Source organism: Streptomyces klenkii (assembly GCF_003626645.1).
GTDB classification, from domain to species: Bacteria; Actinomycetota; Actinomycetes; order Streptomycetales; family Streptomycetaceae; genus Streptomyces; species Streptomyces klenkii.
The window spans coordinates 228,624-343,575 of sequence record NZ_RBAM01000003.1; the positions used below are offsets into that span (position 1 = coordinate 228,624).

Sequence of the window (114,952 nt, forward strand, 5' to 3'; positions counted from 1 at the left end):
CGAGCTGGGGGGCGCCGTACGGGGACTTGCCGCGCAGCTCGTCCCGGATGGGGAGATCGTCGATACGGGTCACTTGCCGTCCGGAACCTTCCAGTCGCTGTGCTCGTCCAGTTCGCCTTCGGCAAAACGTGCCTTGACCGCCGCGCCGTGCGCGGGCAGGTCCTCGGCCTCGGCGAGCGTCACCACGTGGCCCGCGACCTCGGCCAGGGCCTCCCGCGTGTAGTCCACGACGTGGATGCCGCGCAGGAAGGACTGGACGGACAGGCCGGAGGAGTGGCAGGCGCAGCCGCCGGTGGGCAGCACGTGGTTGGAGCCGGCGGCGTAGTCGCCGAGGGAGACGGGGGCGTACGGGCCGACGAAGATCGCGCCGGCGTTCTGCACGCGGGCGGCGACGGCCGCGGCGTCCGCGGTCTGGATCTCCAGGTGCTCGGCGCCGTAGGCGTCCACGACGGCGAGGCCGTGGTCGACGGAGTCGACCAGGACGATGCCGGACTGGCGGCCGCCGAGCGCGGGCACGATGCGGTCCTCGACGTGCCGGGTCATGGCGACCTGGGTTTCGAGCTCCTTCTCGACGGCGTTCGCGAGCTCTTCCGAGTCGGTGACGAGGACGGAGGCGGCCAGCGGGTCGTGCTCGGCCTGGCTGATCAGGTCGGCGGCGACGTGCACGGGGTCGGCGGTGGCGTCGGCCAGGACGGCGATCTCGGTGGGGCCGGCCTCGGCGTCGATGCCGATGCGGCCCTTCAGCAGCCGCTTGGCGGCGGCGACCCAGATGTTGCCCGGGCCGGTGACCATGTTGACCGGGCGGCACTCCTCGGTGCCGTAGGCGAACATGGCGACGGCCTGGGCGCCGCCCGCCGCGTACACCTCGTCGACGCCCAGCAGCGCGCAGGCGGCCAGGATCGTCGGGTGCGGCAGGCCTCCGAAGTCGGCCTGGGGCGGGGAGGAGACGGCCATGGAGCCGACGCCGGCCTCCTGGGCCGGCACCACGTTCATGATCACGGACGAGGGGTAGACGGAGCGTCCGCCCGGCACGTACAGCCCGACGCGCTGGACGGGGACCCAGCGCTCGGTGACCGTGCCGCCGGGCACGACCTGGACGGTCTTGTCGGTGCGCCGCTGCTCGCGGTGGACGATGCGGGCGCGGCGGATGGACTCCTCGAGCGCGGCCCGGACGGCCGGGTCGAGCTCTTCGAGGGCGCGGGTGATCGCCTCGGCGGGGACCCGGATGCGGTCGATGGTGACGCCGTCGAACCGGTGCGCGTAGTCGATCAGGGCCGCGGTGCCGCGATGATGCACGTCCTCGCAGATGGGCCGCACCTTCTCCAGGGCGGCCTCGACGTCGAGTTCGGCTCGGGGCAGCAGGTCGCGGTCGACGCCGGCCTCGGAGGAGGCGGCACCGCGCAGATCGATTCGGGAGATCACACGGTAATTGTCTCAGACCCGTCCCGTCGCACCGCGCCCCGTACCACTCACTGGTACAGGTGTTTCACCGAGAGTGTTCAATCGGTCACCTGGAGGGAATGGGAACGGTACAGCGAGGTGCACGGGACGGGAGGGGGTGCGGAGCGTGACCGATCCGGGAGCCGGCGGCCCGCCGCCGGAGCTGGGGCTGACCGCGACGGAGCAGGCGATGTGGAAGGCGTTCCGCGCGGGCCGCACGCACGACCTGCGCACGCCCCGGCCCGAGTGGAACGACCCGCGCGGCCCGCACGCGTGGGGCCCCGAGCGCAGCGTGCGGGCCCGCGTGGTGGCCCTGCTCCTGCTGGCCGGGCCGCCCCCGCTGCCCGGCAGAGTGGCCGCCCTCAAGCTGAACGGCGTGCAGATCACCGGCACCCTCGACCTCTCCGGCGGCACCGTCGTGCCCTACGTCGAGATGCACAACTGCCGCTTCGAGCAGGAGGTGCTCCTGCCCGAAAGCCAGTTCACCACCCTGCGCCTGGTCGCCTGCTCGCTGCCCCGGCTGGAGGCCGCCCGGCTGCGCACCGAGGGCGACCTGCACCTGCCGCGGTGCGTCGTCCAGCGCGGCATACGGCTGACCGACGCCCAGATAGGCACCGACCTCCTGCTCAACCAGCTGGTCGTGCGCCCCGACCGGCGCGGGGTCTCCATAGCGGCCGACGGCATGAGCGTCGGGCAGGACATGCAGGCGGAGATGATGCGCTCGTACGGCGAGCTCAGCATGCGCGCCGCGACGATAGGGGTCTCGCTGAGCCTGCGCGGCTCGACGCTGAGCAATCCGCACGGACGGCGCGCCTTCAACGCCCCGCAGCTGACCGTGGAGCGCACCCTCTATCTGACGGGCGCCGGGGTCGGCGGCTATCCGTTCACCACCGGCACCACTCCCCCGTACGGCATCACCACCACCCCGCAGCACGGCATCCGCACGCAGGCCTTCGAGTGCCGGGGCGGGGTGCGGCTGGACGACGGCCGGTTCGGCGACGCCGTCGACTTCAGCCAGGCCCGGCTCGCGCTGGAGGCCGACCAGGAGGTGTCGCTGCGCCGCATCCAGACGCCCGAGCTGCGCTTCCTCGGCGAGTGGGCGCAGCGCGGCCGCGTGGTGCTCTCCGGGGCCCGCGTGTCCAACCTGGTCGACCGCTACGAGAGCTGGCCCGGGCCCGGCAGCCTGGTCATGGCCGGCTTCTCCTACGAGACGCTGATACCGCTCGGCCACTTCCCCTTGAGCCGGCGTCTGGAGTGGGTGGCCGCCGCCACGCCCGAGTACGCCCCCGAGCCGTACGAGCAGCTGGCGGGCTCCTTACGCGCCGGCGGGGAGGACGCCGACGCCCGGGCGGTCCTCCTCGCCAAGCAGCGCCGCCGCCGCGAGACGCTGCCCCCGGCCGGCAAGGCCTGGGGCTATCTCCAGGACTGGATGGTGGCCTACGGTTACCGGCCCGGCCGGGCGGCCGTGTGGATGGCCGTGCTGTGGGCCGCCGCCGCCGTCTACTTCACCCTGCGGCCCGTGCCGCCGCTGAAGGAGGGCGAGGGCCCCGCCTGGAATCCCTGGCTGTACGCCCTCGACCTGCTCGTGCCGGTCATCGACCTCGGGCAGGGCAACGCCTGGCGGCCCACGGGCGCGTCGCAGTGGGTGGTCGCCGCGCTGATCCTGCTCGGGTGGGTGCTCGCGACGACCGTGGCGGCGGGCGCCTCCCGGCTGCTGCGCCGGCAGTGAACGCCGGGGCGGTACCGGTGCACAGGCCATTAGGCTTACCGGCTGTGACCACCGCGCGCCTGCCCCTCTTCCCGCTGAACTCGGTGCTGTTCCCCGGACTCGTCCTGCCCCTGAACGTCTTCGAGCAGCGGTACCGCGCGCTGATGCGCGACCTGTCGGCGCTCCCCGAGGAGGAACCGCGGCGCTTCGGCGTCGTCGCCATCCGCGACGGCAGCGAGGTCGCGCCCACGGCGCCCGGGCTGCCCGAGGGCGCCCGCCCCGAGCCCGGGCCGGCGTCCGGCTTCGGCCCCGACCCGCTCAAGGCGTTCCACGCCGTGGGCTGCGTGGCGGAGGCGGCCACCATCCGGGAGCGCACCGGCGGCACGTACGAGGTCCTCGCCACCGGCACCACCCGCTTCCGGCTGCTGTCCGTCGACGCCTCCGGGCCGTACCTGGTGGGCGAGGTCGAGGACATCGAGGAGCAGCAGGGCGAGGGCGCGGGCGCGCTCGCCTCCGGCGTCGTCCGGGCCTTCCGCGCCTACCAGAAGCGGCTCGCCGGGGCGACCGAGCGCACGCTCGCCGGGCAGGCCGACCTGCCGGGCGAGCCGTCCGTGCTCTCCTACCTCGTCGCCGCCGCGGCCATGCTCGACACCCCGGCGAAGCAGCGGCTCCTGGAGGCGCCGGACACCGCGACGCGGCTCGCGCGCGAGCTGAAAATGCTGCGCACCGAGACCGCGGTGATCAGTAAGCTCCCGTCGCTGCCGGCCGTCGACTTCACCCGGCAGCCGACGAACCCCAACTGACCGGACGGAGCGGGACTCTTGGCCCGTAAGCAGCGGCCGGGCTCGACCCCGGCCATCGTCGCCCTGGAGAAGGCGGGCACCGCCTTCTCCGTGCACTCCTACGACCACGACCCGGCGGTCGCCTCCTACGGGACGGAGGCCGCGGAGGCCCTCGGGCGGGATCCGGCCCAGGTCTTCAAGACCCTCGTCGCCGAGGTCGACGGCGCGCTGACCGTCGCCGTCGTGCCCGTCTCCGGCTCCCTCGACCTGAAGGCCCTCGCGGCGGCCGTCGGCGGCAAGCGGGCGGCGATGGCCGACCCGGCGGCCGCGGAGCGCACGACCGGGTACGTACGGGGCGGGATCTCGCCGCTCGGGCAGCGCCGGCGGCTGCCGACCGCGCTGGACGCCTCCGCGCACTCCCACGCGACCATCTGCGTCTCGGCGGGGCGGCGGGGCCTGGAGGTCGAGCTCGCGCCCGGCGACCTGGCCGCGCTCACGGGCGCGGTGGTCGCGCCGATCGCCCGGGGCTGACCGAAGCGGTGACCCTGCGGGTGGCTCTTCGGAGCTCTGCGGGTGCCCGGGGTCTGGACGGTTGCCCGTCCCTCGGCTAGGACCGTCAGGAGCGGGCCGCCGCGCGTGCGGCCCGCCATCCGGGAGGGACGCCCATGTCCAAGCGCACCCGCAAGCGCCGCTGGCGCGTAAAGAAAAACCGCGCCAACCACGGCCGCAGGCCGGCGTAGCCGCCCCGCTCGTCGGGGCACGTGACGGTCCCGGTTCCGGGACATTCCGCCGAACCCTCGCCGCGGGGGCGCTTCGCCGTCGCGGCGGGGTTTTCCTGCCCGGCGGCAGGGGCGTTCGGACCGCCCCAGCCGTCAGCTCCCCGCAGGGGGAAACGGTGAAAGGGTGGGGCCGGGGCATTTTCCCCCGCCGCGGCGGCGCGCAACCCCCACCGGAGGTGACCGGCGGTGCCGGACTCCGCTCAGCCGCGGTCGTCCCGTTCCCCGGACGGAGTCCAGTCCGGCTCCGGCTCCGGGTCCCGCGGGCCGAACAGCGCCGTCAGTACGAGATGGACCGCCATCGCCGCGAGCGGCCACGCCAGCAGCGTCCCCTTCGCCGCGAGCTTGAGCGGCGCGTCGAAGACGACACCCCGCCCCGCCGCCCGCGCCGCGGCGACCACGTCCGACGTGGGCCCCAGCCACATGCCCACGCGCCAGGCGATCAGCGAGGCGACGAGGGACCCCACGGCCAGCCCCGCCACCAGCGGAACGCCCCCGCGGCGCCGCAGCCAGAAGACGACGGCCCCGCTGAGCACGCCGAACCCGAGCGCCAGCAGCGCGAACGTGCCGTCGGCACCGATGGCCTGCTCGCCCTCGCTGTTCTTCAGGTAGACGGCCTTGCCGTCGGAGATGAGCGGGACCCGCGGCGCGAGCCACACCCACAGCAGCCCCAGCAGCACGCCGGCCACGGCGACCGCCGCGGCGACGACCGCGGCCTGCCGCAGTTCGGCGCGCAGCTCGGCACGGCGCTCGGCCTCGTCCAGGGGAAGGGGCGCGGGCTCCGCAGGCGCGGCCCCCGCCCCGGTGCCGGGCTCGTTCGAGGGCGGGTCATGCGGCGTCAGCGGTGCGGTCACCCTGTCATCGTGCCAGGTCGGCGCCGCGGACCCGGCGGCAGGACGGTCCTGGCGCGTCACCGCACGGCCGCCCGGCGGTACGCCCACGTCGCCACGGCGAGCGAGATCACGCCGACGGCCGCGCACACGCCGAGGTCGGCGGCGACCACGGCCCAGTCGGGGCGCGCGTCGAAGGTGCGGGCGAGCGCCTCCACTCCGTACGTGGAGGGGAGCAGGTCGCGCGCGAAGGCGATGGGCGCGGGCATGTGCGCGGCGGGCAGCACGCCCAGGAGCAGGGCGGCCGACATGCCGAGCTGCCCGCAGAGCGTGGCCAGTTCCTGGCGGGGTGCGAGCAGCCCGAGGGCGGCGCCGAGCCCGGCGAGGGCCGCGCCGGAGAGCGGGACGACGGCGGCGAGCACCCACAGGTGCCCCATCGGGAGGCCGAAGAGCGCGCTGCCCACGACCGCGGTGACGGCGGTGCCGGGCACGGTGAAGGAGGCGTACGCGGCGGCCGCGCCGAGCACGACGGCGGCGGGCGGCACGGGCAGCGTCGCGTAGTGGTCGAGGCCGCCGCTCGCGCGCAGCTGGCCGAAGTACTGGGCGAGGAGGTTGAGAGCGACGAAGGCCACGACGAGCACGCTGGAGCCGGCCACGACGGCCCGCGCCTCGGCGCCGCCGTCCACCACGCCCCGCATCATGATCATGATGCCGACGGACTGGAACGTCGCCACGAACAGCAGCGGGATCCGCGCGACCCGGGCCCGCGAGAGCTGCGCGCGGTAGACGGCGGCCAGGGCGGGCAGCAGCTTCGCGCGGGGCGCGAGCGGGGCGGCGGCGTCGCCGCCGGACCGCGGCCGGGCCTCGCTCCCGGGCCTGACCGCCCCGGCGGTCACCGCTTCTGCGGACACAGCACTCACCCGGCACAGCTCCTGTTCAGTCCGGTCGGCAGGGCTCTCGTCACGGCTCCCGTCACGCCTTCACCAGCCCTTCCGCGCCCTCCGCACGGCCCCCGAGCGCGAGGTAGACGTCCTCCAGGCTGGGCGTGGTGAGGGTGAAGTCGTCGAGCGCGGCGAAGGCGGGCCCGCCGGTGACGGCGGCGACGGCGGCGCGCGCCTCGGCGGGGGCGAGCCGCAGCGTCCAGCGCCGGCCGGCGGCCTGCGCGGCGTCGCGCAGCGCGGCGACCTCGGGGACGTGCAGGGGGGCCTCGGCGCGCCAGACGAGCTCGACGCGGACCTCGTCGCCGACGAGCTCCTTCAGCCCGGCGGGCGTGTCGCAGGCGATGATCCGGCCGCGCTCCAGCACGGCGACGCGGTCGAGGACGGTCTCGGCCTCGATGACGTTGTGGGTGACGAGCAGGACGGTCGCGCCGCGCTCGGCGCGCCGCCGGTCGACGGCGGCCCAGACGGCGCGGCGCGCGACCGGGTCCATGCCGGCGGTGGGCTCGTCGAGGACGAGGACGGGCCGGTCGCCGACGAGCGTGGCGGCGAAGCAGGCGAGGCGGCGCTGGCCGCCGGAGAGCTTCTTCAGGGGGCGCCCGGCGATCGGCGTGAGGCCCAGCTCGTCGAGGACGGCGTCGCGCTCCTCGCGGGCCGCCCGCAGGCTGAGGCCGCGGAGCCGGCCGGTGGTCTCGGCGGCGAGGGCGACGGTCAGCTCGTCGAGGGCGGTGGACTCCTGGCCGAGGTAGCCGACGAGGCGCGCGGCGCGCTCGGGGTGGCGCACGAGGTCGTGGCCGAGGAGCTCGACGCCGCCCTCGTCGGGGCGGAGCAGGCCGGTCAGCTGGCGGACGAGGGTGGACTTGCCGGCGCCGTTGGGGCCGAGCAGTCCGAAGATCTCGCCGCGCCGGATCTCCAGGTCGATGCCGTCGCTGGCGCGTACGGCGGCGGTGCCGGGCGCACCGCGGCGGCCGCGCGCGGCGGGATAGGTCTTGACCAGGCCGCGCACGGTGCACACCGTGGCGGCTGCAACCGCCTCATTCACGCCCGTCCTCACGAGCTATGAGGGTACGCGCCCCCGCGCCCGCGGCGGGCTCCGGGGGGCGCGGGTCGGGTGCGGCGCCCCTCAGTCCGCCGCCGGAGTGCGCTCCGCCGCCGTACGGGTGTCGATTTCGCGCCAGAAGCCGGCCCGGATCGCGTAGCGGTCGTGTTCGTCGATCTGGTCGTCCTTGTGGGCGAGCAGGCCGAAGCGGGCGGCGTAGCGCAGCAGCTCTCCGTCGATGCGGTGCGGGATGCGGGGGTATTCGGTGGAGAGGTGCTGGAGGTGGACGGCGTCGGTGAGGCGCTCGGCCCAGCGCCGGGCGAAGACCTGGCCGACTTCGAAGGGGTCGCCGCCGACGGTGGTGATGTCCTCTTCGCGGTCGGCCCAGCGCTGTTCGGCGCTGGTGAGCTGGGCGAGCATCGGCAGGGAGGCGGTTTCGGAGGGCTCGCCGGGCCCGCCGGTGCCGGGGCGCTCGATCCAGCCCTTGTCGGAGGACCAGCGCAGGGTGGCGTTGGCGGCGAGGGCGGAGCCGTTGCTCTGGCCGGAGGCGGGCCCGCCGGAGCGGTCGGCGGGCTGGGCGGCGAGGCCGCGGCCGAGGGTGGCGAGGTCCTTGGGGGTGGGCACGCCGCGGGCGGCGGGGGCCTCGGGGGCGTCCTGGTCGCCCGGCGCGGCGTCGGTGGTGGCGGGGGCGGCGGGCCGGGAGCCGTTGCGCTCGGCGGGCACGGGCTCGGCGGAGCGGGGGGCGGGGGCGGCGGCCGCGGCGGCGCTCTCGGGCAGGGGGGCGGAGAGGATCGCGGCGATCTCGGGGCCGGGGGCGGGCTGCGGGGCGCAGGCGCCGGTGAGCTCCTTGGCGCGGACGGCGCGGGTGATCCACGTGCGGTCGAGGACGCGGCGCTCGTCGGCCTCGGCGACGAGGTCCTCGGACTGGTTGTAGTCGCCGTCGGCGGCCTGGACGGCCCACAGGTGGACGGCGACGCCGTGCTCCTTGGCGGACATCAGGCCGGGCAGGAGGTCGCCGTCGCCGGTGACGAGGACGATGTCGGAGCACGCGCGGTTGCGGGCGAGCTCGGTGAGCTCGGCGTGCATGGCGGCGTCCACGCCCTTCTGGGCCCAGCGGCCGTCGCTGCGGGTCAGGGCGCCCAGCCGGACGGTGACCCGGGGCATGACGCGGAGCCTGCGGTGCTCGGGCTGGGGCACCCGGTCGGGCGCGCCGTCGAACCAGTAGATCCTCAGGAGGGGCTGCTCGGTCTCGGCCTCGGCGCGCTCGCGCAGCCCCTGGATGAGGATCGCGTGGTCGACGGAGATGCGGGACCGGGCGGGCTCGCCGGCCAGCAGGCTCGCGGCGGCGCCCAGCAGATACCCGGCGTCCACCAGGACGACGCAGCGGTCCACGTTCCACCCTCTTTCTGTGCGTGCAGAAATTGCGGTCGCCCCCCGGCACGGCAGTGCCCCGGTTTTCCTCGGCTTTCCTTGGAGTCTGCCCGACCGTGCGGGGGTTATCAGTCCGAACTGGATCTTCGGCGTGGCGGATACGCCCTCACGGCGGTAAGTGCACGCATCACGCACGGTAATTACCCGAAATGCGCGGTTCGGCAGTGCGTGCGAGGGTGACCGCAGGGGGTCGTCCCGATGTGGAGGCACTTCAGCATGGCGAAGAACAAGGACCGGAAGCAGCCGAAGTCGGCGAGTGCCGCGGAGCGCGGCCAGCAGCAGGCCAGGAGCTCCTCGATCGAGTCCCAGAGCGAGCAGCGGGCCACGCAGGTCACCCCGGGCGACATGGCTCGCAAGAGCAAGCAGAAGCGCTTCGGCCACAACTGAGCGGAGCCCGAGGGGCGCCCGGCCGACAGGAGAGGGCGCTCACCGGCGCTTTGATGCGCATGAGGGGCGCACCCGGCTGATCCGGGTGCGCCCCTCATGCGCGGGTGCGGGCACGGCGGGCACCGGCAGGGTGCCCGACGGGCCAGCGGGTTACTCAAGCCGGCGCCCGCCGGGTGCTCAGCCCGCCAGGCAGGACGGGCCGAGCAGCTGCTTCAGGTCGCCGAAGAGGGCCGGGTCGGGGGTGACCCGGTGCCGGTCCAGGCGCAGGACGGTGGTCTTCCGCGGCCCCTGGAGCTTGATCCGCACCTCGGTGGAGCCGCGGTGGTGGGTGAGGACCTGGCCGAGCCGCTCCACCATGGGCGGGGTGACCTTCACCGTGGGGATGGTGATGATCACGGGGGCGTTGGTGCCCGCGTTCGACAGGTCGGGAACCATCAGCTCCATGGCCACCAGGCGCGGGACGTCCTCACGCTTGTCGAGGCGGCCCTTGACGAAGACGACGGCGTCCTCGACGAGCTGGGTGGAGACCAGCTGGTAGGTGGCGGGGAAGAACATGCAGTCGATGGAGCCGGCCAGGTCCTCGACGGTGGCGATGGCCCAGGCGTTGCCCTGCTTGGTCATCTTGCGCTGGAGGCCCGAGATGATGCCGCCGATGGTGACGATCGCGCCGTCGGCGTGCTCACCGCCGGTGAGCTGGGCGATCGCGGCGTCGGCCTTGTCGTTGAGGACGTGCTCGATGCCGAAGAGCGGGTGGTCGGAGACGTAGAGGCCGAGCATCTCGCGCTCCTGCGCGAGGAGGTAGGACTTCTCCCACTCGACGTCGGAGAACTCCACGTCCAGCCCGAAGCCGGGCCCGTCGTCGGCGGTGTCGTCGCCCATGCCGCCGAAGAGGTCGAACTGGCCCTCGGCCTCCTTGCGCTTGACCTGGACGACGTTGTCGATCATCGGTTCGTAGTGCGCGGTGAGGCCCTTGCGGGTGTGGCCCATCTCGTCGAAGGCGCCGGCCTTGATCAGAGATTCGACGGTGCGCTTGTTGCAGACGACGGCCTCGACCTTGTCGAGGAAGTCGGGGAAGGAGCTGTACTTCCCCTTGGACTTGCGGCAGCGGATGATCGAGTCGACCACGTTCTGCCCGACGTTGCGGACGGCGGTGAGGCCGAAGAGGATCACGTCGTCGCCCTGGGCGGCGAAGTTGGCCTCGGATTCGTTGACGTTCGGCGGGAGCACCTTGATGCCCATGCGCCGGCACTCGTTCAGGTAGATCGCCGACTTGTCCTTGTCGTCGCGCACCGAAGTGAGCAGCCCGGACATGTACTCGGCGGGGTAGTTCGCCTTGAGGTAGGCCGTCCAGTACGAGACGAGGCCGTACGCGGCGGAGTGGGCCTTGTTGAAGGCGTAACCGGCGAAGGGGACCAGCACGTCCCACAGGGCCTGGATGGCCTCGTCGGAGAAGCCCTTCTTCTGCGCGCCCTCCTTGAAGAAGACGAAGTTCTTCGCGAGCTCGTCGGGCTTCTTCTTGCCCATGACGCGGCGGAGGATGTCGGCCTCGCCGAGCGAGTACCCGGCGACGATCTGGGCGGCCTTCTGCACCTGCTCCTGGTAGACGATCAGACCGTAGGTGACGCCGAGGACCTCTTCCAGGGGCTCCTTCAGCTCCGGGTGGATCGGCGTGATCTCCTGCTGGCCGTTCTTGCGCAGGGCGTAGTTCGTGTGCGAGTTCATGCCCATCGGGCCCGGGCGGTACAGCGCGGACACGGCGGAGATGTCTTCGAAGTTGTCGGGCTTCATCAGCCGCAGGAGGGACCGCATGGGCCCGCCGTCGAACTGGAAGACGCCGAGGGTGTCGCCGCGCTGGAGCAGCTCGAAGGTCTTGGGGTCGTCGAGCGGCAGGCTCAGGAGATCGATGTCGATCCCCTTGTTGGCCTTCACCATCTTGACGGCGTCGTCCATGATCGTGAGGTTGCGCAGGCCGAGGAAGTCCATCTTCAGCAGGCCGAGCGACTCACAGCTCGGGTAGTCCCACTGCGTGATGGTGACGCCGTCGGTGTGCCGGACCCAGACCGGGACGTGGTCGGTGATCGCCTCGCTGGACATGATCACGCCGGCCGCGTGCACGCCCATCTGCCGGACCAGGCCCTCGACGCCGCGCGCGGTGTCGATGACCTTCTTGACGTCCGGCTCGTTCTCGTACATCCCGCGGATCTCGCCGGCCTCGCTGTAGCGCGGGTGCTGCGGGTCGAGGATGCCGGAGAGCGGGATGCCCTTGCCGAGGACGTCGGCGGGCATGGCCTTGGTGAGGCGGTCGCCCATCGCGTACGGATAGCCGAGGACGCGGGCGGAGTCCTTGATCGCGTTCTTGGCCTTGATGGTGCCGTAGGTGCCGATCATGGCGACCTTGTCGGCGCCGTACTTCTCGGTCACGTAGCGGATGACCTCGGCGCGCCGGCGCTCGTCGAAGTCGATGTCGACATCGGGCATCGAGATGCGCTCGGGGTTGAGGAAGCGCTCGAAGATCAGGCCGTGCGGGATGGGGTCGAGGTCGGTGATGCCCATGGCGTAGGCCACGATCGAGCCGGCCGCGGAGCCGCGGCCGGGGCCGACGGCGATGCCCTGCTTCTTGGCCCACATGATGAAGTCGGCGACCACGAGGAAGTAGCCCGGGAAGCCCATCGAGATGATGGTGTCCATCTCGTACTCGACCTGCTTCATGCGGTCGTCGGGGATGCCGCCGGGGAAGCGGCGGTGCATCCCGCGCATGGTCTCCTCGCGGAACCAGGTGACCTCGGTGTAGCCGTCGGGGATGTCGAACTTCGGCATGAGGTTCTTGGCCGTGAACATGCCGTCGGTGTTGATCTGCTCGGCGACCAGGCGGGTGTTCGCGCAGCCCTGCTGCCAGGCGTCCGAGGAGTCGATGGCGTACATCTCGTCCGTGGACTTCAGGTAGTAGCCGGAGCCGTCGAAGCGGAAGCGGTCGGGGTCCGAGAGGTTCTTGCCGGTCTGGATGCAGAGCAGGGCGTCGTGGGCCTCGGCCTCATGGGCGTAGGTGTAGTGCGAGTCGTTGGTGACCAGGGGCGGGATGCCGAGCTTCTTGCCGATCTCCAGCAGGCCGTCGCGGACGCGGCGCTCGATCTCGATGCCGTGGTCCATCAGCTCCAGGAAGTACCGGCCCTCGCCGAAGATGTCCTTGTAGTCGCTGGCGGCCTGGACGGCCTCGTCGAACTGGCCGAGCCGGAGCCGGGTCTGCACCTCGCCGGACGGGCAGCCGGTCGAGGCGATCAGGCCCTCGGACCACTGGGCGATGGTCTCCTTGTCCATGCGGGGCCACTTCGTGAGCCAGCCCTCGGCGTAGGCGTCGGAGGAGAGGCGGAAGAGGTTGTGCAGGCCGTTCACGTCGGCCGCCCAGATCGTCTTGTGGGTGTAACCACCCGAACCCGAGACGTCGTCGCGCTTCTGGTGGGGCTGGCCCCACTGGATGCGGCGCTTGTTGCGCCGGGACTCCGGGGCGACGTAGGCCTCGATGCCGATGATCGGGGTGATCTCCGCCTTCTTCGCCTGGTGGAAGAAGTCGTACGCCCCGTGCAGGTTGCCGTGGTCGGACATGGCGATGTGTGTCATGCCCATCTCATTGCAGGCATTGAACATGTCCTTGAGCCGCGCGGCACCGTCCAGCAGGGAGTACTGGGTGTGGACGTGCAGGTGCGTGAAGGGCGGCTTGTTGGCCACGGTGGGAGACCTCCGGCGGGGGCGGGCAGCGGGACGCAGCGGACGCAACGGGACTGTTTTGAAGGTTACCGGCCCCCACCGACAGCCGCGGGCACGCGCCGGTACCCTCACGCGTTGAGCACGTCAGCACACATGTTCGTTCCATGCCCCACCCCAGGAGGACCCCGCGATGGCGACCGAGCACGACCGGGCCGCGCAGCGCGGCGAGGAGATCCTTGCCGTTTTCGACACCGCCTTCGGTGAGCTCCTCGCGGCCGACCCCGCCGCCTTCCGGGTCAAGTTCCGGAAGATGGCGGCCTCCGCCTTCGCCTTCTACCGGGGCACGGCGTGCCTCTTCTACCGGGACATGGCCGAGCGGGCCCCGGAAGGCGCCACCGGCCCGTACCTGGACGAGCGCACCAGCCGGGTGTGGATCCACGGCGACCTCCACGCCGAGAACTTCGGCACGTACATGGACGCCAACGGCCGCCTGATCTTCAACGTCAACGACTTCGACGAGGCCTACGTCGGCCCCTTCACCTGGGACCTCCAGCGCTTCGCCGCCTCCGTCGCCCTGATCGGCTACACCAAGGCGCTCAGCGACGAGAAGATCACCGAGCTGGTGCGGATCTACGCCGCCGCCTACCGCGAGCGCATCCACGCCCTGGCCGCCGGGGCCGCCGACGACGAGCTGCCGCCGTTCACGCTCGACACCGCCGGCGGCCCGCTGCTCGGCGCCCTGCGCGAGGCGCGCTCCATGACGCGCTTCGGGCTGCTCGCCTCGATGACGGAGATCCGCGAGCACGACCGCCGCTTCACCGCCGACGCCGGCGCGATCGAGCTGGACGCCGCCACCCGCTACAAGGTCCTCGCGGCCTTCGACGGCTATCTGGAGACGCTGCCCGACACCAGCCTCGCCCGCCCCGACTCCTACCGCGTCAAGGACGTCGTCGGCCGCCGCGGCATCGGGATCGGCAGCGCCGGCCTGCCCTCGTACAACATCCTCCTGGAGGGCAACAGCGACGCCCTGGAGAACGACGTCGTCATCTACATGAAGCAGGCGCAGACCCCGGCGGTCTCCCGGCACATCACCGACCGGGCCGTGCGCGACTACTTCCACCACGAGGGCCACCGCACGGTGATCTCGCAGCGCGCGCTCCAGGCGCACGCCGACCCGTGGCTCGGCTGGACGGAGATCCAGGAAGGAGGCCGGAGCTACGGGCAGCTGGTCGCCGAGGTCTCGCCGTACGCCGTCGACCTCGACTGGTCCGACCTGGACGACCCGGCCGAGATCGCGGCCGTCGTCGCCGACCTGGGCCGGGCGACGGCCACCATGCACGCGGCGGCGGACGACCAGAGCGGCCACTCGCTGGTGCCCTTCTCCACCGAGCGGGCCATCGACGCCGTGATAGCCGCCGACGAGGAGGGCTTCCCGGAGCTCCTGGTGGACTTCGCCCACTCCTACGGGGCCCGGGCCCGCGCTGACCACCAGATCTTCGTGGACCTCTTCCGCAACGGCCGCATCCCGGGCCTCTAGGCCCCGGCCCCGGCCGTGGGGCGCACCCTTTAGCCAAGGCTTACGGCGGGCCGTGCCAGACTCGTTCTTCATGGACATATCGGCGGCATGGGTGCGAGCACTGCGCGCGGCGCTGTTCACAGCGCTGTGCGTCACGCTGTCCGCGGGCTCCCACGTGCTGCTGTCCGGACGGCCGCTGCCCCTGCTGACCGTGGGGGCGGCGGCCGCGGCCGTCTTCGCGCTCGCCTACTCCCTGGCCGGGCGGGAGCGCGGCTACGGGCGCATCGCCGCCCTCCTGGTCCCCCTGGAGCTCGGCGCGACCGCGCTCTTCACCACCGGGCAGGACACCTGCTACGGCCGCCCCGGCCACCCCGCCTCCGCCCCGGGGGCGCTGGCCTGGCTGTGCAGCGGCAGCACAGGCGGGCCGCTCGCCCGGCTCGCCTCCCCGGGCAGCGCCCCGTGGCTGCTGTTCGCGGGACACGTCGCGGTCGGCCTGCTGGCCGCCGCCTGGCTGCGCCGCGGCGAGCGGGCGCTGGCCGGGCTCCTGTGCGCGGCGGCGGCCGCCGTGTGCCGCCCGCTGCGACTCCGCTCCGCGACCGGCGCCCCGCCGGCCGGCGGGGTGACCGTACGGTTCGTGCGGGCAGCTCGTCCCGGCCGCGCCCTTCCGCTCCTCGTCCACTCCGTCGTACGGCGCGGGCCGCCGCCGGGACCGGCCTTCGGCCGGACCCCCGCCTGACCCACCCCACGTACCACGGAAAGATCGCACCACCATGAGCAAGCGCAACACCTGGGAGAACAAGCAGACCGCCCGCGAGCGGCTGCGCGCCGAGCGCGAGCGCCAGGCCAAGAAGGACAGGACGCGCCGCCAGCTGATCGTCGGCGGTGCCGTCGTCGCGGTCCTGGCCGTCGGCGCGGGCATCGTCGTGGCCGTCTCCCAGCTGGGCAAGGACGGCAAGAGCGGCCTGAACGAGAGCTGGGAGGCCGCCTCCAAGCAGGAGCTCGTCAAGCCCGCCAACACCGGCGGCGACAAGGGCACCGAGATCCTCATCGGCAAGAAGGACGCCAAGCACACCCTGGACCTCTACCAGGACATGCGCTGCCCGATCTGCTCCGTCTTCGAGCAGAGCGTCGGGGACACCATCGACAAGGACGTCAAGGACGGCAAGTACAAGGTCTCGTACCACGTCGCCACGTTCCTCGACCGCAACTTCGGCGGCAGCGGCTCCAAGAACGCCCTCAGCGCGCTCGGCGCCGCCCTGAACGTCAGCCCCGAGGCCTTCAGCGCCTACAACAAGGCCCTCTACTCCAAGGCCAACCACCCGAACGAGACGAAGGACGACTACGCCAAGGACGACGTCCTGCTGAAGGTCGCCAATGAGGTCCCGGCGCTCAAGGGCAACAAGGACTTCGAGAAGAACGTCAAGGACGGCACGTTCGACAAGTGGGCGCTGACGGTGTCCGACGAGTTCGACAAGGTCAAGGACGTCACCGGCACCCCCACCCTCAAGATGAACGGCAAGAAGCTGACGGCGGAGGACGGGAAGAACGTCCCGATCACTCCCGATCAGTACACCAAGGCGGTCGACGGAGCGCTCAAGTCCTGAGGCCCGTAACCCCGGTGTCCCGTCCCCTCCGGTGACGTTCAGTGATGCCGAATCTTGACACGACACTTAACGGATGCCGTGGCAGACTTCGGCCTCATGGAGGGGACGGGAGTTCGACTGAGGGCGCTGCGCGCGGCGTTCTTCACGGCGCTCTGTGTCACGCTGTCCGCCGCTTCGCACGTCCTGCTCTCCCGCACGCCCCTGCCCGCGGCCACGGTCGCCGGGCTGGCGGCGCTGTTCTTCGCCGTCGCCTACGCCCTCGCCGGCCGTGAGCGCGGCTACGGCTCCATCGCCGCCCTGCTGATCCCGCTGGAGCTGACGGCGGACACCGTCTTCACGACGGGCCAGCACGCGTGTTACGGCCGGGCCGGCGGTCCCGTCGCGGGCCCGCTGCACTCCCTGGGCCTCGACTTCGCCTGCCGCGGCGAGATCGGCACCCCGCTGGCCCGCATGGCCGCCGCGCCCGGCGGCCCGGCGCCGACCACCGGCTCCGCACTGCCCTGGCTGCTGCTCGCCTGCCACGTCGCGGTGGGCCTGCTGGCCGCCGCCTGGCTGCGCCGCGGCGAAGCCGCCCTGGCCGGGCTGCTGCGCGCGGCGGCGACCCTCGCCTTCGGCCCGCTGCTGCTGGCCTTCGCCGCCCTGAGGGTGCCCGCCGGCCGGGCCGCGCGCCCGCGCCCCGCCCGCCGCACCCTCCGCGCGCGCGGGCTCCCGCTCCTCGTCCACTCCGTCGTACGGCGCGGACCGCCCCTCGCTCCCGCACCTGCCTGAGCCACGCGGTCCACCCCCACTCGTACGAACCGGAGAAGACGTCATGAGCAACCGCAACAACCAGCAGAACAAGCAGGCCGCGCGCGAGCGGCTGCGCGCCGAGCGCGAGCGCCAGGCCAAGAAGGACAAGACGCGCCGTCAGCTCTTCGTCGCCGGCGCCATCGTCGCCGTCCTCGCGATAGCCGGCGGCGTCGGCTACGCGGTGAGCAACATGGGCGACAGCAAGGGCGGCAGCAGCTGGGCGGGCGACAAGCCGCTGGTCAAGCCCGCCAACACCACGGGCGAGAACGGCGACGAGATCGTCATCGGCGACGCGAAGGCCAAGGAGACCCTCACGGTCTACGAGGACCCGCGCTGCCCCTCCTGCGCCGCCTTCGAGAACGAGTCCGGCGCCCAGCTGCGCCAGGACGTCAAGGACGCCCGCTACAAGGTCCGGTTCGTCATGGTGAACTTCATCGACGACCTGTCCAAGGGCACCGGTTCGAAGAACGCCGTGAGCGCCCTCGGCGCCGCCCTCAACGTCAGCCCGGACGCCTTCGTCGCGTACAAGGAAGCGCTCTACTCGCCGAAGAACCACCCCGACGAGCGGGACGACGCCTTCGCCGACGACAAGCGGCTGATCGAGATCGCGCAGCAGGTCCCGGCCCTGAAGGGCAACAAGGACTTCGAGAAGGCCGTCAACGAGGGCACGTACGACAAGTGGGCCGTCGAGATGGGCACGCTGTTCGAGAAGAACAAGATCGGCGGCACCCCGTCGCTGCTGCACGGCGACAAGAAGCTGACCGGCCCCGACGGCAAGAACCCGCCGATGGCCAAGCCGAACTTCATCGCCGCGATCGACAAGGAGTTCGGCCCGAAGAAGTAACTGAAGAAACAGTGAAGGCCGGGTGAGGGGCGGACGAACTGTCAGTTCTCGTCCGCCCCCGCCGCTTACTGGGAAGTAAGGTGATGGCCCGTGACCGCTGATTCCTCCATAACGCACATATCGCGCCGCACCGCCGTCACGGCCGTGGCCGGCGCCGCAACCGTCGCGCTCCTCCCCCTCGCCGGGGCCGCCCCGGCGTACGCGGCGGACCCGCCCGCGTTCCTGCACGGCGTGGCCTCGGGCGACCCGCTGCCCGACGGCATCCTGCTGTGGACGCGCGTGACCCCCTCCCCCGACGCGGTCCCCGGCTCCGGCCGCGGAGCCGCCGTCGACGTCGACTGGGAGGTCGCCGAGGACGAGGCGTTCGGGAAGGTCGTCGCCAAGGGCACGGTCACGGCGACGGCCGCCGCCGACCACACCGTCAAGGCCGACGTCCGCGGCCTGCGCCCCGCGACCGCCTACTGGTACCGCTTCACGGCCGGCGGGGTGCACTCGCCGGCCGCCCGCACCCGTACGGCGCCGACGGCCGGCGCGGCCGTCCCCGGCATCCGCTTCGGCGTCGTCTCGTGCGCCAACTGGGAGTCCGGTCACTTCGCGGCCTACCGCCACCTCGCGGACCGCCGCGACCTCGACGCCGTCCTGCACCTCGGCGACTACATCTACGAGTACGGGACCGGCGTCTACCCGCCCGCGGCCCAGGTCGTCCGGCAGCACGCCCCCGCGCACGAGATCGTCACCCTCGCCGACTACCGCACCCGCCACGGCCGTTACAAGACCGACGCCCACCTCCAGGCCCTCCACCAGGCCCACCCCTTCGTGGCCATCTGGGACGACCACGAGTTCGCCAACGACGCCTGGACGGGCGGCGCCGAGAACCACACGCCGGGCGCCGAGGGCGAGTGGAGCGCGCGGGTGGCCGCGGCCAAGCAGGCCTACTTCGAGTGGATGCCCGTGCGGCCCTCCATCGCGGGCACCACCTACCGCCGGCTGCGCTTCGGCAACCTCGCCGACCTCCACCTGCTCGACCTCAGATCGTTCAGATCGCAGCAGGTCAAGGCCGGCAACGGCAAGGTCGACGACCCCGAGCGCACCATCACCGGGCGCGCCCAGCTCGACTGGCTCAAGACCGGGCTCGCCTCCTCCGACACCACGTGGCGCCTCGTCGGCAACCCCGTGATGATCTCCCCCTTCGCCTTCGGCGCCCTCCCCGCCCACCTGCTGGAGCCGCTCGCCAAGCTGCTGGGCCTGCCCGCCGGCGGCATCGCCGCCAACACCGACCAGTGGGACGGCTACACCGACGACCGGCGCGAGCTGCTCGGCCACCTCGACGAGCGCGGGATCGGCAACACCGTCTTCCTGACCGGCGACATCCACATGTCCTGGGCCAACGACGTGCCGAAGAAGGCCGCCACGTACCCGCTGTCGCCGTCCCTCGCCACCGAGTTCGTCGTCACGTCGGTCAGCTCCGACAACCTGGACGACCTCCTGGGCGTGGCCCCGCACACCGTCTCGCTCGCCGCGGCCGCGGCCGTCCAGGCCGCCAACCGGCACGCGAAGTGGGTGGACATGGACTCCCACGGCTACGGCGTCCTCGACGTCACCCCCGAGCAGGCGCAGATGGACTACTACGCCCTCTCCGACAAGCGGGACCCGAAGTCGGCGGCGGAGTGGACCCGCTCGTACCGGACGCGTTCGGGCACGCAGCGGGTGGAGCGCGTCAGGACGCCGGTCCGGTGATCCGGGCCTAGCCCGCGATCTCCGCCAGGAAGTCCAGCGCGACGCGCCACGTCGTCTCCGCCGCCTCCGCGTCGTGGTCGGCGAGGTCCGGGTCCGTGAACAGGTGCCCCGCACCGGGGTACCTGTGGACCTCCACGTCCGCCCCGGCCCGGCCCATGCGCAGGTACCACGCGTTGAGCCAGTCGTGCGGCTCGAACGGGTCCGGGTCGGCGACGTGCAGCTGCACGGGCAGCTCGTCCACGGAGGCGCCCTCGGCGAGGTCGGACGTACCGTGCAGGAGCAGCAGGCCGCGGGCCTTCTCGTCGCCCAGCGCCAGGTTCTGCGCGATCGCGGCGCCGAGCGAGAAGCCGGCGTAGACCAGGCCGCGGTCCGACAGCGGGGCGACCGCGGTGACCGCGCGGCGCAGCAGCTCCTCGTGGCCGATCTCGTCCTTGACGGCCATGCCGTCCTCGACCGTCTCCGCCGTCCGGCCCTCGTAGAGGTCCGGTACGTGCACCTCGTGCCCGGCGGCGCGAAGGCGCTCGGCGGCGGCGTGCACGGCAGGCCTCAGGCCGTAGGCCGAATGAAAAAGGACAATCGTGGTAGAGGACGCCACTGGAGTCACTTCCTAACAGGTGGATCGCGTGCTCCCCATCGTGCCAGTTACGGTCGGAGGGAGCGCCACCCGGTGAGCACGGCCGGCCGGAAGGAGCTGAGGTGTCCATGGAGGGCGTACTGCGTCCGCTGTCCGTCGTCGGCGGGGCGCTGATCGTCACCCTTGTCGTGGGGTGGCTCGCCGACCACGTGCTGCGCAGAGTCGACGCGCGGCACCCCGAGACACCGCTGTGGGACCTGCTCCACCGCTGCCGCCTGCCGCTCCAGGTCGTGCTGTGCACGGCCCTGCTGCGCGGCAGCTTCCGCTCGGCCGGCGTCCTGGAGGACCACGAGGACGCCGTCGGGCAGGTGCTGACGCTCGTGCTGATCGGCGCCTGCGCGTGGCTGCTGGTCCGGGTCGCCGTCGCCATAGTGGAGGCCTCCTACGCGCGCTACGCCGCGCGGGCCGCGGACGCGGCCCGGGTGCGGCGGGTGCGGACCCAGGTGACGCTGATCCAGCGGGTCGTCACGGCGGCCGTGTGCGTGGTGGCCGTGGCGGCGATGCTGCTGACGTTCCCCGCCATGCGGACCGCCGGGGTGTCCGTGCTGGCCTCGGCCGGGCTCATCGGCATCGTCGCCGGTGTGGCGGCCCAGTCCACCCTCGCGAACCTCTTCGCCGGGCTCCAGATCGCCTTCGGCGACATCGTGCGGATCGGGGACACCGTCGTCGTCGACGGCGAGTGGGGGCGCGTGGAGGAGATCACGCTCACCTATCTGGTCGTCACCACGTGGGACGAGCGGCGCATCACGATGCCGGTCTCGTACTTCACCAGCCGGCCGTTCGAGAACTGGTCCCGCAGCAACCCGCGGATGACCGGGACGGTCTTCCTCCACCTGGACCACTCGACGCCGATAGACCTCATGCGGGAGCGGCTCCACGAGATCCTCCGGGGGCTGCCCGAGTGGGACGGGCGGTCCTGGAGCCTGGTGATCACCGATACGACGCCGTCGACGATCCAGGTGCGGGCGCTGGTGACGGCGAAGGACGCGGACGACATCTGGGCGCTGCGGTGCGTGGTGCGGGAGCGGCTGATCGAGTGGCTGCGGCGGGAGCATCCGTACGCGCTCCCGCGCATCAACACGGCGCCGGCGCCGGGCCTGGAACAGGCCCCCGACCGGCGCCAGGCGCCACCGCGCTCGGAAGACATCGGCCCGGGCCCCGGCACGACGTAGGCTCCGCCCGGGTTCCTCCACGGTACGGGTTGCGCCCGGTGCGGCACCGCCGGAATCCACCGTGGTGGCTGAGCACCGCTGCGGCGGAAACTTTCTTGCCGGCGGCAAGACACTGCTGGTGCCGGCACTCGCCGAACGGCCTGCGCCCCCGAACGCACCACCAACCCCCGGCCGAGGGGCCGCGCCCCTCCCGGCCCTGCCCGGCGCGGGAGCGAGAGGCCTCGCCTCTCTGAATCCGCCGCAGCGGCGATCAGCCACCGCGGCGCAGACCGGCGGTGCCGGAACCGGGCGTACCCCGTACGTCATACGGACCCGGCGTCAGCCGCGGAGGCTGCGGACGTCCAAGTGGCGGAGGACACGGTCCACGACCTCCGGGTCCGCGCCCGGTTCCGAGCGTGCGGCCAGCACCTCGCGGCGGGCCGCCGAAAGCAGTTCCCCCTGCACCCGCTGGATCGTCTGGAGCCGCTCGACACGCTGCGCGTGCGCCTCGCGCCGTTCCTCGTCGACCATCTCGGGGCTGATCCTGGCGCCCATGTCGAACGCGCGCCGGCCCAGCATCTCCATCATGTCCTCGGAGAGGTCCTCTTCCGCCACGATCTCCCACAGCCGGTGCCGCGCCGCCTTCGCCGCGCGCACGGCCAGCTGCCGCTCCAGCTCCCGGCTCGCGTCGGAGTCGGCGCGCACGCCGAGCCGCTTGACCAGCCAGGGCAACGTCAGGCCCTGGACGACGAGGGTGGAGACGATGACGGCGAAGGCGACGAAGAGGATCTCGTCCCGGGCGGGGAAGGGCTCCTTGGCGTCCGTGGTCAGGGGGATGGCCAGGGCGAGCGCCACGGACGCCACGCCGCGCATCCCGGACCACCACATCACCACCGTCTCGCGCCAGCTCACCAGGATGTCCTCGTCGACGTCCCGCCGCTTGTGCAGCCTCTTGGCCAGCCAGGCGGCCGGCAGCAGCCACAGCAGCCGGACGCCCACGACGACCGCGACGACGACGGCGCCGATGCCCAGCATCTCGCCCCAGCGGCCGGACGCGGTGGCGATGGCGTTGTGGAGCTCCAGGCCGACGAGGCCGAAGGCGACGCCGGTGACGAGGGTGTCGATGATCTCCCAGAAGGTGTGCCCGGCCAGCCGCCCGAGGACGTCGTCGGCGTCGGTCGCGTACTCGGCGAGGAAGAGGGCGGTGGTGAGCACCGCGAGCACTCCGGAGCCCTTGAGCTCCTCGGCGAGGACGTAGGCGACGAACGGCACCAGCAGGGTGAGCCCGATCTGGAGCGTGGCGTCGCCGAGCATGTCCATGAGCCGCTTGGTGGCCCAGCCGAGGGCCAGGCCGATCGCGACGGCGACCACGGCCGACAGCACCAGCTCGCCGATCGCCCGCGGCAGCGAGAAGCTGCCGCTGACGGCGGCCGCGATGGCCACGTGGTAGAGCACGATGGCGGTGACGTCGTTGAAGAGCCCCTCGCCCTCCAGGATGGAGACCAGGCGGCGCGGCAGCCCCAGGGAGCCCGCGACGGCGGTGGCGGCGACCGGGTCGGGCGGGGCGACGAGCGCGCCGAGGGCGACGGCCGCGGCGAGCGAGATGCCGGGCACGATCGCGTCGGCGACGGCGGCGACGGCCGCGGTGGTGACGAAGACCAGCGCCACGGCCAGCAGGAAGATCGGCCGCCGGTTGGCGGCGAACTGCCGCCACGAGGTGCGCTGGGCGGAGGCGTAGAGCAGCGGCGGGAGCACCAGCGGGAGGATGAACTCCGGCGGGACGGCCACGTTGGGCACGAACGGCAGCAGGGCGAGGACGATCCCGCCGAGCGTCATCAGCACCGGGGACGGCAGCCCCAGCCGGTCCCCCAGCGGCACGGTGACCAGCGCCCCGAACAGCAGCACGAAGAGCAGGGCGAGCTGGTCCACGGATGCCCTCCGGGCGGGTCGGTGCGGTCGAACAGGCCTCCAGCCTGCCTCAACCGCCCCCGGCCCGCCCCACGGGGCCCGGCCCGGCTACGCGCGCCCGGCCCGGTTACGCGCTCTCGGCGCGCACCGTGTCCAGCGCGCGCTGGAGGTCCTCGGGGTATTCGCTCGCGAACTCGACCCAGCGGCCGTCCTCGGGGTGCTCGAAGCCGAGCCGCACCGCGTGCAGCCACTGGCGGGTGAGCTTGAGGCGCTTGGCGAGGGTGGGGTCGGCGCCGTAGGTGAGGTCGCCGACGCAGGGGTGGCGGTGGGCGGCCATGTGCACGCGGATCTGGTGCGTGCGGCCGGTCTCCAGCTTCACGTCCAGCAGGCTGGCGGCGCGGAACGCCTCGATCAGGTCGTAGTGGGTGACCGAGGGCTTGCCCTCGGCGGTGACCGCCCACTTGTAGTCGTGGTTGGGGTGGCGGCCGATGGGGGCGTCGATGGTGCCGCTCATCGGATCCGGGTGGCCCTGGACCAGCGTGTGGTAGCGCTTGTCGACCGTGCGCTCACGGAACTGCTGCTTGAGCAGGGTGTACGCGCGCTCGGACTTGGCGACGACCATCAGGCCCGAGGTGCCGACGTCCAGGCGGTGGACGATGCCCTGGCGCTCGGCGGCGCCGGAGGTGGAGATGCGGTAGCCCGCGGCGGCCAGGCCGCCGATGACGGTCGGGCCCGTCCAGCCGGGGCTGGGGTGCGCGGCCACGCCGACCGGCTTGACGATCACGACGATGTCGTCGTCGTCATGGACGATCTCCATGCCCTCGACGGGCTCGGCGACGATCTGCACCGGCGCGGGCGCGGCGGGCATCTCGACCTCCAGCCAGGCCCCGCCGGTCACCCGGTCGGACTTCCCGGCCTCCGCGCCGTCGAGCTGGACCTTGCCCGCGGCCGCCAGCTCGGCCGCCTTCGTGCGGGAAAAGCCGAACATGCGGGCGATTGCGGCGTCGACGCGCTCGCCCTCCAGGCCGTCGGGTACGGGCAGGGCGCGGATCTCGGGAATGGTGCTCACCCGTCGAGTATGACGGACGGGTGCGACACCCCCGCCCCGGGCTCAGTCCTGGTGGACCCCGGGGCTCAGTCCTGGTGGACGGTGCCGTCCGGGTCCAGGCCGCGGAAGGACAGGATCACGATGAGGAAACCGCCGCACACGATCGCGGAGTCGGCGAGGTTGAAGACCGCGAATCCGGACGGCGCGATGAAGTCGACCACGCCGCCCTGGAAGCCGCCCGGCGAGCGGAAGAGGCGGTCGGTGAGGTTGCCCAGCGCGCCGCCGAGCAGCAGGCCCAGCGCGATCGCCCACGGCAGGCTGTAGAGCTTCCGGGCGATCCGGGCGATCACCACGATCACGGCGGAGGCGATCACCGTGAAGACGATCGTCATCGCCTCGCCGATGCCGAAGGCGGCGCCGCGGTTGCGGATGACCTCCAGCTGGAGCCAGGTGCCGATCACCTCGATCGGGTCGTGGTGCTCCAGCTTGGCGACCACGAGCAGCTTGCTGCCGAGGTCCAGGAGGTAGGCGAAGGCGGCCACGGCCAGGAGCACACCGATGCGCCGCCTGCCTTTGGCCGTGGCGTCCGCCGCGGCCGCCGGTGTGCCGGTGGTGGTCTGTTCCGCCTCTGTCACGTGAGTCCTTCGACGTCGTCCCGGGGGCCAGGGCCTGCCTGACTGAGGACGAGGGTACGGCACACGCGCGCGGGCGGGTCAGCGGCGTTCCTGCCGCTGTTTGCACTCCACGCACAGGGTGGCCCGCGGGAAAGCCTGCATGCGGGCCTTCCCGATGGGCTTCCCGCAGTTCTCGCAGAGCCCGTAGGTGCCCGCGTCGAGGCGCTCCAGCGCGCGCTCGGTCTGGTCCAGCATCTCGCGGGCGTTCGCCGCCAGGGCCAGTTCGTGCTCCCGGGTGATGTTCTTGGTGCCGGTGTCGGCCTGGTCGTCGCCCGCGCCGTCGCCCGAATCGCGCATCAGGCCGCTGATCGCCTCCTGGGAGTGGGCGATCTCCGCGCGCAGCCGCAGCACCTCGCTCTGCAACTCCGTACGGGCCTCGGTCACCTCCGCGGGCGACCAGGGCTCCTCCCCCGGCCTCACGGCCAGCTCACCGGGCCCCGCGGGCCCCGACCGGGCCCCCGGCACCTTCCCGGCGGCCTGTGTCCCGTCCATGGTCTTCTTCGCAGCCACCGTCCTGGCTCCCGTCTTCTCAGGGGGCACCGCCTTCTGGGCAGGTGCGGCGTTTTCGGCCTCGACGGCCGGTTCCGCTGCCGCGGGGGTCCCGACGAGGGGTCCCCGCGCGCGGGCGTCTTTCCGAGCGGACGCGGCCTTGCGGCCGGCAGTCTTGGTGGCCGCCCCCGCGGCGGCGGCCGCTGCGGCGGCCTTGCCTGCGGCCTTCTTCGCGGTGGTCTTCCTGACAGCGGGCGCCTCGGCGGCAGCCTTCGCGGCGGCGGCCGTCTTCTTGGCGACGGCCTTGCCGGTGGCCTTCTTGGCGGCAGGCGCCGCGGACGCCTTGCCGGCGGACTTCGCGTCAGCCGAGGCCGAGGCCGCACGCTTCGCGACCGTCTTCCCGGCGGCAGCCTTGCCCGCCGACTCCCCGGCAGGCGCCGCTCCGGCCTTGCCGGTGGCCTTCTTGGCCGGAGCCGCCTTCTTGCCGGCAGACACGGCCTTGCGGCCGGCAACCCTGGGAGCCGCCCCCTCGGCAGCGCCCCTCCCCGCCGATTCCCCCGCAGGCACAGTCCCGGCCTTACCCGCGGCCTTCCTGCCGGCGGACGCCTTGGCAGGCGCGGCCTTGCCGCCGGCGGATTCGGGGGCTGCTCCCTTGGCGGCAGTCTTCGCGGCGGCGGTCTTCCCGGCCACGGGGGCCGTCCTGGCGGGTGCGGTCTTCTCGGCGGCCTTCTGGACAGCAGCCTTTTTGCCTGCCGGCTTCTTGGCCGCGGCCGGCGCAGCCGCCTTCGCCCCTGCCTTCCCCGCAGGCGCCGCCTTCTTGCCGGCCGGCTTCTTGGTCGCGGGAGCGGTCCCGGCGGACGCCGCCGCCTTACGGGCCGGGGCGGTCCTTCCGGCCGACGCGGTCTTCTCGGCGGACGGACCGGCCTTAGGCGCGGCCGCGCCCTTCGCGGAGGCCTTCTCGGCCGGGGCCGCCTTCCCCACGGTGCTCGCGCCGGAACCGGCACCCGCGGCCCGGGACGCGACCCCCGCGGCGGCGGACCCCGCGGACCCCGCTCTCTTCGCCACCATGACCGCGGCCCCTTCACATTTTATGATCTTGCGCGCGAATCGTGCCGGAACGATAAAACTCCACCGGGCACGCGGCAACGGGGCACGCCGGTCTCCTCGGTTGTGCCCCGCCCCCGGCCCTGTAATCGGACCGCACCCGTCCCCCGCCCGGCCCCGGCCGAAACCGGTGGGCCGCGTCCGGTCCCGCCCCGTACACTGGGCGCAGCGAAAGGCGTGGATGGGACGAGTAGCGCCGCACGCAGCCATGAGCGATCCGGGGACGGTGCGAGCCCGGAGGTGTGCGCGGGGTGAAGATCAGCCCGGAGCCGCCGGAAGAACGCCCCGTGGGTCGCCCCAGGGGTCAGTAGAGCCGGCGTCGCGACCCTAATGAGGGGGCCGGGGGCCAGCGGGCCCGCGGCCAAGGAGGGTGGTACCGCGGGAGCGCGCAGGCGCGTCTCGTCCCTCCGACAGGACAGCGCACCAACCGTCCCGCCGGAGGAAGCCGATGACGCAGTACCACCAGGTGCCCGCTCAGGTCGACCTGCCCGCCCTGGAGCACGCCGTGCTCGAGTTCTGGCGCGAGCAGAAGATCTTCGCCCGTACGCTCGATCAGTCCGAGGGCCGCCCCGAGTGGGTGTTCTACGAGGGCCCGCCCACCGCCAACGGCATGCCGGGCGCGCACCACATCGAGGCCCGCGTCTTCAAGGACGTCTTCCCCCGCTTCCGCACGATGCAGGGCTACCACGTCGGCCGCAAGGCCGGCTGGGACTGCCACGGCCTGCCGGTCGAGCTCGCGGTGGAGAAGGAGCTGGGCTTCTCCGGCAAGCAGGACATTGAGGCGTACGGCATCGCGGCCTTCAACGACAAGTGCCGCGAGTCCGTCACCCGCCACACCGACGCGTTCGCCGAGCTCACCACCCGCATGGGCTACTGGGTCGACCTGGACGACGCGTACCGCACGATGGACCCGGAGTACGTCCAGTCCGTGTGGTGGTCCCTCAAGGAGATCTTCAACAAGGGCCTCCTCGTCCAGGACCACCGCGTGGCCCCCTGGTGCCCCCGCTGCGGCACCGGCCTCTCGGACCACGAGCTGGCCCAGGGCTACGAGACGGTCGTCGACCCGTCCGTCTTCGTCCGCTTCCCGCTGACCTCCGGCCCGCTCGCGGGCGAGGCCTCGCTGCTGGTGTGGACGACCACCCCGTGGACGCTGGTGTCCAACACCGCGGCCGCCGCCCACCCCGACGTCACCTACGTCGTGGCCACCGACGGCACCGAGAAGCTCGTCGTCGCCGAGCCGCTGCTGGAGAAGGCCCTGGGCGAGGGCTGGACGGCCACCGGTCAGTCCTTCACCGGCCGCGAGATGGAGCGCTGGGCGTACCGCCGCCCGTTCGACCTGGTCGAGCTGGAGGGCGCGAACTTCGTCGTCAACGCCGAGTACGTGACGACCGAGGACGGCACGGGTCTGGTCCACCAGGCGCCCGCCTTCGGTGAGGACGACCTCAGGACCTGCCGCGCCTACGGCCTGCCGGTCGTCAACCCGGTCCGCCCGGACGGCACCTTCGAGGAGGGCCTCGACCTCGTCGGCGGCCAGTTCTTCAAGAAGGCCGACGAGAAGCTCGTCGAGGACCTCTCCGCGCGCGGCCTGCTCTTCAAGCACATCGCCTACGAGCACAGCTACCCGCACTGCTGGCGCTGCCACACCGCGCTCCTCTACTACGCGCAGCCGTCCTGGTACATCCGCACCACGGCGATCAAGGACCGGCTGCTGGAGGAGAACGAGAAGACCAACTGGTTCCCCGAGTCGGTCAAGCACGGCCGCTTCGGCGACTGGCTGAACAACAACATCGACTGGGCGCTCTCCCGCAACCGCTACTGGGGCACCCCGCTGCCCATCTGGCGCTGCGAGGACAACCACCTCACCTGCGTCGGCTCGCTGACCGAGCTCTCCGAGCTCACCGGCACCGACCAGAGCGGCCTCGACCCGCACCGCCCGTACATCGACGACGTGACCTTCACCTGCACCGCCGAGGGCTGCTCCCACACGGCCGTGCGCGTGCCGGAGGTCATCGACGCCTGGTACGACTCGGGCTCGATGCCGTTCGCGCAGTGGGGCTACCCGTACAAGAACAAGGAGCTCTTCGAGCAGCGCTACCCGGCGCAGTTCATCTCCGAGGCCATCGACCAGACCCGCGGCTGGTTCTACACGCTGATGGCCGTCGGCACCCTCGTCTTCGACAAGTCGTCGTACGAGAACGTCGTCTGCCTGGGCCACATCCTCGCCGAGGACGGCCGGAAGATGTCCAAGCACCTGGGCAACATCCTCCAGCCGATCCCGCTGATGGACCAGCACGGCGCCGACGCCGTCCGCTGGTTCATGGCCGCCGGCGGCTCCCCGTGGGCCGCGCGCCGCGTGGGCCACGGCACCATCCAGGAGGTCGTCCGCAAGACGCTCCTCACCTACTGGAACACCGTCGCCTTCCAGGCCCTCTACGCCCGCACCACCGGCTGGGCGCCCAGCGCCGCGGACCCGGCCCCGGCCGACCGCCCGCTGCTGGACCGCTGGCTGCTCGGCGAGCTCAACGCCCTCGTCGGCCAGGTCACCGAGGCCATGGAGGCCTACGACACCCAGCGGGCCGGCAAGCTGCTGTCCTCCTTCGTCGACGACCTGTCCAACTGGTACGTGCGCCGCTCGCGCCGCCGGTTCTGGCAGGGCGACGCGGCCGCGCTGCGCACCCTCCACGAGGTCGTCGAGACCGTGACCCGGCTGATGGCCCCGCTGGTGCCGTTCATCACCGAGCGCGTCTGGCAGGACCTGGTCGTCCCCGTCGACCCGCAGGCCCCGGAGTCGGTCCACCTGGCCACGTGGCCGGTGGCGGACGCCGCCCTCGTCGACCCGAAGCTGTCGCAGCAGATGCTGCTCGTGCGGCGCCTGGTCGAGCTGGGCCGCGCCACGCGCGCCGAGTCCGGCGTCAAGACCCGCCAGCCGCTCTCCCGCGCGCTGGTGGCCTCGGCCGGCTTCGAGGAGCTGGGCGCCGAACTGCGCGCCCAGATCACCGAGGAGCTCAACGTCTCCTCCCTCGCCTCCCTCGCTGATTCCTCCGCTGGTGCAGCGGGCGGCGGCTCCCTGGTCGACACCACCGTCAAGGCCAACTTCCGTGCCCTGGGCAAGCGGTTCGGCAAGGGCGTCCAGGCGGTCGCCAAGGCCGTCGCCGCGGCCGACGCCGCGGCGCTGTCCCTGGCCCTGCGCGAGGGCACGGCCTCGGTCGAGGTGGACGGCGAGACGGTCGCCCTCTCCCCCGACGAGGTCATCATCACCGAAACGCCCCGCGAGGGCTGGTCGGTGGCCTCGGACTCGGGCGCCACGGTCGCGCTCGACCTGGAGATCACCCCGGAGCTGCGCATCGCGGGTCTCGCCCGTGACGCGGTCCGGCTCATCCAGGAGGCCCGGAAGAACAGCGGCCTCGATGTCGCCGACCGGATCGCCCTGCGCTGGCAGTCGGCGGACGAGGAAGTCCGTACCGCCCTCTCGGAGCACGCCGCCCTGATTGCGGACGAGGTCCTGGCCACCGACTTCGCCGAGGGCGAGGCCGACGGCTCCTACGGTGAGCCTTTCACCGACGAGGCCCTTTCGCTGACGTTCCGTCTCCGCAAGGCCTAGGCCGGGAGCGGGACCAAGGCCTGATAAAACCGACAATTGCCGGGCGAGGGAATCCCTCGCCCGGCAATTGTCATATGTCGTATTGCCCGACGGGCGAAACGCGCTGCTATGCGGTGCGCAAAAAGGGCCGGGCCCCTGGGAAATCCCAGGGGCCCGGCCCTTTAAGACTGCCGACCGACCGACTGCCGACTAGCGGCCGGGCAGGCGCCTCAGTTGTCGTCCTCGTCGATGAGGAAGCCGCGCATCGGGGACGGCGCCTGCTGCATCGGCTGCTGGCCCTGCGGCCGCACCGGTGCCATCGGCTGGGTCATCGCCGGGGACATCTGCTGCTGACCGCCGTAGGACGGGGCACCCATGGAGGAGTTGCCGCCCATCGAGCTGTTGCCACCCATGGACGGGTTGCCGCCCATGCTGTGGCCGCCCATGCCCGCACCTGCCGGAGCCATCGACCCGCTCATCGAGGGGGCCGCGGGCAGCGACGGGGTGTTGGGGTTGCGGGGCGGGGCCAGCGAGTCGTCCGCCTGGTTCTCCAGCTGGCGCAGCTGGCTCTCCAGGTAGGACTTCAGACGCGTGCGGTACTCGCGCTCGAAGCCGCGCAGGTCCTCGACCTTGCGCTCCAGCGTGGCGCGGGCGGACTCCAGGGAGCCCATCGCGACGCGGTGCTTCTCCTGCGCGTCCCGCTCCAGGGCGTCGGCCTTGGCGCGGGCGTCCCGCTCCAGGCCCTCGGCGCGGCTGCGCGCCTCGCCGACGATCTTGTTGGCCTCGGAACGGGCCTCCGCGATCGCCTGGTCGGCGGTCTGCTGGGCGAGCGAGAGCACGCGGGCAGCGCTGTCGCCGCCCGGGCCCTGACCCGGCTGCGGCAGCTGCGGGCCGCCCATGGGACCGTTCTGACCCATGGGGTTCTGACCCATAGGACCGTTCTGCCCCATTCCGTTCTGACCCATCGGACCGTTCTGACCCATGGGACCGCCCATGGGGCCGCCCATCGGGCCGTTCTGACCCATCGGACCGGGACCGTTCTGCCCCATCGGGCCGGGACCGTGCGGACCCTGGGGACCGTGGCCGTGACCGCTCGGGCCGGCCGGAAGCTGCGGGGCACCGCCCGGCAGCTGCGGCGGGCCGCCCATCGGCTGCTGCTGCGGCACCGGCTGCGGTCCCGATATGGCGGCGGGCACCGGAGCCCCGCCGGGTCGCTGGTCCTGCGGCTCGGGCTTGCGCATGCCCTGCTGCTGGTTCTGCGCGGCGGCACGCGTGGCGGCGGCCAGCTTGGCGCGCAGGTCCTCGTTCTCGCGGAGCAGACGGGTCAGTTCGGCCTCGACCTCGTCCAGGAAGGCATCGACCTCGTCCTCGTCATAGCCTTCTCGGAGACGGACGGTCGTGAACTGCTTGTTCCGCACGTCCTCGGGGGTCAACGGCATCTCTTCTTCACCTCAACGTAGTCGTCGGCAATCGGCAAGACCGTATCGTTCACACCTGCTCCACGACGCGGATCAGGATGAAGACGATAATCATCAATACGAAGAAGGACAGGTCGAGCGCCACGCCCCCGAGACGCAGCGGCGGAATGAACCGCCGCAGAAGCTTGAGTGGCGGATCGGTGACAGTGTAGGTGGCCTCAAGGATGACCACCATCGCCTTACCGGGTTGCCATGAGCGAGCGAACTGGAAGACGTAATCCATCACCAGTCGGAAGATCAGTACAAACAGGAAGCAATACAGCGCGATGTAGATCACCTGTAGTGCGATGCTCATCTCGCGCTTCCCTCTCCCCTTGCTCGTACCCGGCCTGTTCGGCCGTCATTCTCCCGGTGTCGCCAGGTATTGCGTCTCAGCTCTGATTGAAGAACCCACCCTCTGCGATGCGGGCCTTGTCCTCCGCCGTGACATCGACGTTAGCAGGAGACAGCAGGAACACCTTCTGCGTCACCCGCTCGATGCTGCCGTGGAGACCGAAGACGAGGCCGGCGGCGAAGTCGACAAGTCGCTTCGCATCCGTGTCGTCCATCTCCGTCAGATTCATGATCACCGGGGTGCCCTCGCGGAAGTGTTCCCCGATGGTACGGGCTTCGTTGTAGGTCCGGGGGTGCAATGTCGTGATGCGGTAGGGCTCCCGCTCGGACACAACCTTGGGCATGATCACCGGTGCGTTCTTCTCCAGAGAGTGGCGTTCGGGTGTGATGGACGCCACGGGGGCGATTCGGGCGGGTCGTCCCGTTTCCGCTGTGAGCGGAGCGGGTTCGCGCTGTGCAGGCGGCTGGGCGACTCGAACCGGTTCGTCCGATTGCGTCTGTTGTGCGAGGTGTTGCTGCTGATGCTGCTGCCTGCGTCGGTCGGGCTCCGGCTCGGGTTCGAACTCGTCGTCGGGGTCGAACCCCGGGCCGTCGTACCCATCGTCCTCCACGAGGCCGAGGTAGACCGCCATCTTGCGCATCGCGCCGGCCATTCTCTGCGTCCTCCGCTCTGTGGTGGATCGGCTCCGTCAGCGGCGCCTTGGATCCACGCGGTCTGCCCGCCTTCTGACGGGAATGACCATATTTTTTGCTGTGGTCCGACTTCTTGGCGACGTTACCCGAGCCTGGGTCGGACTCCGAGTACCGCCGATCCGACACGTACATGTGTCGCTCCGGCGGCCACCGCGTCATCCAGATCCGCGCTCATCCCTGCTGACACCATGTTCGCAGCAGGATGGGCCGCGCGCAGGCCCGTTGAGATTTCCATGAGCCGGCCGAAGGCGGCCCCCGGTCGCCCGGCATATGTTCCGACGAGCGGAGCCACCGTCATCAGGCCCGCGGGGCGGACTCCTTCGGCCGCGGCGAGGGCGTCGGCGAGTTCTGTCACACCGTCAGGCGCGACCCCGCCCCTTTCACCCCTTTCACCCGACTCTGCGTCAAGTGCCACCTGAATCAGGCAGTCCAGGGTCCGGCCGGCCTTCACGGCCGCGGCCGAGAGCGCGGTGACGAGCCGCGCCCGGTCGACCGAATGCACAAAGTCGGCATAACTCGCCACGGAACGAACCTTGTTCGTCTGCAATTGTCCGACGAAGTGCCAGGTGAGCGGCAGGTCCGCGCACTCGGCCGCCTTCGGCGCGGCCTCCTGGTCCTTGTTCTCCGCGACGTGCCGCACCCCGAGTCCGGCGAGCAGCCGCACGTCGGAGGCGGGGTAGGTCTTGGTGACCACGATCAGGGTCACGTCCTCGCGCGGGCGGCCCGCCGCGGAGCAGGCCTTGGAGATACGTTCCTCCACGCGGGCCAGATTGTCAGCGAGTTCCGTTCTGCGGTCCGTCACAGCCCTCAGTCCAACCAGACATAGCTAGCAAGTCGCCCCGTTGTGCGCTCGCGCCGGTACGAGAAGTGATCGGCCGACTCCAGCGTGCAGATGTGAGATTGTCCGCTCATCATCACGCCGAGCCGGGCGAGTTGGGCCCGGACGCCCGCGGCCACGTCCACGGCGGGGGTGCCCTGCCGGGTGGTGGCCCAGGCCTCGGGCACGGCCGCGGCGACCTCGGCCCGCATCTGCTCCGGCACCTCGTAGCACTGCCCGCAGACCGCGGGGCCGGTGCGGGCGAGGATCCGGGCGGGGTCCGCGCCGAGGGTGATCATCATCTCGACGGTCGCGGGAACCACTCCGGCGACCAGGCCCGGGCGGCCGGCGTGGGCCGCGCCCACGACCCCGGCGACCGGGTCGGCCAGCAGCACCGGGGTGCAGTCGGCGGTCAGGACCGCGAGGGCCAGACCCCGGCGGGCCGTCACCACTCCGTCGACCGCCGGAACCTCGCCGGACCGCCACGGACCGTCGACCACGGCCACGTCCCGCCCGTGCACCTGGTTCATCCAGACGACGTCCGCGGCGGCGAGGCCGAGCGACGCCGCCGCGCGCTCCCGGTTGGCCCGGACGGCGGCGGGGTCGTCGCCGACCGCGCCGCCGAGGTTGAGCTCGTCAAACGGAGCGGCGCTCACCCCGCCCCACCTGTCGGTGAAGGCGAAGTGCGCGCCGCTCGCATGCTGTTCAGACGACACAGTTCCCGATGTCACTGCGTGCTGTTGTCCTATGCCGCTCACTCGCTCGTTTCCTACTTGAGGAAGTCCGGAACGTCCAGTTCCTCGGCGGTCGAGTCCTGGTACGGGCGGGCCGGCGGGACGTGCGGGGAGACCGGCGGCGGCGGGGGGAGCTCATTGACCGGCGCCGGCTCGGGGGCCGGCTCCTCGGTGCGCGGGGTGACGTTGCCGAGGCCGCCGAAGGACGGGCGGACCGGCTCGGCCGGGGTCGCCGGGCGGGGGGCCGCCGCGGCCGGGGTCTCCTCGCGGCCGGAGCCGTAGGAGGAGCCGAGCACCTTGTCGCGGCTGCCCTTGGCCGGCGGCTGGCCGCCGTCGAAGCCGGCGGCGATGACGGTGACCCGGACCTCGTCACCCAGGGCGTCGTCGATGACGGCGCCGAAGATGATGTTGGCCTCGGGGTGGGCCGCCTCGCTGACCAGCTGAGCCGCCTCGTTGATCTCGAAGAGACCGAGGTCGGAGCCGCCGGAGATGGAGAGCAGGACGCCGCGGGCGCCGTCGATGGACGCCTCCAGCAGCGGCGAGGAGATCGCCATCTCGGCCGCGGCCACCGCGCGGTCGTCGCCGCGCGCCGAGCCGATGCCCATGAGCGCCGAGCCCGCCTCGGACATCACGGACTTGACGTCCGCGAAGTCGAGGTTGATCAGGCCCGGGGTGGTGATCAGGTCGGTGATGCCCTGCACGCCCGACAGCAGCACCTGGTCCGCGGACTTGAACGCGTCGAGCACGCTCACCTGACGGTCCGAGATGGACAGCAGCCGGTCGTTCGGGATCACGATGAGGGTGTCGACCTCGTCGCGCAGACCCGCGATGCCGTCCTCCGCCTGGTTCGCTCGGCGGCGGCCCTCGAAGGTGAACGGGCGGGTGACCACACCGATCGTCAGGGCGCCCAGCGAACGGGCGATGTTGGCGACGACGGGGGCGCCGCCGGTGCCGGTGCCGCCGCCCTCGCCCGCGGTCACGAAGACCATGTCGGCCCCCTTGAGGACCTCCTCGATCTCCTCGCGGTGGTCCTCGGCGGCCTTGCGGCCGACATCGGGGTTGGCGCCGGCGCCGAGGCCGCGGGTGAGCTCGCGACCGACATCGAGCTTGACGTCGGCGTCGCTCATCAGCAGGGCCTGTGCATCGGTGTTGATCGCGATGAACTCGACGCCCTTGAGACCGACCTCGATCATCCGGTTGATGGCGTTCACGCCACCGCCGCCGATGCCGACGACCTTGATGACTGCGAGGTAGTTCTGCGGTGCTGCCACGTCGAAGGCCTCTCGCCTCGAGTTACGTATGCCTGGGGGACGGTTCAGTGCCGACCCGAACCCTCAACGTGAAGTTTAGGGTTACCTGTGCCGCTGTTCGCTGGGGTTCTCCGAACAGGACAGTAAGTCGACAAGCCGCGCGCGTTCAACGAACACGCCGAACCTCCCGTTTTTCTTTTCACCCTATGTGATCACCCATAGCCGTAGCCAGTCAGGGTGCTGCCCGGCCACCCCGGCCGTCAACTCCCCGACGCCGCGGGAGCGCTGGGGGCGCTCACATCGAAGTGATCCGCGCCCCGCGCGGCCTTCAGCAGAGCCGTCAGCGCGCGAGCCTTCGCTTCACCTCGCTCGCCGCTCCCCCAGACGACCGTCCGATCGCCCGTCAGCTCCAGAGTGATCGAGTCGTACGAGCGTACGCGGATGGCCAGGGTGTCCGCGCGCACGTCCGCGGGCAGGGCCTCGGCGACCCGGACGCCCTCGCGCTCCAAACGCTCGGGGCCGAACCGGCTCAGGCTGGCCTCTGCGGTCGCGGAGGGCTCCACGGTCAGCCTGGGGACGCCCCACGGGGCTTGATCGACTGTGGCGAACCGCACGCCCGCACCGTCGATTTCGATGAACTTTCCGCGCTTCGCGGAGTCCGAAGTGTCCTGGACGATCGCTTTCGGCTGCCGCTCGACCACTTTCAGGCCGACCGCATGCGGCCAGGAGCGCTCGACATGGACCGATTCGATCCGCGGCAGGGCGGCGCGCAGCCGCTCCCCGATGGCATCGGTGTCCACGGAGACCAGCGGGCCGCCGAGCTTCACGTCGGCCGCGGCCCGCACCTCATCGGGCGTCAGCACCCGGGTGCCGGAGACCTCCACCCGGGTGGCGCGCAGCCAGGTGGAGCCGTAGAGCGCCCATCCGGCGGCACCGCCGGCGAGCACGGCGGCCACCGCCCAGAGGATCAGCCGGCGGCCGCGCGGCAGTCCGGAGCGGAGGCCGGGGCGGCGCGAACCGCGCCCCGGCGGCTTCTTCCCGGCCGGCTTCCCGGCGGGCCGGGAAGGGCCGGTCCTGCCGCCGGAACCGGGCCGCACCGACTTCTTGCTCTTCGCGCCACCGCGCCGGGCGGTCGTCGGTCCGGCCACTGTCCAGCCTCCTGCTCCGGGCCCTCAGCCCGCTCTCTTGGCGGCGATCGCCTCGTACACCATGCCGACGAGCAGGTCGTCGGCGTCCCGGCGGCCGAACTCGGCGGCGGCACGGGACATCTCGTACAGCCGGTGCTGGTCGGCGAGGACCGGGAGCACGTGCTGCTGCACCCATTCGGGCGTCAGCTCGGCGTCGTCCACCAGCAGTCCGCCGCCGGCCTTGACCACCGGCTGGGCGTTCAGCCGCTGTTCGCCGTTGCCGATGGGCAGCGGGACATAGGCGGCGGGCAGCCCGACGGCGGACAGCTCGGCGACGGTCATCGCGCCCGCGCGGCAGAGCATCATGTCGGCCGCGGCGTACGCGAGGTCCATCCGGTCCACGTACGGTACCGGGATGTAGGGCGGCATTCCGGGCATGTTGTCCACGTGCGGCAGGTCGTTCTTCGGACCGACCGCGTGCAGGATCTGGATGCCGGCCCGCTGGAGGAACGGGACGACGGCCTGGATGACCTCGTTGAGCCTGCGGGCGCCCTGCGAGCCGCCGGAGACCAGCAGCGTGGGCAGGTTCTGGTCGAGCCCGAAGTACGCCCGCGCCTCCGGCCGGGCGGCGGCCCGGTCCAGGGTGGCGATGGTGCGGCGCAGCGGGATGCCCACGTAGCGGGCGTTGCGCAGCTTGCTGTCCGGGGTGGACACCGCGACCCCGGCGGCGTAGCGCGAGCCGATCTTGTTGGCGAGGCCGGGCCGGGCGTTGGCCTCGTGCACGATGATCGGCACGCCGAGCCGCTTGGCGGCCAGGTAGCCGGGCAGGGCCACGTAGCCGCCGAAGCCGACCACGCAGTCCGCCTTGGTGCGCTCCAGGATCTGCTCGGCCGCCTTGATCGTGCCGCGCAGCCGCCCTGGGACGGTGATCAGCTCGGGTGTGGGCTTGCGGGGCAGCGGTACGGCGGGAATGAGGCCGAGCTCATAGCCCCGCTCGGGCACGAGGCGGGTCTCCAGGCCCCGCTCCGTGCCGAGCGCCGTGATCCCCACGGTCGGGTCCTGCCTGCGCAGGGCGTCCGCGAGGGCGAGCGCGGGCTCGATGTGGCCGGCGGTCCCCCCACCGGCGAGTACGACATGCACCGAAATTCACCGCTCTCCGGACGGTCGCTTCTTGACGCGCCGTCTCATCGTCTTCCATCTCACCCCAGGCTGCCGCATGGCCAGCGCCGCCCGCGCACCGGGTTCGTCGCGCGCGAAGGCGATCAGCAGCCCGATGGCGAACATGGTCGGCAGCAGGGCGGACCCTCCGTAGGAGAACAGCGGCAGGGGGACACCGGCGATCGGCAGCAGGCCGAGCACCGCACCGATGTTGACCACGGCCTGGGCCGTGATCCAGGTGGTCACACCTCCCGCGGCGTACCTCACGAAGGGGTCCTCCGTGCGTCCGGCCACGCGGATACCCGCATAGCCTAGAGCCGCGAAGAGGGCGAGCACCGACAGCGTCCCCGCCAGGCCCAGCTCCTCGCCGGTGATGGCGAAGATGAAGTCCGTGTGAGGTTCGGGGAGTTCGCCCCATTTCTCCACACTCGCTCCGAGTCCGGCGCCGAACCATCCGCCGTTGGCCAGCGCGTAGATTCCGTGCACGGCCTGCCAGCATTGGTCGTGGTCGCCGGGGTCGGTGGCCCCGATGCACGCCAGCCGGGACATCCGGTTGGCGCTGGTCTTGATGAACAGGACGGCCAGCACGGCGGTGACGCCGAAGACCCCGGCGAACAGCCGGGTGGGCGCCCCGGCCACCCACAGCAGCCCGAGCAGCACCGTGGTGAGCACCACGGTGGTCCCCATGTCGCCGCCCAGCATGATCAGGCCGAGCAGCACGAAGGTGACGGGCACCAGCGGCACCAGCAGGTGTTTCCACTGGGTGAGCAGCTTCTTGGACTGTTTACGTGCCAGCAGGTCAGCGCCCCACAGCACCAGGGCGAGCTTGGCGAACTCGCTCGGCTGGAGCTGGAAGGGGCCGCCGAGGGAGATCCAGTTGGTGTTGCCGTTGATGGTCTGGCCGATGCCGGGCACCTGCACCAGGCAGAGCAGGAAGAGCGACCCGGCGAGCGCGGGGTAGGCGAAGACCCGCAGCAGCCGTACGGGCATGCGCGCGGCCACCAGCAGCATCACGGTGCCGATCGCGGCCGCCAGCAGCTGCTTGCGGAAGAAGTACGTGGGCGGCAGGCCGTTCTGCAAGGCCTTGATCTGCGAGGCCGAGTAGACCATGACCAGGCCGAGCACGGTGATCAGCAGGGAACCGCCCATCACCAGGTAGTAGGCGGTGAGGGGGCGGTCCCAGGCCCGCTTGGCGCGCCTGTGGAGCTGCCTGAGGCCGCCCAGGAGGCTGCCGCGGGCCGGGCCGGGCCGTCCGGGCCCGCCGCGCCCCGCGCCGCCTCCACGGGCCCCTGCGGGGCGCGGGCGGGCCGTCCGGGCGGGCCCGGAGCGCGCGACGGGGCCGCGCAGGGCCGTCCAGGGGCCGGAGGGCCCCAGGGTGTCGTCCGCGTGCATCCGGGTGTCCCCTTCGCTCGTCTCCGGCGGCGGGCGGCCGCACCGCCGGGAACCGGCAGGGCCCGGCGAGAACCGGCGGGAGGTGCCTCCCGGATCCGAGAAGGCCTCCGGCCGCCGCACGGGGCCGTGCCGCTAGGCGCCCGCGCCGCCGCCGGACTCCTGGCCGGCCAGGTCCCGCACCGCCTCGGCGAAGGCCTCGCCGCGCTTGTTGTAGTCCGTGAACATGTCCATCGAGGCGCAGGCCGGGGCCATGAGCACGGTGTCCCCCGGCCCGGCGAGCCGGGCGGCTTCGCGCACGGCCGCGGCCATCGCCCCAGTGTCGGTCCGGTCGAGGTCGACGACCGGGACATCCGGGGCGTGTCGCGCCAGCGCTTCCGCGATCAGGGCGCGGTCGGCCCCGATGAGGACGACGCCGCGCAGCCGCTTGGCGGCCTTGGTGACGAGGGTGTCGAAGGTGGCGCCCTTGGCGAGGCCGCCGGCGATCCACACGATCGACTCGTAGGCCGCGAGGGACGCCTCGGCGGCGTGGGTGTTGGTGGCCTTGGAGTCGTCCACGTACGCGACGCCGGCGACGTCCGCGACGTGGGCGATGCGGTGGGCGTCCGGGCGGAAGGCGCGCAGGCCGTCGCGGACGGCCGCGGGCTCCACGCCGAAGGCGCGGGCCAGGGCCGCGGCCGCGAGGGCGTTGGCGACGTTGTGCGGGGCCGCGGGCTTGACGTCGGCGACCTCGGCGAGCTCCTGAGCGGTGGTCAGGCGGTCCTCGACGAAAGCGCGGTCCACGAGGATGCCCTCGACGACGCCGAGCATGGACGGGCCGGGTGCGCCGAGCGTGAAGCCGATGGCGCGGCAGCCCTCCTCGACGTCGGCCTGGCGGACCAGGTGCTCGGTGGCGGGGTCGGCGGCGTTGTAGACGCAGGCGACCTGGTTGCCCTCGTAGATCCGGCCCTTGTCGGCGGCGTACGCCTTCATGGAGCCGTGCCAGTCGAGGTGGTCGGGGGCGAGGTTCAGGACGGCCGCGGAGTGGGCGCGGACGGAGGGCGCCCAGTGCAGCTGGTAGCTGGAGAGCTCGACGGCGAGGACGTCGTACTCCTCGTCGCCCAGCACCACGTCGACGATCGGCGTGCCGATGTTGCCGACGGCGCGCGTGCGCAGGCCCGCGGCCCGGAGGATCGAGGCCAGCATCTGGACCGTGGTGGTCTTGCCGTTGGTGCCGGTGACCGCGAGCCAGGCGGCCGGCTTGCGGCCGCTCTCGCCCCGCAGGCGCCAGGCGATCTCGACGTCGCCCACGACGTCCACGCCGGCCGCTTCGGCGGCCGCGAACAGCGGGCTCGACGGCTTCCAGCCCGGGGAGGTGACGACGAGCTCCGTGCCCTCGGGCAGGGTCTCGGCGTCCCCGAGGCGGACGGTGATGCCCGCCGCCTCCAGGCCGGCCGCGCGCTCGCGCAGCAGCGGGCTGTCGCCGCCGTCGACGACCGTCACCCGGGCGCCGAGGCCGGCCAGGGCGCGGGCGGCGCTGATGCCGCTCACGCCGAGGCCGGCGACGGTGATGTTCTTGCCGCTCCAGAGAGAGGGGTTCACTTGATGGCCAGCCATCCCGCGTAGAAGATTCCGAGGCCGATGGCCACGCACAGACCCTGGATGATCCAGAACCGGACCACCACGAGGACCTCGCTCCACCCCTTGAGCTCGAAGTGGTGCTGGAGGGGGGCCATCCTGAAGACGCGCTTGCCGGTCATCCGGAAGGAGCCGACCTGGATCACGACGGACATGGTGATCAGGACGAAGAGGCCGCCGAGGAGGGCGATCAGCAGCTCGGTGCGCGAGCAGATGGCGAGGCCCGCCAGCGCGCCGCCGAGGGCGAGCGAGCCGGTGTCGCCCATGAAGATCTTGGCGGGCGAGGTGTTCCACCACAGGAAGCCGAAGCAGGAGCCCATCAGGGCCGAGGCGACGACCGCCAGGTCGAGCGGATCGCGCACTTCGTAGCAGGCGGCGCCGGCGGTCAGCGGGTTGCCGCAGGACTGCCCGTGCTGCCACGTGCCGATGAAGACGTACGCGCCGAAGACCATCACGGAGGCGCCGGTGGCCAGGCCGTCGAGGCCGTCGGTGAGGTTCACGCCGTTCGACATCGCGAGGATCATGAACAGCGCCCACACCACGAAGATGACCGGGCCGACGGACCAGCCGAAGTCCTGGGTGAAGGAGAGCCGGGTGGAGGCCGGGGTCTGGCCGCGGGTGTCCGCGAACTGGAGCGCGAGGACGGCGAAGGCGATGCCGACGATCAGCTGTCCGGCCATCTTCGCCTTGGCCCGCAGGCCCAGGCTCCGCTGCTTGACGATCTTGATGTAGTCGTCGAGGAAGCCGACGAGGCCCATGCCCGCCGTCAGGAACAGCACCAGCAGACCGGAGAAGGTCGGCTCGTGGCTGGTGATCACCTTCGTCAGGGCGTAGGCGATCAGGGTGGCCAGGATGAAGGCGATGCCACCCATGGTGGGCGTGCCCTTCTTCCCGGCGTGGCCGCGCGGGCCGTCGTCGCGGATGAACTGGCCGTAGCCCTTGCGGGCGAGGAACTTGATCAGCAGCGGGGTGCCGATGAGGGTCAGGAAGAGACCGATGACACCCGCGAAGAGGATCTGGTTCATCAGCCGGCGACCTCACCGTCGACGGCGAGCAGCTGCTCGGCCACCCACTCCAGCCCCACCGACCGGGACGCCTTCACCAGCACGACGTCACCCGGGCGCAACTCGCTGCGCAACAGGTCGACCGCCGCCTGCGCGTCGGACACGTGCACCGACTCCTCACCCCACGAACCCTCGTTATAGGCGCCCATCTGCAGCCAGGCCGCTTCCCTGCCCCCGACTGCCACGAGCTTGCCGACATTGAGCCGGACGGCGAGCCGCCCGACCGCGTCGTGCTCGGCGAGCGACTCCTCACCGAGCTCGGCCATCCGGCCGAGCACCGCCCACGTGCGCGCCCCCTTCGCCGCAGCGGCTGCGCCCATGGCGGCCAGCGCGCGCAGCGCGGCTCGCATGGATTCGGGGTTCGCGTTGTAGGCGTCGTTGACGATCGTCACGCCGTCCGCACGCTCGGTGACCTCCATCCGCCAGCGGGAGAGCTGGCCCGCCCCGGAGAGCGCGGACGCGATCTCTTCTGCGGGCATGCCCAGCTCATGGGCGACGGCGGCCGCGGCGAGCGCGTTCGACACGTGGTGCTCACCGTACAGCCGCATGGTCACGTCGGCGCACCCGGTGGGTGTGTGGAGCGTGAAGGCGGGCCGGCCGTCGGCGGTCAGCCGGACGTCCTCGGCGCGCACGTGGGCGTCGGGGGCCTCGCCGAAGAGGAGGGTGCGGGCCTTCGTACGGGCCGTCATGGCGCGCACGAGCGGGTCGTCGGCGTTGAGCACGGCGACGCCGCCGTCCTCCGCCGCGGGCAGCGCCTCGACGAGCTCGCCCTTGGCCACGGCGATCTTCTCGCGGCCGCCGAACTCGCCGACGTGGGCGGTGCCGACGTTGAGGACGACGCCGATGCGCGGCGGGGTGAGCTCGGCCAGGTAGCGGATGTGGCCAATGCCGCGGGCGCCCATCTCCAGGATCAGGTGCCGGGTCTCCTCGGTGGCGCGCAGCGCCGTCAGCGGCAGGCCGATCTCGTTGTTGAGCGAGCCGGGGGGCCAGACGGTGGCGCCCAGGCGCTCCAGCAGCTGGGCCGTCAGGTCCTTGGTGCTGGTCTTGCCGGCGGAGCCGGTGATGCCGACGACGGTGGTGCCCAGCCGTTCGACGACGGCGCGGGCCAGGGCGCCGAGCGCCCGCTCGACGTCGGCGACCACGATCGCGGGGACGCCGACGGGGCGGGCGGCCAGCACGGCCGTCGCGCCCGCCTCGACGGCGCGCTCGGCGTAGTCGTGGCCGTCGACGTGCTCTCCGGCGAAGGCGACGAAGAGGCTGCCGGGCTGCGTCGCCCGGGAGTCGATGACGACGGGACCGGTGACCCGGGCGTCCGGGTCCGGTATGTCGTGCTGCTGCCCGCCGACGATGGCGGCGATCTCGGCGAGGGACAGAGCGATCACTGAGATTTACCTCCGGCCGTTCGGGAGAGCTTCCGGGGGGAGGGTTGTGCGCGCATGGCGGTCTGTCATCCCTGGTCGTTCCGGTGCGTGGTCAACGAGCGCTGCTGCGCGGCTTCGACGGCCCCGCGCAGCACCTGGCGGTCGTCGAAGGGGCGGACGACGCCGTTGATGTCCTGGCCCTGCTCGTGGCCCTTGCCGAGGACGAGGACGATGTCACGGGCGTCGGCGCGGGCGACCGCGGCGGCGATGGCGTCGGCGCGGTCCTCCAGCAGCAGGACGGTGCCTCGCTCGTGGACGGGCACCTCGGCGGCGCCTTGCAGCATCTGGGCGAGGATCGCGAGCGGGTCCTCGGAGCGGGGGTTGTCGGAGGTCAGCACGGCGGTGTCGGCGAGCCGGGCGAGGGCCGCGCCCATCGGGGCGCGCTTGGTGGTGTCGCGGTCGCCGCCGCAGCCGAGGACGGCGTGGATGCGGCCCTCGCAGACCTTGCGCAGCGCGCGGAGAACCGATTCGACGGCGTCCGTCTTGTGGGCGTAGTCCACGACGGCGAGGTAGGGCTGGCCGGCGTCGACGCGCTCCAGGCGGCCGGGCACGCCGGGGACGGCCCCGACGCCGTCGGCGGCGGTCTGCGGGTCGATCCCGGCGGCCACGAGGGCGACGACGGCCGCGAGGGCGTTGGCGACGTTGAACGGGCCGGCGAGGGGCGCCTTGGCCCGGACCCGCTCGCCGCGGGGGCCGAGGATCGTGAAGACGGAGTCGAAGGGGCCGATCTCGACGTCCGCGGCGCGCCAGTCGGCGTCGGGGTGGCCCTCGGCGGAGAACGTGGTGACGGGCACCTCGGACTCGCCGGCGGCGAGCCGGCGGCCGTACTCGTCGTCGAGGTTCACGACGCCGGCGCGGCTGCGGGCCTTGGTGAAGAGCTCCGCCTTGGCCTGGAAGTAGTCCTCCATGCCGGAGTGGAACTCCATGTGCTCCGGGCTGAGGTTGTTGAAGACCGCGACGTCGAAGACGCAGCCGTCGACGCGGCCGAGCCGCAGGGCGTGGCTGGAGACCTCCATGGCGACCGAGCCGACGCCGCGCTCGTGCATGACGGCGAAGAGCGCTTGCAGGTCGGTGGCCTCGGGGGTGGTGCGCTCGGACTTGATCCGCTCGTCGCCGATCCGCGACTCGACGGTGCCGATCAGGCCCGTCTTCGCGCCGGCCGCCCGCAGGCCGCCCTCGATCAGGTACGCCGTGGTGGTCTTGCCGGAGGTGCCCGTGATGCCGATCTGGAGCAGCTGCTCGCCGGGCCGGCCGTAGATCGTGGCGGCCAGCTCGCCCATGACGGCGCGCGGGTCGGGCACGGTCAGCACGGGCAGGCCCGTGGCGGCGGCGCGCTCCTCGCCCGCGGCGTCGGTCAGCACGGCGACGGCGCCGAGGCCCGCGGCCTGGGCGGCGAAGTCGGCGCCGTGGAAGCGGGCGCCGGGCAGGGCGGCGTAGACGTCGCCCGGCCGCACGGCGCGCGAGTCGTGGGTGATGCCGGTGACGGCGGCCGCGGGGCCCTGCGGAGCGGGGATGCCCAGCTGACCGGCCAGCTCCGCGAGGGGCGCGGGGCGGACGTGGGCGGGGCGGGGCGCACCCGGCGTCGCGGCGGGGGCGCCCTGGGGGCTGGGGTGGGACTGATCAGCGTGTGGCACGGCGGTGAGCGTACCGGGCGCACCCGCCCCGTCGCGAAGCGAGGGGCGTCCCGCGTCGCGGTTCCCGGGATCGGGAGTGATGGTCGTCACGGCCGGTCCCGGCTCACTCGTCGTCGTAGCTCACCGGCAGCCGGGGCGGCTGGGTGCCGGACGGGGGGACTTGCAGGGTCTTCAGGGCGAACTCCATCACCTGCTTGTAGACGGGTCCGCAGATCTGGCCGCCGAAGTAACTGCCCTTGGTGGGGTTCTGGATGGCGCAGTAGACGGTGAGGCGCGGCTGATCGGCGGGGGCGAAGCCGGCGAAGGAGGCGGTGTAGCCGTGGTAGCGGCCGGTGCGCGGGTCCACCCGGTTGGACGTGCCGGTCTTCCCCGCGACGCGGTAGCCGGGGATCTTGGCCTTGGTGCCGGTGCCCTCGCGGTCGTCGACGACGGACTCCAGCATCGTGGCGAGCTCCCGGGCGGTGCGGTCGCTGATGACGCGGGTGCGCTCGGGGACGGGCGCGGGGGTGAAGCGGCCGTCGGGGCCCTTGGTGCCGCGCACGAGGGTGGGCCGGATGCGCTCGCCGCCGTTGGCGATCGTGGAGTAGACGGAGGCGGCCTGGACGGCGTTGAGGGACAGGCCCTGGCCGAAGGGGATGGTGTACTGCCGGGAGCCCTGCCACTTGGCCGGCGGGGCGAGGATGCCGGGCGTCTCGCCGGGGAAGCCCAGGCCGGTGGGCTCGCCGATGCCGAACTTCCGCAGGTACGAGTGGAGGACCTGGTTGGCCTGCTCCTGGTCCTTGCCGAGCTGCTCGGCGGCGAGGATCGTGCCGATGTTGCTGGACTTGGCGAGCACGCCGTTGAGCGTCAGGTGCCAGGTGGGGTGGTCGACGTCGTCGGCGAAGGAGCGGTCGGCGCGCGGCAGCCGGTTGGGCACCTCGACGTGGGTCGCGGGGGTGGCCGCGCCCTCCTCCAGGACCGCGGCCATGGTCATCACCTTGCTGACGCTGCCGGGCTCGTAGGCGTCCTGGAGGGCGGCGTTGCCGAGGGCGTCGCTGTCGGCGTGGGCGAGGTCGTTGGGGTCGTAGCCGGGGGCGTTGGCCATGGCGAGGATCTCGCCGGTGCGGTTGTCCTGGACGACGACGTAGCCGCGGTCGGCGGCGGACTCCTGCACCTGGCGGGCGATGGCGTTCTGGGCGGCCCACTGGATGTCCCGGTCGATGGTCAGCTCGATGTCGGAGCCGGGCACGGCGGGCTGTTCCTTGACGTCGCCGGTGGGCACCTGGCGGCCGCCGGACTGGGCGTAGACGAGCTTGCCGTCCTGGCCCGCCAGGACGCGGTCGAACTGGGCCTCGATGCCGCCGCCCCCGCGGCCCTCCGCGTTCACGAAGCCCAGTATCCCGGCCGCGAGGCCGCCGTTGGGGTAGACGCGCTTGCTGTGCGGTTCTCTGTTGACCCCGGCGAGGACGTCGGCGCCCTCCTTGCGCTGCGCGCGGGCGGCGGCCGCCTTCTTGAGCTCCTTGATCCTGTTCCAGACCTTGGGGGGCTGCCGGCGGGCGAGGACGACGTACTTGGACTTGGGGTTGGCGGTGAGCTTCTGCTCCAGGACGGCGGGGCGCTCGCCGAGGACGGGGGCGAGCAGGGCCGCGGCCCGGCGGGCCGCGCCCGTGGTCTTGATGCGTTCGGGGGTCAGCAGGTCGGGTGCGGCGGTGATGTCGTACGCGTCGACGGTGGTGGCGAGGTCGACCCCGGAGCGGTCGGTGACGGTGCCCCGCTCGGCGGCCAGGGTGACCGGAATGTACCGGTTGACGTTGGCGCGGGCCGCGTAGGCGCTCGCGTCGAAGGCCTGTACCTGGAGCAGCCGGACGGTGAAGACGAGCAGGACGAGCGTGAGGCCGAAGCCGACCATGCGCAGCCGCGGCCGGGGGCTGCCGAGCCGCAGGGGCCGGTCGGCGGCGGCCTTCAGGCGCGCGGGGCGGGCCGGGGGGCGGGCGGGCTCGGGGACGCGGCGGCGGGCCGGCCCGGGCTGCCTGGGGGGCCGGGCCCCGGGGTTCTGCGGCACAGCGTCACCTGCCGGAGGTCGGGGTGGTCGGCACTGCCTGGGGAGCGGGCACGAGGGCCGGCGCGGGGGCCGGCGGCGGTACGGGGCGGGCGGGCGCACCGGCGGGGGGCGGTGCGGGGGCGGCGGCCGGCGCGCGCACGGCTGCCGGGCGGGGCGCGGGCAGGAGGGCGGGCCGGGGGCCGGGGCCGGCGGGCGCGGGCGCGCGGTAGGCCACCGTGCCGTCGCCGGCCGGGGACGGCTGGCCGCGGACCGTGCCGTCGGGGCTGAGGAAGGCGGGGTTGCCGCCGGGGACCATGCCGAGCTCGCGGGCGCGGCGCTCCAGGGCGTCGGGGGCGGCGAGCTGGTCGACCTCCTGCTGGAGGGCCTGCTGCTCGTCGGTGAGCTCGGTGGTCTTGCGCTGGAGGCGGGAGAGTTCGAAGGAGCCCTGGTTGAGGGCGGAGTTGAGCAGGAGCAGGGAGATCAGGCCGGAGCCGAGCAGCACCACCACGAGGAGGACGAAGGGGGTGCGCCTGGCTCCGACGGGACCCACCAGGCGGCCCAGCCGGGTGCCCCGGCGGGCTGCCGGGCTCACCGGATGTCCTCGCGGATGCGTTCGGCGCCGCGCAGCCGCGCGGGGGCGGCCCGCCGGTTCTCGGCGACCTCTTCCTCGGTGGGGAGTTCGGCGCCGCGGGTGAGCAGCTTCAGGCGGGGCTGGTAGCGCTCGGGGACGACGGGCAGGCCGGGCGGCGCGGTGGTGGCGGCGCCGGCGGCGAACACCTGCTTGACGATGCGGTCCTCCAGGGACTGGTAGGACAGCACGGCGATGCGGCCGCCGACGGCGAGGGCCGCGACGGCGGCGGGGATGGCCGCCTCGACGCTCGCGAGCTCGGCGTTGACCTCGATGCGCAGGGCCTGGAACGTGCGCTTGGCGGGGTTGCCGCCGTGCCGCTTGGCGGCCTGGGGCAGTGCCTCGCGGATGACGTCCACGAGCCGGGCGCTGTTGCTGAACGGCTCCTTGGCGCGCTCGCGGACGACGGCCTCGACGATCCGGCGGGCCTGCTTCTCCTCGCCGTAGGCGCGCAGGATGCGCACGAGGTCGCCGGGGGCGTACGTGTTGAGGACCTCGGCCGCGCTGATGCCGGTCGTCTGGTCCATGCGCATGTCCAGCGGGGCGTCCTGCGCGTAGGCGAAGCCGCGGTCGGCCTCGTCCAGCTGCATGGAGGAGACGCCGAGGTCGAAGAGGACGCCCTGGACCTTCGGGATGCCGAGCCGCCCCAGCACCTCGGGCAGCTCGTGGTAGACGGCCCGGACGAGCGTGGCGCGCTCCCCGTACGGCTTGAGCCGCTCGCCCGCGAGCGCCAGGGCCGTGGGGTCACGGTCGAGGGCGACGAGCCGGGCCTCGGGGAAGGTCTTGAGCAGCGCCTCGCTGTGCCCGCCGGCGCCCAGGGTGCAGTCGACGACGACGGCGCCGGGCTCGGTGAGAGCGGGAGCGAGCATGTCCAGGCAGCGCTGGAGCATGACGGGGACGTGTCGCGCGTTGCTGCTCATGCGCCCTTCTGAGTTCGGGGTGCCCGGGCGCGCGGGCGTCCGTATCCCCGGGTCCCCACCCGCTCCAAGGGGAAGCGGCCTGCCCGGCACCGGGGAAGGGGCGCCGGGCGACCGGGGAGCGGGAGGAGGCCGAGGGGTACGTCCGCGTCGCACACGTGCGGGCTTTCGGTGTCCAGGGGGAGCGTCAGGCCTCCCACTTCGCGCCACTTTAGTCCACTCGTCCCCCCGGTCAACCAACCGGCCAGCGCGTCCCGGCACGGGCGCGGCGCGGCCGCCCGGCGCTCGTGATGTTGGCGGGAACGGCGCCGTTCACCCGGACGGCAGGGGGGCCGCCACCCGTGTGGCTTACCTCACAGGGAAGGTTATGGGCAGGATTTTGTGGTCTCCGTAACGGGCTTGGGGCCGCTGTGCCGACTACCGTCGTTCATATGTCGATATCCGCGTCCCAGCCGGCGCCCCAGAGCCCCGACAGCACCCGGCAGCCGACGGTCACGGACCGTCTGGTTCAGGCCAACGCCGAGTACGCCTCCCATTTCACCGACCCGGGTATGGACGCCCGCCCCGTCCTCAAGGTCGCCGTCGTCGCCTGCATGGACGCCAGGCTCGACCTGCACGCGGCGCTGGGCCTGGAGCTCGGCGACTGCCACACCATCCGCAACGCGGGCGGCGTCGTCACCGACGACATCATCCGCTCGCTGACCATCAGCCAGCGCGCCCTCGGCACCCGCTCCGTCGTCCTCATCCACCACACGGGCTGCGGCCTGCTCACCCTGACCGAGGACTTCCGCCACGAGATCGAGGCCGAGGTCGGGCAGCGCCCGGCGTGGGCGGTGGAGGCCTTCAAGGACTTGGAGCAGGATGTCCGGCAGTCCATGCAGCGCGTCCGGACCTCGCCGTTCCTGCCCCACACCGACGACGTCCGGGGTTTCATCTTCGACGTGACGACCGGCCTGCTGCGCGAGATCGACCCGCAGCACTGATTGTCCACAGGCGGTGACGCGATGCCGCGCGGGCGGCCAGAATGCGGAGTGGACGCCGCCCTCGTGTGACGCGCGGGGCGCGGTGTCCGTATTCCGGGGGCGGGTGCCGGTCCGTGATCCATGGACCGGGAAGCCCGCAGGACGGGCCGAGGAGGGCCGGGTGACGACCTATGACGAGCGAGCCAGCCTGAGCAGTCTGACCGCCACCGCGGAGCGGATCCGCGGGGCGGTCGAGGGCGTGATCGAGGGCAAGCCGGAGGTCGTACGGCTCTCGCTGACGGTGCTGCTGGCCGAGGGCCATCTGCTGATCGAGGACGTGCCGGGCGTGGGCAAGACGATGCTCGCCAAGGCCCTGGCCCGGTCGATCGACTGCTCGGTGCGGCGCATCCAGTTCACGCCCGACCTCCTCCCGTCGGACATCACGGGCGTGAGCGTCTTCGACCAGCAGCGGCGCGACTTCGAGTTCAAGCCGGGCGCGGTCTTCGCCCAGATCGTCATCGGCGACGAGATCAACCGCGCCTCGCCCAAGACGCAGTCCGCGCTGCTGGAGTCCATGGAGGAGCGGCAGGTCACCGTCGACGGGCACACCTACGAGCTGCCGAGCCCCTTCATGGTGGTGGCCACGCAGAACCCCGTCGAGATGGAGGGCACGTACCCGCTGCCCGAGGCCCAGCGCGACCGCTTCATGGCGCGGGTCTCCATGGGCTATCCCAGCCCCGAGGCGGAGCTGCGGATGCTGGACGTGCACGGGTTCGTCCCCCCGCTGGACGATCTCCAGCCGGTCGCCCACGCCCACGAGATCGTCAAGCTCGTCGAGGCGGTCCGCACGGTCCACGTGGCCGAGGCCGTCCGGCGCTATGCGGTGGACCTCGTCACCGCCACCCGCCACCACCCCGACCTCAGACTCGGCGCGTCCCCGCGGGCCACGCTGCACCTGGTGCGGGCAGCCCGGGCCGCGGCCGCCCTCGCGGGCCGCGAGTTCGTCCTGCCGGACGACGTCCAGGCGCTCGCGGTGGCCGTCCTCGCCCACCGGCTGCTGCCCACGGCCCAGGCCCAGCTGGGCCGGCGCAGCGCCGAGGCGGCCGTCCTCGACATCCTCCAGCGCACCCCCGTGCCGGACCCGTCGGCGCAGGCGTGGCGGCAGGCGCGGCGGCTGTGACGGGCCCGGGGGACGGCACGAGCCCCGGGCCGCCCGGCCCCGGTCAGCAGGACGGGGGCGGCAGCGGCCTGCGGGCGGCGCTGGGCGGGCTGACCACCCGCGGGCGCTCCTTCCTGGCGGCCGGCATCGCGGCCACCGTGTGCTCCTACGTGCTCGGCCAGGCCGACCTGCTGCGGGTCGGGCTGTTACTGGCCGTGCTGCCCCTGCTGTGCGTGGTGGTGCTGCACCGCACCCGCCACCGCGTCACGGGCAGCCGCCGGCTCACTCCCGCACGGATCCCCGTCACGGCCGACGCCCGGGTCCACCTGCGGATCGACAACGTCTCCCGGATCCCCACCGGCCTGCTGATGCTCCAGGACCGGGTGCCCTACGCGCTGGGCCCGCGCCCCCGCTTCGTGCTGGACCGGATCGAGCCCGGCGGCCGGCGCGAGGTCTCCTACCGCGTCCGCTCCGACCTGCGCGGCCGCTATCCCCTGGGCCCGCTGCAACTGCGGCTGACCGACCCCTTCGGCATGTGCGAGCTGACCCGGGGCTTCAGTGCGTACGACACGCTGACCGTCGTGCCGCACACCGAGCCGCTGCCCCCGGTGCGCCCGGGCGGCGCGAGCCCCGGCCACGGCGACGGCCTGCGCCGCTCCCCCGCCCTGGCCGGCGAGGACGACGTCATCCCCCGCGGCTACCGCCACGGCGACGACCTGCGCCGCGTCCACTGGCGCGCGACCGCCCGCCACGGCGAGCTCATGGTGCGCCGCGAGGAGCAGCCGCGCCGGGCCCGCTGCACGGTCCTGCTGGACACCCGCCGCACCGCCTACGAGGGCGGGGGCCCGGGCGCGCCCTTCGAGTGGGCGGTCTCGGGGGCCGCCTCCGTCGCGGTGCACCTGCTGGAGCAGGGCTTCTCCGTGCGGCTCCTCACCGACACCGGAAGCGCGTCCCCCGGTGGCCGCAGCTCCTCGCTGCACGCCCCGGCGGAGGCGGCGGGCCTGATGCTGGAGACCCTCGCGGCGGTGGAGCACTCGGAGGGCACGTGCCTCTCCGGCGCGCTCGCCGCCCTGCGCGGCGGCGAGGGCGGGCTGCTCGTGGCCTTCCTCGGTGGCCTGGACGAGGAGCAGACGGCCCTGGCCGCCCGGATGCGCGGGCGCGGCGGCGCGGCCGTCGCCTTCGTGCTGGACCCCGCCGCCTGGCGCGGGAATGCGGACCCCCGGGCGGGCGGCGCGGCCGAGCAGCGGCTGCGGGCGCTGCGCGACGCGGGCTGGACGGCGCTGCCGGCCGGTCCCGGGGCCTCGCTGCCCGAGCTGTGGCGGCTGGCCGGCGGGCCGGGCCCCGAGGCGCCCGCGCCGTTCCCCGGCCCCTTCGGGGCGGGCACGGCGGGAGGCCGGCCGTGACGGGGCGGGCGCGCCTGACGGCGAGCGCCGCGGTGGCCGCGCTCGCCGCCTCCTGCTCGATGCTCCCGCTGGTCGACAAGACCACGTGGATACTGCAAGCCGCCTTCCTGCTGGCCTTGCAGAGCACGGCCGGCGTCCTCGCCCGCCGCGTGCCGCTGCCCGGGCCGGTGACCGTGGCCGTGCAGGCGCTGACCGGGCTGCTGCTGCTCACCGTGGCCTTCGCGGGCGAGCAGGCGGTCGCCGGGCTGCTGCCGGGCCCGGAGGCCTTCCACGAGTTCGGGCAGCTGGTGCAGGAGGGCGCCGAGGACGTCGGGCGGTACGCGATCCCCGCGCCGGCGACGGCCGGCATCCGGCTGCTGCTCGTCGGGGGCGTGCTGGTCGTCGGCCTGGCGGTGGACGCCGTGGCGGTGACGTACCGCAGCGCCGCCCCCGCCGGCCTGCCGCTCCTCGCGCTGTATTCGGTGGCCGCCGGGCTCGGCCAGGACGGCCGCGGCTGGCTGTGGTTCCTGGCGGCGGCGAGCGGCTATCTGCTGCTGCTCCTGGCCGAGGGCCGGGAGCGGCTCGGCCAGTGGGGCCGCGTCCTCAGCGGCGGCCGGACGGCTCCCCCGGCCCCGGGGCCCACCGCGGCGGGCGGCGGCCGCCTCGCCCGGGTCCGTACGGGCCGGCGCATCGGGGCGCTGGCCCTCGGCATCGCCCTGGCCGTGCCGGCCGCGCTGCCCTCGATGCAGGGCGGGCTCTTCGAGCCCGCGGGGCGGGGCGCCGACCCGGGCTCCGGCCCCGGCGGCACCACCTCCGTCAAGCCGCTCGTGGCCCTCCAGGACAGCCTCAACCAGCCGGAGAACCGCGAGCTGCTGCGCCTGCGCTCCTCCGCCGAGAACACCCGCGATCTGTACCTGCGCATCGTCGCCCTCGACCGCTTCGACGGGGCCGCATGGCGGACCACCGAGCGTCCCCTCACGGAGCTGCCGGCGGTCCTGCCCGCCCCGGCGGGGCTCGCCGCCGGGGTCCGCACGTCGCGCGTCGAGACCACGCTCACCGCCGCAGGCGGCTACGCCCAGAACTACCTGCCGCTGCCCTACCCCGCCGAGGAGATCCGCGCCGACGGCCGCTGGCGCTACGAGCCGGAGGGGCGGGTCCTGGAGGGCGAGCGCGGCCAGACCACCAAGGGGGTGCGCTACCAGGTCTCCAGCCTGCAAGTGGAGCCCACCGCCGCCCAGCTCGCCGGGGCGCCCGCGCCTCCGGAGGAGATCCTGCGCGCCTACACCCAGGTGCCGTCGTCGCTGCCCGAGGTGGTGGCACAGACGGCCCGGAAGGTGACGGCGGGCTCGGCCAACGCCTACCAGCAGGCGGTCATGCTCCAGGACTGGTTCTCCGTCGGCGGCGGCTTCCAGTACGACACGCAGGTGGCGTCGGGCACCGGTGCCGACGCCGTCGCCCGGTTCCTGAAGGCCAAGCGGGGCTTCTGCATCCACTTCTCCTTCTCGATGGCGGCGATGGCCCGCACGCTGGGCATCCCCGCGCGCGTGGCGGTCGGCTTCATGCCGGGCACCCCCATGGCGGACGGCTCGGTGTCGGTCGGTTCCAAGGACGCCCACGCCTGGCCCGAGCTGTACTTCGAGGGCATCGGCTGGACGCGCTTCGAGCCGACGCCCAGCCGCGGCACGACCCCCGACTACACCGTCGCGGAGCCCTCGCCGGGCGCCGAGCCCGGCGGCGGGCCGGAGCGGCTCCCGGACCGCACGGTCGTGCCCCCGGCGGCGCCGCGGGACACGGACGCCTGCCCGCCCGCGCAGAAGAAGCTCGGCGAGTGCCGCTCCCCCGCCGCACCGGCCGCGGGCTCCGGACCGGCCTCCGGCGGCCCGTCGGCGGGCACGGTGGCGGGCGTCGCGGTGGCCGCGCTGGCCGCCTTGGGGCTGCCGCTGCTGCCCATGCTGTGGCGCAGGCGGGTGCGCGCCCGCAGGCTCGGCGGGCCGGGCACGGCACCCGCCGCGGGGGCGCCCGCGGACGCCCCCGCGGATGCCGTGGCCGCCGAGCACACGCTGGCGGCTTGGCGCGAACTGACGGACTCCGCCTGGGACTACGGCATTCCGCCCGACGACTCCCGCTCCCCGCGCGGCGCCGCCGCCCGCATCGTCAGCGCCGGCGCCCTCCAGGGGGCCGCCGCGGAGTCCGCGGGCAGGGTGGCCGCCGCGGTCGAGCAGGTGCTGTACGCGCCCCGGCCGGTGCCGGCGCCGGGCCTCGCGGAGGACGTCGAGTGCGTACGGGCCGGGCTGCACGCCGCCGCCGGCCGGGGCGCCCGGCTGCGCGCCGTCCTGCTGCCGCGCTCGACCGCCCGGCTGCTGCGGGGCTTCTCGCGGCTGCGGAGCCTCGCGCGGCGCCGGTCGGCGGCCGCCTGAACGGCACTCGCGGGAGACGGATATGGCGTGGGGTCAGGAGACCTGCTCCCGACCCCACGCCATAGAAAAGATGTGTATGAAGAAGGACTGTGCGGGCTCAGTGGCCCTGTTCGTCGCGGCGGCGCTGCCAGCGCTGCTCGATGCGGTCCATCATGCTGCGGCGCGGGCGCATCTGGCCACGGCCGCCCGGCTGCCCCACCGGGCCCGCCCCCTGCTGCGCACCGGCCCGCGGCGCCTTGCGCCAGCCCGTGACGGCCAGGGCCGCGCAGCCCAGCATGACGAGGAATCCGACGACACTGATCCAGTACTGCCCCTGAATCATGACGCCGGTCATCAAGAGCGCGATACCCACCAGAAACCCGGCGACCGCCTGGTAGACCCGTCGCCGGGTGTACGTGCGCAGGCCGCTGCCCTCGAGCGCTGTCGCGAACTTGGGATCTTCGGCGTACAGCGCTCGCTCCATCTGCTCGAGCATGCGCTGCTCGTGCTCCGAGAGCGGCACGGAGTCCTCCTACTCGTCGGTCGCGGGGGGCGACCGGGTGCGACCCTTTCAGGATAGGCAGGGAATCGCCCCCGTGAAACCCGCCCCTCTGCGCCAATCCGCCCACCGATGTCCGTGTGGCGATCGGTGGCATCGGGACGTACATTCCCGGTTCGCCGATCGGCCATGCCGGACGGTGCACCCCGATCATACGGGGCGAACCGGCTGATCGGGTGGCCTGTGACCTACAGCGCGCAGTCAGCCACGCTCGGCCAGGACGTGCAGTTGGGTCGCCACCGAGTGGAAGGCAGGCAGCGCGGCCGCGGCCGCCTCCAGCTGCGCGAGCGCCTCCCGCGCCCCGGGCTCGGCGTCGAGCAGCACGCCGGGCACCAGGTCGGCGAAGACCCGGACGCCGTGCACGGAGCCGACCTCCAGGCCCTCGGCGGCGACGAGCCCCGAGAGCTGCTCGGCGGTGAACCGGCGCGGCACGGGGTCGCCGGCGCCCCAGTGGCCCGCGGGGTCGGAGAGGACCTGGCGGGCCTCGGTGAAGTGCCCGGCGAGGGCGCGGGCGAGGACCGCGCCGCCCAGGCCCGCGGCCAGCAGGCTCAGGGTGCCCGCGGGGCGCAGCGCCTCGATCACGTTGCGCACGCCCTGGGCGGGGTCGTCCACGTACTCCAGGACGCCGTGGCAGAGGACGACGTCGTAGGAGCCGCGCTCCACCACGTCGAACAGGCCGGTGGCGTCGCCCTGGACGCCGCGGACCCGCTCGGCGACGCCGGCCTCGGCGGCCCGGCGCTCCAGCGCGAAGAGGGCGTTGGGGCTGGGGTCGACGACGGTGACGCGGTGGCCCAGGTCGGCCAGCGGCACCGCGAACTTGCCGGAGCCGCCGCCGGTGTCGAGCACGTCCAGCACGCCGCCGGCCGGGGCGGCGGCCTTCACCCGGCGGTCCAGGGCGTCGCGCAGGACCTCCCAGACCACGGCGGTACGCAGGGAGGCCCGGGGGCGCAGCGGGTCTGACACGGCGGATGGCTCCTCGGCGGTGGATCGGCGGACGGAAGTGTCCGCCCCAGCCTAATGCGCCCGGCCCGGGCCGCGGCCGACGCGGTGGCCGAGCGCGCCGCGGCGCGCTTCCGGGGGCCCGCCGCGGAGGGTGTGGCCTGCACGAATGCCCGTGCGGCCACCCGGGGTTGACGCGGGCGCGGGGGCGGCTGCGCGGGCAGGGAGAATCACTGCATGGACAGCAGCAGCACGCGCCGTCAGAACACCCGGCGGAAGCTCTTCGCCGCCGCGGTGACCCTCATCGCCGAACAGGGCTTCTCCTCCACCACCGTGGACGAGATAGCGGAACGGGCCGGGGTGGCCAAGGGCACCGTCTACTACAACTTCGCGAGCAAGACCGATCTGTTCGAGGAGCTGCTGCGGCACGGGATGGAGCTGCTGACCAGGTCGCTGCGGGCCGCGGCCGAGGAGGCGGCGGAGCGCGGCGGCGGCCGGGCCGGCGCGCTGGACGCGATGATCCGCGCCGGGCTGGACTTCGTCGCCCGCCACCCGTCGCTGGCCCAGCTCTACGTCGCCGAGCTGTGGCGGACCAACCGGGCCTGGCAGCCGACGCTGACGCGGGTGCGGCAGCAGGCGGTAGAAGTGATCGAGTCGGTGTTACGGGAGGCGGCCGCGGAGGGCGACGGCGGCCCGGTCTCGGAGACCGACATCCCGCTGACGGCGTCGGCGGTGTTCGGCATGGTGCTGGTGGCCGCGCTGGACTGGCAGTCGTTCCAGCCGGAGCGATCGGTGGACGACGTCCACGCGGCGCTGTCGCGCCTGCTCCAGGGCCGCCTGAACGGAGTCGCCGGCTAGCCCTTCGGGCCTTGAGGCCGCCGCATCGGAATTGCCCGCCGCAGCGGCGAGCACCCCGTCCGCCGAAAAGCGAGCGCGGTGCGGGCCGATCCCCCTCGGCCTGCACCGCGCCCGCGTTCCCCCGTAGCTCCCCCGAGCCCCCCGCAGGGGCCCCCGCCCCCCGGTCACGTCGGGGGTGCCGCGCCGTTCCGCAGCCCCGTGCCGGCGGTGCCGGCGCCGCGCCCCTTCCGTGAGCACCACTCTTCCGTCCGGCGGGCCGCGGCCCATCCGTGCACCTACTCATCTCCTCGTCTGAGTACGGGTACTCAGCCCTGGGCGTTCAGCCCCCTGCCGGTGCCCCGGATAAAGTCGTGCCCATGGCACGGATTGCGGTGATCGGCGCCGGGATGGGCGCGATGGCGGCGGCTGCCCGGCTGGCCGTCGCGGGCCACCGGGTGACGGTGTACGAGCGCGCGGCGACGCACGGCGGAGGCGTCGGGCGGATGACGCGGGACGGCTTCGCCTTCGACACGGGGCCGGGGCTGCTGCACTTGCCCGCCGTCTACCGCGACCTGTTCGTGAAGACGGGCAAGGAGTCGCTGGAGCAGAGCCTGGACGTGGTCCAGGTCGACCCGGCGAGCGCGCACGTCTTCGCCGACGGCACCTCCGTGGCGCTGCCGAACGCGTCCCGGGCCGGTGTGGTCCAGGCGCTGGACGAGGCCGTGGGCGCGGGTGCGGGCGAGCGCTGGAGCGAGCTGGTGAACCGGGCGCGCGTGGTGTGGGACGCCACGCGCCGGCCCCTGCTGGAAGAGCCGCTGCTCGCCGACCCGGAGTATCTGGAGGCCCTGGGCCACGACCCCTATCCGGGGCTGCGCAAGCGCGGCCTGTTCCGGCGGAGCACCCCGCCCGTGCTGGCCGCCGTCGCCGAGCGGGAGCTGAAGGACCCGCGGCTTGTGGCCCTGTTGGAGAGCCACGCGCTGGCGTACGGGCTGGACCCGCGCACCGCCCCGGCGAGCGCGGCGGTGCTGCCGTACATGGAGCAGACCTTCGGCAGCTGGTACGTGCGCGGCGGCATGCGCGGCCTGGCGGACGCCGTGTACGAGCGGTGCCGCAAGCGCCGGGTGGAGTTCGTCTTCGGCGCGGAGGTCGTGGCCGTCGCCGAGAAGGACGGCCGCGCGGTGGGCGTGGAGCTGGCGGACGGGCGCGTGGACGAGGCGGACACGGTGGTCGCCGGCGTCTCGCCCGGCGTGCTGCGGCGGATCGCGCCGGCGGCCTGCGGGCCCGCCGTACGGCCGGGGCCGCTGGTGCCGCCCGGCCGGTTCACGGTCTTCCTCGCGCTGCGCGGGGCGCGGGCTGCGGGCGCCGCCCACCGCACGGTGGTCCACGCCCCGGACCGCGGCGCGGAGTTGGCGGGCGTCTTCGGCGAGGGCGCGCGCGGCTCCGCCGCGACGGCCTACCGGCCGACGGTGACGGTGCTGCGCCCGGACGATCCGGACGTCCGCCCGGACGACGGCCACGAGGCCGTCACGCTGACCGCCACGGTCGCCCCGCACGGCCGGGTGGACTGGGCCGACGAGGCGACGGCCGCCGGTTTCGCGGAGCGCGTGCTGGACGCGGCGGAGGGCCTGCTGCCGGGCCTGCGGGACCGGCTGCTGTGGCACGAGGTCCGCACGCCCGCGGACACCGAGCGGGCGACGGGCGCCGAGGGCGGGGGCGTTCCGGCGCCGGTGCTGGCCGGCGGCGGGGGCGCCTTCCTCCGCACGGCCAACGCGACGCCGCTGTCCGGTCTGTACCTCGCGGGCGGTTTCGCCCACCCCGGCGGAGGGCTGGCCCACGCCGGGATGTCCGGGACGATGGCCGCGGGCCTGATCGTCTCCGGGGCGGACTGGCGCGGCTCCCAGTAGGGCCGCGCGGCCGAGGCCCGCCCCGGGCCCGGTGCTTCAGTAGCGGTGCTGCTCGTTGTACTGCTCGCCGTAGCCCTGGCCCTGCCCCTGGGCCGGGGGCTGCTGCGGGTACGCGTGCGGGTAGCCCTGAGGGGCGGGCGGCAGGTCGCCGTCGCGCTGCTGCGGCACCCAGACGCCGCCGGGCGGGGTGTCCATGTCGTACTGCGGGGCCGGTGCGTAGGCGTCGGCGGGATGACTGCCCATGCCGTACGGCTGCGGCGCGGGCTGCGGCTGCTGGTACTGCCCGTAGGGGTCCTGCTGGCCGTACGGGTCGTAGCCCTGCTGCCGGTTGCCGATGTAGGGGTCGGAGTAGGCGGCGTACTGGCCCTGTCCGTAGTCGAATTGGCCCGGGGCCGCGGGGACGGGCTGGGCCTGCGCGCCGTACGCGTCGCCGTACGGGGCGTAGCCGCCGTCCTGCGCCGGGGCGCCGGCATAACCACCGTCGCCGTAGCCTCCGTAGTTCCCGTAGCCCGCGTCGGCGCCGGGAGCGGGCGCGGGTTCGGCCAGGGGCGGCTGCGCGGCGGCGTCCGCAACGGGGTCGTTCCCGGGCTCCTGGAGCGGGGGGACGGCGGGCATGGCCGCGGTCTCGTCGAGCGGCGCGGCGGAGGACAGCGGAGGAGCCGGCGGGGCCTCCGCACCCCTGCGGCGCCGGCCGCCCCGCGACTCCTGCGCCCCGTCGTCCTCGGCGGCCGCTTTCCCGGCGCGCTTACCGGACTTGACGCCCCTGCCGGACTTTCCGAGCTTGACGGACTTACCGGAATTGCCGGATTCGCCGCTGTCGCCCGCTGCGTCGCCCGCCGCCGCGCCGTCGTCCCGGCCGTCCCGGCGGAGCGCCCAGCCGCGGGAGAAGCCGCGGCGGAAGGAGAGCGTCACGTAGGTCTGCCCGACGGCGAACGCCACCGCGCCCACCACGATGACCGCCACGGACGGGATGACGACGCCCGCGACGACGCCGAGGAACCCGGCGAAGGCGAGGAGGCGCCAGCGCAGTCGCGCCTTGTACTGCAACAGCACCTCGCCGAGCAGCCAGAGCGCGACGACGCCGAACGCGATGTAGAGGACCGTCCAGCCCATTTACGCCCCTCTCGTGGCCGCAGCCCTTCGAGGGGCCGGCCGTCAGGACCGCTGGTGCAGTCCCAGATTCTCGTAGATTTCCAGCGTCGCCGTGGAGTGGTTCAGGGTAATGAAGTGCAGCCCGGGAATCTCCTCGGCCATCAACCGAGCGCACAGCTCCGTGGCGTACTCGATCCCGATCGAGCGTACAGCGGCCCGGTCGTCCTTGACCGCGAGGATCCGCTCGGCCAGCGCGGGCGGGAACGCGGCATTGCTGAGCTGCGCGAACCGCTCGATCTGGCGGACGTTGGTGACGGGCATGATCTCGGGGATGATCGGGGTGTCGCAGCCGGCGGCGGCGACCCGGTCGCGCAGCCGCAGGTAGTCGTCGGGGTAGAAGAACATCTGCGTGATGGCGAAGTCCGCGCCCGCGCGGCACTTGTCCACGAAGTGCCGGATGTCGGTGTCCCAGTCGGTAGAGCGCGGGTGCATCTCGGGGAAGGCCGCGACGCCGACGCAGAAGTCGCCGGACTCCTTGATGAGCCGGACGAGGTCGGCGGCGTAGTGCAGGCCCTCGGGGTGGCGCACCCACTCGCCCATGGGGTCGCCGGGCGGATCGCCGCGCAGGGCCAGCATGTTGCGGATGCCGACGTCGGCGTACTGGCCGATGATGTTGCGCAGCTCGGCCTTGGAGTGGTTGACGGCTGTCAGGTGGGCGACGGGCGTGAGCGTCGTGTCGGTCGCCATGCGCTCGGTCACCCGCACGGTGCCCTCGCGGGAGGAGCCGCCCGCGCCGTAGGTGACGGAGACGAAGGTCGGACCGACGGCTTCGATCCGGCGGATGGCGTCCCAGAGGGCGCGTTCCCCCTTCTCGGACCTCGGAGCGGCGAACTCGAAGGAATACGAGCGCTCGCCTGAGGCGAGCAGCTCACGCACCGTGCGCGCGTGGTCTGTCCTGGTGGAGGCGGTGCCAAGGGCCATACCGGCAAGTTAACCAGCGGTTCCCGCGGCCCCCAATCCCACTTTTGCGATTTGCCCGATAGGCCGGTCTCCCGTCCGCATGCCGGACAGGTTCTTCATGTTTTTTTGACACTCTCGCGGACCGGCCTTGCCACGGGGCCGCTCGCGCCGGACGCGCCGCGCCGGCCCCGGACGGTCTCAGAGGCGCGCGCGGACCCGCTTGGCCAGCTGCGCCGCGGCCTCGCCGGGATCCTCCGCCTCGGTGATCGCGCGGACCACGACGACGCGGCGGGCGCCCGCGTCGAGCACCTCGTCGAGATTGCCGGAGTCGATGCCGCCGATCGCGAACCAGGGGCGCTCGGTGCCCAGGGCCGCCGCGTGGCGGACCAGGGGCAGGCCGGGGGCGTGGCGGCCGGGCTTGGTGGGGGTCGGCCAGCAGGGGCCGGTGCAGAAGTAGTCCACGCCGGGCTCGGCGGCCGCGGCGTCCACCTCGGCCTCGGCGTGCGTGGAGCGGCCGATCAGCACGTCCTCGCCGAGGATCGCGCGGGCGGCGGGCACCGGCAGGTCGCCCTGGCCGAGGTGCAGGACGCCGGATCCCGCTGCGTGGGCGACGTCCGCGCGGTCGTTGACCGCGAAGAGCTTGCCGTGGCGGCGGGCGGCCTCGGCGAAGACGGCGAGGTGCTCCAGCTCCTCGCCGGCCTCCATGCCCTTGTCGCGCAGCTGGATGATGTCGACGCCGCCGGCGAGGACCGCGTCGAGGAATTCCGGCAGGTCGCCCTGGCGCTTGCGGGCGTCGGTGCACAGGTAGAGCCGGGCGTCGGCGAGGAGCTCGCGGGCGGTGGCGGGCATGGGTGGTGGATCCCCCCGGGTCGGCGGTGCACGGGCGGGGACGGGCCCCGCCCGTGCACCGGACGGTTTCTGACGGGCGCGGTCACCCGCGCCCGGTTACTGCGGCTGAGGCTTCCGGTCGGCCGCTCGGCTCAGACGGCGAGCGCCTGGGCGCGCCGCTTCACCTCCGTGCCGCGGTTCTCCCGCAGCGCGTCGGCCGGGGTGCCCGGCAGGGTGTCGTCGGCGGTGAAGAGCCACTCCAGCATTTCCTCGTCGCTGAAGCCGTCGTCCCGCAGCAGCGTCAGGGTCCCGGCCAGGCCCTTGACGACCTTGCCCTCGCCGATGAAGGCGGCGGGCACCATGAGCACCCGGTTCTCGCCCCGGCGGACGGCGATCAGCTGGCCCTCCTTCACCAGCTGCCGCACGCGCGTCACCTCCACGCCGAGCTTCTCGGCGATGTCGGGGAGGTTGAGCCAGGCGGGAACAAGCGCGTCGATCTTTGCGTCAATCTCGGTCACGGGACAAGCCTGCCATCTGGGACTGACAGCCGGTAGCCGGGTTGACCCGACCCGGGCGCGTCACGGCACCCCCGGCCCCCGCCGCGGCGGTGCGGCGGGGCCTCCGCGAAGCCGCGGCGAGGCCGTCAGAGCACCGCGGACTTCAGCGGTACGGACGCGTCGGCGGCCTTCGCCCGGTCGAGGGCGGCGCCCTTCTCGATGAGCTTGCGGCCCTGCGCCAGGTCCCGGGGCCGGCCTACGGCCAGCAGGGCGACCAGGACCCCGTCGCGCAGCCAGCACACGCTCCAGGCGGCGCTCGACGGGTCGCCGCGCCACAGCAGTTCGCCGGCGCCGGCGTGGTGGCCCGCGTACTGCACGAACCGCCCGAACTGCTCGGACCAGAAGTACGGCACCGGGTCGTAGACCGGCCCCTCGGCCTCGCCGAGCACGATGTTCGCGGCGACGGTCCGCGGCCCCTGCATGGCGTTGTCCCAGTGGTGCACCAGCAGCCGCTCGCCGTAGCGCGCGGACGGGAACGACGCGCAGTCGCCCACCGCGTAGACGCCGGGCAGCGAGGCGCGCAGCCGCTCGTCGGCGACGACGGCGCGGTCCTCGCCGAGCTCGATGCCGGAGCCCTCCAGCCAGCGGGTCGCGGGCCGCGCGCCGATGCCGACGACCACGGCGCCGGCCGGCAGCCGGGTGCCGTCGCCGAGCACGACCGCGCCGGGCTCCACGGTGCTCACGCGCGCGCCGAGCATCAGGCGGGCGCCGCTCTCGGCGTACCAGGGCGCCATGCGCTCGGCGACCTCGGCGGGCATGGCGCCGGCGAGCACGCGGTCCGCGGCCTCGACCACGGTCACCTCGCAGCCCGCCTCCCGGGCGGCCGTCGCGACCTCGGCGCCGATCCAGCCCGCGCCGACGGCGACGACGTCGTGCTGGGCGGCCAGCACCGGCCGCAGCCGCACGGCGTCGTCCAGGGTGCGCAGCAGGTGGACGTTGGACAGGCCGTCGGCCCCCGGCAGCCGGACCGGCTCGGCGCCGGTGGCGATGACCAGGACGTCGTACGGGACGGGCCCGGCCGCGGTGTCCACCAGGCGCTCGGCGGCGCGCAGGCCGGTGGCCTCGCGCCCGAGCCGGAGGTCTATCCCGAGCGAGGCGAAGTCCACCTCGAACGCGGAGCCCTCGGCCTTGCCGAGCAGGACGGCCTTGGAGAGCGGCGGCCTGTCGTACGGCGGGTGCGGCTCGGCGCCCAGCACGGTGACGGTGCCGGCCCAGCCGTACTCGCGCAGGGCGACGGCGGTCTGCACGCCGGCCATCCCGGCACCCACGATGACGACGCTCCGCTCACTGGCGGCAGGTTGTTCTTCCCGGTGCTCGCTCACCCGATCACTGTAGGGCGGCGGTCGCGGGGGACCGGGGCCAGGGCCCCGTCCGGGCGGGTCACGGGGCAGGCCCTCGCCCCGGGTTCGGGGCGCGTACTAGGGTGGCCGGTGCAAGCACTCGCGGGAGCCCGGACGACCGGGCTGAGAGGGAGGCTGACCGGCCTCCGACCGTACGAACCTGATCCGGGTCATGCCGGCGAAGGGAGGGGCTGGACGCCTCATGGACGCGTCTACGACCGCATCGACGGCATCTCCGCCGTCCACGACACCCGCGGCATCCGCGACCGCAGCGGACCGCACTCCGGCCGTGCCCGCCTGCGACGTCCTCGTCGTGGGCGGCGGCCTGATCGGCCTCGTCACCGCCTGGCGCGCCGCACAGCGCGGGCTGCGCACCGCCGTCGCCGACCCCGCGCCGGGCGGCGGCGCCGCGCGGGTCGCCGCGGGGATGCTGGCCGCGGTGACCGAGCTGCACTACGGCGAGGAGGCGCTCCTCGCCCTCAACCTGGCCTCCGCGCAGCGCTATCCGGGCTTCACGGCCGAGCTGGAGGAGGCGAGCGGCGTCGCCACCGGCTACCGCGCGTGCGGCACGCTGGCCGTCGCCCTCGACGCCGACGACCGCGAGCATCTGCGCGAACTGCACGCCTTGCAGCAGCGCTGCGGCCTGGACGCGCAGTGGCTCACGGGCCGCGAGTGCCGCCGCCTGGAGCCGATGCTCGCGCCGGGCGTGCGCGGGGGGCTGCGGGTCGACGGGGACCACCAGACCGATCCCCGCAGGCTCGCGCGGGCGCTGCTCACGGCCTGCGAGCGGGCCGGGGTCGCCTTCCACCGCGCCGAGGCCGTCCGGCTGCTGCTCGCCGGGGACCGGGCCGCGGGCGCGGAGCTCGCCGACGGGCGCCGCGTCGCCGCCGGGCAGGTGGTGCTCGCCGCGGGCAGCCGCAGCGGCACCCTCGCGGGCGTCCCCGCCGACGTCCTGCCGCCCGTGCGGCCCGTCAAGGGCCAGGTGCTGCGGCTGCGCGTCCCGGACGCGTACGGGCCCTTCCTCTCGCGCACCGTGCGGGCGGTCGTCCGCGGCGGCCCGGTGTACCTGGTGCCGCGCGAGAACGGCGAGCTGGTCCTGGGCGCGACCACCGAGGAGCTCGGCTGGGACACCACGGTCACCGCCGGCGGCGTCTACGAACTGCTGCGCGACGCCCACGAGCTGGTGCCGGGCATCACCGAACTGCCCCTGGTGGAGACCTCCGCGGGCCTGCGCCCCGGCTCCCCCGACAACGCCCCCCTGCTCGGCCCGACCGCCCTGCCCGGTCTGCACACCGCCACCGGCCACCACCGCAACGGCGTCCTGCTCGCCCCGCTGACCGGCGACGTGATGGCCGAGATGCTCACCACGGGGCGCCTCCCCGAGGAGGCCCGCCCCTTCTCCCCCCGACGCTTCTCGAACGCGCTCCAGGAGCTGCCCGCATGAACCCCACCGACCCCACCGACACGCCTGCGGCCCACATGGGCATCAGCGTCAACGGCGAGCACCGCGAGGTGCCCCACGGCCTGACCCTCGACAGCCTGGTGACGAGCATGACCGCCGCGCCCGGCGGGGTGGCCGCCGCCGTCAACGAGGCCGTCGTGCCCCGCGGCCAGTGGCCCGCCACCCGGCTCGGCGCCGGCGACCGCGTCGAGGTCCTCACCGCAGTGCAGGGAGGGTGAACAGCCCGATGGCCGACGACCTGCTCACCATCGCCGACACCACCTTCAGCTCCCGGCTGATCATGGGCACCGGCGGCGCGCCCAGCCTCGACGTCATGGAGCGCGCGCTGCTCGCCTCCGGCACCGAGCTGACCACCGTGGCGATGCGCCGCCTCGACGCGAGCGTCCGCGGCTCCGTGCTGTCCGTCCTGGAGCGGCATTCCATCCGGGTGCTGCCGAACACGGCCGGCTGCTACACGGCCGGCGAGGCCGTCCTGACGGCCCGGCTGGCCCGCGAGGCGCTCGGCACGGACTGGGTCAAGCTGGAGGTGATCGCCGACGAGCGCACGCTGCTGCCCGACCCGGTCGAGCTGCTCGACGCCGCGGAGATCCTCGTCGACGACGGCTTCACCGTGCTGCCGTACACCAGCGACGACCCGGTCCTCGCCCGCAAGCTGGAGGACGTCGGCTGCGCGGCGATCATGCCGCTGGGCTCGCCCATCGGCTCCGGCCTCGGCATCCGCAACCCGCACAACTTCCAGCTGATCACCGAGCGGGCCGGGGTGCCCGTGATCCTCGACGCGGGCGCCGGCACGGCCTCCGACGCGGCGCTCGCCATGGAGCTGGGCTGCGCGGCGGTCATGCTCGCCTCGGCGGTCACCCGCGCCCAGGAGCCCGTGCTGATGGCGGAGGCGATGCGGCACGCGGTGGAGGCGGGGCGGCTGGCGTACCGGGCGGGGCGGATACCGCGGCGGCACTTCGCCGAGGCGTCTTCTCCTGCGGAGGGCTTGGCACGTCTCGATCCGGAGCGGCCCGAATTCGCTCAGTAGCAGGGCTCCGCCCCGGACCCCTTTTGTCCTCAATCGCCGGACGGGCTTAATTTCTGCTGAGGACGCTCGTAGGTCAGGGCTTCATCCTCACCCTTTTAGACTCGTCGCGTGGATACGACGCTAGGGGACCCGCTCGTCGGGCACACGCTCGACGGCCGCTACCGGGTCGAGGCCCGCATCGCCGTGGGCGGCATGGCCACGGTCTACCGCGCCCTCGACACCCGGCTCGACCGGGTGCTCGCGGTCAAGGTGATGCACCCCGCCCTCGCCTCGGACACGGCCTTCGTGGAGCGTTTCATCCGCGAGGCCAAGTCCGTCGCGCGCCTCGACCACCCCAATGTGGTGGGTGTCTACGACCAGGGCACCGACGGCCCGTACGTCTATCTGGCGATGGAGTACGTGCCCGGGTGCACGCTGCGCGACGTGCTGCGCGAGCGCGGGGCCCTCCAGCCCCGCGCCGCCCTCGACATCCTGGAGCCGGTGCTGGCCGCGCTCGGCGCGGCCCACCTCGCGGGGCTCGTGCACCGCGACATGAAGCCCGAGAACGTCCTCATCGGGGACGACGGCCGCGTGAAGGTCGCCGACTTCGGGCTCGTACGGGCCGTGGACACCGACACCACCGCCTCGACCGGATCCGTCCTGGGCACGGTGTCCTACCTGGCCCCCGAGCAGCTGGAGCACGGCACCGCCGATCCGCGCGTGGACGTCTACGCCTGCGGCGTCGTCCTCTACGAGATGCTGACGGGCGCCAAGCCGCACACCGGCGGCACCCCGGCCCAGATCCTCTACCAGCACCTGCACACGGACGTCCCGGCGCCGTCGGCGGCCGTGCCGGGGCTGCCCTCCGGGCTGGACGGGCTCGTCGCCGAGGCGGCGTCCCGCGACCCGCAGCTGCGCCCGGCCGACGCGGTCGCGCTGCTCGGCGTGGCCCGCGCGGTGCGCGAGGGGCTGAGCGACGAGCAGCTCGACGCGCTGCCGCCGCAGGCGCTCACCGACGCCGCCACCGGCCGCCGCGCGGCGGGCTCCGAGGACCGCACCAGCGTGCTGCCCCGGCCCGCGGCCCGGCCGCTGCCCGCCGAGGGCGGCGAGCAGCAGATCAACCGGACGACGCGCCTTCCGCAGCCGCCCGCGCCCCCGGCCCCGCCGGCTCCCCCCGCGGGCCCCGGCGCCCGCTTCCGGCAGCTGCCGCGGCGCGGGATCATCGCCGTGGTGGCGGCCCTGCTGGCCGTGCTGATCGGCACCGGCGTCTGGTACATCAACGCGGGCCAGTTCACGACCGTCCCCGCCGTCCTGGACATGACCCGGGAGAAGGCGGAGAAGACCCTGGACGACGCGGGGCTCGGGGTGCGCGCGAAGGAGGACTTCAGCGACACCGTCGAGCGCGGCCACGTCATCGCCGCCGACCCGGCGCCCGGCAAGCGCATCCGCAACACCGGCAAGGTGACGATCACCCTCTCGCGCGGGCCCGCGCGGGCCGAGGTGCCCAACGTCGCCGGCATGCCCTTCGACGAGGCGAAGAAGAAGATCGAGGACGCGGGGCTGACGGTGGGCGAGGTCGGCAAGCAGTTCAGCACCGAGACCCCGCAGGGCTCCGTGCTGGCCACCGATCCGAAGCCGGGCGAGCAGCGCCGGCCGGAGGCGCCGGTCGCGCTGACCGTCAGCAAGGGCGCACCCCTGGACGTGCCGGACGTACGGGGCATGCCCGTCGACGCCGCGACGGCCGCCCTGCGCGACAAGGGCTTCGACGCCAAGGTGTCGGACGCCCAGGTGTTCTCCGACCGCGCCAAGGGCTCCGTGGCCGAGCAGTCCCCCGGCATGGGCGACAAGGCCGCCAAGGGCGACACCGTGACCCTCACCGTCTCCAAGGGCAAGGAGATGCTGCCGGTCCCGGACGTCACCGGGAAGAGCGAGGCCGACGCCAAGCGGCTGCTGACCGACGCCGGCTTCAAGGTGAAGGTCGACAAGCCGTTCTTCTTCCCGCAGGACTCCGTGGACAGCCAGTCGGTCAAGGGCGGCGAGCAGGCCGCCAAGGGCGACACGATCACCATCAAGCTCAAGGGCGGTCTGTAACCGTGACGGCAGTGGCAGCAGCGGCAGTGCTGGAGGAGCCGGTGGCGGGGCGGCTGCGCAACCCCGTGGGCGGTCACGTCCCGGTGGCCGGCGGGCTGGCCAAAACGGGCCTCTCCTACGCCCGGGAGATCGGCGCGGAGACCCTTCAGGTCTTCGTCGCCAACCCGCGCGGCTGGGCGACCCCGGCGGGCAACCCGCGCCAGGACGAGGAGTTCCGCGCCGCGTGCGCGCAGGAGTCCCTGCCGGTGTGGGTGCACGCCCCGTATCTGATCAACTTCGGCTCGCACACCGAGGCGACGGTCGAGCTGTCCGCGGAGTCGATGCGGCACTCGCTGCGCCGCGGGCGGGCCATCGGAGCGCAGGGCGTGGTCGTGCACACCGGGTCCGCGACGGGCGGGCGGGCGCGCCGCGCGGCCCTGGAGCAGGTTCACGAGCGGCTGCTGCCGCTGCTGGACGAGCTGACGCACGACGACGACCCCTGGCTGCTGCTGGAGCCCACGGCCGGCCAGGGCTCCTCGCTGTGCTCGCTCGTGGAAGACCTCGGCCCGTACTTCGAGGCCCTGGAGCACCACCCGAAGCTCGGGGTGTGCCTGGACACCTGCCACGTCTTCGCGGCGGGCCACGACCTCGCCGAGCCGGGCGGCATGAAGCGCACCCTCGACGAGCTGGTCTCCGTGACCGGCGAGGGGCGGCTGAAGCTGATCCACGCCAACGACTCGAAGGCCGCCGTGGGCGCGCACCTGGACCGGCACGAGAACATCGGGGCCGGCCACATCGGCGCCGGCCCGTTCGGGGAGCTCTTCCGCCACCCGGCGACGGCCGGCGTGCCGCTGACGATCGAGACGCCGGGCGGCCCCGCGGGCCACGCCGCGGACGTGGCCCGGCTGAAGGAACTGCGCGCGGGCGCCTGCTAGCCGGCTACAGCTCGGGGCCCTCGCCCGGCTGTTCCTGGTAGGAGTAGCGCTGCTCGCGCCAGGGGTCACCGATGTTGTGGTAGCCCCGCTCCTCCCAGAAGCCGCGCCGGTCGGCGGTCATGTACTCCACGCCGCGCACCCATTTGGGCCCCTTCCACGCGTACAGGTGCGGCACGACGAGGCGGACCGGGAAGCCGTGCTCGGCGGTGAGCTGCTCACCGTCCTTGTGCGTGGCGAAAATCGTCTGCTCGGCGGCGAAGTCGGCCAGCCGCAGGTTCGAGCTGAAGCCGTACTCGGCCCACACCATCACATGGGTGACCCCGGGCGCGGGCGGCGCGAGTTCGAGCACCGTACGGGCCGAGACGCCGCCCCATTCGGCGCCGAGGACGCTGTACTTCGTGACGCAGTGCAGGTCGGCCACGACCGTCGTGTACGGCAGGGCGGTGAACGCGTCGTGGGTCCAGCAGTGCTTGTCCCCGTCGGCGGTCGAGCCGAAGACCCTGAACTCCCAGCGGTCCGGCCTGAACCTCGGCACCGGGCCGTAGTGCGTCACCGGCCAGCCGCGCTGAAGACGCTGCCCGGGCGGCAGCTGGGGGAGCTCCCCTTTGCGGCTTTCGGTGTTTTTAGAGGGCCCCATGCCCCCATGGTGTCAGACCTTTCACGCCACCGGTGACCAGGGGTTCTCGTATTCGGACAACTCCCACTAAGTGTGCACTTACTGGACGGTTTCGAAGGGCGGTGCGAGGATGCGCGCAACCTGCCAGTCACCCCTGCTTGGAAGGAGCCTTTGCGATGCAGGGCGACCCCGAGGTCATCGAGTTCCTCAATGAACAGCTGACTGCCGAGCTGACCGCCATCAATCAGTACTTCCTGCACGCGAAGCTGCAGGAGCACCACGGCTGGACCAAGATCGCGTCGCATACGCGCGCCGAGTCGTTCGACGAGATGCGGCACGCGGAGACCCTCACCGACCGGATCATCTTCCTGGAGGGGCTGCCCAACTACCAGCGGCTCTTCCACGTCCGGGTCGGCCAGACCATCACGGAGATGTTCCAGGCCGACCGGCAGGTCGAGGTCGAGGCCATCGACCGCCTGCGGCGCGGGGTGGAGGTCATGCGGGCCAAGGGCGACATCACCTCGGCCAACATCTTCGAGTCGATCCTCGCGGACGAAGAGGATCACATCGACTATCTGGACACCCAGCTGGAGCTGCTCGACAAGCTCGGCGAGGCGCTCTACATCGCGCAGTTCATCGAGCAGGAGAACGGCGGGTCGGACTGAGCCGGCCCTAGGCCGCCTGGGGCTGCACTACGGGCATCCCGGGTATCTCGGCACTGAGCACGCCGGACTCCCCCTGGTCGGCCAGCTCGCGGCGCGGACAAGCGCCACGGCCGAGCAGCGCCTGGATGCGGCGCACGCAGCTTCCGCAGTCGGTGCCCGCCTTGCAGGCGGAGGCTATCTGCCGGGGCGTGCACGCGCCCTTGCCCGCGTGGTCACGCACCTGCTGCTCCGTGATGCCGAAGCACGAGCAGACGTACACGCGGTTCACCGCCCAGCCGGGTTGATCAATAAGGTAACCCTAACCTTACCCGGCGCGGTGGCCGAAAAACAACGCGGTGGGGCGCGGATCACTCGATCCGCGCCCCACCGCCCGCCTACGTCACCGGCTCCTACTGGTCGCGGTACATCTCCGCGACGAGGAAGGCCAGGTCCAGCGACTGGCTGCGGTTGAGGCGGGGGTCGCACGCCGTCTCGTAGCGCTGGTGCAGGTCGTCGACGAAGATCTCGTCGCCGCCGCCCACGCACTCGGTGACGTCGTCACCGGTGAGCTCGACGTGGATGCCGCCCGGGTGGGTGCCGAGGCTCTTGTGGACCTCGAAGAAGCCCTTGACCTCGTCCAGCACGTCGTCGAAGCGGCGGGTCTTGTGGCCCGAGGCCGCCTCGAAGGTGTTGCCGTGCATCGGGTCGCAGATCCACGCCACCTGGGCGCCGGAGGCGGTGACCTTCTCCACCAGCTCGGGGAGGTGGTCACGGATCTTGCCCGCACCCATGCGGGTGATGAACGTGAGCCGACCCGGCTCGCGCTCCGGGTCGAGCCGCTCGATCAGGGTGAGGGCGTCCTCGGCCGTCGTGGTCGGGCCGAGCTTCACCCCGATGGGGTTGCGGATCCGGGAGGCGAACTCGATGTGCGCGCCGTCCAGCTGGCGGGTGCGCTCACCGATCCAGACCATGTGGCCGGAGACGTCGTACAGGTTCCCGGTGCGGGAGTCGGTACGGGTCAGGGCCGACTCGTAGTCGAGGATCAGGGCCTCGTGCGAGGAGTAGAACTCGACCGTCTTGAACTCCTCCGGGTCCGTCCCGCAGGCGTTCATGAAGTTCAGCGCGCGGTCGATCTCGCGGGCCAGGGCCTCGTAGCGCTGCCCGGACGGGGAGGACTTCACGAAGTCCTGGTTCCAGGCGTGCACCTGCCGCAGGTCGGCGTAGCCACCGGTGGTGAAGGCACGCACCAGGTTCAGCGTGGCCGAGGAGGCGTGGTACATCCGCTTCAGCCGCTGCGGGTCCGGCGTGCGGGCCTCGGGGGTGAAGGCGAAGCCGTTGACGGAGTCGCCGCGGTAGGTCGGCAGGGTCACGCCGTCGCGGGTCTCGGTCGGCTTCGAGCGCGGCTTGCTGTACTGGCCGGCGATCCGGCCGACCTTGACGACGGGCACCTGGCCCGCGTAGGTCAGCACGGCGCCCATCTGGAGCAGCGTCTTGAGCTTGTTGCGGATCTGGTCGGCGCCGACGGCGTCGAAGGCCTCGGCGCAGTCGCCGCCCTGGAGCAGGAACGCCTCTCCACGGGCGACCGCTCCCAGGCGCTGGCGCAGCTGGTCGCACTCGCCCGCGAAGACGAGCGGCGGATAGGACTCGAGCTCGGCGATCACATCGCGCAGAGCCTCTTGGTCCGGCCATTCGGGCTGCTGCGCCGCGGGAAGGGAGCGCCAGGTGTTGCCACCGGCGTGGATTTCAGCGTTCACGGTCACGCCCCAACCCTACGGGGTCGCGGCTGCTGTCCGGCCGCCGGACCGCACTTTGAGACACGCGGCGAGACGGGGGTACGGCACGGCCGGGGCGCCGCGCGCCCGCCGAATACCCCGGAACCTTCCGTTCCGCCGGGCCGGCGTCGTCCACTACCCGCCGGTAGGCAGGGTGGTTCGGGTAGGGTGCCGAGCATGTTCGCGCAGCAGAACCGCACCTGGTGGTGGACCGTCCGACCGGCGGCCCACTGATCGCGCGTACACGAAACGCATCGCGAAGGCCGCCCGAGGGGCGGCCTTCCGCGTTTCCCGGGCCGTTCCTCCCTCACCGGAAGGAACCCCCATGACCCGCGCCACCGCACCGGCCGCCGGCACCACCGCCCTGCTCGCCCGGCTGACCGGCCCCGGCTGCCCGCCCTTCGCCCTCCTCCACCGCCGCACGCCCGGCCCGCCGCCCGGTGCCGGCGGGGACGCGGCGGGTGCCCCCGCCGGCACCGTCGAGCTGCTCCTCGGCCCCGTCGAGGAGGTCGAGCGCCTCACCGACATCCCGCTGCCCACCGGCCGGCCCGGCGGGGACCGCCCCGTCCACGACGCCCTCGCCCTCGTGCCCTTCCGGCAGATCCGCGAGCGCGGCTTCGACGTCCGCGACGACGGCACGCCGCTGGCCGTCCTGCGCCCCCGGGAGACCCACGAGCTGCCCCTCGACGAGGTGGTCGCCGCGCTGCCCGCCCACGCCGTACGGGTCGAGGGCGGCGCGTTCGACGTGAGCGACGACGCCTACGCGGACATCGTCCGGCGCGTCATCGACGACGAGATCGGCAGCGGCGAAGGCGCCAACTTCGTCATCCGGCGGACCTTCGAGGGCGAGATCCACGGCTTCACGCCCGCCGACGCCCTGGCCCTCTTCCGGCGGCTGCTGACCGGCGAGCGCGGCGCGTACTGGACGTACGTCGTGCACACCGGCGACCGCACCCTCGTCGGCGCCAGCCCGGAGGTGCACGTGCGCATGTCCGGCGGGACCGTCGTCATGAACCCCATCAGCGGCACCTACCGCTACCCCGCCTCCGGTCCCGCCAAGGACGGCCTCCTGGCCTTCCTCCACGACCGCAAGGAGGTCGAGGAGCTGTCCATGGTCGTGGACGAGGAGCTGAAGATGATGTGCACCGTCGGCGACATGGGCGGCGTCGTCGTCGGGCCGCGGCTCAAGGAGATGGCCCACCTCGCCCACACCGAGTACGAGCTGCGCGGGCGCTCCTCGCTCGACGTGCGCGACGTCCTGCGCGAGACCCTCTTCGCCGCCACCGTCACCGGCTCCCCCGTGCAGAACGCCTGTCGCGTCATCGAACGCCACGAGCCCGGCGGGCGCGGCTATTACTCGGGCGCCCTCGCGCTCATCGGCCGCGACGCGGGCGGGGCCCGCACCCTGGACTCGCCCATCCTCATCCGCACCGCCGACATCGACCGCCGCGGCAGGCTCCGTGTCGGCGTCGGCGCCACGCTCGTGCGCCGCTCCGACCCGTACGCCGAGGTCGCCGAGACCCACGCCAAGGCGGCGGGCGTCCTCGCGGCCCTCGGCGTCCGCGCCCCGCGGGTCGGCCGGCCGGCGGCGGCGCCCGCCCGGCTCGCCGACGACCCGCAGGTGCGCGCCGCGCTCGACGCCCGCCGCGCGGACCTCGCCCCCTTCTGGCTGCGCATGCAGTCCGCCGGGGACACCCCGTCCACCGCCCGGCTGACCGGGCACGCCCTGGTGATCGACGGCGAGGACACGTTCACGGCCATGCTGGCCCACCTGCTGCGCACGTCCGGCCTGAGGGTGACCGTCCGCCGCTACGACGAGCCCGGCCTGCGCGAGGCCGCCCTGACCCACGAGGGGCCCGTCGTCCTGGGCCCCGGCCCCGGCAACCCCGCGGACGCCGCCGACCCCAAGATGACGCTGCTCCGCGGCCTGGCGGCGGAGCTCCTGCGCGGCCACCGGTACGGCCTGCTGGGCGTGTGCCTGGGGCACGAGCTGATCGCGGCGGAACTGGGCCTGGAGATCGTCCGCAAGGACGTGCCGTTCCAGGGCGCGCAGGAGCGGATCGACTTCTTCGGGCGGCCGGAGACGGTGGGGTTCTACAACACGTTCACCGCGCGGTGTTCCGCCACCGCGGAGGCGGAGCTGGCGATGCACCGCATCGAACTGAGCCGGGACCCCGGCAGCGGGGACGTCCACGCGATCCGCGGCCCGGGATTCGCGGGCCTGCAATTCCACCCGGAGTCGATCCTGACCCTGGACGGCGCCACGATCGTGGCGGAGCTGCTGGCGAGCGTTCTCGTGTGACGCAAGGCGCTGGGACGCGTAGGGCCGTTTGCGGGGCGTAAAGCGAAGCAGCCCCGCAAACGGCCCGGAGCGGCGCGGCGCCGACCCGGGCCACGGCGGGATCCCGCGGTCGCAGGGGCAGCAGCCTGCCACGTGCTCAGCCGAAGAAGACCTTCACCTCTTCGTACCGTTCGACCGGCACCGTCTTCAAGCGAGCCGTCGCCTCGGCCAAAGGCACACGGACGATGTCCGTGCCGCGCAGGGCCACCATCCGCCCGAACTCCCTCCCCCGCACCGCGTCGATCGCGTGCAGCCCGAACCGCGTCGCGAGCCAGCGGTCGAACGCGCTGGGCGTGCCGCCGCGCTGGACGTGGCCGAGGACCGTCGTGCGGGCCTCCTTGCCCGTGCGCCGTTCGATCTCCTTGGCGAGCCACTCCCCCACGCCGGACAGCCGTACGTGCCCGAAGGCGTCGTGGGACGTGCCGTCCTTGAGGACGAGGTCGCCGTCCTTGGGCACGGCGCCCTCCGCGACGACGACGATCGGGGCGTAGCTGGCGCGGAAGCGGGAGGTGACCCAGCCGCAGACCTCGTCGAGGTCGAAGCGCTGCTCGGGGATGAGGATGACGTTGGCGCCGCCGGCGAGGCCGGAGTGCAGGGCGATCCAGCCGGCGTGCCGGCCCATGACCTCGACGACGAGGACGCGCATGTGGGACTCGGCGGTGGTGTGCAGCCGGTCGATGGCCTCGGTGGCGATGCCGACGGCCGTGTCGAAGCCGAAGGTGTAGTCGGTGGCGGAGAGGTCGTTGTCGATGGTCTTGGGGACGCCGACGCACGGGATGCCGTGCTCGGCCCAGAGCAGGGCGGCGACGCCGAGGGTGTCCTCGCCGCCGATGGCGATGAGGGCGTCGACCTCGTCCTCGGCGAGGTTCTCGCGGATCCGCCGGACGCCGCCCGGCTCCTTGAAGGGGTTGGTGCGCGAGGAGCCGAGCACGGTGCCGCCGCGCGGGAGGATGCCGCGCACGGCAGGGATGTCGAGCCGGGAGGTGGCGCCGTGGAGGAGGCCGCGCCAGCCGTCCCGGTAGCCGATGAAGTCGTAGGAATGTTCCTGGACGCCCTTGCGGACGACGGCGCGGATGACCGCGTTGAGCCCGGGGCAGTCACCGCCGCCGGTCAGCACTCCGATCCGCATGACACTCTCCTTCAGCCGGAGGACGCCCGGCCGGGAGGTGGTCAGGCGTCGTCGAGACCTCGCTCTATCGCGTAGCGCACGAGCTCCACGCGGTTGTGCAACTGGAGCTTGCCCAAGGTGTTCTGCACATGGTTCTGCACCGTGCGGTGGGAAATAACCAGCCGCTCGGCAATCTGCTTGTAGGACAGGCCCTTGGCGACGAGCCGCAGCACCTCGGTCTCGCGGTCGGTGAGCCGGGGCGCCTTGGGCTCGTCGGGCGCGGCCGGGGCGGGGTCGGCGGCCAGCCGCCGGTACTCGCCGAGGACGAGGCCGGCGAGGCCGGGGGTGAAGACGGGTTCGCCGGCGGCGGTGCGGCGCACGGCGTCGACGAGCTCCTGCGTGCTGGCCGACTTCAGCAGGTAGCCGGTGGCGCCGGACTTCACGGCCTCCAGGACGTCGGCGTGCTCGCCGCTGGCGGAGAGGACGAGGACGCGCAGGGCGGGGTTCTCCCCGGCCAGTTCCTTGCAGACGGCCACGCCGGGCAGGCCGGGCAGGTTGAGGTCGAGGACCAGCACGTCGGGGCGGGCGGCCTTCGCGCGGCGGACGGCCTCGGGGCCGTCGCCGGCGGTCGCCACGACGTCGTGGCCGGCGGCGGCCAGGTCGCGGGCGACGGCGTCGCGCCACATGGGGTGGTCGTCGACGACCATGACCCTCACGGCGCGCTCGGTGGGTGCTCCGGCTTGCGTTTCGCTCATCGCTGTTCTTTCCCGTTCCCCCGTGGAACCTTCAATTCGACTTCGGTGCCCTGGCCCGGGACGGACACCAGCTCGGCGCTGCCGCCCAGCTCCCGCAGGCGCCCGCGGATCGACAGGGCGACGCCCATGCGGCCCTCCCGTTCGGCGTCCGCGAGGCGGCCCTCGGGGATGCCGGGGCCGTCGTCACGGACGCTGACGATCACCGCGCCGGGCTCGTCCTCCAGCAGGATCCAGGCCCGCGCCCCCTCGCCCGCGTGCTTGCGCACATTGTCCAGGGCGGCGCCGACGGCCGCGGCGAGCTCGGCGGCGGCCGCCGCCTCCAGCAGGACGGGGGTGCCCGGCCCGGCGAAGGAGACGTCGGCGCCCGCGTACGGCGCGAGCAGGGCCCCCACGTCGATGGGGCCGGCGGGTATGCGAGGGGCGTCCGGCGCGGAGCCGCCCGGCTCGGCGTCCCCGGCCTGTCCGGCCTCCTCGGCCCGCTCGGCCGATCGCTGCGGGGGCAGCAGGCCCCCGGCGACCAGGGTGCGCAGCGCGATCTCCTGCTCGCCGGCCATCCGGCCGAGCTCGGCGGCCTCGCCGCCCAGCGCGGCCCCGCGCCGCTGCACCATGGCCAGCACCTGGAGGACGCTGTCGTGGATGTCGCGGGCGAGCCGCTCGCGCTCGCGGGTGGCGGCCTCGATCCGCAGGGCGCGGGCGAGGGTGCGCTCACTGGCGCGGGCGACCTCGACGATGTAGCCGATGGCGATGCTGGAGACCCACACCAGGAGCACGTTGTGGACGGTGTCCCGGGCGGGGCTGCCGCGCTCGGCGAGGTTGGCGAGGGCCACCAGCGTGGAGCCGGCCGCGGCCCAGCGCCAGCCGCCCTTGATGGCCAGGCCCAGTACCGCGCCGCCGGTCCAGATGGACGGCAGGGTGGCCGCGCCGCCGTCGATCCGCGCCGGGGTGTCGACGACGGCGGTGACGAGGATTCCGGCGAGCGCGAGGGCCAGGTCGGCCATGAGGAACCGCTTCGTGCAGCGCTCCGGCGCCGAGCTCCGGTTCCAGGTGAGCGCCATCCACACGGTGAGTACGCCCATGTAGAGGGCGCCACCGAGCGGATGTGCGTACTCGTCGTAATTGATGGCGAAGATCGCCAGGGCGTAGCAGAGCGTCAGGATCCGGTATCCGGTCAGCGCGCGCCACAGCGGCAGCTCCACCGACATCCGTACGACGCGCGGCTTCCTGCTGCGCGGTGTCATCGACCAACCCCCGAGCCGGGCGCCCCGCGCACCGGCTGCCGATTCCCCTTTACTTGCCGCCCTCGTCCGGCGTGCCGGCCTGGTCGGCCTTGTCGAGTCCGGCGGCCTTGGCCGCCTTCTCCTCCTCGGCCTTCCGCTTGGCATCCTCCGCGATCTGCCGCTTGGCGGCGGTCGCGTAGATGTCCACGTACTCCTGGCCCGAAAGCTCCATGATCTTGTACATGACCTCGTCGGTCACGGAGCGCAGGATGAAGCGGTCGCCGTCCATGCCGTGGTAGCGGCTGAAGTCCAGGGGCTCGCCGATCCGGATGCCCGGGCGCACCATCTTGGGCAGCACCTTGCCCGGGGGCTGCACCTTCTCGGTGTCGATCATGGCGACGGGGATCACCGGCGCCCCGGACAGCAGGGCCACCCGGGCGAGCCCGCCCGGCTTGCCCCGGTAGAGGCGGCCGTCGGGGGAACGCGTGCCCTCCGGGTAGATGCCGAAGAGCTCACCGCGCGCCAGCACCTCCATGGCGCTCTTGACCGCGGCCTCACCCGCGCCGCGGGCACCCGAACGGTCCACGGGCAGCTGGCCGACGCCCTTGAAGAAGGCCGCCGTCAGCTTTCCCTTGACTCCGGGGGAGGTGAAGTACTCCTGCTTCGCGATGAACGTGACCTTGCGGTCCAGGACCGCCGGGAGGAAGAAGGAGTCCGAGAACGACAGGTGGTTGCTCGCGAGGATCGCGGGCCCGTCGGCCGGGATGTTCTCCAGGCCCTCCACCCACGGCCGGAAGGCAAGCTTCAGCGACCCGCCGATGGACACCTTCATAGCGCCGTAGAACAACCGAGAACCTCCTGTAGTGACGAGGAGACCTTAACCTGCCTACCCGCCGTGCGGCGCTCCGCGTACGCTGAGGGCCGGACCCTCTGTGTCCTCCCATACACCCTCGCGTCCCCGATCGGAGATCCCGGTGCCGCTCCTCCCCGGAGCCGAGCCGTTCCGCCACGAAGGCGGAGAGGTAGGCGTCCTCGTGTGTCACGGCTTCACCGGTTCCCCGCAGTCCGTGCGGCCCTGGGCCGACCATCTGGCAGAGCGCGGCCTGAGCGTCTCGCTGCCGCTGCTGCCGGGCCACGGCACCCGCTGGCAGGACATGCAGCTCACCGGCTGGCAGGACTGGTACGCGGAGGTCGACCACGCACTGCGGGAGCTGCGCGAGCGCTGCTCCCGGGTGTTCGTGTGCGGCCTGTCGATGGGCGGGGCCCTGGCCCTGCGGCTCGCGGCCCGCCACGGGGACGCGGTCAGCGGCGTCGTGCTCGTCAACCCGGGCAACAAGGTCCACGGCGCCGCCGCGAAGGCGCTGCCCGTCGTGCGCCACTTCGTGCGCTCCACGAAGGGCATCGCCAGCGACATCGCCAAGCCGGGCTCCGCGGAGGTCGGCTATGACCGGGTGCCGCTGCACGCCGCGCACTCGCTGCGCCGCTTCTTCCAGCTCGTCGACGCCGAACTGCCCCAGGTCACCCAGCCGTTGCTGCTCATGCACAGCCCCGAGGACCACGTCGTGCCGCCCGCCGACTCGGCCCGCATCCTGGCCCGGGTCTCCTCGCGGGACGTCACCGAGCGGCTCCTGGAGCGCAGCTACCACGTGGCCACGCTCGACCACGACGCGGAGCGCATCTTCGCGGACACCTACGCGTTCATCGGCCGGCTCTCCGGCGTCGGCTCCGAGGAGGGGACGGCCGCCCGTGGCTGAGCGTGACGCGGGCCGCGACGAGAGCCGCGACCCGCTCGACGAGGACGCGGCCTGGGCGGAGCTCGTCGCCGCGTACGGGGAACAGCCCGATCCGGAGACCGGCCGCTGGCCCGCCACGGGCGGCGACGGCACCGAGGCCGGTACGGGTGCCCCTGCCGGGGGCGGGGCCGGGGAGGGCAAGGCGGAGAAGGCGGAGAAGGACGCCCCCGCCGGGCCGCCGTCTCCCCCGCGGGAGGAGGCTCCGGGCAGCTTCATCGTCTACGCGCCCGGCGTCGGGCCCCGCGACTGGAGCACGCCGGAGCCGCCCGACGACGACGCGGTCGAGGCGGATGCGGACGAGGGCCACTTCATCCCGCCCGAGCCGCCGCCCCTGCCCACCGGCGACGTCACGGCACGCTTCGCCTGGATCGCCGTGCTGGGCGGCCCGCTGCTCCTCCTGATCATGGTGCTGCTGCAACATCCGCTCACGTGGTGGCTGACCACCATCGGCATCGGCGGCTTCCTGGGCGGCTTCGCGACGCTCGTCCTGCGGATGAAGGACAGCGACGAGGAGGACGACGACCCGGGGCGCGGCGCGGTCGTCTAGCGCGAGCACGTACGGCGACGGCGGTCGCGCATTCCGCCGGACTCTCGCCGCAGTGGTACTTCGCCGTCGCGGCGGACACGTTCTTTCCGCCGCGGCCGGGCGACGTGCCTGCCCTACGCGGCCGGCACGCGCAGGGCCGCCAGCACCGGCAGGTGATCCGTGGCGGCCCGGAGGTCGCGTTCCGCCACACCGGGCAGCCCCATCGGCACCCCGCACCCCAGCACTTCCACGCCCGGCGTCGCGAAGACCGCGTCGATCCGCTGCAACGGATCACCCAGCCGGGTGGTGTGCTCCCGCCCCCACGGCTTCGTCGCCCAGCCGTCCTGAAGGGCGTCCGCGAGCAGGCCGAACGTGCGGCCGTCGGGGCGGTCGTTGAGATCGCCCGCGGCGACGGCGTACGGCACGTCCAGGGCGGCCAGCCGGTCGAGGAGCAGCCGGCCCTGCTCGTAGCGCTCCCGGTCCTTGATGCTCAGGTGTGCGCTGAGCACCCCGAGCCGGGCCCGGCCGAACCGCAGCACGGCCGTCGAGAAGCCGCGCTGGTGGAGGCCGGGGGTACGAGGCAGGAGGACGTCCTCGGTGCGCTCGACGTGGGCGCGGAGCGAGGCGAGGACCATGGGGCCGGAGGCGGTGGCGCCGCCCGAGACGTACACGAGCTCGGAGGTCCGGGCGAGCCGGGCGGCGGCCTTGCGCCAGCGGAAGAAGCGCGGCGCCTCCTGAACGCAGACGACGTCGGGCCGGCAGGCCCGGATCACCCGGGCGAGGGCCTCGACGTCGTCCCGCATGGAGCGGATGTTGTAGCTGAGCACGCGTACGGTGACCGAGCCGTCAGGCTCGGTACGCGATGCCGGGAGGTCTGGCAGGCCTTCCGCGCCCGTCCCCGCTTCTGGACTCATTCCGCTCCATCACTCCTCTCCGCCGCAACGGCGGGATGCGAGACGGCGGTATCCGGCGGTGCCGACCCCACGTGAGCCGAGTCCGGCACCGCCGGGATGCGCCATCGTGATTGATGTCCGCTGCGGCGGAGAAGAACGCCTGGCGGCGGAAAAGAGCGCTAGCCCTGCCGGGCCAGGTCCGCCGCGCCGACCAGCCCCGCCTTGCCCCCGAGCTGCGCGGCCAGCACCTGCGCGTGCGGGCGCCACTGGCCGCCGATCAGCCAGCGCTTGAAGGACTTGCGGATGGGGTCGAGCACGAGGTCGCCCTCGTCCGAGACGCCGCCGCCGACGATGAACGCGGAGGGGTCGAAGAGCGAGGCCAGGTCGGCCAGGCCCGCGCCCGCCCAGCGGGCCAGCTCGCGGAAGGAGTCGATGGCGACCGGGTCGCCCTGCCGGGCGGCGGCGCTGATGTGCTTGCCCTCGATGCCCTCGACCGTGCCGTCGCCGAGACCCAGCAGGATCGCGGCGTTCTCCGGGGTGGCGTTGGCGCGCTGCTTGGCGTAGCGGACGAGCGCGCGCCCCGAGGCGTACTGCTCCCAGCAGCCCTGGCTGCCGCAGCCGCAGAGCAGGCCGTCCGGCACGACGCGGACGTGGCCGAACTCGGCGGCCACGCCGAAGCGCCCGCGCCGCAGCTTGTTGCCGATGATGATGCCGCCGCCGAGGCCGGTGCCCAGGGTGATGCAGATGACGTCGTCGTGGCCCTGGCCGGCGCCGAAGCGGTACTCGCCCCAGGCGGCGGCGTTGGCGTCGTTCTCGACGACGACGGGGAGGCCGACGCGCTGCTCGACCTTGTCCTTGAGCGCCTCGTGGCGCCAGTTGATGTTCGGGGCGAAGAGGACGGTGGCCCGCTTGTCGTCCACGTATCCGGCGGCGCCGATGCCGACGGCCTCGACCTCGAAGCCTTCGCTGACCGTGCGCACCGCGTCCGCGATGGCGTCGATGACGCCCTCGGGGGTCGGCGGGGTCGGCACCTTGCACGTCGCGAGGATGCTGCCCGCTTCGTCGACCACACCGGCCGCGATCTTCGTGCCGCCGATGTCGACGCCGATGGTGAGTCCCATGTGTCCCTCAGTTTTTCGCTCGAACCCCGCCGGGCCCCACCGTACCGGAGCCGGAGATCAGTCGAGGTCGATGCGTTCGCTCCCGCCCTTGCCCCCGTCATCTCCGCGGGGCCCGGGGGGCCTTTCGGCTCCCCGTACGGGCTCGTCGCGCACCCAGCGGGCCTCCTGGCCCTGGACGGCGGCGCGGTAGGCGGCCAGGAGTTCGGAGCCGGCGGAGGCGAGGTGGTCGAAGACGTCGGGGTTGCGCTCGATGACGGGCAGGGCGGCGGCCTTGGCCTGGGCGATGACCTGCTGGACGACGACCTGGGCGGTGCCGCCGCCGGACAGCTGGATGCCCGAGACCTTGTCGGCCACGGCGTCGACGAGCTTGCGCAGCTCCTCGGCGGCGGTGCCGGGCTGCCGGCCCTGCTGGGCGCGGCGGCGGGCGCGCTCGGCCGCGAGGTCCTCGGCGCAGGCCTGCTCCCAGGCATCGGGGTCGGGCGCCGCCTCGGGTGCGGGGCGCTCGGTGTGATCGCTCATGGCAGCGCCTCCTGGCTCCTGCAACAGGGGTTTTCTTCGACGTTACCCGAAGGGCGGGGTGCCGTTCAGGCAGCGCTGTTCATCAGGGCCTCGGCCACAGGTCGGGGTCGGGGGTGAAGCGCACGCACAGCGCCCCGTCCCGCAGTCCGGCGCCCGAGACGGTGCAGCGGCGCAGCGCGGAGGGCAGGGGCAGGACGCGGCGGAACGGGCCGACGCCGACGATGAGTTCGTCGCCGCGGCGCAGGAGGTCGAGTTCGTCGCGGGCGGCGCCGGGCAGGGGGAGGCGCCACAGCAGCACGCCGTCGGTGGCGAGGCGGTCCTCGACGGCCGGTTCGCCGGCGGCGCCGGCGCCGTTCCAGCCGTCGAGCTCGTCGGTGAGGCCGCCGCCGGGTATGACGCCGAAGCCGCCGGCCGAACCGTTTCCTCCGGCGGCCACGCCGATGGTGGTCGAGCGGGCGCGTCCGGCGAGCTCGGTGAGGTCGTGCGGGCCGCGGGGGCCGCGGCCGAGGTGCGGCAGTTCGCAGACGGTGACGCCGTCGACGAGGAACTCCTCGTGCAGCGTCTTGTGGGCGGTGAGCTGCTCGGCGGCGAGGGCCGCGAGCCAGGGGTCGCCGGGGGCGGCGTCGCCCGTGGCGCCGGGCAGCAGCCGGTTGGCGACGAGGGCGTCGACGCGGCAGCCCTGGAGGGCGAGCGCGGCGCGGGCCAGGCGCAGTTCGCCGACGGCGAGGGGGCCGGGTTCGGCGACGAGCCGCACGGTCGTGCCGTCCGCTTCGAGGACGTCCTGGACGGCGGCGAGCTCGGCCTCCAGGCGCTCGGCGGTCTCGTACAGCCGCTGGGCGGGCATGGGCACGCCGGCGAGCTGGGCGAGCATCGGGCGCAGGGCGCGGGCGGCCTGCCGCTCGGCGGGCAGCAGCCGGCGCAGGTAGCGGCGCAGCTGTTCGGGGAGGCCGAGGAGCCGCACCGTGGCGTGCAGGGGCGGCATGTCGGCGACGAGCAGGTCCCAGGCGCGCTCCTCGTGGGCGGCGCGCAGGGCGGTGAGGAGCGCGAGGGGCTCGGCGCCGGGGAGCTCGGTGAGCTCCTCGGGGTCGAGGGGGCTCGCACCGAGCAGGTCGAAGAGGGAGGCGCCGCGGTCCTGGAGGTCGCGGGCGCGGTCCTGGAAGTGCTCGCCGGTGGCGATGCGGGCGGCGTGCAGCCCGGGCGCCGCCTCGGCCGGCGGGCCCCAGAGCGCGCCGTCGCCCGGCCCGGGTGCGGGCAGGGCGGTGCCGAGGACGGCTTCGGGCGCGGGGCCGCGGTCGGCGGTCAGGAGCAGGACGCGCCGCCCCTCGCGGGCCGCGGCGAGGGCCGTGGCCGCCGCGGCGGTGGTGCGGCCCGCGCCGCCGGGACCGGTGACGAGGACCGTGCGCAAGGGGGGAGCCTCCAGCGGTGACGTACGGGTGGACGTACGGGTACGGGTGCGGTGGGCGCGCCCGGGGTCAGGAAGCGGCGCCGCTCTCGACGCGCTTCTTGAGGCCGTCGAGGGCGCGGTCGATGATGACCTTCTCCGCCTTGCGCTTGATCATCCCGAGCATGGGGATCTTGACGTCGACGGTGAGCTGGTAGGTGACCTCGGTGTGCTCGCCGCCGGCGACCGGGGCGAGGCTGTAGGAGCCGTCGATCTGGCGCAGCATCTGCGACTTGACCAGCGACCACCGGACCACGTTCGGCTCGGGCCAGCTGTAGGCGAGCACGTGGTCGTCCTTGATGGCGCCCGCGTCCAGCACGAGGCGCACCTGCGTGGCGCGGCCCTGCTCGTCGCTCTCCAGCACCTCGGCCTGCTTCACCTCGCCGGTCCACTCCGCGTAGCGGCCGAAGTCGGCGATCACGGCCATCACCTCGGCAGGGGTCGCCTCGATCGTGATGCTCGAGCTCGTGTGTTCCGCCATCTCCGTGGCTCCTCCGTACCGGTCCGCCGCCTGGTGTCCTGCCGCTGAAGGCTACATCGCGCTGCCCGTCACCACTCCAGCACCCAGGGTGTGCCCGTGGAGGCGAAGTGGCCGACGTTGACGCATTCCGTCGCCCCGATCCGCATCCGGCGGGCGAGCGGCTGGTGGACGTGGCCGAAGAGGGCGTACCGGGGCGAGGTGGCGCGGATGGCGTCGAGGAGGGCGGAGCTGCCGCGCTCGAAGCGCCGGGCGACGGTGTCGTAGCAGAGTTCGGGCACGTCGGGCGGGATGTGGGAGCAGAGCACGTCCACGTGGCCGAGGGCCGCGACCTTGGCCGCGTACTCCTCTTCGGAGATCTCGTGGGGGGTGCGCATGGGCGAGGGGAGGCCGCCGCCGACGAAGCCGAAGACGAGACCGCCGATCTCGGCGCGCTCGCCGTCGAGGACGGTCGTGCCGTCCTGGGCGAATTCCGGCCAGAGCCGGGGGATGTCGACATTGCCGTAGGTGGCGTACGTGGGGGCGGGGAAGGCGGCGAAGAGCTCGGCGTACTGCTTGCGGACGGCGGCCTCGATCGCGGCGTCCCGGTCCATACCGTGCCACAGGCTGCGGGCGAGCTCGCGGGCCTCGGCGAAGCGGCGGGCGGTGCGCAGCTCGACGATCAGGTCGGCCTTCTCGACGCCGAAGAGCTCGGGGAAGATGCCGCGCGAGTGGTCGTCGTAGTCGAGGAAGAGGACCAGATCGCCCAGGCAGACCAGGGCGTCGGCGCCGTCGCCCGCCCGTGCCAGGGCGGTGCTGTTGCCGTGCACGTCGCTGACCACGTGAACCCTCATAGCGCCTCCATACCGATCACCCTAGGCGCTGCCCCCGGACCTCCGGAAGGGCTGCGACCTGCGGTTACTCCGGTGGTTACTTCCGGGTCACCGAACTGAGGGGCTAGGGTGCGTCGAAGCAGTCCCGCGGCATGTGACGCAGAGAACATCTGGGCGCAGCCCCCTATTCGAAAGCCGTACTGGTGGGTAACGTCCGGGCAGTCCACTACCCCCCTTGCCTGATCATGGACCGCAGCCGAGCAGCGCCCCTCGAAGACGCGGCGGCGCCGGCGCCCGACGAGGAGCAGCAGTCTTGCGCGAGTTCAGCCTTCCGGCCCTCTATGAGGTCCCTGCGGACGGAAACCTGACGGATCTGATCCGCCGCAACGCCGCGCAGCGCCCCGATGTCGCCGTCATAGGGCGCAAGACCGGCGGCCGGTGGGAGGACGTCACCGCCGCCGGGTTCCTCGCCGAGGTCCGGACAGCGGCCAAGGGCCTGATCGCTTCCGGTGTGCGGCCGGGCGACCGGGTCGGGCTGATGTCCCGCACGCGCTACGAGTGGACGCTGCTGGACTTCGCGATCTGGAGCGCCGGCGGCGTCACCGTGCCCGTGTACGAGACGAGCTCGCCCGAGCAGATCCAGTGGATCCTCAGCGACTCCGGCGCCGTCGCCTGCGTCGTGGAGACCGCCGCGCACGAGGCGGCCGTCGAGTCCGTGAAGGACCGGCTGCCCGAGCTCGCGCACGTCTGGCAGATCGAGGCCGGCGGGGTCGCGCAGCTGCGCGAGGCCGGCGCCGCCGTCACGGACGAGGAGGTCGACGAGCGCAGCGCGCTGGCGAACGCCGACTCGCCCGCGACCATCGTCTACACCTCCGGCACCACGGGCCGCCCCAAGGGCTGCGTCCTGACGCACCGCGCGTTCTTCGCGGAGTGCGGCAACGCCGTGGAGCGGCTCAAGCCGCTGTTCAACACGGGCGAGTCGTCCGTCCTGCTCTTCCTCCCCACGGCCCACGTCTTCGGCCGGCTGGTGGAGATCTCCGCGATGCTCGCCCCGATCCGCCTGGGCTGCGTGCCCGACATCCGCAATCTGACGGACGAGCTGGCCGCCTTCCGCCCGACGCTGATCCTGGGCGTGCCCCGCGTCTTCGAGAAGGTCTACAACGGCGCCCGCGCCAAGGCCCAGGCCGACGGCAAGGGCAAGATCTTCGACAAGGCCGCGGACACCGCCATCGCCTACAGCCGTGCCCTCGACGCCCCGTCCGGGCCGGGCCTGGGCCTGCGCATCAAGCACGCCGTCTTCGACAAGCTCGTCTACAGCAAGCTGCGGGCGGTCCTGGGCGGCCGGGCGACGCACGCCATCTCCGGCGGCGCCCCGCTCGGCGAGCGCCTGGGCCACTTCTACCGCGGCATCGGCTTCACGGTCCTGGAGGGCTACGGCCTCACCGAGTCCTGCGCCGCGACCGCGTTCAACCCCTGGGACCGGCCGAAGATCGGTACGGTCGGCCAGCCGCTGCCCGGCTCGGTCGTGCGCATCGCCGACGACGGCGAGGTGCTGCTGCACGGCGAGCACCTCTTCCAGGGCTACTGGAACAACGAGGCGGCCACCGAGGAGGCGCTGTCCGACGCCTGGTTCCACACCGGCGACCTCGGCACCCTCGACGAGGACGGCTACCTCACGATCACCGGCCGCAAGAAGGAGATCATCGTCACCGCGGGCGGCAAGAACGTCGCCCCGGCCGTGATCGAGGACCGCATCCGGGCGCACGCCCTGATCGCCGAGTGCATGGTCGTCGGCGACGCCCGCCCCTTCGTCGGCGCGCTCATCACCCTCGACGAGGACTTCCTGCCGCGCTGGCTCGCCGACCACGGCAAGCCGGCCGGGATGACGCCGGCCGAGCTGGCCGAGGACGCGGACCTGCTGGCGGACGTGCAGAAGGCCGTCGACGACGGCAACGCGGCGGTCTCCAAGGCGGAGTCGGTGCGGAAGTTCCGCATCCTGCCCGCGCAGTTCACGGAGGCGTCCGGGCACGTGACGCCGTCGCTGAAGCTGAAGCGGAACGTCGTCGCGAAGGACTTCGCCGACGAGATCGAGGCGATCTACCGCGGCTGACGCCTGATCCGGAAAACGCGTAAGGAGGGCCGGCGATGCCGGCCCTCCTTACGTTCCGGGGCAGTCAGAGGAGGGTCTTGAGGCGCTCGGCCAGGAGGTCCCAGCGCCACTTCTCCTCGACCCACCGCCGCCCCCGCGCACCCATGCGCGCGCGCAGCTCCGGGTCCTTCAGCAGCGTCACGATGCGGTCCGCGGCCTGGGCAGGCGAGCCGCCCTTCACCACGTACCCCGTCTCGCCCTCCAGGACGGCGTCCGGCGCCCCGCCCGAGTCCCCGGCGACGACCGGCAGGCCCGTCGCCGACGCCTCCAGGTAGACGATGCCGAGCCCTTCGACGTCGAGGCCGCCGCGGCGCGTGCGGCAGGGCATCGCGAAGACGTCGCCCGCCCCGTAGTGCGCGGGCAGTTCCTCCCACGGCACGGCGCCCGTGAAGCGGACGGAGCCCGCGACACCCGTCTCCGCGGCCAGCTTCCGCAGGTCGTCCTCGTACGGGCCGCCGCCGACGACGAGCAGCACCGCGTCCGGAACGGCCGCCAGGATCCGGGGCATGGCGAGGATCAGCGTGTCCTGGCCCTTGCGCGGCACCAGCCGCGAGACGCACACCACCACGGGCCGGTCCGCGAGGCCGAGCCGGGCGCGGACCTCGTCGCCGCCGGAGCCGGGGTGGAAGGTCTTCTCGTCCACGCCGGGCGGCAGTTGCACCATGCGGGCCGCCGCCTCGTCCGTCAGCGCGGAGGCGATCCGCGAGCGGGTGTACTCACCCAGATAGGTGAGGGTGTCGGTGCCCTCGCCGATGCGCCGCAGCAGTTGCCGCGACGCGGGCAGCTGCGCCCAGCCGGCCTCGTGCCCGTGCGTCGTGCCGACCAGGCGGCGGGCGCCCGCCCGGCGCAGCGCCGGGGCCATGAGCCCGAGCGGGGCCGCGGCCCCGAACCACACCGAGGTGCAGCCGTGTTCGCACAGCAGGTCCGTGGCGCGCCGGGTCACCCGTGGCGTCGGCAGCAGCATCGTGGTGCGGTCGCGGACGACCGGGAACGGCTGCTCGGCGTCGAAGCGTGCGGTGGCCTCCGCGCCCTCCTGGCCGCGCTTCCAGGTGGAGGCGTAGACGACGATGCCCGACGGGTCCAGGCGCAGCGCCATGTTGTGCAGGAACGCCTGGATGCCGCCGGGGCGGGGCGGGAAGTCGTTGGTGACGACGAGAGTCTTGTCCATCGCCGTCCGACAGTACCGGGTGCGATCGGGGGCAGTCGGGGCCCCGTCCCGCCACGTCACGGCGTCTGGACCGGCCGGGGCGGCATCATGCCTTGCAGTAGCGGCGCGCGTACAGCGTGTAGTGACCGTGAAGGGCGAGGTGAATGATGGCGGGCAGGGGTTTGCGGCTCTCGGTCGCGGCGTGGGCCGTCACCCGGGCCGTGCTGCTGATGTGCGTGCTGCGGGTGTGGGTGATGCCGGGGTCGGACGTCTCCGTCGACATCGAGGTGATCTACCAGGGCTGGTACGGGGTGCTGCGGACCGGCACCTTCCCGTACGACGACGTCACCTGGCAGTACCCGCCCGCCGCCGCCCTCGCCGTGCTCGCCCCCGGCCTGCTGCCGTTCCTCGACTACGCCCCGGCCTTCTTCGTCGTGTGCTTCCTCGCGGACGCGGCGGTCTATGCGCTGCTGCTGTACGCGGTGCGGGACGGGCGGCGCCCGGCCTCCGGGGTGTGGGCGTGGGTGGTGGGCGTCCCGCTGCTCGGCCCCATCGTCTACGCCCGCTACGACGTGATGGTGACGGCCGTCGCGGTCGCCGCCCTGCTGGCGGCCGGGCGCAGGGCCCGGCTCTCCGGCGCCCTCACGGCCTTCGGGGCGCTGCTGAAGGTGTGGCCGGTGCTGCTGCTGGTCGGCACGCCGCGGGGGCCCCGGACGCGGGCGGCGTGGGGAGCGGCGGCGATGACGGCCGCGGTGCTCGGCCTGGTGTTCGCGGCCACGATGCCGGGGGCGCTGGCGTTCCTGACCTTCCAGCGGGACCGGGGCACGGAGGTGGAGTCCCTGGGCTCCCTGGTCTTCCACCTGGGGCGGCACGCCGGCTGGCACGGGCACGCGAGGCTGCACTACGGCTCCGTGGAGTTCCTCGGCCCGTACGTCCACACCATGAGCCGGCTCGCGCTCGTGCTGAGCGTGCTGGCGTTCGCCTGGCTGCTGCTGTGGCGGGTGCGGGCGCGGCGGTTCACGGCGTGCACGCCGTACGAGGCCGCGTTCGCGTCGGTGCTGCTGTTCACCACGACCAGCCGGGTGATCAGCCCGCAGTACGTGGTCTGGCTGCTCGGGCTGGCGGCCGTGTGCCTGACGATGGGCACGAGGCGGCAGCGGCTGCCCATCGCCCTGGTCCTGCTGGCCGCGCCGCTGACGCAGCTGGAGTTCCCGATCTGGTTCTCGCACGTGGTCGCCAGCGACAAGCTGGGCGTGGCCACGCTGACGCTGCGGAACGGGTTGCTGGTGGTGGCGACGCTGATCTCGTGCGCACGGCTGTGGCGGGAGACGGTGTCCCCGCCGGAGACTCCGGACACCCCGGACGACCCTCCCGCGGAGAAGGAACCGGCACTCCTGGCGGGCTAGGGGTTGAGCTGCGTTCGGCACCGCCGGTCCACGCCGTGGGGGTTGCTCGCCGTCGCGGCGGATATTTCTTGCCTGCGGCAAGATGCCTGGCGGACGGGAGGCCCGTCGCCGAGCGGCACCGTCAGCCCGAGCCGAGCTGCTCCGTCACGTACGTTCGCCAGCGCTCGGTGAACTCCGCGGGCGAGATGCCCAGAACGTTGCGGAGGGCCGTCTCCACGGCCCCGTCGCGGTGACCGTGCGCGCCCACCGCGCGGTAGAACGCGACGAGTTTCTCCTCGCTCCAGCGCTCCGCGATCAGGCGGCAGGCCAGCCACCCCTCCTCGTACGCGCGGGCCAGCTTCCCCGCCTCCCCGGCGAAGCCGAAGTCGGGGTCCCCGGGAAGCTCCCGGGGGAGCGCGCCCGCCGCGGCGGCGCGGGCGAGCTCGGGCGCGGCCTGCCGCGCGGTGCGCCCGGTGCCGCGGTAGGCGGCCCAGTCGGCGAAGCCCTCGGACAGCCACAGCGGCGTGGCCTTCGTCGTCCTGGCGCGGGTGGCGACGTGCGCGGTCTCGTGGGTGAGGACGATGCGCCGCCCGAACTCGCCGAGCACGCCGTACGCCTCGGGGTTGACGATGATGCGGTCCGCCGGCGCGGCCGCCCCCGTGCCGCCGGCCTCGCCCGTGGTCACGGCGGCGATCCCGCGGTAGTTGGAGACGGGCGAGTCGAGCAGGGCGGCCATCCGCTCCAGGGAGGCCGGCATCTCGACGACGACCCGCCCGGGCCACTCCCGCGGCCCGGCGTGCCAGGCCGCGCCCACGGCGGGCACGGCCTTGTCGGCGAGGTCGGCGAGGGCGCGCAGCCGCTCGCGGTCCTGGCCGACGCCGAGGACGAGGCTGCGCTCGCCGCGGACGACGGTGACGGGGCCCTGCTGCCACAGCTGCCCGCCACCCCGCGGAGCGGTCTCCGCGGCCACGTACCACCGACCGCCGCGCTCGACGAGGGTGAGCCGGGTGCGCGTGGTGACGGGCACACCGTCGTAGCCGGCCAGCCGGTACCGCAGCTCGGCCTCGGCGGCGACGCGCCGCCCGCCGCCGTCGCCCCGCTCGGGGGCGAAGCCGCCGGTGCGCACGAGGCGGTAGTCCCAGGCGGCGAGCGGCACCGCGGCGAGGTTGGCGAAGACGCGGCGCTGCTCGGCCCGGTACGCGTCGGCGGCGGGGTCGACGGCCGCCAGGAAGGCGTTCTCGTCGCGGTCGCGGAGGGCGGCGGCCCACCGGTCCAGGGCGCCTTGCAGGGCCCGGTCCCGGCCGCCGTCGTCGCCGGAGAGGGCGGAGCAGCCGGTCAGGGCGGCCTGGAGGGCCAGCAGGGCGGCGGCCAGGCCGCACGCCGCCCGGCGGGCCGGCCCGCGGCTGCCCGCGCGCGTGCCCCCGCGTCCGCTCCTCCACCACCGGCCCGTCACGTCCCGCATCGTACGAGCCGCACGCCCCCCGGCGTGCGCTCAGGGCGCGCTCACGGCCGGGTCACGGACGAAATCGGCATCATGTTGGCCGGGTCGTAGCGCACGCGGGCACCGGGGTAGGGCGCGTGCACGACCTGGCCGTTGCCCACGTACATGCCCACGTGGCTGGCGTCGTCGCGGTAGATCACGAGGTCGCCGGGGCGGGCCTCGGACAGCGGGACATGCCGGCCGGCGTTGCGCTGCGCCTGGGAGGTGCGCGGCAGGCCGACCCCGGCCCGCCCGTACGCCCACTGCATGAGCCCGGAGCAGTCGAAGGCGCCCGGCCCGTTCGCGCCCCAGGCGTAGGGCGAGCCGACGGCGGAGCGGGCGGCCATGGCGGCCGCGGCGCCGCGGCCGGAGGCGGCGGTGAGGTCCTGGAGGCCGCCGAGGAGGCCGCCGCCCGAGTGGTCGTCCAGGGTCCGCGTGCCGCCGGAGCGCGAGGCCCGCGCGTACTCCCGGCGGTCGGCCTCGGGCATGGCGTTCAGCAGCCGGCGGGCCGTGGCGAGCTTGCCCTCGACCTCGTGCTTGTGGTGCTCGACGGCCTTGCGGGTCTCCTCCAGCTCGCCCAGCATGCGGGCGGCCTCGGTGCGCTCCTGGCGGAGGGCCCGCTGGGCGCCGAGGAGGGCCTTGAGCTGCTCGCTCTGGCGGTCGGAGACGCGGTCGAGGGTGGCGGCGCGGTCCAGGTAGCCGTCGGGGTCGGAGGAGAGGAGGAGCTGGAGGGCGGGGTCGACGGCGCCGGTGCGGTACTGCGCGGTGGCGATCATGCCGAGGGCGGTGCGCATGCGGTTGACGCGCTCCTGGCCGCGGGCCACGCGGTCGGTGGCCTCGGCGACCTTCCGGCGGAGCTCGCCGGCGTGCTCGCCCGCTTCGTTGAACTTCTCGGTGGCTCGTTCCGCCTGCTCGTAGAGCCGGTCGACCTGTGACTTGACGGTCCCGCCGGACCGGTCGTCGCGGGCGGTGTCGCTGGGCCGCGCTCCGGCCGGGGGCGCCATGGCGGCCGCGGCCGTGGCCACGGCGGCGGACAGGACGGTGACCCGGACGGTCTGGGTGAGACCGGACTGCGAAGAACGGCGATGGGACGCCACGGGCGCCGCACTCCCTTCAGTTGCTGCTCTGCGGGCGCGGTCCGGGACGTGTCGTACCGCACGCCGGACAGTAGCGGCGCGCTCACCCCGCGTTCAAAGACCGGCGGGGGTGGGAATGGGACGGGAATGCGGACGCCCCGCCGGAGACGCAGGTCACCGGCGGGGCGTGGAGTCAGCGCGGGCCACCGCGATTCGCCCGAACGGGCGGCGGGTCAGCCATTCGGCCCAGCGGCGGGCCGGTCCGTCAGCCTATGCGGACGCCGAACTGGAAGGGCATGTTGCCCATCGACTCGTAGCGGACGTTCGCGCCCGGCTTGGGGGCGTGCAGGGTCATGCCGTTGCCCGCGTAGAGGCCGATGTGGTGCAGGTCGCCGTAGAAGAGCACCAGGTCGCCGGGCTTGAGCTGGCTCTGGTCGTAGATGCGGGTGCCGGCGTTGGCCTGGTCCTGGGAGATGCGCGGCAGGGTGACGCCGGCCTGGGCGTAGGCCCAGCCGGTCAGCCCGGAGCAGTCGAAGGAGCCCGGGCCGGTCGCGCCCCACACGTAGGGGGAGCCGATCTTGCCCTGGGCGGCGGCGAGGGCCGCGGCGGCGCGGCCGGAGGTGGGCACGTCCTTGCCGAGGTCCGGGCGGGAGCTGTCGCGGCCGGCGCGGGAGCCGTCGCCGCCCTTGCCGCCGTCGGCCTTGTCCTTCTCGCCCACGACCTCGGCGCGCTCGGCGGCGGTGAGGGTGTTGAGCTGCTCCTTGGCCGCGGCGAGCTTCTCCTGGACGGACTCCTTCTGCTCGCCCAGCACCTTGCGGGTCTCCGCGAGGTCCTTGAGCTTGCCGGTGGCCTCCTGGCGCTGCTGCTTGAGCACGCGCTGCTTCTCGGAGATCTGCTTGAGGGTGCTGGCCTGCTTGGCGCTCACCTGGTTGAGCGTCGAGGCCTTGTCGAGGTAGCCGTCGGGGTCGGAGGAGAGGAGCAGCTGGAGCGAGGGGTCGACGGCGCCGCTGCGGTACTGCGCGGTGGCCAGCGAACCGAGGCTGTCGCGCAGCTTGTTGATCTCCTCCTGGCCGCGGGCGACCTTGTCCTGGAGATCGGTGACCTGCTGGTCGAGCTTGTCCTGCTTCTCCTTGGCCCCGTTGTACTTCTCCGTGGCCTGCTCGGCCTCTTCGTAGTACTTGTCGACCTTCTCCTTGACCTCCGACTTGGAGGCCTTCGGATCGGCGTGCGCGGCCTGCGAGGTGAGGGCGACGGCTGCGGCCGCGGTCGCCGTCAGGACGGTCACCCGGGCGCGGCCCGGCTGCTTGGGTCGACGGTGGGACGCCACGGAGACGAGCTCCTTCTTCCTCGGCCGCCACCGCGCGCCGAAGGCGGCGGTCCGGGCGGGACCTTCACCGTCACCCCTATTGGATGATCAACCGGGCGAAGGTTCGAGGCCCGACCTTAGTGACCCCGGAGCGATCCGTTCAAATCCTCATCAGAAAAATCTCGCGCCCCAAGCGAAGCTTTACCAACATGACACAGCCGGTGACGGCGGCTTGACGGTCAGGTACGGGCAAGTCGCTTGAGGAGGAGGGCGGATGCGACGGGCCGGGCGCCCACCTTCGCGACGCCGTCCGCGACCTCGCGGTCGGTGGAGACCACCACGACCGGCCGGCCCGGCGGCTCGGCCCGCACCAGCTGGCGGATCAGCTCGTCGGCGGTGACCCCGGGCTTGCTGAAGAGCACCCGCACCCCGCGCGGCGGCGCGAGCAGGACGGGCGCGGCCAGCTCGGCCCCGTCGAAGACGCACGTGACCTCGGCGCCCGTCTGCGCGGCCAGCATCGCGAGCCCGCCCAGCAGCCGCAGCCGCTGCTTGTCCAGCGGCATCGTCGGATAGCCGGTCTTGGTGACGTTGTAGCCGTCGACCACGAGGTGCGCCTGGGGCAGCGCCAGCAGCTGGTCCAGGAGCGCCGGGTCGGTCTCGGACAGGGCGCGCGTGGCGATGTCCTTCGGGGTCATCCGGCCGGGCTCCACGGCGTCCACCGTGTCCGCCGGGTGCACGGAGGCGGGCGGCAGCGCCAGCTCGCGCCGCAGGCCCTGGGCCGCGTCCAGCACGGTGTCGAGCAGCAGGCGCAGGCGCATGTCCTCCACGCTGCGGCCCTCGCGCACCGCCCGGCGGCTCGCCTCCAGCGCGGCCTCGGCCTCCGACAGCCGCGTCTTGAGCCGCCGGCTCTCCCCCAGCGCCGCCGCCTTCTCGGCCGCGCCGGCCGCCCGTACGGACTCCAGCTCGGCCTCCGCCTTGCGCAGGGCGGCCTCGCCGCGCCGCACGTCGGCCACGGCGCTGCGCAGCTTGCGCTGGAGCGAATCGGCTTCCCTGCGGGCGGCTTCCAGCTCGGCGCGGATCCGCTCGGTCTCGGCGCGGGCCGCGGCCCGCGCCTCCGCCAGCTCCTCGCGCAGGCGCCGCAGTTCGCGCTGGGCCTCCTCGCCGGCGCGCTCCGCGGTCGCCCGCAGCGCCTCCTCGCCGGCCGCCGTCACGAGCTTGACCCAGCCGGTGGGCCGCAGCACGTAGGCCATGGCGGCCACGTCCTCCGGGTCGGCGGCCGCCGGGGGCGAACCCGCGTCCAGCGCCTCGGCGAGCTCCGAGCCCGTCTCGCGCAGCCGGGCCGAGATGCGCTGGCGGAAGGCGGCGTCGTTCTCCACCGCCGCCGCCATCGCATTGCCCGCGAACTTGGCCCGCCGGCTCGGCGTGAACCGGGCGTACTGCCGCAGCGCCGCGGGGAGTTCGGCGACGGTCAGCCCGCCGAACGCCTCCGCCACGAGCCCGACGACCCGGCGCCGCACGCCTTCCGGCAACGGTCGGTCGAGCACCTCGGCAGCGCCGTCGGTCCCACCGGTGTCACCAGGTCCACCGGCCGCCTCCGCGCCACCCGTGTGCTCCACCACCGCTCATCGCTCCCGTTCTTCAGGCGTTCGCGCCCGGCCGGTCCACCAGCTCGACCTGGTCGACCGCGTTGCACCAGCGGCAACGCACGGACTCGATGGTCTCACTGACCACCTCGCGCTCCTCCACGCTCGGCTCACCGGAAAGGTCGAGGTGAACGAAATCCACGGCTTTGGTCGTACGCGTCACATCGAACCGGGTGAGATTGCCGCACAGCGCGCAGCGCCACCGGGTCCCGGCTGTCGGCTGGGGAACGCCCATCGTGTCGTCCGTCCTCGTCAAGTCCATCGAACTGCGGGTGTGCTTCCCGTAACCCTACGGCCTGATGGTCATGCGGCGCGGAGCGCAGGCCCGCTTCGGCGGCCCGGCGAGGCACTCTGTGCGCTTTACTGCTGGTACGTCATGATCTGCTCATGTTCGGAAAGCCGGAGGGGGCTCCCCTCGTCACCTACGGCCTCATCGGCGCCTGCACCGTGGTGTTCCTGCTCGGCCCCGCGTCGGGCCTCACGGTCACCCTGTCCGGCGGCCCCGGCAGCGGCAGCAGCCTCCTGGCCGCGCAGGCCGCCTACTTCGAGCGCTGGGGAGTGGTGCCGGAGGAGCTCTGGCACGGGCCCGTGAGGGAGCTGATCACCCCGCTCACCGCGCTCTTCGTGCACGGCAACTGGCTGCATCTGCTCGGGAACATGCTCTTCCTCTATGTCTTCGGCGCCATGGCCGAAAACCGCATGGGCCGCGGAGCCTTCGCCCTCTTCTACCTCACCGCCGGGGTGCTGGCACTGCTCGGCTACGCCGTCGTGCACGCCGGCTCCGACCGGACGCTGGTCGGCGCCTCCGGGGCGATCTCCGGAGTGCTCGGAGCCTTCCTCTACCTCTTTCCCCGGGCCCGCGTCACCAGTCTCTTCCCGTTCCTCTTCTTCCTGCCCCTGCGGTTCCCCGCCTGGGCCGTGCTGCTCTTCTGGTTCGCCCTCCAGTGGCTCGCCGCCCGCACGGCCGGGGACCGGCCCGGCGTCGCCTACCTCGCCCACGTCGTGGGCTTCGCCCTCGGCTTCCTGTACGCGTGGGCGAGGTACGGGCGTACGACTAGAGTGAAGCGGGGCTGCCCCCCGACCCCCGATAGGAGCCCGCCGTGATCACTTCGATCGTCCTGATCAAGACCGACGTCGACCGGATCCCCGAGATCGCCGAGCAGATCGCGGCGATCGAGGGCGTGAGCGAGGTGTACTCGGTGACCGGGGCGCACGACCTGATCGCCATGGTCCGGGTGGCCCGCCACGACGATCTGGCCGACGTCATCCCGGGCAGGATCAGCAAGGTCCCGGGCGTCGCGTCGACGGAGACGCACATCGCGTTCCGCACGTATTCGCAGCACGACCTCGAGGCGGCGTTCGCCATCGGCCTGGAGGCGTAGCCGTACGCCGGTCCGGCGGCCCCGCCGTCAGACGACCGGTACGCAGCGCCCGCCTTCGGTCCGGTAGGACCACTTCGCGCCGTGGCGGACGAGTTCGCCGACCGCCGTCACGAAGCGGTCGACGTGTTCGTCCGGGGTGCCCGCCCCGAAGCTGACCCGGATCGCGTTCAGCGGGGCGCCCTCGTCCACCGCACCGCACTCCCCCTCGGCAGCGGCGTCGCCGCCCACCAGCGTCCGGACCAGCGGGTGCGCGCAGAAGAGGCCGTCGCGGACGCCGATCCCGTACTCCGCGGAGAGCGCCGCCGCGAAGTGCGAGCTGTTCCAGCCGTCGACGGTGAAGGAGAGCACGCCCACGCTCGGGGCGTCCGGCCCGAACAGCGACAGCACCCGCACCCCCGGCACCGCCGCGAGCCCCTCCCGCACCCGGGCGATCAGCTCCCGCTCCCGCTCCGCGAGCCGGTCGAAACCCGCCTCGGCGAGCGCCTTGCAGGCGGAGGCGATGGCGTAGGCACCGATGACGTTGGGCGAGCCGGCCTCGTGCCGGGCGACGCCCTCGTGCCAGTCGACCCGCACCTCACCGGAGGCGCCCCGCGCGACGCTGCGGCTCGCGCCCCCGCCCGCCAGATAGGGCTCGGCGTCCCGGAGCCAGTCCGCGCGCCCGGCGAGCACGCCCGCGCCGAAGGGCGCGTAGAGCTTGTGCCCGGAGAAGGCGACCCAGTCCGCGTCCAGCTCGGCGATGTCCACCCGCTGGTGCGGCACGAGCTGGGCCGCGTCGACCACGATCCGCGCGCCGTGCGCGTGCGCGGCCGCCGCCAGCTCCCGTACGGGCCACAGTTCGCCGGTCACGTTGGACGCGCCGGTCACGCACACGAGCGCCGGGCCGTACGGCTCGCGGGCCGCGAGCTCCCGCTCCAGGATCTCGACCGCCTGCGCCGGGGTGCGGGGCGCGTCCAGGTAGGTCACGGCGACGTCCGCGCGCCGCTGCCAGGGCAGGAGCGCCGCGTGGTGCTCGGTCTCGAAGACGAACACCCGCGTCCCGGCGGGGAGTACGGCGGCGAGCAGGTTGAGGGAGTCGGTGGTCGAGCGGGTGAAGAGGACCTGGTCGCCGTCCCGGCAGCCGAGGAACGCGGCGACGTCCGCCCGGCTGTTCTCGAACAGCTCGGTGGACAGCTGCGAGAGGTACCCCGCGCCGCGGTGCACACTGCCGTAGTAGGGCGCGTACGCCGCCACGTCGTCCCACACGCGCTGGAGGGCGGGCGCGCTGGCCGCGTAGTCCAGCGCCGCGTACGGCACCTCTCCCCCGGTGACCAGCGGCACGCGGACATCACTGCCCAGAACCGGCAGAGGGGTGCAAATGGCCTGATCGGTGGCAAGGGTGGAGACAGACATGGCGAACTCCCGTAAAAAGGCAGGCGAATTCCACCGCGCGACGGGCGCGGGAAAGGAAAAGAGGGTGCGCGGAAAAGGGGCTCTTAGAGCCCTAACGCATTCGCTGAACCACGGAAGGATCTCCCTCGGCAACCAGGATCCCTGGCGAGGGATCCGCGCTTGCCGCAGACCTCGCTGCCTGCGGCCTGGTCATCACCCGGGGCACCCCGCCACGGAAGGAGGGTTGCCGGACAGCAAGCCGGGGCCTGATCGCTGTCACTCGTGACCTTGCCGAGGAGTATGGCATACGTGATCGCCCCGCGGAACAGCCGTTCCGCGGGGCGAGACGATCAGGCGTTGCTCGCGGTGACCCAGCGCTCCAGCGCCCGCCGCGCCGCACCGGAGTCGATGGACTCCGCGGCGCGCACCAGCCCGGCGGAGATCTGCTCCGCCAGCGGCGCCTGCGTGGGAGCCAACGCGACCAGCGCCGCGGCGGAGTTCAGCAGCACCGCGTCCCGTACGGGCCCGGTCTCCCCCGCCAGCAGCCGCCGCGCCACATCCGCGTTGTACGACGCGTCGGCCCCGCGCAGCGCCTCCACGGGCACCAGCTCGATGCCCACGTCCCGCGGGTCGAAGGTCTCCTCGCGGACCGTGCCGCCGGAGACCACCCACACCCGCGAGGTCGCGGTCGTCGTGAGCTCGTCGAGGCCGTCGTCGCCGCGGAAGACCAGCGCCGTGGAGCCGCGCTCGGCGAGCACCCCGGCGAGGATCGGCGCCATCCGCGCGTCCGCGACGCCGGTGGCCTGCGCCCGCACCTTGGCCGGGTTGGTCAGCGGGCCCAGCACGTTGAAGGTGGTGCGGATGCCCAGCTCGCGCCGTGCTGCGGCCACGTGCCGCAGCGCCGGGTGGAACGTCACGGCGAAGCACAGGGTGATCCCGGCCTCCTCCGCCACTTCCGCGACGCGCTTCGGGGTGAGGTCGAGGTTGACGCCCAGCTTCTCCAGGACGTCCGAGGCCCCGCTGGCGGAGGACGCCGCGCGGTTGCCGTGCTTGACGACCTTCGTGCCGGTGCCGGCCACGACGATCGAGGACATGGTGGAGATGTTGACCGTCTTGGCGCCGTCGCCGCCGGTGCCCACGATGTCCACGCTGGGGCCGGGCACCTCGATCAGCCGGGCGTGCCCGTACATCGTGCGGACCAGGCCGGAGATCTCGGCGACCGTCTCGCCCTTGGCGCGCAGGGCGACCAGGAAGCCCGCGATCTGGGCGCCGGTGGCTTCGCCGCGCATGATCCGGTCCATGGCCCAGGCGGTGTCGTCGGCGGTGAGGTCACGGCCGGTGAGGAGGGCGTCCAGCAGGCCCGGCCAGGAGGGGGCCACCGCGCTGTCGCCGCCTGCCGGGGTCACAACGTTCATGGTCCACGCTCCTGGTGGTCGGTCCGGAGAGCCGGGTTCGTCCCGAGGGCTCTGCCCGCCCAGCCTATCCACCCCCGGAGACAGCGAAGAGCCCCGTCCTGGGGGCACCTCCCAGCGTTAGCTGGGGGAGCTGGACGGGGCTCTCGCTGTGGCGATCAGCGATCAGTGTGGATCAGGCGTTAGCCCGGAGATCAGTGGTGGCCGTGGCCGCTCGTGATCTCCTCGTACTCCTCGCGGGTGGCCTTGGGGATCTGGGTCCCCTCGCCGTAGAAGCCCTTGGAGAGCTTCACCTTCAGGCGCTGCCCGGCGCCGGCCTTGCGGGCCACGCCGTTCTCGTCGAACTCCGGCTCCAGCTCGAGCGGCTTGGGCTGCTCGTGCGCCGTGAGGGTGTGCAGCTGCTCCTGCGAGAGCGGCTCGTGGACCTCGACGAACTCACCGTGCGGCAGGCGCTTGATGATGCCGGACTCGCGGCCGTGCAGCACCTTGTCGCGGTCGCGGCGCTGCAGGCTCATGCAGATCCGGCGGGTCGCGATGAACGTCAGGACCGGCACCACGAAGAAGCCGATGCGGACGAACCAGGTGATGGCGTTGATCGACAGGTGGAAGTGGGTGGCCCAGAGGTCGTTTCCACCACCGATCAGCAGCACGAAGTACCAGCTGATCCAGGCGGCACCGAAGGCGGTGCGCGTCGGGGCGTTGCGCGGGCGGTCCAGCAGGTGGTGCTCCCGCTTGTCGCCGGTGACCCAGGACTCGATGAACGGGTACACCGCGATGGCGGCCAGCACCAGCGGGAAGATCACCAGCGGCACGAAGACGCCGAGGACCAGGGTGTGGCCCCACAGGTTGATCTCCCAGCCCGGCATCACGCGGATGAGGCCCTCGGAGAAGCCCATGTACCAGTCGGGCTGGGCGCCGGTGGACACCTGGTCCGGGCGGTACGGGCCGATGGCCCAGATCGGGTTGATCGTGGCGATCGCCGCGACGGCCGCGATGACGCCGAAGACCAGGAAGAAGAAGCCACCGGCCTTGGCCATGTAGACCGGCATCAGCGGGAGGCCGACGACGTTCTTGTTGGTGCGGCCCGGGCCGGGGAACTGCGTGTGCTTGTGGTAGATCACGAGGATCAGGTGGGCCACGAGCAGACCGAGCATGATGCCCGGCAGCAGCAGGACGTGGATCGAGAAGAACCGCGGCACGAAGTCCGAGCCGGGGAACTCACCGCCGAAGAGGAACATCGAGATGTACGTGCCGACGATCGGCACGGACAGGATCGCGCCCTCCATGAAGCGGACACCGGTGCCGGAGAGCAGGTCGTCCGGGAGCGAGTAACCGGTGAAACCGGTGAACATGCCCAGGACGAACAGCAGGAAGCCGAACAGCCAGTTGACCTCACGCGGCTTGCGGAACGCACCCGTGAAGAACACGCGCATCATGTGCACGAACATGCCGGCGAGGAAGATCAGCGCCGCCCAGTGGTGGATCTGCCGGATGAGCAGACCGCCACGGATGTCGAAGCTGATGTTCAGCGTCGACTGGAACGCCTCGGACATCCGCATGCCCTGCATGGGGACGTACGAGCCGTGGTAGACGACCTCTTCCATGCTGGGGTGGAAGAACAGCGTCAGGTACACACCCGTGAGGATGATGATGACGAAGCTGTAGAGGCAGACCTCACCCAGCATGAAGGACCAGTGGTCCGGGAAGATCTTCCGCATGTTGGCCTTGGCCAGGGAGTAGATCCCCAGGCGGCCGTCGGCCCAGTCGGCTACCCGCTCGCCTGCGGGTGCCTTGCGGCGGTTGTCAGTCGTAGTGCTCATCCGCGCTCCCAGTAGGCAGGACCGACGGGCTCGGCGAAGTCGCCCATGGCCTCAAGGTAGCCCTTGTCGTTGACCTTGATCCGCAGCTGCGGAAGGGCGTGGCCGGCCGGGCCGAAGATCACGCGTCCGCCGTCGGAGAGGTCGAAGGTGGACTGGTGGCAGGGGCACAGCACGTGGTGCGTCTGCTGCTCGTAGAGGCTGATCGGGCAGCCGACGTGGGTGCAGATCTTGGAGAACGCGACGATGCCGTCCGCCGACCAGTCGAGCTCGCGCTTGTCCTTGATGTTCTCCGGGCGGAGCCGGACGATCATCAGGGCGGCCTTGGCGATCTCCTTCTGGAAGTCGTGGTCCTCCTCCTTCATGCCCTCGGGCATGGCGAAGGTGAGGGACCCGACCTGGATGTCCTCGGGACGCAGCGGCTGCAGCGTGTTCTGGTTGATCAGCATCTTGCCCTCGGACCAGGCGGTCTTCCGGAGCTTGGTGCCCGGCAGCGGTCCGAGGTCGCGCAGCAGCACCACGCCGGAGAGCGGCACCAGGGCCAGCGCGCCGAACATGGTGTTGCGGATCAGCTTGCGGCGGCCGAAGGCCGACTCCTCAGCGCCCTGCTTGAAGTCCGCCATGACCTTGGCCTTGACGTCCGGCTCGGCGGCGATGGCGTGCCGCTCGTCGGCGACCTCCACGTCCGACATCAGGGTGCGGGCCCAGTGGACCGCGCCCGCGCCGATGCAGAACAGCGCCACCGCGAGGGTCATGCCCAGCGCGAAGTTCAGGGCGCTGATGTGACCGATCGGGAAGATGTAGACGATCTTGTCGACCGGCAGGGCCACGTAGGAGGCGATGAAGCCGACCGTGGCCAGCATCGAGAGCAGGAACAGGAAGGCGACCACGCGCTCGGAGCGCTGGGCCGCCCGCTCGTCCACGTCCTGGATGCGGGGCTCGTGGGGCGGCAGGCCGGGGTCGGCGAACGGGTCGCCGGCCGTCTTCGTCACGGCGCCGCCGTGTGCGTCCTGCGTGCTCGGCAGGTTCTCTTCTGGAATGTCTTGGCTACTCATGACTTCTTGGCCTTAGCGGTGTGGGCCGCGACCCAGATGGCTACTGCGATCAGCGCGCCCAAGCCGAAGATCCACGCGAACAGACCCTCGCTGACCGGGCCGAGCCCGCCCAGCTCGAGGCCGCCCGGGCTCTCCGACTTGCTGCTGTTGACCGTGTCGAGGTACGCGACGATGTCCTTCTTGTTCTTCTCCGACAGCGTCGTGTCGGGGAAGGAAGGCATGTTCTGCGGGCCGGTCTGCATGGCCTCGTAGATGTGCTTGGGGTCGACGTCCTCAAGCGAGGGGGCGAACTTGCCGTTGGAGAGCGCACCGCCCTTACCGGTGAAGTTGTGGCACTGGGCGCAGTTGGTGCGGAAGAGCTCCCCGCCCTTGGCGATGTCCGCGCCGTCCGGGCTGTACTGATCCTTGGTCGGGACCGAGGGGCCGGCGCCCAGCGAGGCGATGTACGCGGCGATCTGGTCGGTCTCGGCCTGCGAGTAGATCGCCTTCTTGCGGGGGGCCTGGGCACCCTGCTGCTGGAGCGGCATGCGGCCGGTGCGGACCTGGAAGTCCACGGCCGCGGCGCCCACGCCGACGAGGCTCGGGCCGTCACTGGTGCCCTGACCGCCGGTGCCGTGGCAGCTTGCGCAGCCCACGGAATAGAGCTTCTTGCCCTCCTCGATGGCGAGGGACTGGGCGGTTCCATCGGCCTTGGCCGTGTCCGCCGGCGCGAACGCGGCGTACAGCCCCCCAGTGACCGCCAGCGCGAAGAGTAGGACGACGACCGCCGCCAGCGGATGGCGTCGTCGTGCGGAGAGCTTTTTCACGGATTACCCCGGTGTCAGGATCTTCTGCGTCGATCTGGACTGTTGGTCCGGTGCGGGACGGGACCGATTACTTGATCAAGTAGATCGTGGCGAAGAGGCCGATCCACACCACGTCGACGAAGTGCCAGTAGTAGGACACGACGATGGCCGCCGTCGCCTGGTGGTGGGTGAACCTCTTGGCCGCGTACGTCCTGCCCAGAACCAGCAGGAAGGCGATCAGACCGCCCGTCACGTGCAGGCCGTGGAAGCCGGTCGTCAGGTAGAACACCGAGCCGTACGGGTCGGAGGAGAGCGAGAGCCCGTCCTTCTTCACGAGGTCGGTGTACTCGAAGACCTGGCCGCCGATGAAGATGGCACCCATCACGAAGGTGATCGTGAACCAGGTGCGCAGCTTCTTCACGTCGCCGCGCTCGGCGGCGAAGACGCCGAGCTGGCAGGTGAGGGAGGAGAGCACCAGGATCGTGGTGTTCGTCGCCGAGAACGGAAGGTTCAGCGAGGACGCCATTTCCTTCCAGTGCTCCGCGCCGGTCACCGATCGCAGGGTGAAGTACATCGCGAAGAGGGCCGCGAAGAACATCAGCTCGGAACTCAACCAGATGATGGTTCCGACGCTGGTGAGGTTCGGTCGATTGACCGACGGGTGTGCGTGCCCGGTATCTGTTGCTGTTGCAGTCGCCACGACCGACATTATGTCGGTCGCTTATCTCGTGCTCACTCCGGGGGGTGCCGTTCGGTGTGTCAAGAGCATGTGCGCTGCTCGTACGGCCCAGTGCCGGGGTCCCCCAAAGGGGGGAACCGGACGTTCCGGGGCACAGCGCGGGCCTGACGGACCCTCCTCCGGAAGGGTGTTCGCGGAGTAGAGTCCGGCCATCGATCAGCTCCACGTCAGATCCACAGCTGTGCCGAACACAAGCCTGGAGGAACGATGCAGCCGACGGCCACCGTGCTGGTCTACAGCGACAACGCGGACACCCGCGCACAGGTCCGGCTGGCCGCGGGTCGCAGGCCGGCTCCCGACGTACCGCCGGTCGAGTACGTGGAATGCGCGACACTCCCGGGCGTGCTCGCGGCCCTGGAGCGGCACCACGTGGCCGTGTGCGTCCTGGACGGCGAGACGGCGCCCGCGGGCGGCATGGGGGTGTGCCGGCAGCTGAAGGACGAGGTGTTCCGCTGCCCGCCCGTGCTGCTGCTGATGGGCCGCCCGCAGGACGCCTGGCTGGCCACCTGGAGCCGGGCCGACGCGGCCGTGACGCACCCGCTGGACCCGGCGGTGTTCGCCGAGGCGCTGGCGGGCCTGCTGCGCAGCCGGAAGGCCGTGGACGCCTGACGGTCCGGCGGCCGGCGCGGCGGGCCCCGCAGGGCCCGCCGGGCGGCTAGAGCTCGGGGCGCAGGCGGGCGGCGTCGGCGGGGCTGCTCCCCTGCTTCTTGCCCCCGGCGAGGGCGCTGCCCTTGCGCCATTCGTCCCAGTCCATGTTCCAGTCGCCGAAGCCGTTGTCGAAGGGCGTCATGGTGGCGCCCGCGCTGCCCACGACCTTGACGACGTCACCGACGTGGACGGTGTCGAAGAACCACTTGGCGTTGGCGGTGCTCATGCCGGTGCAGCCGTGGCTGACGTTCTCCCAGCCCTGGGAGCCCTCGGACCAGGGGGCGGCGTGCACGTACTCGCCGCTCCAGGTGACCCGGGTGGCCCAGTAGACGGGCAGGTCGTAGGAGTCGGCGCTGCCCTCGGCGATGCCGATGCTGGTGCCGCGCATCCGTACGAAGGATTCCCGGCCCAGGATCACCTTGACCCCGTTGCGGGTGGCGTAGCCGGGTTTGCCGGTGGTCACCGGGATGGAGCGGATCTCCTTGCCGTTGCGCAGCACGGTCATGCTGTGGGCGCCGGCGTCGGTGACGGCCTCGATGCGGTCGCCGGTGGTCATCGTGACGGGCTTGGAGGGGCCTCCGTAGAGGCCGCCGCCGACCTTGATGCCGTCGAGGGTGGCGTGCACCTCGACGGTGGAGTTGGCGGGCCAGTACTCCTTGGGCCGGTAGTGCAGGGTGCGGTTGTCCACCCAGTGCCAGGCGCCCTCCACGGCGGGCTGCGACTCGACCCTGAGGGTGCGTTCGACGACGGCGCGGGAGGCGGGGTCCTGGACGGGGGTGCTCAGCTCGGCGGTGATGGGCTGTCCCACCCCGTAGGTGCCGTTCTGCGGGCCGAAACTGACGCGCAGGAGGCGGTCCGCCGGGTTGGTGTCGAAGCCGATCGTGCGGCGCCCCTGGGCCCCGTCCTCGTCCTCCGTGGTGACGCGGACGGTGTAGTGGGCGCCGGCCGCGAGGGCGCCGGTGCTGTGCCAGCGGGACCCGTCGGGGGCGAGCTCGCCCTTGACGTAGCGTCCGGCGGCGTCCGTGGCGGTGACGTCCGTGATGCGGTCGTCGCCCCTGGCGGCCACCTCCAGCGGCTTGCTGGGGTCCGCCTTCTGCCCGTCGCGGGCGCTGGTGAGCTCCACCTGACCGCCGGCGTCGTAGGGCTTGTCCGCCAGCGGGTTGGACGAGCCGCCGCAGGCGGTGACCCCCACCGCCAGCGCGGTCAGCAGCACGGCGCCGCAGAGCGCCAAGCGGTGTCGAGGTGACTGGGTCATGTCTCACACCGTAGGGACGTTCGGGGCGTACGGCCTGTCGGGTGACTGCAAACGGGTGGTTGTGCGCGAGGGCCCCGGGACACGCGAAGGGCCCCGCACACCGGGTGTGGTGTGCGGGGCCCTTCGCAGGAGCGAGCTCCCTACTGGTTCTGGTTCTCGCCTCGGTAGAACTCGAACACCCAGCCGAAGAGGCCGACCAGGATGATCGGGGCCGAAAAGTACATCAGCCACCAGCCGAAGCAGATGCTCAGGAAGGCCAGGGCGCCACCGACCGCCAGGGAGAGCGGCTGCCAGCTGTGCGGGGCGAAGAAGCCCAGCTCGCCGGCGTCGTCGGCGACGTCCGCCTCCTTGTTGTCACCGGCGCCGGTGTCCACCCGGCGTGCGGTGAACGCCAGGTAGTAGCCGACCATGATGCACAGGCCGAAGGCCATGAAGAGGGCCGTCGTGCCGGCTGCCTCCTTCGACCACACGCCATAGACACACGCCATGGCGAGGATGAAGACGGAGAGCCAGATGAACATCTTGCCCTGGATCTTCACTTGCCGGCCTCCTTGCCACCCGCGAGGGCCTTCTCAGTCGCGAGGTTCTCTTCGAGCTCCAGGGCCGCGATCTCCGGGTGGTGCAGGTCGAACGCCGGGGATTCGGAGCGGATGCGCGGCAGCGTGAGGAAGTTGTGCCGCGGCGGCGGGCAGGAGGTCGCCCACTCCAGCGAGCGGCCGTAGCCCCACGGGTCGTCGACCTCGACCTTCTTGCCGTACTTGGCGGTCTTCCAGACGTTGTACATGAACGGCAGGATCGACAGGCCCAGCAGGAAGGAGCTGATGGTCGAGATGGTGTTCAGCGTGGTGAAGCCGTCGGCGGCCAGGTAGTCCGCGTAGCGGCGCGGCATGCCCTCGGCACCCAGCCAGTGCTGCACCAGGAACGTGCCGTGGAAGCCCACGAACAGCGTCCAGAAGGTGATCTTGCCGAGCTTCTCGTCCAGCATCTTGCCCGTGAACTTCGGCCACCAGAAGTGGAAGCCGGAGAACATCGCGAACACCACGGTGCCGAAGATGACGTAGTGGAAGTGCGCGACCACGAAGTACGAGTCGGAGACGTGGAAGTCCAGCGGGGGCGAAGCCAGGATGACGCCGGTCAGACCACCGAAGGTGAAGGTGATCAGGAAGCCGGTGGCCCACAGCATCGGGGTCTCGAAGGACAGCGAGCCCTTCCACATGGTGCCGATCCAGTTGAAGAACTTCACACCGGTCGGGACCGCGATCAGGAAGGTCATGAAGGAGAAGAACGGCAGCAGCACGCCACCGGTGACGTACATGTGGTGCGCCCACACCGTCACGGACAGACCGGCGATCGAGATCGTGGCCGCGATCAGGCCCCAGTAGCCGAACATCGGCTTGCGGGAGAAGACCGGGATGACCTCGGAGATGATGCCGAAGAACGGCAGCGCGATGATGTAGACCTCGGGGTGGCCGAAGAACCAGAAGAGGTGCTGCCACAGCAGCGCTCCGCCGTTGGCCGCGTCGAAGACGTGGGCCCCGAATTTACGGTCCGCCTCCAGGGCGAACAGCGCGGCCGCCAGGACCGGGAAGGCCAGCAGGACCAGGACACCGGTCAGCAGGACGTTCCAGGTGAAGATCGGCATGCGGAACATCGTCATGCCGGGCGCGCGCATGCAGATGATCGTGGTGATGAAGTTGACCGAACCGAGGATCGTGCCGAAGCCGGAGAAGGCCAGACCCATGATCCACATGTCGGCGCCGACACCCGGCGAGCGGACGGCGTCCGACAGCGGGGAGTAGGCGAACCAGCCGAAGTCGGCCGCACCCTGCGGGGTGAGGAAGCCGGCCACGGCGATGATCGAGCCGAACAGGTACAGCCAGTAGGCGAACATGTTCAGCCGCGGGAACGCCACGTCGGGCGCGCCGATCTGGAGCGGCATGATCCAGTTCGCGAAACCGGCGAACAGCGGCGTCGCGAACATCAGCAGCATGATCGTGCCGTGCATCGTGAACGCCTGGTTGAACTGCTCGTTCGACATGATCTGCGTGCCGGGACGGGCGAGTTCGGCGCGCATCAGCAGCGCCATCAGGCCGCCGATGCAGAAGAACGCGAACGACGTGACCAGGTAGAGCGTGCCGATGGTCTTGTGGTCGGTGGTGGTGAGCCACTTGACCGCATTGATACCGGGCTGCTTCTGGCGGACTGGCGGTGCTGCCGTGGCTGTCGCGGCGGCGGCACCCTGGGGTTCGTTGAGGATGCTCACTTGTTCTTGGTCTCCGCGTTCTTCGCGTGATCCGTCATCGCGATGCCCGCCGGCTGGTAGCCGGTCTGGCCCTTCGCCGCCAGCTCCTTCAGGTGCTGCTTGTAGCGCTCAGGAGAGACGACCTTGACGTTGAAGAGCATCCGGGAGTGGTCCTGGCCGCAGAGCTCGGCGCACTTGCCCAGGAAGGTGCCCTCCTTGTTCGGGGTCACCGTGAAGCTGTTGGTGTGCCCCGGAATGACGTCCTGCTTCATCAGGAACGGCACCACCCAGAAGGAGTGGATGACATCCCGCGAGGTCAGCACGAACTCGACCGTCTCACCCTTGGGCAGCCACAGCGTGGGGCCGGGGTTGTTGGTCTGCTCGTTGCGCGTGCCGGGGACGCCGATGTCGTAGACACCCTCCGCGCCCTGCGGTGCCTTCTTCAGGAACCGGTCCGGGATCGCGTCGAGCTCCTTGTTCTCCCGGAGCGGCTTCGCCGGGGTCGCGGCGTTGCCGTCGACGTCCTCCATGTAGTTGAAGGCCCAGCTCCACTGGAAGCCCACCACGTTGACGACGTGCTGGGGCTTCTCCGGGTTGGTCAGCAGCTTGTTCTCATCACGCGCGGTGAAGTAGAAGAGCACCGACACGATGATGATCGGGACCGCCGTGTACAGCGCCTCGATCGGCATGTTGTACCGGGTCTGCTGGGGCACCTCCACCTTCGTCCGGCTGCGCCGGTGGAAGATGACGCTCCAGATGATCAGGCCCCACACCAGAATGCCGGTCACGAGGGCGGCGGCCCAGGAGCCCTGCCACAGGGAGAGGATCCGCGGCGCCTCTTCCGTGACGGGAGTGGGCATTCCGAGGCGGGGGAAGTCCTTCGATGTGCAACCGGTAGCGGTCGCCAGGACAGCGCCCGCGGCCAGCGCCTGCAGCAGCTTCCGCCGCACCGGGCGCCGCGACGAGCGGTCGGAGCCGTTGGGACTCACGTAGCGCCTTCCCGAGAGTCTCGCCCGTGCGGCCGGCTGCGGCCGTCTCGCTGGTCGGTCGCCGGCCCGCTGCGGGCAGGGGTTTGGATGTTTATGCGGACCAAACCCTACTGGACGCTATTTGGGGCCGCGCGGGGAGGGTGCCCAACGCGCCGCGTCACTCCCCGAAGGGATGGAATCCACGGGTCCGGCCGCCGTCTGGGGGACCGTCAGACGGCTGCTGCGCAGGTGGGACGGTACGCGCGGAGCCGCCTTCCGGCGACGCGTTAGTTTCTGGGTGTGCCCTACTTCGACGCCGCCTCCGCCGCTCCCCTGCACCCCGTCGCCCGCCAGGCCCTGCTGGCCTCCCTCGACGAGGGCTGGGCCGATCCCGCCCGGCTCTACCGCGAGGGCCGGCGGGCCCGGCTGCTGCTGGACGCCGCCCGCGAGGCCGCCGCGGAGGCCGTGGGCTGCCGCCCCGACGAGCTCGTCTTCACCCCTTCGGGTACCCGCGCGGTCCACGACGGCCTCGCCGGCGCCCTGGCCGGGCGCCGCCGCACCGGCCGCCACCTGGTGGTCTCGGCCGTCGAGCACTCCTCCGTCCTCGCCTCGGCCGCGGCCCTGGAGGCGGCCGGCGGCAGCTTCACCACGGTGCCCGTCGACCGGGCGGGCCGCGTGGCGCCCGGGGCGTACGCCGCGGCCCTGCGCCCCGACACCGCGCTGGCCGCCCTCCAGTCCGCCAACCACGAGGTGGGCACCGAGCAGCCGGTGGCCGAGGCGGCCGAGGAGTGCCGGGCCGCGGGGGTGCCGCTGCTGGTGGACGCGGCGCAGTCGCTCGCGTGGGGGCCCGTGGCGAGCGGCTGGTCGCTGCTGACGGCCAGTGCGCACAAGTGGGGCGGCCCGTCGGGCGTGGGCCTGCTGGCGGTCCGCAAGGGGACGCGGTTCGCGTTCCAGGGCCCGGCGGACGAGCGGGAGTCGGGCCGGGCGCCGGGCTTCCCCGACCTGCCCGCGATCGTGGCGGCGGCCGCGTCGCTGCGGGCCGTGCGGCAGGAGGCGGCGGAGGAGGGCGCCCGGCTGCGGGCGCTGGTCGAGCGGATCCGCGAGCGGGTGCCCGCGCTCGTGCCGGACGTGGAGGTGGTGGGCGACCCGGTGCGCAGGCTGCCGCATCTGGTCACGTTCTCGTGTCTGTATGTCGACGGTGAGACGCTGCTGCACGCCCTCGACCGGGCGGGGTTCTCCGTCTCCTCCGGCTCTTCGTGCACGTCCAGCACTCTGGCCCCGAGCCATGTGCTCCAGGCGATGGGCGTGCTGTCGGAGGGCAACGTCCGGGTGTCGCTGCCGCCGGGCACGGCGGAGGAGGACGTCGAGCGCTTCCTCGACGTGCTGCCGGGGGTGGTGGCGTCCGTGCGGCAGCACCTGGGCGCGCCGGTCGCGCCGGCGCCCGCGGCCCGGACGGCTTCGGAGTCCGGGCTGGTGATCGACTCGCTGGGCAAGCGCTGCCCGATCCCCGTGATCGAGCTGGCCCGGGCGATCGGTGACGTGCCGGTGGGCGGTCTGGTGACCGTGCTGTCCGACGACGGGGCCGCGCGGCTGGACATCCCCGCGTGGTGCGACATGCGGGAGCAGGAGTACGTGGGCGAACGGCCGGCGGAGCGGGGCACGGCCTACGTGGTGCGGCGCCTCACGTGACCCCTGAGCAAAGCAGTACGCGACCCCTGCCCGGAGGGGGCGAGGGGTCGCGCACGGGAGCCGGGGTCAGGCCAGGCGCGCCTTGACCTCGGCGGCGGCCTCGTCGCCGTAGGCCTTGGTGAAGCGCTCCATGAAGTGGCCGCGGCGCAGCTCGTACTCCTGGGTGCCCAGCGTCTCGATGACCAGCGTGGCGAGCATGCAGCCCAGCTGGGCGGCGCGCTCCAGGGGCAGCTCCCAGGTCAGGCCGGCGAGGAAGCCCGCGCGGAAGGCGTCGCCGACGCCCGTCGGGTCGACCTTGGCCTCCTCCTGGGCGCAGCCGACCTCGATGGCGGGCTCGCCCGCGCGCTCGATGCGCACGCCCTGCGCGCCGAGGGTGGTGATGCGGGTGCCCACCTTGGCCAGGATCTCGTCCCCGGACCAGCCGGTCTTGGACTCGATGAGGGCCTTCTCGTACTCGTTGGTGAAGAGGTAGGTGGCGCCCTCGACGAGGACGCGGATGTCGTCGCCCTCCATGCGGGCCAGCTGCTGGGAGGGGTCGGCGGCGAAGGGGATGCCCCGGGAGCGGCACTCCTCGGTGTGGCGGATCATCGCCTCGGGGTCGTCGGCGCCGATCAGGACCAGGTCGAGGCCGCCGACGCGGTCGGCGACGGGCTGGAGCTCGATCTGGCGGGCCTCGCTCATCGCGCCCGTGTAGAAGGACGCGATCTGGTTGTGATCGGTGTCCGTGGTGCAGACGAAGCGCGCGGTGTGCAGGACCTCGGAGATGCGGACGGAGTCGGTGTCCACACCGTGCCGCTCCAGCCAGGCGCGGTACTCGGCGAAGTCCGCGCCGGCGGCGCCGACCAGGATCGGGCGCAGGCCCAGCAGGCCCATGCCGAAGCAGATGTTGGGGGCGACACCGCCACGGCGGACGTCGAGTTCGTCGACGAGGAAGGAGAGCGAGACGGTGTGCAGCTGGTCCGCCACGAGCTGATCGGCGAAACGGCCGGGGAACGTCATCAGATGGTCAGTGGCGATGGAGCCGGTGACTGCGATACGCACGGCGGTTCTGCTCCTGCGGGGGCGAGGCGACGGGTTTTGGACGAGCCACACCACGCTACCGGGTCCGGAATTCGCACCTGCATATAGTTTCGGCCATCGTCCGGACAAAATTACCAAATAGTAGCCCTTTCATCGTGCGTTGCGCGTGCATACGGTGCGCTTATGCCGAACCCTGTGAAGGACGTCACTTTCAACGAGTACGAGCCCGAATCGCTGGCGGAGCTGCGCGGGCTGTGCGCACGGATGTCCCCGCACTGGACGGGGTCCCCGGGACCGGGGAAGGCGGCCGCGGCGGTGCCGCCCTCGCTGATCAGGGGCGTCTCGGTGCCGGCCGGGTCGGCGCGGCTGATCGACGGGATGTCGGAGTACGGCGACTGACGCCGTACGGCGGCTGATGCTCCCTCTCCACCCGGCCGCGGCCGGGTGGAACCGCTCGCTCCTGTGCTCCGTCCAAGCCGCGTCCCCTTCCCGGGGGATGCAGCGCTACGGACATTGGGCGGAGTGAAGGAGCGATGTGGTGAGCACCGAGGGCGGCACCCCCGAAGGCAAGCAGCAGCGGAAGCGTTCACGGCTCGCGGTCGCCTCGGTGGCGGCGGCGGTGCTGCTGGCCGGTGGCGGCGGTGCGTACTGGGCCGCCACGGCGTGGGAGGACGACGGCGGCAAGGGCGGCAGCACGCCGGGCGGCGAGGGCTCCCCGCCGCCCCTGGCGCTGGACGCCCCGCCGGCCGGCGGGCCCACCGGGCCTTCGCAGGGCATCGCGGTGGGCGAGCCGGACCCCGGCGGCGTGCGCTACCGCGCCGAGGGGAAGCTGCCCGACGGGCCGCGGACGGCGGCGGTGCGGCTGCCGGAGGGCGAGGTGGGCCGGGCGGAGGTGGCCTCCCTCGCCGCGGCCCTGCACGTGTCCGGGACGCCGGAGCTGGAGGGGGACACCTGGCGGGTGGGCGGCCCGCCCGGGGCGGACGAGCCGGTTCTCCAGGTGGCCCGCAAGGGCCCGGGCAACTGGTCCTTCGCGCGCTTCGGGAGCATCGGCAAGGGGTGCGTGCATCCGCCGGGCTCGGGGCCGCGGACGGACCCCGCGGCCGACCTGTCCCCGGACAAGCCCGTGAGCTGCCCGCAGCAGGAGGGGCGGGCCGCGGATGGGCAGCCGCCCGTACCGGAGGAGAAGGCGAAGAGCGCCGCCGCGCCCGTCCTGAAGGCCCTCGGCCAGGACGACTCCAAGATCGACGCCTCGGGGCTCTTCGGCGCGGTGCGGACGGTCAACGCCGATCCCGTGCTGGACGGCCTGCCGGTCTTCGGCTGGCGGACGACGCTGGAGGTCGGCTCGGACGCCCAGCTCGTACGGGGCAGCGGCCAGCTCCAGACCCCGCCGAAGGGTGCGGTCTACCCGCTCGTGACGGCCGACGAGGCGCTGAAGGAGCTCAACAAGGGCGGCGGCACGGGTCAGCCCGCGATCGGCGGCTGCGCCTCCCCCGTCCCGCTCGGCGATGACGGCGCGAGCGGGGAGGGGCCGCGCGGCTTCGCGGTGCCCTGCCCGCCGAAGGCCCCGCCGCGCACGCCCGCCGTGGTGACCGGGGCGGCGCTGGGCCTGTCGGCGCAGTCGGTGGCCGGGCGGCAGTCGCTGGTGCCGTCGTGGCTGTTCCAGGTGCGTCTGCCGGGCGCGGAGAAGGAGGCGGCGGTCACCGTGGCGCAGCCCGCGGTGGACCCGGAGTTCCTGGTGCGGCACTCCCCCGGCCCGGGCCGCTCCGAGAGCCCGGGGAAGGGCACGCCGAGGTCGGTGCCGGTGCACGTGGAGTCGTACAGCGTGGACGGCAACAAGCTCGTCCTGCACTTCTGGGGCGGGGTGTGCCAGAACTACGCGGCCTCCGCCGAGCAGTCGGCGGCCGCGGTGACGGTCAAGGTCACCGGGACGGAGAAGCAGCCGGGCCGGCAGTGCGTGCTGATGGCGAAGAAGTTCGACGAGACGGTGACGCTGGACGAGCCGCTGGGCGACCGGAAGGTGGTCGACGCCTCGACCGGGGAGCCGGTGGCGCGGCAGCAGGAGAAATAGCTCTTCGCCGCCTCTTCACCGGATGGTGAATACCGCGAAGGCGGTGGCCCGTCGGTCGGGCCACCGCCTTCGCGGCAAGCGGTAAAGGTGACGCTTTAGCTGAAGGAGTCACCGCAGGCGCAGGAACCCGTGGCGTTCGGGTTGTCGATCGTGAAGCCCTGCTTCTCGATGGTGTCGACGAAGTCGATGGAGGCGCCGCCCAGGTACGGGGCGCTCATGCGGTCCGTGACGACCTTGACGCCGTCGAAGTCCTTGACGACGTCGCCGTCGAGCGAACGCTCGTCGAAGAAGAGCTGGTAGCGCAGGCCGGAGCAGCCGCCGGGCTGGACGGCGACGCGCAGCGCGAGGTCGTCACGGCCCTCCTGCTCCAGCAGGCCCTTGACCTTGGCGGCGGCGGCGTCGGACAGGAGGATGCCGTCGCTCACAGTGGTCTTCTCGTCCTGAACGGACATCTGCTTCACTCCCGGGTTTGGTGCGGACTGCTTGCCGTCGGCTGCAACCGCCGGACTCCCGGATTCATTCCGGGCCTGCTGCGGTGTTTTCCGCCTTTCATGCTCGCACACCCCGCGCCGGATCGGGAATGTGTCACATCGACGCGATCACCATCGTCAAACTGACGCGAAGCAGTTATGATAGATAACGTCATTTTGACGACAAGGCCCTTCCCGGCCGTCCCGCAGAACAGAAAGGGTGCGTGACGTGACCACCGCCCAGCCCTTGGACTTCCAGGCTCCCGCTCCCTCGCCGCTCGCGCTCCTGCTGCTCGGCCGCGAGGCCGACCCGAAGAGCGAGCGGGGCGTGGAGTGCCCCGGCGACCTGCCGGCGCCCTCCGACCCGGACCTGGTGGAGCGCGCCCGCGCGGCCAAGGCGAAGCTCGGGGACAAGGTCTTCGTGCTCGGCCACCACTACCAGCGCGACGAGGTCATCGAGTTCGCGGACGTGACCGGGGACTCCTTCAAGCTCGCGCGCGACGCGGCCGCCCGCCCGGACGCCGAGTACATCGTCTTCTGCGGCGTGCACTTCATGGCCGAGTCCGCCGACATCCTCACCACCGCCGACCAGCAGGTCGTCCTGCCGGACCTCGCGGCCGGCTGCTCGATGGCCGACATGGCCACCGCCGAGCAGGTCGCCGAGTGCTGGGACGTGCTGACCGAGGCGGGCGTGGCCGGGGTGACCGTCCCCGTCTCGTACATGAACTCCTCGGCCGACATCAAGGCCTTCACCGGCAAGCACGGCGGCACGATCTGCACCTCGTCGAACGCCGAGCGGGCGCTGAACTGGGCCTTCGAGCAGGGCGAGAAGGTCCTCTTCCTGCCCGACCAGCACCTGGGCCGCAACACGGCCGTCCGCGACATGGGGATGTCCCTGGACGACTGCGTCCTGTACAACCCGCACAAGCCCAACGGCGGGCTGACCGCCGAGGAGCTGCGCGGCGCGAAGATGATCCTGTGGCGCGGGCACTGCTCGGTGCACGGCCGCTTCTCGCTCGACTCCGTCAACGAC

At 72.8% G+C, this 114,952-nt stretch carries 103 protein-coding genes and 2 riboswitches (2 of these 105 only partly in view); of the genes, 37 read left to right on the forward strand and 66 right to left on the reverse strand.

Translation table 11 applies throughout. The annotated features are described in order from the left end of the window. A protein-coding gene (locus D7231_RS07755; RefSeq protein WP_120754204.1) for a histidinol-phosphate transaminase crosses the window boundary here: on the reverse strand, window positions 1–73 show its 5' portion. 1,118 nt of this gene lie to the left of the window's left edge; 73 of the gene's 1,191 nt are visible here — the first part of the coding sequence; the start codon lies at window positions 71–73; its stop codon lies beyond the left edge, outside the window. Beyond that, window positions 70–1,422 carry a histidinol dehydrogenase gene (gene hisD / locus D7231_RS07760; RefSeq protein WP_120754205.1) on the reverse strand — a complete coding sequence of 451 codons (1,353 nt, stop codon included), beginning with the start codon at window positions 1,420–1,422 and terminating at the stop codon, window positions 70–72. The genes D7231_RS07755 and hisD overlap by 4 nt, the downstream gene beginning before the upstream one ends. A 145-nt stretch (window positions 1,423–1,567) precedes the next feature. On the opposite strand from hisD, the gene D7231_RS07765 reads away from it, so the two are divergent. The 4 genes from D7231_RS07765 to D7231_RS38445 all read left to right on the forward strand — a co-directional run bounded on the left by D7231_RS07765 (window position 1,568) and on the right by D7231_RS38445 (window position 4,670). After that, a complete protein-coding gene (locus D7231_RS07765; protein ID WP_120754592.1) occupies window positions 1,568–3,169 on the forward strand; it encodes an oxidoreductase in 1,602 nt (533 codons plus the stop codon). A gap of 44 nt (window positions 3,170–3,213) precedes the next feature. Beyond that, window positions 3,214–3,951, forward strand: a complete 738-nt coding sequence (locus D7231_RS07770; RefSeq protein ID WP_120754206.1) for an LON peptidase substrate-binding domain-containing protein — start codon at window positions 3,214–3,216, stop codon at window positions 3,949–3,951. An 18-nt stretch (window positions 3,952–3,969) separates the two neighbouring features. Next, window positions 3,970–4,461 (forward strand): Cys-tRNA(Pro) deacylase, encoded by a 492-nt coding sequence (gene ybaK, locus D7231_RS07775; RefSeq protein WP_120754207.1) that lies wholly within the window; start codon window positions 3,970–3,972, stop codon window positions 4,459–4,461. 134 nt (window positions 4,462–4,595) lie between these two features. Continuing rightward, entirely contained in the window at window positions 4,596–4,670 is a 75-nt protein-coding gene (locus D7231_RS38445; protein ID WP_373300743.1) for a 50S ribosomal protein bL37, read from the forward strand. Between the two features lie 239 nt (window positions 4,671–4,909). On the opposite strand, the gene D7231_RS07780 is transcribed toward D7231_RS38445, so the two are convergent. The 4 genes from D7231_RS07780 to D7231_RS07795 all read right to left on the reverse strand — a co-directional run bounded on the left by D7231_RS07780 (window position 4,910) and on the right by D7231_RS07795 (window position 8,905). Then, window positions 4,910–5,560 (reverse strand): hypothetical protein, encoded by a 651-nt coding sequence (locus D7231_RS07780; RefSeq protein WP_120754593.1) that lies wholly within the window; start codon window positions 5,558–5,560, stop codon window positions 4,910–4,912. Window positions 5,561–5,616: 56 nt separating this feature from the next. Continuing rightward, a complete protein-coding gene (locus tag D7231_RS07785) occupies window positions 5,617–6,456 on the reverse strand; it encodes an ABC transporter permease (RefSeq protein WP_120754208.1) in 840 nt (279 codons plus the stop codon). A 52-nt stretch (window positions 6,457–6,508) separates the two neighbouring features. Beyond that, complete coding sequence (locus D7231_RS07790; RefSeq protein ID WP_120754209.1) at window positions 6,509–7,489, reverse strand: ABC transporter ATP-binding protein; 981 nt, start codon at window positions 7,487–7,489, stop codon at window positions 6,509–6,511. A gap of 108 nt (window positions 7,490–7,597) precedes the next feature. Then, window positions 7,598–8,905, reverse strand: a complete 1,308-nt coding sequence (locus D7231_RS07795; protein WP_120754210.1) for an NYN domain-containing protein — start codon at window positions 8,903–8,905, stop codon at window positions 7,598–7,600. 255 nt (window positions 8,906–9,160) lie between these two features. On the opposite strand from D7231_RS07795, the gene D7231_RS36965 reads away from it, so the two are divergent. Beyond that, complete coding sequence (locus D7231_RS36965; RefSeq protein WP_189383260.1) at window positions 9,161–9,331, forward strand: hypothetical protein; 171 nt, start codon at window positions 9,161–9,163, stop codon at window positions 9,329–9,331. A 177-nt stretch (window positions 9,332–9,508) separates the two neighbouring features. On the opposite strand, the gene dnaE is transcribed toward D7231_RS36965, so the two are convergent. Further along, on the reverse strand, window positions 9,509–13,054 hold the full coding sequence (gene dnaE / locus D7231_RS07800) for a DNA polymerase III subunit alpha (RefSeq protein ID WP_120754211.1): 3,546 nt from the start codon (window positions 13,052–13,054) through the stop codon (window positions 9,509–9,511). A 169-nt stretch (window positions 13,055–13,223) separates the two neighbouring features. Between dnaE and D7231_RS07805 the strand changes: the two genes are divergently transcribed. From D7231_RS07805 to D7231_RS07830, 6 genes are all read left to right on the forward strand, one after another. Continuing rightward, window positions 13,224–14,570 carry a DUF2252 domain-containing protein gene (locus D7231_RS07805; protein ID WP_120754212.1) on the forward strand — a complete coding sequence of 449 codons (1,347 nt, stop codon included), beginning with the start codon at window positions 13,224–13,226 and terminating at the stop codon, window positions 14,568–14,570. 70 nt (window positions 14,571–14,640) lie between these two features. Further along, window positions 14,641–15,285, forward strand: coding sequence for a hypothetical protein (locus tag D7231_RS07810; protein ID WP_120754213.1), 645 nt, complete (start codon window positions 14,641–14,643; stop codon window positions 15,283–15,285). 34 nt (window positions 15,286–15,319) lie between these two features. Continuing rightward, complete coding sequence (locus D7231_RS07815; protein WP_120754214.1) at window positions 15,320–16,153, forward strand: thioredoxin domain-containing protein; 834 nt, start codon at window positions 15,320–15,322, stop codon at window positions 16,151–16,153. 96 nt (window positions 16,154–16,249) lie between these two features. Then, window positions 16,250–16,921 (forward strand): hypothetical protein, encoded by a 672-nt coding sequence (locus D7231_RS07820; RefSeq protein ID WP_120754594.1) that lies wholly within the window; start codon window positions 16,250–16,252, stop codon window positions 16,919–16,921. 43 nt (window positions 16,922–16,964) lie between these two features. Continuing rightward, window positions 16,965–17,786: a thioredoxin domain-containing protein gene (locus tag D7231_RS07825; RefSeq protein ID WP_120754215.1), complete on the forward strand. Its 822-nt coding sequence runs from the start codon at window positions 16,965–16,967 to the stop codon at window positions 17,784–17,786. 90 nt (window positions 17,787–17,876) lie between these two features. Further along, window positions 17,877–19,523 (forward strand): alkaline phosphatase D family protein, encoded by a 1,647-nt coding sequence (locus D7231_RS07830; RefSeq protein WP_241999613.1) that lies wholly within the window; start codon window positions 17,877–17,879, stop codon window positions 19,521–19,523. Window positions 19,524–19,530: 7 nt separating this feature from the next. Here D7231_RS07830 and D7231_RS07835 read toward each other — a convergent pair whose 3' ends face one another. Then, window positions 19,531–20,118, reverse strand: a complete 588-nt coding sequence (locus D7231_RS07835; RefSeq protein WP_120754216.1) for a dienelactone hydrolase family protein — start codon at window positions 20,116–20,118, stop codon at window positions 19,531–19,533. 107 nt (window positions 20,119–20,225) lie between these two features. On the opposite strand from D7231_RS07835, the gene D7231_RS07840 reads away from it, so the two are divergent. Beyond that, the gene (locus D7231_RS07840) at window positions 20,226–21,329 is read left to right on the forward strand and encodes a mechanosensitive ion channel family protein (protein WP_120754596.1); all 1,104 of its coding nucleotides are present in this window, start codon (window positions 20,226–20,228) and stop codon (window positions 21,327–21,329) included. 318 nt (window positions 21,330–21,647) lie between these two features. Here the strand turns inward: D7231_RS07840 and D7231_RS07845 are convergent, their stop codons facing one another. From D7231_RS07845 to D7231_RS07860, 4 genes are all read right to left on the reverse strand, one after another. Beyond that, window positions 21,648–23,237, reverse strand: a complete 1,590-nt coding sequence (locus D7231_RS07845; protein ID WP_120754217.1) for a Na+/H+ antiporter — start codon at window positions 23,235–23,237, stop codon at window positions 21,648–21,650. Window positions 23,238–23,343: 106 nt separating this feature from the next. Further along, the gene (locus tag D7231_RS07850) at window positions 23,344–24,285 is read right to left on the reverse strand and encodes an RluA family pseudouridine synthase (protein WP_030364717.1); all 942 of its coding nucleotides are present in this window, start codon (window positions 24,283–24,285) and stop codon (window positions 23,344–23,346) included. A gap of 65 nt (window positions 24,286–24,350) precedes the next feature. After that, a complete protein-coding gene (gene lspA / locus D7231_RS07855; RefSeq protein WP_194960945.1) occupies window positions 24,351–24,899 on the reverse strand; it encodes a signal peptidase II in 549 nt (182 codons plus the stop codon). 78 nt (window positions 24,900–24,977) lie between these two features. Next, window positions 24,978–26,495: a TraR/DksA family transcriptional regulator gene (locus D7231_RS07860; protein WP_120754219.1), complete on the reverse strand. Its 1,518-nt coding sequence runs from the start codon at window positions 26,493–26,495 to the stop codon at window positions 24,978–24,980. A 484-nt stretch (window positions 26,496–26,979) separates the two neighbouring features. Between D7231_RS07860 and ileS the strand changes: the two genes are divergently transcribed. Further along, window positions 26,980–30,132 carry an isoleucine--tRNA ligase gene (gene ileS / locus D7231_RS07865; protein WP_199739323.1) on the forward strand — a complete coding sequence of 1,051 codons (3,153 nt, stop codon included), beginning with the start codon at window positions 26,980–26,982 and terminating at the stop codon, window positions 30,130–30,132. 209 nt (window positions 30,133–30,341) lie between these two features. Here ileS and D7231_RS07870 read toward each other — a convergent pair whose 3' ends face one another. The 16 genes from D7231_RS07870 to rsmH form a co-directional block, all read right to left on the reverse strand. Next, window positions 30,342–31,550: a DivIVA domain-containing protein gene (locus tag D7231_RS07870; protein ID WP_120754220.1), complete on the reverse strand. Its 1,209-nt coding sequence runs from the start codon at window positions 31,548–31,550 to the stop codon at window positions 30,342–30,344. 49 nt (window positions 31,551–31,599) lie between these two features. Beyond that, the gene (locus D7231_RS07875) at window positions 31,600–31,884 is read right to left on the reverse strand and encodes a YggT family protein (RefSeq protein ID WP_030364712.1); all 285 of its coding nucleotides are present in this window, start codon (window positions 31,882–31,884) and stop codon (window positions 31,600–31,602) included. A gap of 76 nt (window positions 31,885–31,960) precedes the next feature. Then, window positions 31,961–32,575 carry a cell division protein SepF gene (locus D7231_RS07880; RefSeq protein WP_030364711.1) on the reverse strand — a complete coding sequence of 205 codons (615 nt, stop codon included), beginning with the start codon at window positions 32,573–32,575 and terminating at the stop codon, window positions 31,961–31,963. Between the two features lie 122 nt (window positions 32,576–32,697). Continuing rightward, on the reverse strand, window positions 32,698–33,417 hold the full coding sequence (locus tag D7231_RS07885) for a YggS family pyridoxal phosphate-dependent enzyme (protein WP_120754221.1): 720 nt from the start codon (window positions 33,415–33,417) through the stop codon (window positions 32,698–32,700). 5 nt (window positions 33,418–33,422) lie between these two features. Next, complete coding sequence (gene pgeF, locus D7231_RS07890) at window positions 33,423–34,148, reverse strand: peptidoglycan editing factor PgeF (RefSeq protein ID WP_120754222.1); 726 nt, start codon at window positions 34,146–34,148, stop codon at window positions 33,423–33,425. A 53-nt stretch (window positions 34,149–34,201) separates the two neighbouring features. Continuing rightward, window positions 34,202–35,437 carry a cell division protein FtsZ gene (ftsZ, locus tag D7231_RS07895; protein ID WP_120754223.1) on the reverse strand — a complete coding sequence of 412 codons (1,236 nt, stop codon included), beginning with the start codon at window positions 35,435–35,437 and terminating at the stop codon, window positions 34,202–34,204. 239 nt (window positions 35,438–35,676) lie between these two features. Continuing rightward, window positions 35,677–36,564 (reverse strand): cell division protein FtsQ/DivIB, encoded by an 888-nt coding sequence (locus tag D7231_RS07905; protein ID WP_120754224.1) that lies wholly within the window; start codon window positions 36,562–36,564, stop codon window positions 35,677–35,679. A gap of 24 nt (window positions 36,565–36,588) precedes the next feature. Continuing rightward, window positions 36,589–37,683 (reverse strand): undecaprenyldiphospho-muramoylpentapeptide beta-N-acetylglucosaminyltransferase, encoded by a 1,095-nt coding sequence (gene murG / locus D7231_RS07910; RefSeq protein ID WP_120754225.1) that lies wholly within the window; start codon window positions 37,681–37,683, stop codon window positions 36,589–36,591. Between the two features lie 6 nt (window positions 37,684–37,689). Next, window positions 37,690–39,093 (reverse strand): putative lipid II flippase FtsW, encoded by a 1,404-nt coding sequence (ftsW, locus tag D7231_RS07915; protein WP_120754226.1) that lies wholly within the window; start codon window positions 39,091–39,093, stop codon window positions 37,690–37,692. Window positions 39,094–39,225: 132 nt separating this feature from the next. Continuing rightward, window positions 39,226–40,671 (reverse strand): UDP-N-acetylmuramoyl-L-alanine--D-glutamate ligase, encoded by a 1,446-nt coding sequence (murD, locus tag D7231_RS07920; protein WP_120754227.1) that lies wholly within the window; start codon window positions 40,669–40,671, stop codon window positions 39,226–39,228. Next, the gene (mraY, locus tag D7231_RS07925) at window positions 40,668–41,732 is read right to left on the reverse strand and encodes a phospho-N-acetylmuramoyl-pentapeptide-transferase (RefSeq protein ID WP_030364703.1); all 1,065 of its coding nucleotides are present in this window, start codon (window positions 41,730–41,732) and stop codon (window positions 40,668–40,670) included. Before mraY ends, murD begins: the two co-directional genes overlap by 4 nt. Next, complete coding sequence (locus D7231_RS07930; protein ID WP_120754228.1) at window positions 41,732–43,153, reverse strand: UDP-N-acetylmuramoyl-tripeptide--D-alanyl-D-alanine ligase; 1,422 nt, start codon at window positions 43,151–43,153, stop codon at window positions 41,732–41,734. Before D7231_RS07930 ends, mraY begins: the two co-directional genes overlap by 1 nt. Window positions 43,154–43,218: 65 nt before the next feature. Beyond that, window positions 43,219–44,916: a UDP-N-acetylmuramoyl-L-alanyl-D-glutamate--2,6-diaminopimelate ligase gene (locus D7231_RS07935; RefSeq protein WP_120754229.1), complete on the reverse strand. Its 1,698-nt coding sequence runs from the start codon at window positions 44,914–44,916 to the stop codon at window positions 43,219–43,221. 13 nt (window positions 44,917–44,929) lie between these two features. After that, window positions 44,930–46,867 (reverse strand): peptidoglycan D,D-transpeptidase FtsI family protein, encoded by a 1,938-nt coding sequence (locus tag D7231_RS07940; protein ID WP_241999614.1) that lies wholly within the window; start codon window positions 46,865–46,867, stop codon window positions 44,930–44,932. A 4-nt stretch (window positions 46,868–46,871) separates the two neighbouring features. Continuing rightward, entirely contained in the window at window positions 46,872–47,438 is a 567-nt protein-coding gene (gene ftsL / locus D7231_RS07945; protein WP_120754230.1) for a cell division protein FtsL, read from the reverse strand. Then, on the reverse strand, window positions 47,435–48,394 hold the full coding sequence (gene rsmH, locus D7231_RS07950; protein WP_120754231.1) for a 16S rRNA (cytosine(1402)-N(4))-methyltransferase RsmH: 960 nt from the start codon (window positions 48,392–48,394) through the stop codon (window positions 47,435–47,437). The genes ftsL and rsmH overlap by 4 nt, the downstream gene beginning before the upstream one ends. 428 nt (window positions 48,395–48,822) lie before the next feature. Here rsmH and D7231_RS07955 point away from each other — a divergent pair, with 428 nt between their 5' ends. The 4 genes from D7231_RS07955 (at window position 48,823) to D7231_RS07970 (ending at window position 54,311) form a co-directional block, all read left to right on the forward strand. Continuing rightward, window positions 48,823–49,374 carry a beta-class carbonic anhydrase gene (locus D7231_RS07955; protein ID WP_120754232.1) on the forward strand — a complete coding sequence of 184 codons (552 nt, stop codon included), beginning with the start codon at window positions 48,823–48,825 and terminating at the stop codon, window positions 49,372–49,374. A gap of 160 nt (window positions 49,375–49,534) precedes the next feature. Then, a complete protein-coding gene (locus D7231_RS07960) occupies window positions 49,535–50,533 on the forward strand; it encodes an AAA family ATPase (protein WP_120754233.1) in 999 nt (332 codons plus the stop codon). Beyond that, the gene (locus D7231_RS07965) at window positions 50,530–51,915 is read left to right on the forward strand and encodes a DUF58 domain-containing protein (RefSeq protein ID WP_120754599.1); all 1,386 of its coding nucleotides are present in this window, start codon (window positions 50,530–50,532) and stop codon (window positions 51,913–51,915) included. Before D7231_RS07960 ends, D7231_RS07965 begins: the two co-directional genes overlap by 4 nt. Continuing rightward, complete coding sequence (locus tag D7231_RS07970) at window positions 51,912–54,311, forward strand: transglutaminase TgpA family protein (protein ID WP_120754234.1); 2,400 nt, start codon at window positions 51,912–51,914, stop codon at window positions 54,309–54,311. The genes D7231_RS07965 and D7231_RS07970 overlap by 4 nt, the downstream gene beginning before the upstream one ends. 97 nt (window positions 54,312–54,408) lie before the next feature. On the opposite strand, the gene D7231_RS07975 is transcribed toward D7231_RS07970, so the two are convergent. Both D7231_RS07975 and D7231_RS07980 read right to left on the reverse strand, forming a co-directional pair. Continuing rightward, the gene (locus D7231_RS07975) at window positions 54,409–54,813 is read right to left on the reverse strand and encodes a DUF3040 domain-containing protein (RefSeq protein WP_120754235.1); all 405 of its coding nucleotides are present in this window, start codon (window positions 54,811–54,813) and stop codon (window positions 54,409–54,411) included. A 237-nt stretch (window positions 54,814–55,050) separates the two neighbouring features. After that, a complete protein-coding gene (locus D7231_RS07980) occupies window positions 55,051–55,812 on the reverse strand; it encodes a methyltransferase (protein ID WP_120754236.1) in 762 nt (253 codons plus the stop codon). 213 nt (window positions 55,813–56,025) lie between these two features. Here D7231_RS07980 and D7231_RS07985 point away from each other — a divergent pair, with 213 nt between their 5' ends. Then, window positions 56,026–56,646: a TetR/AcrR family transcriptional regulator gene (locus D7231_RS07985; protein ID WP_120754237.1), complete on the forward strand. Its 621-nt coding sequence runs from the start codon at window positions 56,026–56,028 to the stop codon at window positions 56,644–56,646. A gap of 356 nt (window positions 56,647–57,002) precedes the next feature. Beyond that, complete coding sequence (locus tag D7231_RS07990; protein WP_120754238.1) at window positions 57,003–58,529, forward strand: phytoene desaturase family protein; 1,527 nt, start codon at window positions 57,003–57,005, stop codon at window positions 58,527–58,529. A gap of 36 nt (window positions 58,530–58,565) precedes the next feature. Here the strand turns inward: D7231_RS07990 and D7231_RS07995 are convergent, their stop codons facing one another. The 5 genes from D7231_RS07995 to D7231_RS08015 all read right to left on the reverse strand — a co-directional run bounded on the left by D7231_RS07995 (window position 58,566) and on the right by D7231_RS08015 (window position 63,222). Next, window positions 58,566–59,642, reverse strand: a complete 1,077-nt coding sequence (locus D7231_RS07995; RefSeq protein ID WP_120754239.1) for a hypothetical protein — start codon at window positions 59,640–59,642, stop codon at window positions 58,566–58,568. A gap of 42 nt (window positions 59,643–59,684) precedes the next feature. Then, window positions 59,685–60,602, reverse strand: coding sequence for a methylenetetrahydrofolate reductase [NAD(P)H] (gene metF, locus D7231_RS08000; protein ID WP_120754240.1), 918 nt, complete (start codon window positions 60,600–60,602; stop codon window positions 59,685–59,687). A gap of 177 nt (window positions 60,603–60,779) precedes the next feature. After that, window positions 60,780–61,430 (reverse strand): thiamine phosphate synthase, encoded by a 651-nt coding sequence (thiE, locus tag D7231_RS08005; RefSeq protein ID WP_120754241.1) that lies wholly within the window; start codon window positions 61,428–61,430, stop codon window positions 60,780–60,782. Between the two features lie 131 nt (window positions 61,431–61,561). Further along, the gene (locus tag D7231_RS08010) at window positions 61,562–61,927 is read right to left on the reverse strand and encodes an Rv2175c family DNA-binding protein (RefSeq protein ID WP_120754242.1); all 366 of its coding nucleotides are present in this window, start codon (window positions 61,925–61,927) and stop codon (window positions 61,562–61,564) included. Window positions 61,928–62,052: 125 nt separating this feature from the next. Next, complete coding sequence (locus D7231_RS08015) at window positions 62,053–63,222, reverse strand: NAD(P)/FAD-dependent oxidoreductase (protein ID WP_120754243.1); 1,170 nt, start codon at window positions 63,220–63,222, stop codon at window positions 62,053–62,055. Between the two features lie 176 nt (window positions 63,223–63,398). Beyond that, window positions 63,399–63,510, forward strand: a riboswitch (TPP riboswitch). On the opposite strand from D7231_RS08015, the gene thiO reads away from it, so the two are divergent. The 5 genes from thiO to D7231_RS08040 all read left to right on the forward strand — a co-directional run bounded on the left by thiO (window position 63,509) and on the right by D7231_RS08040 (window position 68,779). Next, the gene (thiO, locus tag D7231_RS08020) at window positions 63,509–64,750 is read left to right on the forward strand and encodes a glycine oxidase ThiO (protein WP_120754244.1); all 1,242 of its coding nucleotides are present in this window, start codon (window positions 63,509–63,511) and stop codon (window positions 64,748–64,750) included. (Overlaps the previous riboswitch by 2 nt.) Before the next feature lie 35 nt (window positions 64,751–64,785). Further along, window positions 64,786–64,986, forward strand: coding sequence for a sulfur carrier protein ThiS (gene thiS / locus D7231_RS08025; protein WP_120754600.1), 201 nt, complete (start codon window positions 64,786–64,788; stop codon window positions 64,984–64,986). Between the two features lie 8 nt (window positions 64,987–64,994). Continuing rightward, window positions 64,995–65,795: a thiazole synthase gene (locus D7231_RS08030; protein ID WP_120754245.1), complete on the forward strand. Its 801-nt coding sequence runs from the start codon at window positions 64,995–64,997 to the stop codon at window positions 65,793–65,795. Window positions 65,796–65,903: 108 nt separating this feature from the next. After that, the gene (gene pknB / locus D7231_RS08035) at window positions 65,904–67,865 is read left to right on the forward strand and encodes a Stk1 family PASTA domain-containing Ser/Thr kinase (protein WP_120754246.1); all 1,962 of its coding nucleotides are present in this window, start codon (window positions 65,904–65,906) and stop codon (window positions 67,863–67,865) included. 11 nt (window positions 67,866–67,876) lie between these two features. Beyond that, the gene (locus D7231_RS08040) at window positions 67,877–68,779 is read left to right on the forward strand and encodes a deoxyribonuclease IV (RefSeq protein WP_241999616.1); all 903 of its coding nucleotides are present in this window, start codon (window positions 67,877–67,879) and stop codon (window positions 68,777–68,779) included. Between the two features lie 4 nt (window positions 68,780–68,783). Here D7231_RS08040 and D7231_RS08045 read toward each other — a convergent pair whose 3' ends face one another. Then, window positions 68,784–69,416 carry a sulfite oxidase-like oxidoreductase gene (locus D7231_RS08045; RefSeq protein WP_120754248.1) on the reverse strand — a complete coding sequence of 211 codons (633 nt, stop codon included), beginning with the start codon at window positions 69,414–69,416 and terminating at the stop codon, window positions 68,784–68,786. Between the two features lie 155 nt (window positions 69,417–69,571). Between D7231_RS08045 and bfr the strand changes: the two genes are divergently transcribed. Beyond that, window positions 69,572–70,060, forward strand: a complete 489-nt coding sequence (gene bfr / locus D7231_RS08050; RefSeq protein ID WP_120754249.1) for a bacterioferritin — start codon at window positions 69,572–69,574, stop codon at window positions 70,058–70,060. A 7-nt stretch (window positions 70,061–70,067) separates the two neighbouring features. Here the strand turns inward: bfr and D7231_RS08055 are convergent, their stop codons facing one another. Beyond that, entirely contained in the window at window positions 70,068–70,328 is a 261-nt protein-coding gene (locus D7231_RS08055) for a (2Fe-2S)-binding protein (protein ID WP_120754250.1), read from the reverse strand. A gap of 121 nt (window positions 70,329–70,449) precedes the next feature. Continuing rightward, window positions 70,450–71,799, reverse strand: coding sequence for a class II 3-deoxy-7-phosphoheptulonate synthase (locus D7231_RS08060; protein WP_120754251.1), 1,350 nt, complete (start codon window positions 71,797–71,799; stop codon window positions 70,450–70,452). A gap of 337 nt (window positions 71,800–72,136) precedes the next feature. On the opposite strand from D7231_RS08060, the gene D7231_RS08065 reads away from it, so the two are divergent. After that, a complete protein-coding gene (locus D7231_RS08065; protein ID WP_120754252.1) occupies window positions 72,137–74,113 on the forward strand; it encodes an anthranilate synthase family protein in 1,977 nt (658 codons plus the stop codon). A 136-nt stretch (window positions 74,114–74,249) separates the two neighbouring features. Here the strand turns inward: D7231_RS08065 and D7231_RS08070 are convergent, their stop codons facing one another. The 4 genes from D7231_RS08070 to D7231_RS08085 are packed head-to-tail and all read right to left on the reverse strand — an operon-like array spanning window position 74,250 to window position 78,079. Then, window positions 74,250–75,281 carry a 6-phosphofructokinase gene (locus tag D7231_RS08070; RefSeq protein WP_120754253.1) on the reverse strand — a complete coding sequence of 344 codons (1,032 nt, stop codon included), beginning with the start codon at window positions 75,279–75,281 and terminating at the stop codon, window positions 74,250–74,252. A gap of 41 nt (window positions 75,282–75,322) precedes the next feature. Beyond that, window positions 75,323–76,015 (reverse strand): response regulator, encoded by a 693-nt coding sequence (locus D7231_RS08075; protein ID WP_120754254.1) that lies wholly within the window; start codon window positions 76,013–76,015, stop codon window positions 75,323–75,325. Next, window positions 76,012–77,253: a MacS family sensor histidine kinase gene (gene macS, locus D7231_RS08080; RefSeq protein ID WP_228774710.1), complete on the reverse strand. Its 1,242-nt coding sequence runs from the start codon at window positions 77,251–77,253 to the stop codon at window positions 76,012–76,014. Before macS ends, D7231_RS08075 begins: the two co-directional genes overlap by 4 nt. A 49-nt stretch (window positions 77,254–77,302) precedes the next feature. Further along, window positions 77,303–78,079 (reverse strand): lysophospholipid acyltransferase family protein, encoded by a 777-nt coding sequence (locus D7231_RS08085; protein WP_120754256.1) that lies wholly within the window; start codon window positions 78,077–78,079, stop codon window positions 77,303–77,305. Between the two features lie 127 nt (window positions 78,080–78,206). Here D7231_RS08085 and D7231_RS08090 point away from each other — a divergent pair, with 127 nt between their 5' ends. Together D7231_RS08090 and D7231_RS08095 are read left to right on the forward strand one after the other, a co-directional pair. After that, window positions 78,207–78,986: an alpha/beta hydrolase gene (locus D7231_RS08090; protein ID WP_120754257.1), complete on the forward strand. Its 780-nt coding sequence runs from the start codon at window positions 78,207–78,209 to the stop codon at window positions 78,984–78,986. Then, complete coding sequence (locus D7231_RS08095; RefSeq protein WP_120754258.1) at window positions 78,979–79,572, forward strand: hypothetical protein; 594 nt, start codon at window positions 78,979–78,981, stop codon at window positions 79,570–79,572. Before D7231_RS08090 ends, D7231_RS08095 begins: the two co-directional genes overlap by 8 nt. A 113-nt stretch (window positions 79,573–79,685) precedes the next feature. On the opposite strand, the gene D7231_RS08100 is transcribed toward D7231_RS08095, so the two are convergent. The 6 genes from D7231_RS08100 to D7231_RS08125 form a co-directional block, all read right to left on the reverse strand. Then, entirely contained in the window at window positions 79,686–80,465 is a 780-nt protein-coding gene (locus D7231_RS08100; RefSeq protein WP_120754259.1) for an endonuclease/exonuclease/phosphatase family protein, read from the reverse strand. 158 nt (window positions 80,466–80,623) lie between these two features. Beyond that, window positions 80,624–81,565: an ROK family glucokinase gene (locus tag D7231_RS08105; RefSeq protein ID WP_030364667.1), complete on the reverse strand. Its 942-nt coding sequence runs from the start codon at window positions 81,563–81,565 to the stop codon at window positions 80,624–80,626. A gap of 57 nt (window positions 81,566–81,622) precedes the next feature. After that, window positions 81,623–82,084, reverse strand: coding sequence for a DUF5304 domain-containing protein (locus tag D7231_RS08110; protein ID WP_120754260.1), 462 nt, complete (start codon window positions 82,082–82,084; stop codon window positions 81,623–81,625). 82 nt (window positions 82,085–82,166) lie between these two features. After that, a complete protein-coding gene (locus tag D7231_RS08115; protein WP_120754261.1) occupies window positions 82,167–83,489 on the reverse strand; it encodes an ArsA family ATPase in 1,323 nt (440 codons plus the stop codon). Window positions 83,490–83,556: 67 nt separating this feature from the next. Next, on the reverse strand, window positions 83,557–84,006 hold the full coding sequence (locus D7231_RS08120) for an SRPBCC family protein (protein ID WP_120754262.1): 450 nt from the start codon (window positions 84,004–84,006) through the stop codon (window positions 83,557–83,559). Window positions 84,007–84,074: 68 nt separating this feature from the next. Beyond that, complete coding sequence (locus D7231_RS08125; RefSeq protein WP_194960960.1) at window positions 84,075–84,836, reverse strand: metallophosphoesterase family protein; 762 nt, start codon at window positions 84,834–84,836, stop codon at window positions 84,075–84,077. 292 nt (window positions 84,837–85,128) lie between these two features. Here D7231_RS08125 and D7231_RS08130 point away from each other — a divergent pair, with 292 nt between their 5' ends. After that, window positions 85,129–86,925, forward strand: coding sequence for an AMP-dependent synthetase/ligase (locus tag D7231_RS08130; protein WP_120754264.1), 1,797 nt, complete (start codon window positions 85,129–85,131; stop codon window positions 86,923–86,925). A 64-nt stretch (window positions 86,926–86,989) separates the two neighbouring features. On the opposite strand, the gene D7231_RS08135 is transcribed toward D7231_RS08130, so the two are convergent. Continuing rightward, window positions 86,990–88,132 (reverse strand): glycosyltransferase family 4 protein, encoded by a 1,143-nt coding sequence (locus D7231_RS08135; RefSeq protein ID WP_120754265.1) that lies wholly within the window; start codon window positions 88,130–88,132, stop codon window positions 86,990–86,992. A gap of 146 nt (window positions 88,133–88,278) precedes the next feature. On the opposite strand from D7231_RS08135, the gene D7231_RS08140 reads away from it, so the two are divergent. After that, window positions 88,279–89,517, forward strand: a complete 1,239-nt coding sequence (locus tag D7231_RS08140; RefSeq protein WP_228774711.1) for a glycosyltransferase 87 family protein — start codon at window positions 88,279–88,281, stop codon at window positions 89,515–89,517. Between the two features lie 121 nt (window positions 89,518–89,638). On the opposite strand, the gene D7231_RS08145 is transcribed toward D7231_RS08140, so the two are convergent. From D7231_RS08145 to D7231_RS08165, 5 genes are all read right to left on the reverse strand, one after another. Beyond that, window positions 89,639–90,949 carry a hypothetical protein gene (locus D7231_RS08145; RefSeq protein WP_416385382.1) on the reverse strand — a complete coding sequence of 437 codons (1,311 nt, stop codon included), beginning with the start codon at window positions 90,947–90,949 and terminating at the stop codon, window positions 89,639–89,641. 50 nt (window positions 90,950–90,999) lie between these two features. Further along, window positions 91,000–92,073 carry a C40 family peptidase gene (locus tag D7231_RS08150; protein WP_120754268.1) on the reverse strand — a complete coding sequence of 358 codons (1,074 nt, stop codon included), beginning with the start codon at window positions 92,071–92,073 and terminating at the stop codon, window positions 91,000–91,002. A gap of 244 nt (window positions 92,074–92,317) precedes the next feature. After that, window positions 92,318–93,379 carry a C40 family peptidase gene (locus D7231_RS08155; RefSeq protein WP_120754269.1) on the reverse strand — a complete coding sequence of 354 codons (1,062 nt, stop codon included), beginning with the start codon at window positions 93,377–93,379 and terminating at the stop codon, window positions 92,318–92,320. A 218-nt stretch (window positions 93,380–93,597) separates the two neighbouring features. After that, entirely contained in the window at window positions 93,598–94,977 is a 1,380-nt protein-coding gene (locus tag D7231_RS08160) for an NYN domain-containing protein (RefSeq protein ID WP_120754270.1), read from the reverse strand. A gap of 19 nt (window positions 94,978–94,996) precedes the next feature. Then, on the reverse strand, window positions 94,997–95,236 hold the full coding sequence (locus D7231_RS08165; RefSeq protein ID WP_120754601.1) for a hypothetical protein: 240 nt from the start codon (window positions 95,234–95,236) through the stop codon (window positions 94,997–94,999). Window positions 95,237–95,388: 152 nt separating this feature from the next. Here D7231_RS08165 and D7231_RS08170 point away from each other — a divergent pair, with 152 nt between their 5' ends. Both D7231_RS08170 and D7231_RS08175 read left to right on the forward strand, forming a co-directional pair. Next, window positions 95,389–96,105 (forward strand): rhomboid family intramembrane serine protease, encoded by a 717-nt coding sequence (locus tag D7231_RS08170; RefSeq protein WP_120754271.1) that lies wholly within the window; start codon window positions 95,389–95,391, stop codon window positions 96,103–96,105. Continuing rightward, window positions 96,102–96,383, forward strand: coding sequence for an Lrp/AsnC family transcriptional regulator (locus D7231_RS08175; RefSeq protein WP_030364653.1), 282 nt, complete (start codon window positions 96,102–96,104; stop codon window positions 96,381–96,383). The genes D7231_RS08170 and D7231_RS08175 overlap by 4 nt, the downstream gene beginning before the upstream one ends. 27 nt (window positions 96,384–96,410) lie before the next feature. On the opposite strand, the gene D7231_RS08180 is transcribed toward D7231_RS08175, so the two are convergent. The 6 genes from D7231_RS08180 to ctaE form a co-directional block, all read right to left on the reverse strand. Further along, entirely contained in the window at window positions 96,411–97,772 is a 1,362-nt protein-coding gene (locus tag D7231_RS08180) for an aminotransferase class V-fold PLP-dependent enzyme (RefSeq protein WP_120754272.1), read from the reverse strand. Between the two features lie 150 nt (window positions 97,773–97,922). Further along, window positions 97,923–98,039, reverse strand: a riboswitch (SAM riboswitch). 62 nt (window positions 98,040–98,101) lie between these two features. Continuing rightward, window positions 98,102–99,166 carry an anthranilate phosphoribosyltransferase gene (gene trpD / locus D7231_RS08185; RefSeq protein WP_120754273.1) on the reverse strand — a complete coding sequence of 355 codons (1,065 nt, stop codon included), beginning with the start codon at window positions 99,164–99,166 and terminating at the stop codon, window positions 98,102–98,104. A gap of 191 nt (window positions 99,167–99,357) precedes the next feature. Further along, window positions 99,358–100,983, reverse strand: coding sequence for a cytochrome bc1 complex cytochrome b subunit (gene qcrB / locus D7231_RS08190; RefSeq protein WP_120754274.1), 1,626 nt, complete (start codon window positions 100,981–100,983; stop codon window positions 99,358–99,360). Beyond that, entirely contained in the window at window positions 100,980–102,035 is a 1,056-nt protein-coding gene (qcrA, locus tag D7231_RS08195) for a cytochrome bc1 complex Rieske iron-sulfur subunit (protein ID WP_120754275.1), read from the reverse strand. The genes qcrB and qcrA overlap by 4 nt, the downstream gene beginning before the upstream one ends. Beyond that, window positions 102,032–102,841 carry a cytochrome bc1 complex diheme cytochrome c subunit gene (gene qcrC / locus D7231_RS08200; protein ID WP_120754276.1) on the reverse strand — a complete coding sequence of 270 codons (810 nt, stop codon included), beginning with the start codon at window positions 102,839–102,841 and terminating at the stop codon, window positions 102,032–102,034. The genes qcrA and qcrC overlap by 4 nt, the downstream gene beginning before the upstream one ends. Before the next feature lie 67 nt (window positions 102,842–102,908). Further along, window positions 102,909–103,529, reverse strand: coding sequence for an aa3-type cytochrome oxidase subunit III (gene ctaE / locus D7231_RS08205; protein ID WP_120754277.1), 621 nt, complete (start codon window positions 103,527–103,529; stop codon window positions 102,909–102,911). Between the two features lie 237 nt (window positions 103,530–103,766). Between ctaE and D7231_RS08210 the strand changes: the two genes are divergently transcribed. Beyond that, entirely contained in the window at window positions 103,767–104,168 is a 402-nt protein-coding gene (locus D7231_RS08210; RefSeq protein ID WP_120754278.1) for a response regulator transcription factor, read from the forward strand. Between the two features lie 46 nt (window positions 104,169–104,214). Here D7231_RS08210 and D7231_RS08215 read toward each other — a convergent pair whose 3' ends face one another. The 4 genes from D7231_RS08215 to ctaC all read right to left on the reverse strand — a co-directional run bounded on the left by D7231_RS08215 (window position 104,215) and on the right by ctaC (window position 108,693). Then, a complete protein-coding gene (locus D7231_RS08215) occupies window positions 104,215–105,462 on the reverse strand; it encodes a L,D-transpeptidase (protein ID WP_120754279.1) in 1,248 nt (415 codons plus the stop codon). A gap of 140 nt (window positions 105,463–105,602) precedes the next feature. Next, on the reverse strand, window positions 105,603–106,001 hold the full coding sequence (locus tag D7231_RS08220; RefSeq protein ID WP_120754280.1) for a cytochrome c oxidase subunit 4: 399 nt from the start codon (window positions 105,999–106,001) through the stop codon (window positions 105,603–105,605). Further along, window positions 105,998–107,725, reverse strand: a complete 1,728-nt coding sequence (gene ctaD / locus D7231_RS08225; protein WP_120754281.1) for an aa3-type cytochrome oxidase subunit I — start codon at window positions 107,723–107,725, stop codon at window positions 105,998–106,000. Before ctaD ends, D7231_RS08220 begins: the two co-directional genes overlap by 4 nt. After that, window positions 107,722–108,693, reverse strand: a complete 972-nt coding sequence (ctaC, locus tag D7231_RS08230; RefSeq protein WP_030364642.1) for an aa3-type cytochrome oxidase subunit II — start codon at window positions 108,691–108,693, stop codon at window positions 107,722–107,724. The genes ctaD and ctaC overlap by 4 nt, the downstream gene beginning before the upstream one ends. A gap of 279 nt (window positions 108,694–108,972) precedes the next feature. Between ctaC and D7231_RS08235 the strand changes: the two genes are divergently transcribed. Continuing rightward, a complete protein-coding gene (locus tag D7231_RS08235) occupies window positions 108,973–110,361 on the forward strand; it encodes a cysteine desulfurase/sulfurtransferase TusA family protein (RefSeq protein WP_120754282.1) in 1,389 nt (462 codons plus the stop codon). A 66-nt stretch (window positions 110,362–110,427) separates the two neighbouring features. On the opposite strand, the gene D7231_RS08240 is transcribed toward D7231_RS08235, so the two are convergent. Beyond that, the gene (locus tag D7231_RS08240; protein ID WP_120754283.1) at window positions 110,428–111,402 is read right to left on the reverse strand and encodes a carbohydrate kinase family protein; all 975 of its coding nucleotides are present in this window, start codon (window positions 111,400–111,402) and stop codon (window positions 110,428–110,430) included. A 162-nt stretch (window positions 111,403–111,564) separates the two neighbouring features. Here D7231_RS08240 and D7231_RS08245 point away from each other — a divergent pair, with 162 nt between their 5' ends. Continuing rightward, on the forward strand, window positions 111,565–111,780 hold the full coding sequence (locus D7231_RS08245; protein WP_120754284.1) for a hypothetical protein: 216 nt from the start codon (window positions 111,565–111,567) through the stop codon (window positions 111,778–111,780). A 139-nt stretch (window positions 111,781–111,919) separates the two neighbouring features. After that, the gene (locus D7231_RS08250; RefSeq protein ID WP_120754285.1) at window positions 111,920–113,449 is read left to right on the forward strand and encodes a hypothetical protein; all 1,530 of its coding nucleotides are present in this window, start codon (window positions 111,920–111,922) and stop codon (window positions 113,447–113,449) included. A gap of 95 nt (window positions 113,450–113,544) precedes the next feature. Here D7231_RS08250 and D7231_RS08255 read toward each other — a convergent pair whose 3' ends face one another. Continuing rightward, window positions 113,545–113,901, reverse strand: coding sequence for a HesB/IscA family protein (locus D7231_RS08255; RefSeq protein ID WP_030364637.1), 357 nt, complete (start codon window positions 113,899–113,901; stop codon window positions 113,545–113,547). A gap of 247 nt (window positions 113,902–114,148) precedes the next feature. Here D7231_RS08255 and nadA point away from each other — a divergent pair, with 247 nt between their 5' ends. After that, on the forward strand, window positions 114,149–114,952 hold the 5' portion of the coding sequence (gene nadA / locus D7231_RS08260; protein WP_120754286.1) for a quinolinate synthase NadA. The gene runs 384 nt beyond the window's last position; only the first 804 of its 1,188 coding nucleotides appear in the window; its start codon is at window positions 114,149–114,151; its stop codon lies beyond the right edge, outside the window.

Bases quoted from the DNA above. Each gene is read 5' to 3' on its own strand.
- D7231_RS36965 (WP_189383260.1), top strand. From the start codon at position 9,161: ATGGCGAAGAACAAGGACCGGAAGCAGCCGAAGTCGGCGAGTGCCGCG.
- D7231_RS07805 (WP_120754212.1), top strand. From the start codon at position 13,224: ATGGCGACCGAGCACGACCGGGCCGCGCAGCGCGGCGAGGAGATCCTT.
- D7231_RS07810 (WP_120754213.1), top strand. From the start codon at position 14,641: ATGGACATATCGGCGGCATGGGTGCGAGCACTGCGCGCGGCGCTGTTC.
- D7231_RS07815 (WP_120754214.1), top strand. From the start codon at position 15,320: ATGAGCAAGCGCAACACCTGGGAGAACAAGCAGACCGCCCGCGAGCGG.
- D7231_RS07820 (WP_120754594.1), top strand. From the start codon at position 16,250: ATGGAGGGGACGGGAGTTCGACTGAGGGCGCTGCGCGCGGCGTTCTTC.
- D7231_RS07825 (WP_120754215.1), top strand. From the start codon at position 16,965: ATGAGCAACCGCAACAACCAGCAGAACAAGCAGGCCGCGCGCGAGCGG.
- D7231_RS07840 (WP_120754596.1), top strand. From the start codon at position 20,226: ATGGAGGGCGTACTGCGTCCGCTGTCCGTCGTCGGCGGGGCGCTGATC.
- D7231_RS07860 (WP_120754219.1), bottom strand. From the start codon at position 26,495: ATGGTGGCGAAGAGAGCGGGGTCCGCGGGGTCCGCCGCCGCGGGGGTC.
- ileS (WP_199739323.1), top strand. From the start codon at position 26,980: ATGACGCAGTACCACCAGGTGCCCGCTCAGGTCGACCTGCCCGCCCTG.
- D7231_RS07870 (WP_120754220.1), bottom strand. From the start codon at position 31,550: ATGCCGTTGACCCCCGAGGACGTGCGGAACAAGCAGTTCACGACCGTC.
- D7231_RS07875 (WP_030364712.1), bottom strand. From the start codon at position 31,884: ATGAGCATCGCACTACAGGTGATCTACATCGCGCTGTATTGCTTCCTG.
- D7231_RS07880 (WP_030364711.1), bottom strand. From the start codon at position 32,575: ATGGCCGGCGCGATGCGCAAGATGGCGGTCTACCTCGGCCTCGTGGAG.
- ftsW (WP_120754226.1), bottom strand. From the start codon at position 39,093: ATGCACGCGGACGACACCCTGGGGCCCTCCGGCCCCTGGACGGCCCTG.
- mraY (WP_030364703.1), bottom strand. From the start codon at position 41,732: ATGAACCAGATCCTCTTCGCGGGTGTCATCGGTCTCTTCCTGACCCTC.
- rsmH (WP_120754231.1), bottom strand. From the start codon at position 48,394: ATGAGCAGCAACGCGCGACACGTCCCCGTCATGCTCCAGCGCTGCCTG.
- D7231_RS07955 (WP_120754232.1), top strand. From the start codon at position 48,823: ATGTCGATATCCGCGTCCCAGCCGGCGCCCCAGAGCCCCGACAGCACC.
- D7231_RS07985 (WP_120754237.1), top strand. From the start codon at position 56,026: ATGGACAGCAGCAGCACGCGCCGTCAGAACACCCGGCGGAAGCTCTTC.
- D7231_RS07990 (WP_120754238.1), top strand. From the start codon at position 57,003: ATGGCACGGATTGCGGTGATCGGCGCCGGGATGGGCGCGATGGCGGCG.
- D7231_RS07995 (WP_120754239.1), bottom strand. From the start codon at position 59,642: ATGGGCTGGACGGTCCTCTACATCGCGTTCGGCGTCGTCGCGCTCTGG.
- metF (WP_120754240.1), bottom strand. From the start codon at position 60,602: ATGGCCCTTGGCACCGCCTCCACCAGGACAGACCACGCGCGCACGGTG.
- thiE (WP_120754241.1), bottom strand. From the start codon at position 61,430: ATGCCCGCCACCGCCCGCGAGCTCCTCGCCGACGCCCGGCTCTACCTG.
- D7231_RS08015 (WP_120754243.1), bottom strand. From the start codon at position 63,222: ATGGCCGGCGTGCAGACCGCCGTCGCCCTGCGCGAGTACGGCTGGGCC.
- thiO (WP_120754244.1), top strand. From the start codon at position 63,509: ATGGACGCGTCTACGACCGCATCGACGGCATCTCCGCCGTCCACGACA.
- thiS (WP_120754600.1), top strand. From the start codon at position 64,786: ATGGGCATCAGCGTCAACGGCGAGCACCGCGAGGTGCCCCACGGCCTG.
- D7231_RS08030 (WP_120754245.1), top strand. From the start codon at position 64,995: ATGGCCGACGACCTGCTCACCATCGCCGACACCACCTTCAGCTCCCGG.
- D7231_RS08045 (WP_120754248.1), bottom strand. From the start codon at position 69,416: ATGGGGCCCTCTAAAAACACCGAAAGCCGCAAAGGGGAGCTCCCCCAG.
- bfr (WP_120754249.1), top strand. From the start codon at position 69,572: ATGCAGGGCGACCCCGAGGTCATCGAGTTCCTCAATGAACAGCTGACT.
- D7231_RS08065 (WP_120754252.1), top strand. From the start codon at position 72,137: ATGACCCGCGCCACCGCACCGGCCGCCGGCACCACCGCCCTGCTCGCC.
- D7231_RS08070 (WP_120754253.1), bottom strand. From the start codon at position 75,281: ATGCGGATCGGAGTGCTGACCGGCGGCGGTGACTGCCCCGGGCTCAAC.
- D7231_RS08075 (WP_120754254.1), bottom strand. From the start codon at position 76,015: ATGAGCGAAACGCAAGCCGGAGCACCCACCGAGCGCGCCGTGAGGGTC.
- macS (WP_228774710.1), bottom strand. From the start codon at position 77,253: ATGACACCGCGCAGCAGGAAGCCGCGCGTCGTACGGATGTCGGTGGAG.
- D7231_RS08100 (WP_120754259.1), bottom strand. From the start codon at position 80,465: ATGAGTCCAGAAGCGGGGACGGGCGCGGAAGGCCTGCCAGACCTCCCG.
- D7231_RS08105 (WP_030364667.1), bottom strand. From the start codon at position 81,565: ATGGGACTCACCATCGGCGTCGACATCGGCGGCACGAAGATCGCGGCC.
- D7231_RS08110 (WP_120754260.1), bottom strand. From the start codon at position 82,084: ATGAGCGATCACACCGAGCGCCCCGCACCCGAGGCGGCGCCCGACCCC.
- D7231_RS08120 (WP_120754262.1), bottom strand. From the start codon at position 84,006: ATGGCGGAACACACGAGCTCGAGCATCACGATCGAGGCGACCCCTGCC.
- D7231_RS08125 (WP_194960960.1), bottom strand. From the start codon at position 84,836: ATGAGGGTTCACGTGGTCAGCGACGTGCACGGCAACAGCACCGCCCTG.
- D7231_RS08135 (WP_120754265.1), bottom strand. From the start codon at position 88,132: ATGGACAAGACTCTCGTCGTCACCAACGACTTCCCGCCCCGCCCCGGC.
- D7231_RS08140 (WP_228774711.1), top strand. From the start codon at position 88,279: ATGGCGGGCAGGGGTTTGCGGCTCTCGGTCGCGGCGTGGGCCGTCACC.
- D7231_RS08165 (WP_120754601.1), bottom strand. From the start codon at position 95,236: ATGGGCGTTCCCCAGCCGACAGCCGGGACCCGGTGGCGCTGCGCGCTG.
- D7231_RS08170 (WP_120754271.1), top strand. From the start codon at position 95,389: ATGTTCGGAAAGCCGGAGGGGGCTCCCCTCGTCACCTACGGCCTCATC.
- D7231_RS08180 (WP_120754272.1), bottom strand. From the start codon at position 97,772: ATGTCTGTCTCCACCCTTGCCACCGATCAGGCCATTTGCACCCCTCTG.
- trpD (WP_120754273.1), bottom strand. From the start codon at position 99,166: ATGAACGTTGTGACCCCGGCAGGCGGCGACAGCGCGGTGGCCCCCTCC.
- qcrB (WP_120754274.1), bottom strand. From the start codon at position 100,983: ATGAGCACTACGACTGACAACCGCCGCAAGGCACCCGCAGGCGAGCGG.
- qcrA (WP_120754275.1), bottom strand. From the start codon at position 102,035: ATGAGTAGCCAAGACATTCCAGAAGAGAACCTGCCGAGCACGCAGGAC.
- ctaE (WP_120754277.1), bottom strand. From the start codon at position 103,529: ATGTCGGTCGTGGCGACTGCAACAGCAACAGATACCGGGCACGCACAC.
- D7231_RS08210 (WP_120754278.1), top strand. From the start codon at position 103,767: ATGCAGCCGACGGCCACCGTGCTGGTCTACAGCGACAACGCGGACACC.
- D7231_RS08215 (WP_120754279.1), bottom strand. From the start codon at position 105,462: ATGACCCAGTCACCTCGACACCGCTTGGCGCTCTGCGGCGCCGTGCTG.
- D7231_RS08245 (WP_120754284.1), top strand. From the start codon at position 111,565: ATGCCGAACCCTGTGAAGGACGTCACTTTCAACGAGTACGAGCCCGAA.
- D7231_RS08255 (WP_030364637.1), bottom strand. From the start codon at position 113,901: ATGTCCGTTCAGGACGAGAAGACCACTGTGAGCGACGGCATCCTCCTG.